104 protein-coding genes (2 of these 104 cut by a window edge) are annotated in these 113,988 nt (G+C 60.8%); 46 read left to right on the top strand and 58 right to left on the bottom strand.

The features are described from left to right. Both gtfA and ggpS read right to left on the bottom strand, forming a co-directional pair. A protein-coding gene (gtfA, locus tag K0B93_RS11820; RefSeq protein ID WP_219867401.1) for a sucrose phosphorylase crosses the window boundary here: on the bottom strand, nt 1-547 show its 5' end (the start). The gene continues 896 nt to the left of window position 1, outside the view; 547 of the gene's 1,443 nt are visible here — the first part of the coding sequence; its start codon is at nt 545-547; its stop codon lies off the left edge, out of view. Nucleotides 548-588: 41 nt separating this feature from the next. After that, the gene (ggpS, locus tag K0B93_RS11815) at nt 589-2,862 is read right to left on the bottom strand and encodes a glucosylglycerol-phosphate synthase (RefSeq protein ID WP_219867400.1); all 2,274 of its coding nucleotides are present in this window, start codon (nt 2,860-2,862) and stop codon (nt 589-591) included. A 411-nt stretch (nt 2,863-3,273) separates the two neighbouring features. Between ggpS and K0B93_RS11810 the strand changes: the two genes are divergently transcribed. Beyond that, nucleotides 3,274-3,558, top strand: a complete 285-nt coding sequence (locus K0B93_RS11810; RefSeq protein ID WP_219867399.1) for a hypothetical protein — start codon at nt 3,274-3,276, stop codon at nt 3,556-3,558. 44 nt (nt 3,559-3,602) lie between these two features. Here the strand turns inward: K0B93_RS11810 and K0B93_RS11805 are convergent, their stop codons facing one another. Beyond that, on the bottom strand, nt 3,603-3,824 hold the full coding sequence (locus K0B93_RS11805) for a tautomerase family protein (protein WP_219867398.1): 222 nt from the start codon (nt 3,822-3,824) through the stop codon (nt 3,603-3,605). A gap of 177 nt (nt 3,825-4,001) precedes the next feature. On the opposite strand from K0B93_RS11805, the gene K0B93_RS11800 reads away from it, so the two are divergent. The 3 genes from K0B93_RS11800 (at nt 4,002) to K0B93_RS11790 (ending at nt 6,659) form a co-directional block, all read left to right on the top strand. Continuing rightward, nucleotides 4,002-5,603, top strand: coding sequence for a winged helix-turn-helix domain-containing protein (locus K0B93_RS11800; protein ID WP_219867397.1), 1,602 nt, complete (start codon nt 4,002-4,004; stop codon nt 5,601-5,603). Nucleotides 5,604-5,715: 112 nt separating this feature from the next. Further along, nucleotides 5,716-5,946: a GDCCVxC domain-containing (seleno)protein gene (locus tag K0B93_RS11795; RefSeq protein WP_219867396.1), complete on the top strand. Its 231-nt coding sequence runs from the start codon at nt 5,716-5,718 to the stop codon at nt 5,944-5,946. Between the two features lie 137 nt (nt 5,947-6,083). After that, nucleotides 6,084-6,659: a DUF6647 family protein gene (locus K0B93_RS11790; protein WP_219867395.1), complete on the top strand. Its 576-nt coding sequence runs from the start codon at nt 6,084-6,086 to the stop codon at nt 6,657-6,659. A 39-nt stretch (nt 6,660-6,698) separates the two neighbouring features. Here K0B93_RS11790 and K0B93_RS11785 read toward each other — a convergent pair whose 3' ends face one another. Both K0B93_RS11785 and K0B93_RS11780 read right to left on the bottom strand, forming a co-directional pair. Next, entirely contained in the window at nt 6,699-8,693 is a 1,995-nt protein-coding gene (locus tag K0B93_RS11785) for a PA domain-containing protein (protein ID WP_219867394.1), read from the bottom strand. A 351-nt stretch (nt 8,694-9,044) separates the two neighbouring features. Continuing rightward, a complete protein-coding gene (locus K0B93_RS11780) occupies nt 9,045-9,650 on the bottom strand; it encodes a DVUA0089 family protein (protein WP_228743361.1) in 606 nt (201 codons plus the stop codon). A gap of 273 nt (nt 9,651-9,923) precedes the next feature. Here K0B93_RS11780 and K0B93_RS11775 point away from each other — a divergent pair, with 273 nt between their 5' ends. Further along, entirely contained in the window at nt 9,924-10,106 is a 183-nt protein-coding gene (locus tag K0B93_RS11775; RefSeq protein ID WP_219867393.1) for a hypothetical protein, read from the top strand. A 19-nt stretch (nt 10,107-10,125) separates the two neighbouring features. On the opposite strand, the gene K0B93_RS11770 is transcribed toward K0B93_RS11775, so the two are convergent. Both K0B93_RS11770 and K0B93_RS11765 read right to left on the bottom strand, forming a co-directional pair. Beyond that, nucleotides 10,126-11,961: a sensor domain-containing diguanylate cyclase gene (locus K0B93_RS11770; RefSeq protein ID WP_219867392.1), complete on the bottom strand. Its 1,836-nt coding sequence runs from the start codon at nt 11,959-11,961 to the stop codon at nt 10,126-10,128. 167 nt (nt 11,962-12,128) lie between these two features. Further along, complete coding sequence (locus tag K0B93_RS11765; RefSeq protein WP_219868106.1) at nt 12,129-14,702, bottom strand: EAL domain-containing protein; 2,574 nt, start codon at nt 14,700-14,702, stop codon at nt 12,129-12,131. Nucleotides 14,703-15,065: 363 nt separating this feature from the next. On the opposite strand from K0B93_RS11765, the gene K0B93_RS11760 reads away from it, so the two are divergent. After that, on the top strand, nt 15,066-18,617 hold the full coding sequence (locus K0B93_RS11760) for an EAL domain-containing protein (protein WP_219867391.1): 3,552 nt from the start codon (nt 15,066-15,068) through the stop codon (nt 18,615-18,617). A gap of 24 nt (nt 18,618-18,641) precedes the next feature. Here K0B93_RS11760 and K0B93_RS11755 read toward each other — a convergent pair whose 3' ends face one another. Then, the gene (locus K0B93_RS11755; protein WP_219867390.1) at nt 18,642-18,818 is read right to left on the bottom strand and encodes a DUF2897 family protein; all 177 of its coding nucleotides are present in this window, start codon (nt 18,816-18,818) and stop codon (nt 18,642-18,644) included. Between the two features lie 59 nt (nt 18,819-18,877). Here K0B93_RS11755 and K0B93_RS11750 point away from each other — a divergent pair, with 59 nt between their 5' ends. Beyond that, entirely contained in the window at nt 18,878-19,132 is a 255-nt protein-coding gene (locus K0B93_RS11750; RefSeq protein ID WP_219867389.1) for a hypothetical protein, read from the top strand. 71 nt (nt 19,133-19,203) lie between these two features. Further along, nucleotides 19,204-20,304 carry a mandelate racemase/muconate lactonizing enzyme family protein gene (locus K0B93_RS11745; protein WP_219867388.1) on the top strand — a complete coding sequence of 367 codons (1,101 nt, stop codon included), beginning with the start codon at nt 19,204-19,206 and terminating at the stop codon, nt 20,302-20,304. Nucleotides 20,305-20,401: 97 nt separating this feature from the next. On the opposite strand, the gene K0B93_RS11740 is transcribed toward K0B93_RS11745, so the two are convergent. Together K0B93_RS11740 and K0B93_RS11735 are read right to left on the bottom strand one after the other, a co-directional pair. Then, complete coding sequence (locus tag K0B93_RS11740; RefSeq protein WP_219867387.1) at nt 20,402-20,968, bottom strand: outer membrane beta-barrel protein; 567 nt, start codon at nt 20,966-20,968, stop codon at nt 20,402-20,404. A gap of 141 nt (nt 20,969-21,109) precedes the next feature. Beyond that, nucleotides 21,110-21,802, bottom strand: a complete 693-nt coding sequence (locus tag K0B93_RS11735; RefSeq protein ID WP_219867386.1) for a glutathione S-transferase family protein — start codon at nt 21,800-21,802, stop codon at nt 21,110-21,112. Between the two features lie 180 nt (nt 21,803-21,982). Here K0B93_RS11735 and K0B93_RS11730 point away from each other — a divergent pair, with 180 nt between their 5' ends. The 8 genes from K0B93_RS11730 to K0B93_RS11695 all read left to right on the top strand — a co-directional run bounded on the left by K0B93_RS11730 (nt 21,983) and on the right by K0B93_RS11695 (nt 31,466). Beyond that, the gene (locus tag K0B93_RS11730; RefSeq protein ID WP_219867385.1) at nt 21,983-23,869 is read left to right on the top strand and encodes a monovalent cation:proton antiporter-2 (CPA2) family protein; all 1,887 of its coding nucleotides are present in this window, start codon (nt 21,983-21,985) and stop codon (nt 23,867-23,869) included. Between the two features lie 148 nt (nt 23,870-24,017). Next, nucleotides 24,018-24,398 carry a hypothetical protein gene (locus tag K0B93_RS11725; RefSeq protein WP_219867384.1) on the top strand — a complete coding sequence of 127 codons (381 nt, stop codon included), beginning with the start codon at nt 24,018-24,020 and terminating at the stop codon, nt 24,396-24,398. Between the two features lie 322 nt (nt 24,399-24,720). Further along, nucleotides 24,721-25,830: a histone deacetylase gene (locus K0B93_RS11720; protein ID WP_219867383.1), complete on the top strand. Its 1,110-nt coding sequence runs from the start codon at nt 24,721-24,723 to the stop codon at nt 25,828-25,830. 35 nt (nt 25,831-25,865) lie between these two features. Next, entirely contained in the window at nt 25,866-26,078 is a 213-nt protein-coding gene (locus K0B93_RS11715; protein ID WP_219867382.1) for an acetyltransferase, read from the top strand. Nucleotides 26,079-26,205: 127 nt separating this feature from the next. Continuing rightward, nucleotides 26,206-26,814 carry a transcriptional regulator BetI gene (gene betI, locus K0B93_RS11710; protein ID WP_219867381.1) on the top strand — a complete coding sequence of 203 codons (609 nt, stop codon included), beginning with the start codon at nt 26,206-26,208 and terminating at the stop codon, nt 26,812-26,814. Between the two features lie 13 nt (nt 26,815-26,827). After that, nucleotides 26,828-28,297 carry a betaine-aldehyde dehydrogenase gene (betB, locus tag K0B93_RS11705; protein ID WP_219867380.1) on the top strand — a complete coding sequence of 490 codons (1,470 nt, stop codon included), beginning with the start codon at nt 26,828-26,830 and terminating at the stop codon, nt 28,295-28,297. A gap of 27 nt (nt 28,298-28,324) precedes the next feature. After that, nucleotides 28,325-30,010, top strand: a complete 1,686-nt coding sequence (gene betA, locus K0B93_RS11700; protein ID WP_219867379.1) for a choline dehydrogenase — start codon at nt 28,325-28,327, stop codon at nt 30,008-30,010. A gap of 238 nt (nt 30,011-30,248) precedes the next feature. Further along, nucleotides 30,249-31,466, top strand: coding sequence for a BCCT family transporter (locus tag K0B93_RS11695; RefSeq protein ID WP_219867378.1), 1,218 nt, complete (start codon nt 30,249-30,251; stop codon nt 31,464-31,466). A gap of 80 nt (nt 31,467-31,546) precedes the next feature. Here K0B93_RS11695 and K0B93_RS11690 read toward each other — a convergent pair whose 3' ends face one another. Next, entirely contained in the window at nt 31,547-33,658 is a 2,112-nt protein-coding gene (locus tag K0B93_RS11690; protein WP_219867377.1) for a PQQ-dependent sugar dehydrogenase, read from the bottom strand. Between the two features lie 241 nt (nt 33,659-33,899). Here K0B93_RS11690 and ahpC point away from each other — a divergent pair, with 241 nt between their 5' ends. Then, nucleotides 33,900-34,463: an alkyl hydroperoxide reductase subunit C gene (gene ahpC, locus K0B93_RS11685; RefSeq protein ID WP_219867376.1), complete on the top strand. Its 564-nt coding sequence runs from the start codon at nt 33,900-33,902 to the stop codon at nt 34,461-34,463. A gap of 102 nt (nt 34,464-34,565) precedes the next feature. On the opposite strand, the gene K0B93_RS11680 is transcribed toward ahpC, so the two are convergent. Both K0B93_RS11680 and K0B93_RS11675 read right to left on the bottom strand, forming a co-directional pair. Next, nucleotides 34,566-35,042 carry a peroxiredoxin gene (locus tag K0B93_RS11680; RefSeq protein WP_219867375.1) on the bottom strand — a complete coding sequence of 159 codons (477 nt, stop codon included), beginning with the start codon at nt 35,040-35,042 and terminating at the stop codon, nt 34,566-34,568. A 48-nt stretch (nt 35,043-35,090) separates the two neighbouring features. Beyond that, a complete protein-coding gene (locus K0B93_RS11675) occupies nt 35,091-35,813 on the bottom strand; it encodes a DUF3581 domain-containing protein (protein WP_219867374.1) in 723 nt (240 codons plus the stop codon). Between the two features lie 121 nt (nt 35,814-35,934). Between K0B93_RS11675 and K0B93_RS11670 the strand changes: the two genes are divergently transcribed. Next, nucleotides 35,935-38,652, top strand: coding sequence for an HAD-IC family P-type ATPase (locus K0B93_RS11670; protein WP_219867373.1), 2,718 nt, complete (start codon nt 35,935-35,937; stop codon nt 38,650-38,652). A 177-nt stretch (nt 38,653-38,829) separates the two neighbouring features. Continuing rightward, a complete protein-coding gene (gene ahpF, locus K0B93_RS11665) occupies nt 38,830-40,416 on the top strand; it encodes an alkyl hydroperoxide reductase subunit F (RefSeq protein ID WP_219867372.1) in 1,587 nt (528 codons plus the stop codon). A 113-nt stretch (nt 40,417-40,529) separates the two neighbouring features. Here ahpF and K0B93_RS11660 read toward each other — a convergent pair whose 3' ends face one another. Next, entirely contained in the window at nt 40,530-41,192 is a 663-nt protein-coding gene (locus tag K0B93_RS11660) for a transglutaminase-like domain-containing protein (protein WP_219867371.1), read from the bottom strand. Between the two features lie 113 nt (nt 41,193-41,305). Further along, nucleotides 41,306-42,040, bottom strand: a complete 735-nt coding sequence (locus tag K0B93_RS11655; protein ID WP_219867370.1) for a TrmH family RNA methyltransferase — start codon at nt 42,038-42,040, stop codon at nt 41,306-41,308. Nucleotides 42,041-42,196: 156 nt separating this feature from the next. Between K0B93_RS11655 and rlmE the strand changes: the two genes are divergently transcribed. Continuing rightward, nucleotides 42,197-42,817, top strand: a complete 621-nt coding sequence (rlmE, locus tag K0B93_RS11650) for a 23S rRNA (uridine(2552)-2'-O)-methyltransferase RlmE (RefSeq protein ID WP_219867369.1) — start codon at nt 42,197-42,199, stop codon at nt 42,815-42,817. A gap of 10 nt (nt 42,818-42,827) precedes the next feature. Here rlmE and K0B93_RS11645 read toward each other — a convergent pair whose 3' ends face one another. Then, nucleotides 42,828-43,856 carry a histone deacetylase family protein gene (locus K0B93_RS11645; protein ID WP_219867368.1) on the bottom strand — a complete coding sequence of 343 codons (1,029 nt, stop codon included), beginning with the start codon at nt 43,854-43,856 and terminating at the stop codon, nt 42,828-42,830. Between the two features lie 194 nt (nt 43,857-44,050). Between K0B93_RS11645 and K0B93_RS11640 the strand changes: the two genes are divergently transcribed. Beyond that, nucleotides 44,051-44,815, top strand: coding sequence for an SGNH/GDSL hydrolase family protein (locus tag K0B93_RS11640; protein WP_228743360.1), 765 nt, complete (start codon nt 44,051-44,053; stop codon nt 44,813-44,815). 94 nt (nt 44,816-44,909) lie between these two features. After that, nucleotides 44,910-46,436 (top strand): flavin-containing monooxygenase, encoded by a 1,527-nt coding sequence (locus tag K0B93_RS11635; RefSeq protein WP_219867367.1) that lies wholly within the window; start codon nt 44,910-44,912, stop codon nt 46,434-46,436. A 39-nt stretch (nt 46,437-46,475) separates the two neighbouring features. On the opposite strand, the gene K0B93_RS11630 is transcribed toward K0B93_RS11635, so the two are convergent. Next, on the bottom strand, nt 46,476-47,543 hold the full coding sequence (locus tag K0B93_RS11630; protein WP_219867366.1) for a transporter substrate-binding domain-containing protein: 1,068 nt from the start codon (nt 47,541-47,543) through the stop codon (nt 46,476-46,478). A gap of 61 nt (nt 47,544-47,604) precedes the next feature. Then, complete coding sequence (gene mltF / locus K0B93_RS11625) at nt 47,605-48,981, bottom strand: membrane-bound lytic murein transglycosylase MltF (protein WP_219867365.1); 1,377 nt, start codon at nt 48,979-48,981, stop codon at nt 47,605-47,607. Between the two features lie 84 nt (nt 48,982-49,065). Between mltF and K0B93_RS19360 the strand changes: the two genes are divergently transcribed. The 3 genes from K0B93_RS19360 (at nt 49,066) to K0B93_RS11610 (ending at nt 50,767) form a co-directional block, all read left to right on the top strand. Continuing rightward, nucleotides 49,066-49,197: a hypothetical protein gene (locus tag K0B93_RS19360; RefSeq protein WP_267460729.1), complete on the top strand. Its 132-nt coding sequence runs from the start codon at nt 49,066-49,068 to the stop codon at nt 49,195-49,197. A gap of 43 nt (nt 49,198-49,240) precedes the next feature. Continuing rightward, entirely contained in the window at nt 49,241-49,696 is a 456-nt protein-coding gene (locus K0B93_RS11615; RefSeq protein ID WP_219867364.1) for a DUF302 domain-containing protein, read from the top strand. A gap of 150 nt (nt 49,697-49,846) precedes the next feature. Next, nucleotides 49,847-50,767 (top strand): lysophospholipid acyltransferase family protein, encoded by a 921-nt coding sequence (locus K0B93_RS11610; protein ID WP_219867363.1) that lies wholly within the window; start codon nt 49,847-49,849, stop codon nt 50,765-50,767. On the opposite strand, the gene K0B93_RS11605 is transcribed toward K0B93_RS11610, so the two are convergent. After that, nucleotides 50,761-51,630, bottom strand: a complete 870-nt coding sequence (locus K0B93_RS11605) for a TlpA disulfide reductase family protein (protein ID WP_219867362.1) — start codon at nt 51,628-51,630, stop codon at nt 50,761-50,763. The two genes, K0B93_RS11610 and K0B93_RS11605, sit on opposite strands and share 7 nt — an antisense overlap. Nucleotides 51,631-51,942: 312 nt before the next feature. On the opposite strand from K0B93_RS11605, the gene K0B93_RS11600 reads away from it, so the two are divergent. Beyond that, nucleotides 51,943-53,247 (top strand): DEAD/DEAH box helicase, encoded by a 1,305-nt coding sequence (locus K0B93_RS11600; RefSeq protein WP_219867361.1) that lies wholly within the window; start codon nt 51,943-51,945, stop codon nt 53,245-53,247. 145 nt (nt 53,248-53,392) lie between these two features. Here the strand turns inward: K0B93_RS11600 and K0B93_RS11595 are convergent, their stop codons facing one another. Both K0B93_RS11595 and K0B93_RS11590 read right to left on the bottom strand, forming a co-directional pair. Next, the gene (locus tag K0B93_RS11595; RefSeq protein WP_219867360.1) at nt 53,393-54,139 is read right to left on the bottom strand and encodes an OmpW/AlkL family protein; all 747 of its coding nucleotides are present in this window, start codon (nt 54,137-54,139) and stop codon (nt 53,393-53,395) included. 157 nt (nt 54,140-54,296) lie between these two features. Further along, complete coding sequence (locus K0B93_RS11590) at nt 54,297-54,779, bottom strand: winged helix-turn-helix transcriptional regulator (protein ID WP_219867359.1); 483 nt, start codon at nt 54,777-54,779, stop codon at nt 54,297-54,299. Nucleotides 54,780-54,917: 138 nt separating this feature from the next. Here K0B93_RS11590 and K0B93_RS11585 point away from each other — a divergent pair, with 138 nt between their 5' ends. Both K0B93_RS11585 and bamE read left to right on the top strand, forming a co-directional pair. Continuing rightward, nucleotides 54,918-56,030 (top strand): NADH:flavin oxidoreductase, encoded by a 1,113-nt coding sequence (locus tag K0B93_RS11585; protein WP_219867358.1) that lies wholly within the window; start codon nt 54,918-54,920, stop codon nt 56,028-56,030. Nucleotides 56,031-56,167: 137 nt separating this feature from the next. After that, on the top strand, nt 56,168-56,476 hold the full coding sequence (gene bamE, locus K0B93_RS11580) for an outer membrane protein assembly factor BamE domain-containing protein (RefSeq protein WP_219867357.1): 309 nt from the start codon (nt 56,168-56,170) through the stop codon (nt 56,474-56,476). A gap of 54 nt (nt 56,477-56,530) precedes the next feature. Here bamE and pntB read toward each other — a convergent pair whose 3' ends face one another. The 3 genes from pntB to K0B93_RS11565 all read right to left on the bottom strand — a co-directional run bounded on the left by pntB (nt 56,531) and on the right by K0B93_RS11565 (nt 60,248). Continuing rightward, nucleotides 56,531-57,925 (bottom strand): Re/Si-specific NAD(P)(+) transhydrogenase subunit beta, encoded by a 1,395-nt coding sequence (gene pntB, locus K0B93_RS11575; RefSeq protein WP_219867356.1) that lies wholly within the window; start codon nt 57,923-57,925, stop codon nt 56,531-56,533. Between the two features lie 12 nt (nt 57,926-57,937). Further along, nucleotides 57,938-59,515, bottom strand: a complete 1,578-nt coding sequence (locus K0B93_RS11570; protein WP_219867355.1) for a Re/Si-specific NAD(P)(+) transhydrogenase subunit alpha — start codon at nt 59,513-59,515, stop codon at nt 57,938-57,940. A gap of 100 nt (nt 59,516-59,615) precedes the next feature. Next, nucleotides 59,616-60,248, bottom strand: coding sequence for a TetR family transcriptional regulator (locus K0B93_RS11565; RefSeq protein WP_219867354.1), 633 nt, complete (start codon nt 60,246-60,248; stop codon nt 59,616-59,618). Between the two features lie 311 nt (nt 60,249-60,559). Here K0B93_RS11565 and K0B93_RS11560 point away from each other — a divergent pair, with 311 nt between their 5' ends. Then, nucleotides 60,560-62,140 carry a flavin-containing monooxygenase gene (locus K0B93_RS11560; RefSeq protein WP_219867353.1) on the top strand — a complete coding sequence of 527 codons (1,581 nt, stop codon included), beginning with the start codon at nt 60,560-60,562 and terminating at the stop codon, nt 62,138-62,140. Between the two features lie 10 nt (nt 62,141-62,150). Here the strand turns inward: K0B93_RS11560 and K0B93_RS11555 are convergent, their stop codons facing one another. From K0B93_RS11555 to K0B93_RS11530, 6 genes are all read right to left on the bottom strand, one after another. After that, nucleotides 62,151-62,993 (bottom strand): DUF2279 domain-containing protein, encoded by an 843-nt coding sequence (locus tag K0B93_RS11555; RefSeq protein WP_219867352.1) that lies wholly within the window; start codon nt 62,991-62,993, stop codon nt 62,151-62,153. 71 nt (nt 62,994-63,064) lie between these two features. Continuing rightward, nucleotides 63,065-63,838: an SDR family oxidoreductase gene (locus tag K0B93_RS11550; RefSeq protein WP_219867351.1), complete on the bottom strand. Its 774-nt coding sequence runs from the start codon at nt 63,836-63,838 to the stop codon at nt 63,065-63,067. Between the two features lie 30 nt (nt 63,839-63,868). After that, complete coding sequence (locus K0B93_RS11545; protein WP_219867350.1) at nt 63,869-65,017, bottom strand: acyl-CoA dehydrogenase family protein; 1,149 nt, start codon at nt 65,015-65,017, stop codon at nt 63,869-63,871. A gap of 35 nt (nt 65,018-65,052) precedes the next feature. After that, complete coding sequence (locus K0B93_RS11540) at nt 65,053-66,240, bottom strand: acyl-CoA dehydrogenase family protein (protein ID WP_219867349.1); 1,188 nt, start codon at nt 66,238-66,240, stop codon at nt 65,053-65,055. 93 nt (nt 66,241-66,333) lie between these two features. Further along, entirely contained in the window at nt 66,334-67,515 is a 1,182-nt protein-coding gene (locus tag K0B93_RS11535; protein ID WP_219867348.1) for an acetyl-CoA C-acyltransferase, read from the bottom strand. 30 nt (nt 67,516-67,545) lie between these two features. Further along, a complete protein-coding gene (locus K0B93_RS11530; protein WP_219867347.1) occupies nt 67,546-69,642 on the bottom strand; it encodes a 3-hydroxyacyl-CoA dehydrogenase NAD-binding domain-containing protein in 2,097 nt (698 codons plus the stop codon). A gap of 205 nt (nt 69,643-69,847) precedes the next feature. Between K0B93_RS11530 and K0B93_RS11525 the strand changes: the two genes are divergently transcribed. The 5 genes from K0B93_RS11525 to K0B93_RS11505 all read left to right on the top strand — a co-directional run bounded on the left by K0B93_RS11525 (nt 69,848) and on the right by K0B93_RS11505 (nt 73,224). Then, nucleotides 69,848-70,468 carry a TetR/AcrR family transcriptional regulator gene (locus K0B93_RS11525; protein WP_219867346.1) on the top strand — a complete coding sequence of 207 codons (621 nt, stop codon included), beginning with the start codon at nt 69,848-69,850 and terminating at the stop codon, nt 70,466-70,468. Continuing rightward, nucleotides 70,458-71,276 carry a hypothetical protein gene (locus tag K0B93_RS11520; RefSeq protein WP_228743359.1) on the top strand — a complete coding sequence of 273 codons (819 nt, stop codon included), beginning with the start codon at nt 70,458-70,460 and terminating at the stop codon, nt 71,274-71,276. Before K0B93_RS11525 ends, K0B93_RS11520 begins: the two co-directional genes overlap by 11 nt. Before the next feature lie 90 nt (nt 71,277-71,366). Then, nucleotides 71,367-71,990, top strand: a complete 624-nt coding sequence (locus K0B93_RS11515; protein ID WP_219867345.1) for a MarC family protein — start codon at nt 71,367-71,369, stop codon at nt 71,988-71,990. 40 nt (nt 71,991-72,030) lie between these two features. Continuing rightward, nucleotides 72,031-72,606 (top strand): gamma-glutamylcyclotransferase, encoded by a 576-nt coding sequence (locus tag K0B93_RS11510; protein ID WP_219867344.1) that lies wholly within the window; start codon nt 72,031-72,033, stop codon nt 72,604-72,606. Between the two features lie 159 nt (nt 72,607-72,765). Continuing rightward, on the top strand, nt 72,766-73,224 hold the full coding sequence (locus tag K0B93_RS11505; protein WP_219867343.1) for a hypothetical protein: 459 nt from the start codon (nt 72,766-72,768) through the stop codon (nt 73,222-73,224). Here the strand turns inward: K0B93_RS11505 and K0B93_RS11500 are convergent. Beyond that, nucleotides 73,181-74,083, bottom strand: coding sequence for a DMT family transporter (locus tag K0B93_RS11500; RefSeq protein WP_219867342.1), 903 nt, complete (start codon nt 74,081-74,083; stop codon nt 73,181-73,183). The two genes, K0B93_RS11505 and K0B93_RS11500, sit on opposite strands and share 44 nt — an antisense overlap. Before the next feature lie 133 nt (nt 74,084-74,216). Between K0B93_RS11500 and K0B93_RS11495 the strand changes: the two genes are divergently transcribed. Further along, nucleotides 74,217-75,158, top strand: coding sequence for a LysR family transcriptional regulator (locus tag K0B93_RS11495; protein WP_219867341.1), 942 nt, complete (start codon nt 74,217-74,219; stop codon nt 75,156-75,158). A 100-nt stretch (nt 75,159-75,258) separates the two neighbouring features. Further along, entirely contained in the window at nt 75,259-75,552 is a 294-nt protein-coding gene (locus K0B93_RS11490; protein WP_228743358.1) for a hypothetical protein, read from the top strand. 19 nt (nt 75,553-75,571) lie between these two features. On the opposite strand, the gene K0B93_RS11485 is transcribed toward K0B93_RS11490, so the two are convergent. The 9 genes from K0B93_RS11485 to K0B93_RS11445 form a co-directional block, all read right to left on the bottom strand. Beyond that, the gene (locus K0B93_RS11485) at nt 75,572-76,510 is read right to left on the bottom strand and encodes an ornithine cyclodeaminase family protein (RefSeq protein ID WP_219867340.1); all 939 of its coding nucleotides are present in this window, start codon (nt 76,508-76,510) and stop codon (nt 75,572-75,574) included. 12 nt (nt 76,511-76,522) lie between these two features. Next, nucleotides 76,523-77,443: a branched-chain amino acid ABC transporter permease gene (locus tag K0B93_RS11480; protein WP_219867339.1), complete on the bottom strand. Its 921-nt coding sequence runs from the start codon at nt 77,441-77,443 to the stop codon at nt 76,523-76,525. A 7-nt stretch (nt 77,444-77,450) separates the two neighbouring features. After that, entirely contained in the window at nt 77,451-78,341 is an 891-nt protein-coding gene (locus K0B93_RS11475) for a branched-chain amino acid ABC transporter permease (RefSeq protein WP_219868102.1), read from the bottom strand. Between the two features lie 42 nt (nt 78,342-78,383). Further along, nucleotides 78,384-79,601 carry an ABC transporter substrate-binding protein gene (locus K0B93_RS11470; protein ID WP_219867338.1) on the bottom strand — a complete coding sequence of 406 codons (1,218 nt, stop codon included), beginning with the start codon at nt 79,599-79,601 and terminating at the stop codon, nt 78,384-78,386. A gap of 64 nt (nt 79,602-79,665) precedes the next feature. After that, nucleotides 79,666-80,385 carry an ABC transporter ATP-binding protein gene (locus K0B93_RS11465; protein WP_219867337.1) on the bottom strand — a complete coding sequence of 240 codons (720 nt, stop codon included), beginning with the start codon at nt 80,383-80,385 and terminating at the stop codon, nt 79,666-79,668. Then, nucleotides 80,375-81,148 carry an ABC transporter ATP-binding protein gene (locus tag K0B93_RS11460; RefSeq protein ID WP_219867336.1) on the bottom strand — a complete coding sequence of 258 codons (774 nt, stop codon included), beginning with the start codon at nt 81,146-81,148 and terminating at the stop codon, nt 80,375-80,377. Before K0B93_RS11460 ends, K0B93_RS11465 begins: the two co-directional genes overlap by 11 nt. Nucleotides 81,149-81,394: 246 nt before the next feature. Next, nucleotides 81,395-83,902 carry an acyl-CoA dehydrogenase gene (locus tag K0B93_RS11455; protein WP_219867335.1) on the bottom strand — a complete coding sequence of 836 codons (2,508 nt, stop codon included), beginning with the start codon at nt 83,900-83,902 and terminating at the stop codon, nt 81,395-81,397. A 179-nt stretch (nt 83,903-84,081) separates the two neighbouring features. After that, on the bottom strand, nt 84,082-84,972 hold the full coding sequence (locus tag K0B93_RS11450; RefSeq protein ID WP_219867334.1) for a prenyltransferase: 891 nt from the start codon (nt 84,970-84,972) through the stop codon (nt 84,082-84,084). Between the two features lie 12 nt (nt 84,973-84,984). Continuing rightward, nucleotides 84,985-85,872 carry an AEC family transporter gene (locus tag K0B93_RS11445; RefSeq protein WP_219867333.1) on the bottom strand — a complete coding sequence of 296 codons (888 nt, stop codon included), beginning with the start codon at nt 85,870-85,872 and terminating at the stop codon, nt 84,985-84,987. 204 nt (nt 85,873-86,076) lie between these two features. Between K0B93_RS11445 and K0B93_RS11440 the strand changes: the two genes are divergently transcribed. Beyond that, the gene (locus K0B93_RS11440; RefSeq protein WP_219867332.1) at nt 86,077-87,273 is read left to right on the top strand and encodes a MalY/PatB family protein; all 1,197 of its coding nucleotides are present in this window, start codon (nt 86,077-86,079) and stop codon (nt 87,271-87,273) included. 1 nt (nt 87,274) lies between these two features. Here the strand turns inward: K0B93_RS11440 and K0B93_RS11435 are convergent, their stop codons facing one another. From K0B93_RS11435 to K0B93_RS11420, 4 genes are all read right to left on the bottom strand, one after another. After that, nucleotides 87,275-87,811, bottom strand: coding sequence for a carbohydrate-binding protein (locus tag K0B93_RS11435; RefSeq protein ID WP_219867331.1), 537 nt, complete (start codon nt 87,809-87,811; stop codon nt 87,275-87,277). Between the two features lie 15 nt (nt 87,812-87,826). After that, nucleotides 87,827-88,771, bottom strand: a complete 945-nt coding sequence (locus K0B93_RS11430) for a DMT family transporter (RefSeq protein ID WP_324124832.1) — start codon at nt 88,769-88,771, stop codon at nt 87,827-87,829. A gap of 46 nt (nt 88,772-88,817) precedes the next feature. Beyond that, nucleotides 88,818-90,230, bottom strand: coding sequence for a M14 family metallopeptidase (locus K0B93_RS11425; protein ID WP_219867330.1), 1,413 nt, complete (start codon nt 90,228-90,230; stop codon nt 88,818-88,820). Between the two features lie 233 nt (nt 90,231-90,463). Further along, on the bottom strand, nt 90,464-92,101 hold the full coding sequence (locus K0B93_RS11420; RefSeq protein WP_219867329.1) for an MBL fold metallo-hydrolase: 1,638 nt from the start codon (nt 92,099-92,101) through the stop codon (nt 90,464-90,466). 169 nt (nt 92,102-92,270) lie between these two features. On the opposite strand from K0B93_RS11420, the gene K0B93_RS11415 reads away from it, so the two are divergent. Then, complete coding sequence (locus K0B93_RS11415) at nt 92,271-92,696, top strand: thioesterase family protein (RefSeq protein WP_219867328.1); 426 nt, start codon at nt 92,271-92,273, stop codon at nt 92,694-92,696. Here K0B93_RS11415 and K0B93_RS11410 read toward each other — a convergent pair. The 4 genes from K0B93_RS11410 to K0B93_RS11395 form a co-directional block, all read right to left on the bottom strand. Further along, entirely contained in the window at nt 92,682-93,971 is a 1,290-nt protein-coding gene (locus tag K0B93_RS11410; RefSeq protein WP_219868100.1) for an MATE family efflux transporter, read from the bottom strand. The genes K0B93_RS11415 and K0B93_RS11410 overlap by 15 nt on opposite strands. 179 nt (nt 93,972-94,150) lie before the next feature. Continuing rightward, nucleotides 94,151-94,648, bottom strand: coding sequence for a thiol peroxidase (gene tpx, locus K0B93_RS11405; protein WP_219867327.1), 498 nt, complete (start codon nt 94,646-94,648; stop codon nt 94,151-94,153). Between the two features lie 104 nt (nt 94,649-94,752). Next, entirely contained in the window at nt 94,753-95,973 is a 1,221-nt protein-coding gene (locus tag K0B93_RS11400; protein WP_219867326.1) for a multidrug effflux MFS transporter, read from the bottom strand. A gap of 219 nt (nt 95,974-96,192) precedes the next feature. Continuing rightward, on the bottom strand, nt 96,193-97,104 hold the full coding sequence (locus K0B93_RS11395; RefSeq protein WP_219867325.1) for a LysR family transcriptional regulator: 912 nt from the start codon (nt 97,102-97,104) through the stop codon (nt 96,193-96,195). A gap of 192 nt (nt 97,105-97,296) precedes the next feature. Here K0B93_RS11395 and K0B93_RS11390 point away from each other — a divergent pair, with 192 nt between their 5' ends. Further along, a complete protein-coding gene (locus K0B93_RS11390; protein ID WP_219867324.1) occupies nt 97,297-97,968 on the top strand; it encodes a haloacid dehalogenase type II in 672 nt (223 codons plus the stop codon). Here the strand turns inward: K0B93_RS11390 and K0B93_RS11385 are convergent. Continuing rightward, entirely contained in the window at nt 97,965-99,134 is a 1,170-nt protein-coding gene (locus K0B93_RS11385; RefSeq protein ID WP_219867323.1) for an alpha/beta fold hydrolase, read from the bottom strand. The genes K0B93_RS11390 and K0B93_RS11385 overlap by 4 nt on opposite strands. Nucleotides 99,135-99,333: 199 nt before the next feature. Here K0B93_RS11385 and K0B93_RS11380 point away from each other — a divergent pair, with 199 nt between their 5' ends. Continuing rightward, nucleotides 99,334-100,224, top strand: a complete 891-nt coding sequence (locus K0B93_RS11380; protein WP_219867322.1) for an acyltransferase — start codon at nt 99,334-99,336, stop codon at nt 100,222-100,224. Nucleotides 100,225-100,242: 18 nt separating this feature from the next. Here the strand turns inward: K0B93_RS11380 and K0B93_RS11375 are convergent, their stop codons facing one another. The 3 genes from K0B93_RS11375 to K0B93_RS11365 all read right to left on the bottom strand — a co-directional run bounded on the left by K0B93_RS11375 (nt 100,243) and on the right by K0B93_RS11365 (nt 103,258). After that, nucleotides 100,243-100,452: a hypothetical protein gene (locus K0B93_RS11375; RefSeq protein WP_219867321.1), complete on the bottom strand. Its 210-nt coding sequence runs from the start codon at nt 100,450-100,452 to the stop codon at nt 100,243-100,245. A 60-nt stretch (nt 100,453-100,512) separates the two neighbouring features. Continuing rightward, on the bottom strand, nt 100,513-102,501 hold the full coding sequence (locus tag K0B93_RS11370; protein ID WP_219867320.1) for a ribonuclease R family protein: 1,989 nt from the start codon (nt 102,499-102,501) through the stop codon (nt 100,513-100,515). 82 nt (nt 102,502-102,583) lie between these two features. Continuing rightward, nucleotides 102,584-103,258 carry a Fe2+-dependent dioxygenase gene (locus K0B93_RS11365; protein WP_219867319.1) on the bottom strand — a complete coding sequence of 225 codons (675 nt, stop codon included), beginning with the start codon at nt 103,256-103,258 and terminating at the stop codon, nt 102,584-102,586. A gap of 133 nt (nt 103,259-103,391) precedes the next feature. On the opposite strand from K0B93_RS11365, the gene K0B93_RS11360 reads away from it, so the two are divergent. Further along, complete coding sequence (locus K0B93_RS11360) at nt 103,392-104,483, top strand: hypothetical protein (RefSeq protein WP_219867318.1); 1,092 nt, start codon at nt 103,392-103,394, stop codon at nt 104,481-104,483. Between the two features lie 48 nt (nt 104,484-104,531). Here K0B93_RS11360 and K0B93_RS11355 read toward each other — a convergent pair whose 3' ends face one another. The 3 genes from K0B93_RS11355 to K0B93_RS11345 all read right to left on the bottom strand — a co-directional run bounded on the left by K0B93_RS11355 (nt 104,532) and on the right by K0B93_RS11345 (nt 108,176). Continuing rightward, nucleotides 104,532-104,981 (bottom strand): DUF411 domain-containing protein, encoded by a 450-nt coding sequence (locus tag K0B93_RS11355; protein ID WP_219867317.1) that lies wholly within the window; start codon nt 104,979-104,981, stop codon nt 104,532-104,534. Between the two features lie 141 nt (nt 104,982-105,122). Beyond that, a complete protein-coding gene (locus tag K0B93_RS11350; RefSeq protein ID WP_219867316.1) occupies nt 105,123-107,738 on the bottom strand; it encodes a heavy metal translocating P-type ATPase in 2,616 nt (871 codons plus the stop codon). Nucleotides 107,739-107,744: 6 nt separating this feature from the next. Then, nucleotides 107,745-108,176, bottom strand: coding sequence for a MerR family transcriptional regulator (locus tag K0B93_RS11345; protein WP_219867315.1), 432 nt, complete (start codon nt 108,174-108,176; stop codon nt 107,745-107,747). A gap of 324 nt (nt 108,177-108,500) precedes the next feature. On the opposite strand from K0B93_RS11345, the gene K0B93_RS11340 reads away from it, so the two are divergent. The 4 genes from K0B93_RS11340 to K0B93_RS11325 all read left to right on the top strand — a co-directional run bounded on the left by K0B93_RS11340 (nt 108,501) and on the right by K0B93_RS11325 (nt 110,527). Continuing rightward, complete coding sequence (locus K0B93_RS11340; protein WP_219867314.1) at nt 108,501-108,764, top strand: hypothetical protein; 264 nt, start codon at nt 108,501-108,503, stop codon at nt 108,762-108,764. A 92-nt stretch (nt 108,765-108,856) separates the two neighbouring features. Next, complete coding sequence (locus K0B93_RS11335) at nt 108,857-109,279, top strand: hypothetical protein (protein WP_219867313.1); 423 nt, start codon at nt 108,857-108,859, stop codon at nt 109,277-109,279. Between the two features lie 84 nt (nt 109,280-109,363). Next, nucleotides 109,364-109,756 carry a DUF6559 family protein gene (locus K0B93_RS11330; protein WP_219867312.1) on the top strand — a complete coding sequence of 131 codons (393 nt, stop codon included), beginning with the start codon at nt 109,364-109,366 and terminating at the stop codon, nt 109,754-109,756. Nucleotides 109,757-109,834: 78 nt separating this feature from the next. Next, nucleotides 109,835-110,527: a glutathione S-transferase family protein gene (locus tag K0B93_RS11325; RefSeq protein WP_219867311.1), complete on the top strand. Its 693-nt coding sequence runs from the start codon at nt 109,835-109,837 to the stop codon at nt 110,525-110,527. Between the two features lie 46 nt (nt 110,528-110,573). Here the strand turns inward: K0B93_RS11325 and K0B93_RS11320 are convergent, their stop codons facing one another. Both K0B93_RS11320 and K0B93_RS11315 read right to left on the bottom strand, forming a co-directional pair. After that, entirely contained in the window at nt 110,574-110,897 is a 324-nt protein-coding gene (locus K0B93_RS11320; protein ID WP_219867310.1) for a hypothetical protein, read from the bottom strand. A gap of 51 nt (nt 110,898-110,948) precedes the next feature. Further along, nucleotides 110,949-113,216 carry a putative bifunctional diguanylate cyclase/phosphodiesterase gene (locus tag K0B93_RS11315; RefSeq protein ID WP_219867309.1) on the bottom strand — a complete coding sequence of 756 codons (2,268 nt, stop codon included), beginning with the start codon at nt 113,214-113,216 and terminating at the stop codon, nt 110,949-110,951. A 70-nt stretch (nt 113,217-113,286) separates the two neighbouring features. Between K0B93_RS11315 and K0B93_RS11310 the strand changes: the two genes are divergently transcribed. After that, nucleotides 113,287-113,571 (top strand): hypothetical protein, encoded by a 285-nt coding sequence (locus K0B93_RS11310; RefSeq protein WP_219867308.1) that lies wholly within the window; start codon nt 113,287-113,289, stop codon nt 113,569-113,571. 66 nt (nt 113,572-113,637) lie between these two features. Here the strand turns inward: K0B93_RS11310 and K0B93_RS11305 are convergent, their stop codons facing one another. Beyond that, on the bottom strand, nt 113,638-113,988 hold the 3' portion of the coding sequence (locus K0B93_RS11305; RefSeq protein ID WP_219867307.1) for a CoA-binding protein. The gene runs 81 nt beyond the window's last position; only the last 351 of its 432 coding nucleotides appear in the window; the start codon falls outside the window, past its right edge — the gene reads right to left on this strand; it ends in the stop codon at nt 113,638-113,640.

The raw sequence follows: 113,988 nt of genomic DNA, 5'->3' as shown, positions 1-113,988 counted from the left end.
CTTTGGAGGTCAGAAAGCCGATGTAGCTTTCCATGAGGTTGTAGGCCAGGTCGGACTCGTAATTGAGATCAATCTGCTGTTCCGTGAAGGTGCACCACACCCGGGTCCTGGTGCCATCCGCGAGGGTAACTTCCCGGAACGGTTCCTTCTCTTTGCGGATGTGGATCTTGGCCATGTCGTCCGGGGAGATCTCGCCGAACTTGTCCACGTGCACGAACAGGTCCGCGTACTCGGAATCGAAACCCTTGGCAATGAAGTCCCGGAACTCCGGGGATTCGTCGGAAATATGGTTCACGGTCAGGTCCACGCACAGGTCGTATTTCTGCGTGAACGCCTCGATGTCGTCCCAGGTGCCGAAGGCCGGGTCCACCTCCTTGTGCGTCAGCGGCGAGAAACCGCCGTCCGCGTTGGACGGGAAAAACGGCAGAATGTGCAGCCCTCCGATTGCCTCCGGCAGGTATTTCTCCACCACGGTGTGGAGATCTTTCAGATCCTTGCCAATCCGGTTCGGGTAACAGATCAGCTGCACTGCATTTTTGAGCAGCATGGTTGGACTCCTGGGTCATCACTGCCGGGGATTAGTACCGATCAAGCCGCGCTCTGGCCCAGCGGTACGACTTTCTTTAGCTTGCTGATGCGCCGCTGTTCCACCGCGTCGATGAATTCCTGACCCCAGTATTCGATATCATAGCGGCAGACCGCTTCGAAGGCCTCGCTCAACCGGTTCCTGGCCTCGCCCGGACTCATGGCCAGGGCGTAGTAGCAGGTGTCCGCCAGGTCCTGGGGGTGGTGGGGGTTGGCCAGAATGGCGCCCCGGAGCTCGGCTGCGGCCCCGGCAAACTCGGAGAGCACCAGCACGCCGCAGCCCTTGGTGAGGCCCTGGGTGGCGATGTATTCCTTGGCGACCAGGTTCAGACCATCCCGCAGCGGCGTAATCCACATCACATCCGCCATGGTGTAATAGGCCACCAGTTCCTCGAAGGGCAGTGCCCGGAAGAAGAACTGCACCGGGGTCCAGCCCACCTGGGCAAACTGGCCATTGATGCGGCCCACGGTCTGTTCGATCTGCGAGAGCAGTTCCTCGTAGATGGTCATCCCCTTGGCCGCGGGTACGCACACCATCATCAGGGTGACTTTGGTTTCCAGTTCCGGATTCTCGGTGAGCATCCGCTCGTAGGCGTGCAGCTTTTCCAGAATGCCCTTGGTGAAATCGAGTCGTTCCACGGACAGGATCAGCCGGATATCGGTCAGTTCCTCACGGAGGCTTTCCATGCGGGCTTTGACGTCGTCATCGGCCAGAGCGTTGCGAACACGGCTCAGGTCGAGCCCGACCGGGTGGGCCCCGAGACCAATCTTGCGGTCGTTCACGGTAATCTCGACGCTCATCTCGTCCAGGCCCACGGCACAGCCGTAGGTCAGGAAGCGTGGCGCGCAGCCTGCCTTCGCCGTGACCTCCAGTGGCGTGACGCCCCGCGCCACATCGACGAAGTTCTCGGCCTGCCTCGGAATATGGAACCCGATGTGGTCGCACTGCAGCAGGCTGCCGATGATTTCCCGCCGCCAGGGCAGCACGTTGAACACATCGGCGGACGGGAAGTAGGTGTGGTGGAAAAAGGCGATGGTCACGTCCGGGCGCAGTTCCCGCAGGAAGGCGGGGACCATCCACAGGTTGTAATCGTGAATCCAGACCACGGCGTTTTCCGCGGCTTCCTCGGCGGTGCGTTCGGCAAAGAGCTTGTTGACCTTGAGGAAGACCTGCCAGTGGTCATCCCGGAAGGTGGCCCGCTCCCAGAAGGTGTGCAGGGTCGGCCAGAACGCCTCTTTTGAAAACCGTTTGTAGAAGATGTCGACATCTTCAGCGCTTAACGGCACCCGGGCGGCCACGAGCTTTTCGTAGCGCCCGGTGTCCACCTCGGTGTGGGTCTGGAACGGGCCAAGGTCGGGATCGTCAATGGACCAGGCGACCCAGGACCCTGCCTTGCCGCCGGCAAAGAAACTCAGCAGGGTGGGGATGATGCCGTTCGGCGAGCGCGGCCGGCGCCGGATCAGTTCGCCATTCTCCACCACCTCTTCATAGGGCAGGCGATGGTAAACGATCACCAGGTCCGACTTACCCGAGCGCATGGTGTCCGGGATCTCGGCGTCTATGCCGGCATGACCCAGAAAGCCGAAATGTTCGAAAGCCTCCAGAATCCCGCCACAGCCGTTCGCATCTGCGTGAAACACCCGCGCCTGGTGTTCGGTGGCCTCCAGCAGGCCGCCCTCGGAAGACCCGACACACACACCTTTGAAACTCTGCTGGTACATCGACAGATCGTTCAGGGTATCGCCGGCGACCAGAACCGATTCCGGATCGGCCCCCAGGTGCTCAACCAGCCGGCTCAGGGTGCTGCCCTTGTTGACGCCCCGGGGCAGAATGTCCAGGTACTTGCCCCCGGAGAACAGGACATCGCAGGACAGGGTTTCCACGTGGGCCCGAAGGCCGTCGCTTGCCGCGGCGCTGTCGCAGAAGTAGGACACACGCCTTTCCTGGGGGACCTCCTGGCGCTGCAGGCCCTCGAAGGACGTCAGGGCCGCCTCGACCAATTGTTCTCCGGGCCAGAGTTCGTCGATTTTCCCCTGCAACGGCTGTATTGCCTGTTGGGAGCCGCCGTGGACCACGGTGCAGCCCACGTCGCAGATGATGTAATCGGGTTCCGGAATGGTCGGGTCGGAGAGCAGGGGCAATACCGATTCCAGCCCCCGACCGGTCACGAAGACCAGCTGGATTTCCGGGTGGGCCGCGATCAACTGGTAAAGCCTGAGGCGATGGTCCGGATCACCGGCGAGAAAAGTTCCGTCCAGATCGGTGGCGAGCAGCATGGTGGTGCACTCCTGTCTGAGTATTTCCGTTGGTCCTGAATCTGAGGACTCTGACAGCAGTACTTGCAGGTTTTGTACCGGGCTTCGGCCTTCGGGTGCGGGTTTTGTTCATGAATTGTACAAATAGTGTCCTGAAAACAAGGACGTGTGGCCAGTCCGAAGATGCTGGTTATTTTCAACACAACCGGCCTGTGTGGTGCCATAACAGTGCGGCCATGCAGCCTGTGCGTTATTTCGGGGCTGTTGGGTTGCGCCGCTGGACACTTTATTTATCGTTTTGGGAGTATCCGCCGGTGCGGAAAGCCGCTAACTTTGACTTCAGCGCGCTCATGGAGCAGCAGATGTCGGGCAAGCTATCGCGGATGCCGAGCGCTCCTTCCTTACCATTTTGGCGACCATCAGGCCCCAGTTATGAATGTGGATAAAGCAAAAAAACGCATCGCAAAGCAGGTTAAGAAAGGCTTTCACGGGTATCCGCTGATCTCGCTGGAGTACTTCGGCAAAACGCCGGATACGGCAACGGAAGTCGTTATTTCATTCATTTCGGAAGAAAACGCCGAGCCCGAGAAGCAAACGTTTGCCAGTGACAGGGATGCCCGGGAGGATGAAATGATCCAGTCAACTCTGGTGAAAATTATCGAGCGCGCGGATGCGAAAACCGTGGCAGAGATTGAGGGTGTTTCCCGTCTCGGCTGACAGGGGCCGGTCGAGTGACCGGCCCCTCTCGTTCTTACTCGATCTTAACCCGCTGCCGCCTGGATTTGGTGGACATCGTCACTGCTGAGGGGTTTTCCTCCGATTCCCCATTCCCCCTCGCTGACTTCTTTGATGACTACCCAGGTCAGACCTCGCATGGCTTCGCCCTCAATACCCACCATGGCGTCGGTGACTTTCGCGATCATCTCCTGCTTCTGTGTCTTGTCGAATACGTTCTCGATCAGGTTGATGGTGACTAATGGCATGGTCGTTCTCCTTGCTCTGGTTGAAAGCCTCCCGTGATGGGCGGCGTGTGAAACAACTTGAGATCAGTCTACGGGGTTGCCCCGGACCATACTTGGGGTGAGTGTGGGGAATATGTGGAGAATCTCGGGGTGTTGTCTGCTAATTTTATAAACAGCTAGTCATAGCGGACTCGATCCATGATTTTCAGTTTTTCTGATTTTCAGTTGGACACCCATCAGCTCCAGCTGCGTCGTGCCGGCGTAGCCCAGCCCCTGGAGCCGCTTGTCTTCGATTTGCTGACCTATCTGGTGACTCACCGCGACCGTATCGTCAGCCGGACGGAGCTGCTGGACCAGCTTTGGACGGGCAAGGTTGTCAGCGAATCCGCTCTGAGCAGTGCCGTCAAAGCTGCCCGCCAGGCCCTGGGGGATAACGGGCAGACACAGGGCTTCATTGCCACCTTCAATCGTCGGGGCTATCGCTTTGTGGCCGACATTGATGCCCCCGATCCCCTTGCCCCGGACTCTGAGTCAGATGCCATGCAGCAGAGCGCTGCCGAGGCGCATCAGGAGCTGGCCGCCGCCTGCCTGTTTTCGTCCCGCAATGAACGGGAGAAAGAGCAGCCCGTGCTGGCGGTGCTTCCGTTCTCTCACGGCGTGGGCATTGACCAGACCGCCTGGATTGCGGAAGTGCTCAGTGAAGACATCAGTATTCACCTGGCCCGCATTCCCGGTTTTCTTGTGCTGTCTCGCAATACTGCGTCCCAGTACCACCCGCGGGAAGTGAGCATTCAGCACATCGCAAGAGAGCTGGGGGTGGACTACGTCATTGAAGGCTCGGTGTGGGCCATGGGGGACAATCTGCGGGTCGGGGTCCAGCTCCTGGACGCGGCGAGCGGCAGCATGCTCTGGTCGGACCGGAAACTGATTCCGGCCGAAAGCCTGAACGCGCTGGAAGAGGAGGTGGTGCGCGAGATCGTGAGCCGAATTGAGCCCGAACTCAATCGGGCTGAATTGAGCCAGCTCCGAAAGCGACGCACGGTGGATCTGGGTGCCTGGGCCCTGTATCGCCAGGGGCACGCCATTCTTGGCCAAAAAGGCTGGAGTGAGGAAAGTTTCACCGAAGCTGCCAACCTCCTGCGACAAGCGATCCAGCGGGATCCGGAACTCGCGTTTGCCCACGCCTATCTGGCTCTGATTATCGCCATTGGTCATCTGGTGGGGCTCATCCGTGGGCACGAATGGCTCATTGAGGCCGCCCAGGCAGCTGAAAAAGCCGTGGCTCTGGACGGCCAGGACACCGATGTCCTGGGCTATGCCGGCTGTGCGTTTGCCGATATGGGGGACCTGCAACGGGGCGTCGGCATGTTACGTCGCGCCGTGGAACTGGATCCGAGTAATGCCCAGGCGACGGCCGCACTGGGGGCTGCCATGATTCGCCAGGGCGATGTTCAGGGCATCGATTTTATGCTCCGGGGCATGAAGATCAGCCCGCGTGATAATCGGCGCTCGGCCTGGGGCGCGTTGCTTGCCAGGGGAATGCTCAATTTCGGCCAGATCGACAACGCGATTCGGACCGCCAGTGATGCCTGTCGTTGTGATGACCGGATTTTCCTGCCCAGAGTAGTGCTCGCCATTGCCCACATTCACGACGGCAACATCCCACGGGCAGTCGATGCCTTGAGCGATGCCCGTCGTATCCGGCCGACTCTGGGCCAGAGGGAGATCGCCTGCTTTGCCAGTCGGGCCGAAATGGCGTTATTGCAAAAAGGGGGCTTGCTGGCTGGGCTGCCCACCTAGAGGCACTCGAGGGGTGTCGGCCTTGGTACCTGCCGCCGTGGTATGGTGCAATAAATCTGATTGTTCTTCGGACACTCAAAGCGGTCGCACAGGCTGCCCCAAGGAGACAAACATGGCCGAGGTGATTCTGGAATCCACCCTTACCTGTCCCGAGTGTGGTCATCAGAAAATGGAAGTGATGCCGACAGACGCGTGCCAGTACTTCTACGAGTGCGAGGCCTGCAAGGCATTGCTGAAGCCGAAGGAAGGTGACTGCTGTGTTTTCTGCTCGTACGGCACGGTTGTCTGCCCGCCAATGCAGCAGGGGGTTGGCTGCTGTGACCCGGGCACCCATGCCTCCTGATTAGGGGGATTGGTCAGAGCGGCTTGCGGAGAAGAGGCGCCTCGCATTGTCGGGCTGTCACCCTGTACCGCCAGTCATGTGCTAGCCTTTCAGGACAGACCACCATCCACGACAACACCTTGTGGAAGGGATTCCTCATGTTACTGGGCAGGGCTAACGCACCGGTGCAGTCTGATGCGGCCAGCCAATCGGCGATCACCGTTTGGGTGTTTTTACTGTGGTTGGTGGTGATTCTGGTACCGGTAGCCGGTGCCAAGGCCGAGCCTCACAATGCTCGGGCGCCTGAGTTATCCGCTTTGGCCGACACGTTGAGCGACTGGATCATCGGGCAAACCCGGTTTTCGGAAACCGAGCTGCCGGACATCGAGTTCAAAACCCAGATTGAGCTGGCAGAGCTGAGCTTCCCGGGCTTCTCCCATGACCTTCTGCCCAGTATTCGAGGGGCCTATGATGCCCGATCGGTGGTGATTTACCTGAATACCAGCTTTGATTCCGACAGTCTCCTGGACAACAGTTACCTCCTGCACGAGCTTATGCACCATTTTCAGGTGCAAAACCTGCCTCCCAACCTCAGGGGTTCAAAGCCTGCCATGGAGGCCGAAGCACTCAGGGCGCAGCTGAAGTGGCTTGAGCAAAACGGGGTGCCCGACGGGATGAGGCAACTGGATGTCGATGAGAAAACTCTGCGGATGCTGGAGGCTTCGCCTCGATAATCCCGGGCGGCGTTGCACCGCCCGGGAGTGGTCTATGGATTAGGGCGTTGCCGGTCCGTTGCAGTAAAGCACGTCGGTGGCATCTTCACAGGTCCACTGGAAGATCCACAGCCCGGTGTTGCGGTCAGTGCCCAGGATGTACTGCTCACCGTCCACTTCCGTGACATGAACACCCCAGAAATTGGAGCCGGCGGCTTCGCCGTATTCCTCGCCCGCAATAAAGCGCCCGACTTCGTGCATGTTCCAGGACACGACGCCTTCGCCCTTGCTGTTGTCATGCAGGTGGCCAGGGCGCCACTCCACAGCTCGCATGCCCAGAGAATACCAGCTGATGAAGGTGCGGTCCGGATTTGCCGGATCGATCTCCAGGTTGTGCATGGTCAGGTCGCCGGCGCCTGAGGCCAGTGCCGGATCCGTGGCTTCGGCCGGAGCGTAGTAGCCCATCTCACCGAGGTAATCCACGGTGACGGTCTCGCCGTCCATACCGAGTGGGACCCTGACCTGGGTTGAAGTGTTGTTCAGGGTGTGGAAATAGCCCCAGCCATCAAAGACGGCGCCCAGCGTAGCCACCAATCCCAGTGACGCGGGAGCAGGCAGTGCCGGGTTGGAGCCCTCCCCATCGGGGCAGAGATTCGGGTCGTAGCCATCGATGCCGAGGATCGCAAAGCCCGAGGAACGCGGCACGAACAGCATCGGGATGTTCGCCTCCACCAGCATCGAAACCGACGCTTCGCAGTTGCCAGGTGCTGCCGAGTTGAAGACGATGCCCGCGCTGTAGCCGGCGGCCTCAATGGTCTGGGCTTTCAGGGTAAAGGCACAGGCCCCGCGTTCGATCAGGGCAATGCTTGCGCCCACTTCGGCGGCTGGTGTCAGGGTGTCACCGCAGGCCAGGCCGACAAACGCGGTTTGTTCCGTCAGCTCCGTAATATCCGCGCCCGGTCCGATCTGGGGCACATCGCTGCCCTGACTGGCCCGGTAGGACTCACCATCGGCGGTGATTGCAGTGAACAGGGAATCGAAGTCCTCGTCGCCCGCAAAGATCTTGTCAAAGTTGGGGCCAGCAAAGACAGCTGCGTGGGCGTTGCCTTCCGGCGGGGAGGTACCGTTTACAGGGTCCGGATCTGGATAGGTGGAATCACCCAGAAACACCGGGTTATAGGGATCATTGATGTCGAGCGTGACAAATCCGGCGTCCCAGTAGGAGAGCACCGCCTGCCAATTTTCACCTGGCCCCGGGTCCATGTCGTTGACCCAGATGTCGTGAAGCAACGGGGCGCCGAAGCTACCCATAAACAGCTGGCCGTCGTTGGTGATCTCCGGGTTGGTGGCAAGCCAGGTCTCAATCCCCGTGGTGGTGATCAGCTCGGGCGATTGAGGCTTGGTGATATCGGCGATTTTGAGGTCGTCGAGGGCGACGTCATCGACGATCAGCAGGTAGGTGTTGCCGCTTGCTGTGGTCCACGGAAAAACGTTGTGAACCGGAAAATCGAGAAAGTTCTGTTTCAGTGGGTGGGGTTGCGCCGGATTGGTGACATCCCAGAGGGCGATCCCGGACTGGCCTCGTTGTCTCGTGCCGTTGCCATTGATGAGGCCGCAAGGTTCCAGGGAGTGGATCAGCACATCCCGGTCACCAACCTGGGTCACCTTGACGTCATTGATCCGGGTATCCGGCGGGGATTTGATCATGCCGACCGTGACTGGATTGGCCGGGTCACGGATGTCTGAAATGAAGACACCGGCACGGGTGCAGTCGGGCTCCTGGAAGGTGCCGATATAGGCGTAGCCGTCATGTGCCCAGACGTCTGTATAAAGACCGTTGGAAATGCCAGCGAGCGTATCGCGGCCGATGACTTCGAAACCGTAGTTTACATTGGCCGGAATGTGGCCATCCGGCAGTGGCGAATCGTGTAGTAGGTTCTTGTTGTCGGCTTTACTGCCGTCCGAAACGTGTTGTTCGTCTGCCAATGCGTGAGTCGCAAGTGATGCAGACAGGGCGACCACCGCCAGTGGGCGCCAAGCGCGAGTTATAGCCATGTTGCAATCCCTGTTGGTTAGAGACGTCATCCCTGATCTAACGCGGCTTTCTGGTGGAATCAGTGCAATGACAGTCCCATGGTTTTAATTGTTTTTACTGTGCACCAGGTATTACTCCCAAAATCAATACCCGAAGGAAACATAGCAGGGATTGCTGTGGTGCCTTAGTTGATTTGGTAGCTTCTGGCTTATCGTCAGATTTTTTTGTTCTAAATCGGCGGTTTTAAGATTGTCCAGTATGATTCACCGGAAGTGTTAACCTGCTGATACATAGGCAATTGATCACTTCACCGCGAGGCAGGTTTTCCAGGTGGGGCGTGTAAGCCCCCGGGGATTGCCGGGGGGACTGGTTCACACTTTGCGTGTTTTTCTCACGCTCAGGCCGAGCAGGCCCAGGCTTATCAGTGCCAGCGTGCCCGGTTCGGGCACCGGATTGGACGGATCGCTCGGGTCATTGGGGTTGCTGGCGCTCGAGACGCCATCCAGCCAGACGCTCCAGAAAGGCCCCATGTCGATGTCGTTGGCCGGCTGATCCCAGGATTCCAGGGCAATCGGGGTTTCGCCATCGTAGCTGAAACCATTGCTCAGCATGCCGCCGTTGGCAAAGTTGGCGTAGGTGGCAACGGTAAAGATGTAGTCTCCCGCGCTCAGGCTGGCCAAAGAGAAACCGGAATCAAATCTGGTTTGGGTCGCTGGATTAATGCTGTCGTTGTCGTCATTCTCGTCGATCAGCGTGCCGTCCGCCTGCCATAGTGCGGTGATGGGGTCGAAGTTGGTGCCGGACTGAAAGGAATCGGTCCACACACGCACATCGTTGGCGTCGGTATTGAGGGTGAAGTAGGTGTAGATCACATCATTGTGGTAATCGATTTCGCCGGTGAAATTGATCGGCGCGGCGGTTACCACGTTGGACGCAGCCAGAACGGTCCCGGCTATCAGTGCAGTCATCCTGTGCATAAAAGCTCCCTAGAAAATCTTTCCTTTTTAGATAGTTACGGTGGCTGTCCGGCCACCGCACCGCTGTATAAGCAAATGCTCAGCCGGGGATGGTATAAGCTATCAATATCATGGGGTTAAGGGGTTTTTGGGTGGGGCGGGTACCGGCACAAACTCCGAACCTGTAAAACAGGCTGACGCCTCGAGTAAGGGGTTGGGTGGAATAATCAGTGGTTTCGCGAAGGGGAACGCGAAGAACTATGCTGGACGGTAAACGGCATGGATTCTCTGTTCATGAAAGATAAAACGGTCGTGTTGGCTTACATGGTTGCAGTGTGGGCCAGTGTTTTGGTCGCGTTTTTGCTCTGGCTGTCCCTGGAGGACAAGTTCACTTTTATCAGCCTGATCTTCGTGCTCATCTTCTGGTTTTTCATTAAAACCATTTTTATTTATCTGGCGGCTCTGTTTTTTCACTGAGTTCATTGATTTATCGACGTTAACGCAAACAATCATCAATTCTTATGTAACCTTGAGTGCCAACCACCCGGTTCCGGCCGTCCATCTTGGCCTGGTACATCGCCCCATCCGCCAGCATGAGAAGGTCCTCGATGGTGGCCTCGCCCTCGGTGAAGGCCAGACCGATGCTGGCGGTGAGCATCAGGGGCTTGTCACCCGTGAGGATCTCGATACCGGCAATGTCGTTGCGCAGGCGCTCTGCGAGGGCATGGGCAGAGTCCCTCGGTTCTTCCACGAGGAGCGCGAACTCTTCGCCACCCAGTCGCCCAAACACGTCGGTTGCCCGGATGCTCTGGCGGATGGTGTCGGTGAACTGGCACAAGACCGCGTCGCCAGTGCTGTGGCCGCATGTGTCGTTGATGCGCTTGAAATGGTCGAGATCAATCATGAACAGGCAGGAGGCCTTTTGTTTCCGCTGCGCCAGCTTGAGCCGGAGCGATGCATCGTGCAGGAAGCTCCGGCGGTTGAGGATGCCGGTCAGGGGATCGGTACGGGCTTCCAGCTCGGCTGCCCGTTTGGCCTGTTCCAGTTCCCGGGTACGAACCCGCACCTCCGCTTCCAGCCTGGATTTTGAAAGCTCCAGGTGCTCCCGGTACTGGCGCTCGGTGCTTTTCTTGTCCTGGTATACCCGGCGCATCTGAAACCCCATGGCAAACATGATGGTGAGCATTTCCGAGAAGGAGGCTACGGGCGGCCAGTAATAATTGAACAGGGTGTGCTCCACCAGCCCGAGGTCCCGGAACGCCTGCATAAACAGCCCCATGACCAGGAAACTCCAGGCCAGGGAAAAGAAGGCGGCTTCGGTCTGGCCCTGGCGCCAACGGACCAGGCCGGCCACGATAACCACCGGATACAGCAGCAGCGCCAGGGTAATGGTGACCAGGGCAAGGATTTTGATCTGGAACACCGCGGCAACCAGAAGCAGGCCGGCGTTGGCGGTCATGAACAGAATGACGTAGTCGAGGCGGCGGGTGTACTGGCGGGTTTGCAGGAACATCCGGGCAAACGTCAGCCCCAGCAGGATGGTCAGTGCGCCGCTGCTCGACATCAGGCTCCAGTGGAACTGATCGCGCAGGAAAAACTGGTGGGTGTAGCCAAGAATCGTAGCCCAGCAGCTGATTTTCGAAAGGGCGTAGAGCGAGTAAACAAAGAACAGCACCTTTCCGCTGACCACCCCGGCGATCAGGGCAAATATGGCCATCAGGAAGAAACCGCCGAACAGGAAACCGACCAGGGTGGTCTCCCGCAACTGCTGGGCCTCAAGCTGTTCCGGTGACCAGATGCGCATGCTGGGAAAGGCGTACCCGCTTTCTCTGGAGCCGAAGCGAATCAGTACTTCCCGGGTTTCATTGCCCGCCAGGGTGACGGGGACGACAAACCGGTTGTGTTCAACCAAACGGTGGGAGAACGGCCGTTCCATGGAGAGGCTGGCCACCCCTGTGAAGTCGCCGTCCCCGAGGGGCCGACTGAACGCGTCCAGCTGGATGAGCTGGTGGTCCACGTATTCCAGATGCAGTGTCAGGGCCCGGGGCAAGGGGTTCCGGAGCTGGAAGTGGCTCCAGTAGGCCCCGGTTTTCAGGCCGGTGGAGCCCGCACTCGCCAGTGGGCCGAATTCACCCGCTTCCAGGGCCAACAGCACCTGCTCAAGGTCTAGATCGCCCCGGCTGTCGTGCAACACCCGGGCGTGGCCGGTTTTCTGGTCTCCCCGCTCGTTCTCTCCCACTGTGATCGGCGTATTGGCAAACACGGTCGCGGACAGCCAGAAAAGCAGGAGTAGGAGAATGGCCCGGAGGGTGAAGGAGGGTTGACTGGTCATGGTGGTCACTACTGGAAGCCCGGTAAAAGAATAAACGGGGGGGTGGGCTGTGTCTACGGCAGTCTGGTTGGGCGGAATCGGCGTCGCGTCCGGTACTCAGGTACTCAGGCACTGCAGCGAATTGGCCTGGCCAGCGTTGGCGGCTCAAGAGTGAAAAATGGGCAGCCTCAATTGGTCAGTATTCTGGAATAAGCCCTGGTTCTGACCGGGGCTTCGTTGTGCTCCGCCAGCCAGTTCTTGAGCTCCTTTACCGGCAGGGGATGGCAGAGCCAGAAGCCCTGCAGTTTGTCGCAGCCCATCTCCCGCAGCAGGTGCGCGGTTTCCTCGTTTTCGACGCCTTCCGCAATCACCCTGTAACCCAGACCGTGCACCATATTGATCGCCGTTTCGACAATCACCCGGGAGCTTTCGCTGGCACAGATGTCGGTGATCAGTGAGCGGTCCAGTTTGATTTCCGACGCGGGCAGCCGTTTCAGGTACGACAGCGACGAATAGCCGCTGCCGAAGTCATCGATGGAGACCCGGAGCCCGGTATCGGCCAGGGCCTTGAGTGCCCGCAAGCCTTTTTCCGGGTCTTCCATGGCCGCGGTTTCGGTGAGTTCCAGGGTGAGGCGTTCGGCATCAACAGTGTGTTGGGCCAGCACGGAAGAGAGCCGCTCGCCCAGCTCCCGCGATGCCAGGTCCCGGGTCGAGATGTTGATCGACAGTGTCAGGGAGGGGTGCTCCCTGAGCAGGCCGGCCAGGTCCCGGATGCCTTCGCCGATTGCCCAGTGGGTCAGTTGCCTGATAACCCCGGTTTCTTCGGCAAGCGGCACAAAATCCGACGGGCAGACCCACCCCCGCTCGGGATGATGCCAGCGAATCAGGGCTTCCAGACCGACGATCTCACCACTGTTCAGGCACACCTTGGGTTGGTAGTAGAGCTCGGTCTGATTGTTCTGGAGTGCCTCCCGGAGGTCCGACATCAGGGTCAGCCGGCTTTCGCTGTAGATGTCAAAAGCCGGGGAATACAGGCCGGTGGCGAACGGACCCCGGGGTGCGATCTCCATGCCAACGTGGGCATTCCGGATAAGCTGGGCCGCGTTTTCGCCCTGGGCCGGGAAACTGGCGGCCCCGAATTTCGGGTGCAGCTCAATGGCCAGATTGTCCTGCAGGATAGGCTCGGACAGCAGCCCGAGCGCCTCGTTCAGCCCCGCAAAGTTGTCCGTCGCCTTGTCGGCGTTGACCAGGATCCCGAAGCAGTCGCCGGACAACTGGTAGACGCATTCCTCCCGGCCCTGATCATCCTGGGTGCCGAGCACAACCGGCAGCTGACCCGCCAGCATGGTCATTTGCCCGGCCAGACGCCGGAGTAAGCGTTCGCTGCGACTCAGGCCCAGGGTTCGGTTGATTTCATCCAGCCGGGTAATCCGCGCCACGCCGACCATGTACTGGCCGCTCGGGTCCCGCTCCAGTTGCTGGTTGACCATCCATTCGAACCGGTTCCGGTTCGGCAGGCCCGTAACCGGGTCATGGGTCATGGCCTCGTTCAGTTTGTTCCGGGCCTCGTTGCGGGCAATTTCTTTTCGCAGGCTGTCCGCCTGGGCTTTGATCTTCTCTTCCCGTTCACGGTACAGGCGATCCGCCAGTGCCAGGGTCAGAATGAAGGCCTCGAGGCCGGACCCGATCTGCATGGCGTACTCGGTCATGAAGTTGACCGGGAAAAACCCCAGCGCCCGGCCAGCGGTGGCCAGCACGCCCACGGTCAGCGGGGTCCAGGCGAGGGTAAAGAAGGCGCCGGCCCGAACGCCCGCGGCCCAGGTAATGGGACCGGCCACGAACAGCAGCGAGAAGAAGACCAGTGCCGAGATGGCAGAGAGCTTCATGGCGCTGTTGTAGTCCAGCACCATGGCACAGGCGAAGTTGACGATTTCAAAGCAGATCATCGCCCGCATGGCCAGATCAAGGCGGGGGCTGTGGGACCGGATCTTCAGGAAGGTGCGGCAGAACAGCACCGAGAACAGGGCCAGGATCGGCATCGAGGCCAGCAAGGCCCGGGCATGCAGCCACGGGACGTCGGGATACAGCAGCTGGAAGCTGTAGCCCTTGCTGGACGCAAAAAACAGCAGGTAGCCGGAAATGGCCAGCGCGTAATACAGATACAGGCGCTCCCGCAGGGTCAGGAACACCGCCAGGTTGATCAGGATGATGACGGTGAGGCAGCCGTAATAGAAGAAATGCAGCTTCTGCTCGTTGGAGGCGGCGCCAAAGAACTGGTTTTCTCGCCAGATCCGCAGCGGCAGAATCATCGGGCCTGCGGTTTCGGCCCGGACATACAGGGTCTTTGTCTGCTCCGGGGCCAGCGCGAACCGCAGCAACATGTTGGGGTGTTCAACTTCCCTCGGATAAAATGGGCGGGTATCGCCGGTTCTGAATTCGTGGACCTTTTCGGTACCCGAGAATACGTGAAAGATCACGTCGTCCAGTTGCGAGTACGCGAGCTCGGCAATCAGGTTCAGCGTGTCTGGGGTCTGGTTAGTGACGGCAAACCGAAGCCAGTAGGTGGAGGGCGTCATGCCAAAGGTGGCGCTGCCGGAGGGCTTGGCCTGCCATTGGGTGTCGGGCAAACCGACGACCTGCTCGAGATCGGCTTGGCCCTCGGGGTCCTCCCAGTAATCGAAGTGGCTCTGGATGGGTGCGGCCCCGGCCACGACAATGGGTCGTGTTTCCGCCTGAACGGCGTTCCAGGCCAATAAACACATCACCGCTAAACTGAAGCGCAACGTTCTCGATAGGATCACGATCAACCAACCATCTTTTCGGTCGTGGAGTCTAATTGTTGTTGTAAGCATTGATCAATATTTAATCCTATCGTCCAGGGTCGTCCAGACTGAACAGATTTCATGTAGAAAAATGTGTACAGATTTCTAACAGGCTGATTCTGAGTGCAATCTTCCGGCAAACGCGCCCCGGCGACCCCTGGAGTGGGTGGCGAGGTGCTGACGATTGGCGAGGGGGGTGGTCGTTTCCTGTGCTATACCTTTAAGAGGTCCTGTCCAGCGCGCGCAATGCGGCTGTCAGGTAAGGTGTTATGCTCAGGGAATAGGCTGCGCCTGTGGGTTTTTATGGAAAACGACTCTGCTGACCGCTCGCAACCGCCCGGCGGTGAATGGCTACTGGGCGGCGGTGAGATGGGTGAGCTGGTGCGGTCCATGGATTGGTCCAGGACCCCGCTCGGCCCCAGAGAAAACTGGCCGCACATTATGCGGTCGGTGGTGAATCTTTGCCTCAATACCAGCTTTCCGATCAACGTGGTCTGGGGGCCTCACCGCGTTCAGATTTATAACGACAGTTACCGGGCCTTCTGCGGCGACAAGCATCCAGAGTCCATGGGGCAGGACTTCCGCGAGATGTGGGACTCAATCTGGCACCTTGTGGATGACGCGTTTGAAATGGCCACCAGTGGCGAGCCTTCGCGCCTCGTCAACCGGCGCGTGTTTCTGGACCGGGCCGGCTATCTGGAAGAGGCTTTCTTCACCTCGAATTTCAGCCCGATTTTCGACGACGACGGCACCGTGGCCGGTGTTTTTCATCCGGTGACGGAGCTTACCCAGCAGGTCCTGGGTGAGCGGCGTTTGCGGGTGGTGCAATCGGTTACGGATCTGTTTTTCGACGCTACCACCCTGGAAAGCGCGATCAACAAGGCCATCAATGCGCTGAAAGGTCACAAGCTTGAAGTGCCGTTTGCCCTGTTTTACCTCATCGACCCCTCCGGTCGTGAGGCCTACCTGCGGGCTGAAACCGGGTTGGAAGCCGCCAGCAGTGACGTGCGGGTTCCGGCCATCGATCTTCGCAACAACCTTTCAATCTGGCCCGTCGATGAGGTTCTGGTTTCAGGCGACAGCATGGAATTAACCGACCTGCACAAGCGGGCGCTGATTGCTGGCTCACCCTATGATGAGCCGGTGCAGGAGGCCATTCTGATGCCGATAACGGTGGCCGAGGGCGATGTCCCGAACGCGGTACTGATTGCTGGCGTCAGCGCCCGCCGACGATTGGACACGGCGTACCGGAATTTCTTCGACATGCTGCGCTACACCGTTGAGAAAGAATTGTCCCACGCGCTTTCCTATGAGCGTGTGCGTCTTCAGACTGAGGCGCTGGAGGAGCTGGATCGCGTAAAAACCACCTTCTTCACGCACATCAGCCACGAATTGCGCACGCCCCTGACGTTACTGCTCGGGCCCGTGTCGGAAACGCTCAAAGCCCGGGGGCGCAGTCTGAACAAGGGGGATCGTCGTCGCCTTGAAATTGTGCATCGAAATGCCCTTCGGTTGATGAAGCTGGTGAATTCGTTACTGGACTTTGCCCAGATCGAAGCTGGCCGCGCCCAGCCCAGCTACGCCCCCGTCGACCTTCCCAGAGTTACCCGCGAGATCGCAAGCATGTTCGAATCTGCGTTCGAGATGGCCGGTGTCGAGTTTGACATTGACTGCCCTGACGCGCCGGAACCGGCGTACGTGGATATCGGCATGTGGGAGAAGATTGTTCTCAATCTGCTGTCCAATGCCTTCAAGTTCACACTTCGTGGCCGTGTGACGCTTCGATTGGTTTGGCAGGCGGACCATATTGAGTTGACGGTGGAGGATACCGGTATCGGCATTGCCGAGAATGAGCTGCCCAAAATTTTCGAGCGGTTCCACCGGGCACCAAACGTTGCCAGCAGAACCTACGGGGGCAGCGGAATTGGCCTTGCGCTGGTCAGGGAGTTGGTGAACCTGCATACCGGTACCATTACCGCGGACAGCACGCCGGATCGGGGGTCCCGATTTACCGTCAGCGTTCCGCGGGGAAAAGCCCATCTGCCCGAAGATCAGGTGACCGGCGCACTGCCCTATGACGCAAGCCTGGCCGGCCAGGCCTACATCGCTGAAGCTATGCAGTGGTTAGGAATTGACGTAACGCCGGCTTCAAAATCGCGGGAATACGATGGCGAGGCGACGAGCGCCCGTGTGCTTGTCGTCGACGATACCGCCGATATGCGTCGGTACCTTTACGATATCCTCTCCCCCTACTGTCAGGTAGAAACCCTGGCGAACGGTGAGCAGGCGTTGGAGGCGATCCGAACAGACCCGCCTGACCTTCTCATCAGTGATCTCATGCTTCCTAAAATGAACGGATTTGAGCTCCTTGAGGCGATTCGGGCATCCGAGACCACGACTCGATTGCCGGTCATCCTGCTGTCTGCCCAAGCTGATGAGAACGCTCGGGTGAGAGGCCTGAGCTCCGGTGCTGACGATTATCTGGTCAAACCTTTCTCCGTCGCGGAGCTGATCGCCCGGGTCCAGCTGCGATTGAGCTCCGGGCGTTCACGCAGGCTGGCCGTTGAGAAGGCGCAGCATGACGATCTGACGGATCTCCCCAACCGCACGCTGATCTACGAGTTTGAGGAGCGACTGATTGCTGGCGCAGAGCGGGCGCACTCGCACATGGCGGTGCTGTTCATCGACATGGATCGCTTCAAACCGATCAACGATGAACACGGGCATGCGATAGGTGACGCCGTGCTTGCCGAAGTCGCCCGCAGGCTCAGGGAGGGGGTACGCGAAGAGGATTCCGTAGGCCGTATCGGCGGCGATGAATTCCTGGCTGCGCTGTCCCATCTCCAGTCTCCTTCCGATGCGGCGAAGGTTGCCCGGCACCTGGTTAAAGTCCTGTCCCGGCCTTACCGGGTGGACGGCCTGGTACTGCACACCACACCGAGCATTGGCATTGCGCTTTACCCCGAGGATGGCAAAACCCCCGATCAATTGACCCGTGCAGCTGACCAGGCCATGTATCTGGCCAAGCTTGCGGGTCCCGGGCAGATTCAGTTTTGTGAGAAGCAGGCCAATCAACACGAGCAGCAGGTCCGGCGAATCGAGCATCGCTTCAAGGGCGCGTTTTCGAGAGGCGAGTTCGAGCTCCATTACCAGCCTGTGGTCGATCTTCAGAACGGGCAACTGACCGGTGTCGAGGCGCTTATCCGCTGGCCGGGCAGCAGCTTCGGGCCGAAAGATTTTCTCCCGGTTGCCGAGCAATGCGGCCTGATGGAAAAGCTCGGAGACTGGATAATCAACGAGGCCTGCCACCAGTTGAGGGTGTGGGGGGATGAGGGCATGCCGCCGATTACGCTGTCCATTAATGTCTCTCCCATGCAATGCCGGCAGGCTCAGTTGGTGCGCCGATTGATGCGGTCGGCTGCCGAAAACGGGCTGCCCCCAAGCTCACTGCAGATTGAGATCTCGGCGTGCGATCTGTTCAAGGGCGACGACACGGACATTTTGCAGCTATTCAAAAAGCTCCGGTCGGTGGGTTTCAAACTGGCGCTTGATCACTTTGGCAGGGAAGAGTCCAACCTCAACCACCTGGTGGAACTGGCGCCGGATACCCTCAAGATGGACCAGAAATTCAGTAAATCGAACGCCAGTGATGCGGTTCAGCTGGCCGTGGTAAACGGCATCGTGTCGATGGGGTTAACGCTGGGCTTTCAGGTGGTTGCCGAGGGGATTGAGAACGCCGGAATACTGACCACGCTGCAATCAGCTGGCTGCCGGGACTTCCAGGGGTTTCATATCTGCCCGCCCCTGGCTGCAAATGAATTCACGCACTGGTATCACGACTGGAAGGCCAGCTAGGTTGGTGCAGGCGAAAACTGCCTGCTATTTCCAGTCGTCCTCCGCTTTTTCCCTGGCTTCCAGCTCTGCCTTCCGTTTGCGTATTTTGTCCATCTTCTCGTCGGAGATGTGCATGCTGTTGGCGGAATTGCGCAGGATCATCAGGCCACCGACAATCAGGGCCAGGGCGAGGATGACGAATACCCATCCGATGGTTGGCATAAACGAGACTCTCTGTGCGGGTGTTTATCTATAATGCCCCCCCGGGTAGGGTATCGTCTATGACACCTGAACAATGGCAGACCGTTCTCGATACCATCCCCGACGTTCGTGACGGACTGACCCGCACCGAACGCCTGATTCTCTACGTGATCCACGAAACCCAGCGCGAGCTGCAGGGGCGCAATGTGCCAACGGCCATGCTCTACGGCCGGGTGCTGGAATACGTCGATATGAGCGAGGCCGAGCTGCACGCTTACCTCGACCGCCTGGGCGTGAAAGGCGATGGCTACTCCAATCCCGTCAATCACCGGTAAATAGCGGCGCCGCGGGCACGGGCGGACTATGCTCAGAGGATGCAGGAACAGCCAGGGAAGGGAGGCGTGTCATGCGAATCGAGAGCATTGCGGTCTACACCGCCGACTTGCCTTACACGGGCAAGGCGTATGCTTTTGCGGGCGGGCGGTCGCACCAGATATTCACCAGCACGGTCGTGGTGCTGACCACCAACTCGGGGCTGGCGGGCTATGGTGAGGTCTGCCCCTGTGGGCCGAACTACATGGCTGCCTTCGCAGAGGGCCTGCCCTCCTGTCTGTCGGTGCTGGCACCCAGTGTGATCGGTGGCGACCCCCGCCACATCAACTGTATCCATGAAAGCATGGACCAGGCGCTGACGGGCCATGCGGTGGCCAAGGCGGCCATAGATATTGCCTGCTGGGACCTGTTGGGCAAGTCGGCGCGACTGCCCGTCTACACCCTTTTGGGCGGCCTGATTACCCCGTCGATGCCTCTGCACCGGATCGTGCCCCTGGCGGAACCGGCGGAAATGGAAGCGTCCCTGGGGCGATACCGTTCGGAGGGCTTCCGGCACATCCAGATCAAGCTTGGCCACCGTGTTGACGAGGACATTGAGCTGATGCAGACCCTGGCCAGAAAGAAGCAGCCGGATGAAATCTGGGTCGGTGACATGAACGGCGCCTGGCGACGAGACCAGGCCCTGCGTTTCTCACGGGCGGTGGAGGATCTGGACCTCTATCTGGAACAGCCCTGCCGCGGTTACGAGGAATGCCTGTCGGTGCGACGCCGGTGCCGGCACCCGGTGAAGCTGGATGAAAGCCTGAACTGCCTGGCCGATGTCCAGCGCGCCATCCGGGATGACGCGATGGATGCCATGGCACTGAAAGTGAGCAAGTTTGGCGGACTGACACCGGCGCGGGTGATTCGCGACGTCTGCGTGGATGCCGGCATTGCCATGACCATTGAGGACGCCTGGGGCAGCGGCATTGCCACCGCGGCGTATGCCCATCTGGCGGCCAGCACACCGTCCAGAGTCCTGCTGAACACCACCGATCTGCACAACTACAACACGGTGCAGCTGGCGGACGGCGCGCCCGAGGTGTCCGCCGGGCGGATGACCCTGAGCGACCGGCCAGGTTTGGGGGTTACGCCGGATTTCAAAACCCTGACTCTGCACGACGTCTATGAGTGACTGGCGGATCAGTTGTTGCTGTCTTTGAGGGGGTATTCGGGGAGTCTGGGAGAAACCGGGACCGCCAGTACCTGGAGTACTGCCCGGAGGGTAAGGGTCAGAAGGTGAAAGCTGCGCCGACGGAGTAGTAGTCGATGTCGAAGTTATCGAGATCGTAGCGCTCGTACTCGGCTCGTACCTGGAGCGAGAACAGGGTAAACCGTGCCCCGATTCCGTAGAGCGGATCGGTACCGTCGTCGTCACCGAAATTGTCGAGATCGCCGTCCCAACTGATAAACCCGGCCTTGCCGAAAATGCCTACCGGCCCAAGCTTGATGCCGGCCAGTCCCGCACCGGTCCAGCCGTCAACTTCAAAGTTGGAATCGCTGATGGCACCGACGTTGCCCTTGAATTTACCAAAATCAACGTATGCACCCTCTACCGCGAGATCCACCAGAGGTATAAGGCCGAAGTTGTAGCCACCAAAAATCTTGTAAGCGGTATCTTCGTCATCGAAGTCGATGCTTACATTAACGTCGCCTGGATCCGGGAGCTCCTCGTCGAAATCCAACTGAGCCTGACCGACGGAAGCGCCGAGGTACAGGCCGCTGTCGCTGCCTGCGAGGGTAGTGCCCGATACTGCAAAGAGGGAGACTGCAAGAGTAAGAGGAATGACAGGTTTCATGGTCTTAGCCTCCTTTGCTAAGAGAGCATCGGTTAAAAATTAGGCGATTGTCTGACATTTGTCGAATAAATAGTCCGGAATCGCCTGCTATTCCTCTCGAAAGTCGACCTGGTGTTTCTTTATGGAAGTTTCGGCTACATATCAAGGTGTCTTCAGGGTCCGCCTGTCCTCCACCACCGTGCCAAGCATCTCACAGTCGCCTTCGTGCTCCTGATCAATCCAGGGTTCCAGCAGGGCCTGGTCGGCCCAGGTCTGCATGCCGGGTAACGCCAGCATGTGCCGGATGTACTCGGTCATGGCCGGCGTCCGTTCCAGGCCATAGGTTTCGAAGCGGAACACCACGGGAGCGAAGAATGCGTCCACCGCCGAGAACCGGTCGCCGGCCAGGAAGGGCCCGCCGAACCGGGTCAGGCCGTCGTGCCAGATGGTGGCGATGCGCTCGACATCCCGCGCCAGTTCCGGCGGCACCTCGGTCACGCGCACGCTCACGCCGATGTTCATGGAACAGAGGTCCCGTAAGGCCTGAAACCCGGAGTGCATTTCGGCACAGGTGCTCCGGGCCCAGGCCCGGGCAATCGGATCGGAGGGCCAGACTTCCGGGTAGTCATCGGCCAGATGCTCGGCGATGGCAAGCGAGTCCCAGACTCTGACATCGCCGTCCTGCAAGGTGGGCACCTTACCGCTGCCGCCCTCGGCCCGGAAGGCAGCCCAGGCCTGCTGGTCGCCAAACGGCAGCATGTGTTCCTCGAACGGGATGCCGAGCTCCCGCATCAACAGCCAGGCACGAAGTGACCAGGAAGAGTAGTTTTTGTTGGCGATGTACAGGGTGGTCATGGTCTGGGGTCCTTTCCGGAGAGCGTTGGGGTATGCTCGGTAATTTGAGGGTGACTACACTTTATAAGTCCGGGATATCAGTGGTCTATCAGTTTTCGTAAACCTCGGCGTTTGTCCCTTGCGCGCAAGTAAATTCAATTCAGATCGGTTCCGGCCGGTGTCACACGGGGAAACCATGGAATGACAGGGTATTTCATTCAGGCGTTTATCTACCTGGCGGCGGCGGTGATTGCGGTTCCTTTGGCCAAGCGGCTGGGGCTGGGGTCGGTTCTGGGATATCTGGTTGCGGGCGTTGTGATAGGCCCTATCACCGGGCTGGTAGGTCAGGAAGCCACAACCATCCAGCATTTCGCGGAATTTGGCGTGGTGATGATGCTGTTCCTGGTGGGCATGGAGCTGGATCCCAAGGCGCTCTGGGCCATGCGGGTCCGGCTGGTGGGCCTGGGCGGGCTGCAGGTGGTGCTGACCGCAGCCGCCGGCACGGCAGTCGCCTGGTGGCTGGGGTTGCAGTGGCAGACGGCACTGACCGTAGGCCTGATCTTTGCGCTGTCGTCCACGGCGATTGTGTTGCAGACACTGAACGAGAAGGGGCTGGGCAAGACCGAAGGCGGACGCAGCGCGTTTTCCGTGCTGCTGTTCCAGGACATCGCGGTGATCCCGATGCTGGCCCTGATCCCGTTGCTGGCGCTCCCGGAGCTGATGGCCGGATCCGGCACGGACGCCGGCCATGACACGGGACTGAGCCTGGTGGCCCACCTGCCGGCCTGGGCCCATGCCCTGGTGGTGATCGGAGCGGTCGCGGTGGTGATTGTCGGCGGCTTCTACCTGAGCCGGCCGATGTTCCGTTATGTGGTGCAGTCGGGGTTGCGGGAGGTATTCACCGCCACGGCCCTGATGCTGGTGATCGGCATTGCCGCGCTGATGAGCCTGGTGAGCCTGTCCCCGGCCCTGGGCGCGTTCCTGGCCGGCGTGGTACTGGCGAACAGCGAATTTCGCCATGAGCTGGAAGCCAACATCGAACCCTTCAAGGGCCTGCTGCTGGGGCTGTTCTTCATCACGGTGGGCGCGGGCATCAATTTCGAGGTGCTGGCGGCGGAGTGGGGCACCATTGTGTCCCTGGGTGTTGCCGTGATCGTCGTAAAGGCGCTGATCCTGCTTGTCCTGGCGCTGCTGTTCGGGATCCATGGCAGCAATGGCTGGCTGTTTACGCTGGGTCTGGCACAAGCGGGCGAGTTCGGCTTTGTGCTGCTCAACTACAGCGTCCAGAACTCCGTAATTCCGGTGGAAACCTCACAGATCCTGTCACTGGTGGTGGCGCTGTCGATGTTTCTTACCCCGGTGTTGTTCATCGTCTATGACCGGGTGGTTCTGCCCCGGTATCGGCGCTCAAAAAACGACGAGCGGGAGGCGGACTCGATCGACGACCGGGCACCGGTCATCGTCGCCGGCATAGGCCGGTTTGGACAGATTGTCTGCCGGCTGCTCCGGGCCAATAACATTCCCATCGTGGTGTTGGACCATGAGATCGAGCAGATCGAGAACGTTCGCCGGATCAACATCAAGAGCTTCTTCGGCGATGCCAGTCGGCCGGAGTTGCTGGAAACCGCGGGGATTGAAGAGGCGCGGTTACTGGTGGTGGCCATTGACGACCGGGACCGGACGGTTCGAATCGTTGAGCACGTGAAGAAATTCTATCCCGGCGTCTGGGTGCTGGCACGGGCATTCGACCGTGGCCACAGTTACCGACTGCGGAGGGCCGGTGCCGACGACGTGGTGAGTGAAACCTATCATTCCGCGCTGGAGATGGGCGGCCATGCCCTGACGGCGATGGGCGTTCATCCGCTCCGTGCCAAGCAGATGACCTGGGCATTCGTCGAGAACGAGAACGCCCACGAAGATGAGCTGTTCGAGGCCTGGCAGGAGATTGAGGAGGGCATCAGCTTCAGTCCGCGCTACGGGGAACTGTTCATGAAACTGGAGGAGGCGCTGAGCAGTGCCATGCAGAAGGACTGGGACGAGCCCAAGAAGGAGGATGTGCCGATCTGGACGCCGCCGGAGGCGCACTGATCGGTCATCTTCCGGTCATCGCTGAAAAATACCACCGCACTGTAAAAGCTTTCTCGTGGAACCCCAGAAAAAAAATTCCGTGGTAGGGGAATAATTCCCGGGCTCATTCGTTAACGGGGTTAATTCAACGGAAATTCTGGAGTAGACAATGATGAAGCGCACATTGACTCTCGCAATTTGCTCAGTCATGGCGGTCTCTGCATTCGCCGCGGAAACCGGTGGTTCGGCCAGCGCCAGTGTTCAGGCCGATGCCCAGATGAATGCCCAGGCCGGTGGCGCCAACGCCAGCGGAGGCGCAAGTGCAGGCGCCAATGCACAGGTGGATTCGGAGACTGCCAGGTCCGCTGGCGAAAACGCGGGTGAAATGCGCGATCGCACCGAAGGCCGCCTGAACGCCAGTCAAAAAGCAGAGGTGAACGCCCGGACCCGTCAGGAAGTGGACAGTTCGGTTTCCCAGAGCGTGAGATCGGAAGTCCAGAACAGCGTTCAGGGGTCCGTCCAGAATGCCACCGAGGGTGGCCTGCTGTAATTCTCCGACCCAAAGCATCCGATCGGGCCGCCCAGCGGCCCGTTCTTATTATTGAAGGAGGAGCACCATGCAACGAGTCAGGCAATCGCTGCCGCTCGTCCTGGCGGCTCGGTGCTGGATCCGATTCTGGACCGGATGATCTCGGGCGCGGTGGTTGCCCGGGAACAGGAGACGCGCCTGTTGTCGGAAGGTTGGCCAGGAAACTGACGGCGGACTGCCCAAAACAGGCACGAGCGCTGTCGCCTCCTTCGTTTTGGGGCTATGCTTTCCAGTAGATCCGCTCTTGAGCAAGAGCCCATGAACCGGAATTTCGGAGTCTGCTGTGGCAGAGCCAAAAGGGGTTACCGTATTCTACGATGAGAGAGTGCTCAATCACTCACCGGATGTGAATGCGGCGTTTCTTCCCGGACGCCTGGATAAACGCGTGCGAAACATTCTGTCGGGGCTGAATGTTCAATGGAAATACCCCGAGCACCCTGGTCGCATCCGCGCGATCATTGACCTGCTTGAGCGCGAGCCGGTGGACGGGGTCCGGTTTGGCCAGGGCAAGGCGGCCAGCCGCGAGCAGCTCGCCCGGGTCCACACCACGTCCTATCTGGACTATGTTTTTTCCCTGCGCAATAAAAACGCCTGGCTGGATGTGGATACCACCGCGGTGTCACCCGGCAGCATTGAGGCCGCTGAAGTGGCCGCGGGTACCGCCGTTGCCGCCGTTGAGGCGGTGGTTTCCGGTACCACCCGTAGTGCGTTCGCGCTGGTGCGCCCCCCCGGCCATCACGCCGAACCTGTGCGGGCCCGGGGTTTTTGCCTGTTCAATAATGTCGCGGTGGCTGCCGCCCATGCCCAGGCCGAGCTGGGTTGCCAGCGGGTGCTGATTGTCGACTGGGATGCCCATCACGGCAATGGCACCCAGGACATCTTCTGGGCCGACCCGGACGTGCTGTTCTTCGACATTCACCGGTCCGCCCCGTTCTACCCGGGTAGTGGCGGTCTTCATGAAGTGGGTGCCGGACTGGGCGAGGGGACGACTGTAAACGTCCCGATTCCCGGCGGTTCCGGTGACCTGGCCTATCTCAAGGCCCTGAACGAGATCCTGGTGCCGGCGGCCGAGTACTTCAAGCCGGACATCATCCTGGTGTCGGCAGGTTTCGATGCCCATTGGTTTGACCTGGCCCTGAACGTCTCCTACGACGGCTTCGCCGCCATGACGGAAGTTGTCCAGGCCCTGGCGGATCGGGTCTGCGACGGCCGCCTCGCGTTTGTGCTGGAAGGTGGTTACAACACCGAGTCCCTGGCGCACGGGGTACGATCGGTACTCAGCGTGCTCGCCGGCGGCAGCGCGGCACAGCCGAGGATCTGCGGCATGGAAGAAGTGGACGAGGCCATTGCCTTCCACCTGAGTGCTTTTACGGACGACCCACCCGGTAGCTGACAGCAACCCCGAAACGACAGACGCAGGAGGTCGATATGTTTGTGGCAGAGAAATCCACCGGACACCTGATTGAGGTGCTGGATACCCGGGGGTTATTCGATCCCCATGAACACCGCATCAAAGGCAGCTTGCATTACGGTGAGGAAGCCCAGGATCCTGAATTCTATGATAAATCCGAGTTGAGCTTCCCGTCCGGCGAATCCCTGCCCCAGTGCTGGACCGATCCCCACTACCGGCGGAAGAGTTGACGTTCTATCCGGCGAGTCCCTGACTGTTTCTTGAGCAACGTTGCAAGCGTGTCATCTTTTCGGTAGCCTTTATTTTAATTGAACGTTCAATTAATAAAAAAGATGCGGAAACGGTAGCGAACCTGTCATGCCAAAAGTTGGAGTCAAAGACACACGCAAGCAGCAGCTGATCGAGGCCACCATGCATTCCATCGCCGAGCTGGGGATGCAGAACACGACCATTGTCAGCATCAGCAAACGGGCGGGGATGTCCTCCGGCATCATCAGCCACTATTTCGGTGGCAAGCAGGGTCTGATTGAAGCGGCGTTGCGGTACCTGCTGGACCAGCTCGGCAAGGAACTCCGGGAACGCATGGCAAAAACCGACGGTTCGCCGGAGCAGCGCCTGAACTGCATCATCGAGTCGAATTTTTCCGAGTTCCAGCGTTCGGCACTGGCCGCGAAAACCTGGCTCAGCTTCTGGGCCCGATCCATGCACGAACCGGGTCTGAAGCGGCTGCAGCAGATCAACAACGCACGGTTGTACAGCAATCTGCGTTACTCCTTTGCCCAGGTGCTCGGGCCCAGGGCCGCGACTGCCGCCGCTCGGCAGACCGCGGCCATGATCGACGGCTTCTGGCTGCGCAGTGCCCTGAGCCTGGACCCGCAGGAGAGCTTTGAGGCCGGCGAAACGCTGTGCAAGCGCTTCGTGTATGAGGCCCTGTCGCAGGCCGAGACAACGAATTCATCTTTTTGAGGTTTCACAGATTATGTCCAATTCGGTACCCCGCTTTCAGAACTTTGTCCACGGTCGCTTCCTGGCCAACAGCACCGGTGAGGTCTTCCCGGTCGTGAACCCGGCCACCGGTGAGGTGATTTACGAGGTTGAAGTGGCCGATAAGGCAGTGCAGCAGGCAGCCATTGAAAGTGCCCGGGCCGGTTTTGCCGAGTGGTCGGCGATGCCCGCCATCGAGCGCAGTCGCATTCTGCTGAAGGCCGTGGCGCTGCTGCGTGAGCGCAACGACGAACTGGCCGCCTGTGAGGTGCGGGACACGGGCAAGCCCTGGCAGGAGGCGGAAGCGGTGGATGTGGCCACGGGTGCTGACGCCGTGGAATTCTTCGCCGGGCTGGCCCCGTCCATCGAAGGCAATCAGCAGGACCTGGGCGGGGACTTTTACTACACCCGTCGCGAACCGCTGGGGATCTGTGCCGGCATCGGCGCCTGGAACTACCCGATCCAGATCGCCTGCTGGAAATCGGCGCCGGCGCTGGCCTGCGGTAACGCGATGATCTTCAAGCCCTCCGAAGAGACGCCCATGGGCGCGATCAAGCTGGCGGAAATTTTTGTCGAGGCCGGCGTGCCGGCGGGCGTGTTCAACGTTGTCCAGGGCGCGGCGGACGTGGGTGCCTGGCTGACCCACGAGCCCGCCATCGCCAAGGTGTCGTTCACGGGTGAGGTCGGTACCGGCAAGAAGGTCATGGCTGCCGCCTCCTCCACGCTGAAAGACGTCACCATGGAGCTGGGTGGCAAATCCCCTCTGATCATCTTTGACGATGCCGACCTGGAAAACGCTATCTCAGCGGCCATGGTGGGCAACTTTTACACCCAGGGCGAGATCTGCACCAACGGCACCCGGGTGTTTGTCCACGAAGCAATCTACGAGCGCTTTATGGACCGCCTGCTGGAACGCACCCGCAAGAACATCAAGCCGGGCGATCCGATGGATCCGGACACCAACTTCGGTGCCCTGATCTCGGAGAAACACCGGGACCTGGTGCTCGACTACATCGCCAAAGGCCTGTCGGAAGGGGCGACACTGACTCACGGCGGTCGCGCCTTCGAGCCGGAAGACTCGAAGGGTGGCTATTTCGTCGAGCCCACCATCTTCACCGACTGCACCGATGACATGACCATCGTGCGGGAGGAGATCTTCGGGCCGGTGATGTCGGTGCTTACCTTCTCCGACGAGGACGAGGTGATTGCCCGGGCCAACAGCACCGACACCGGCCTGGCCGCCGGCCTGTTCACCCGCGATATCCGCCGCGCGCACCGGGTGATTCACCAGATCCAGGCCGGGATCTGCTGGATCAACAGCTACGGCGCCTCGCCCGCGGAAATGCCGGTGGGCGGCTACAAACTCTCCGGCATTGGTCGCGAAAACGGCAAGGTCACCCTCGACTACTACACCCAGCTCAAGTCGGTGTACATCGGAATGGAAGACCTGGATGCGCCGTTTTAAGCCAGTGACCCAACCCGGAGCGACTCTATGAAAGAAAACCGATACGACTACATCATTGTCGGGGCGGGTTCCGCCGGTTGCGTGCTGGCGAACCGTCTCACCGAGGACGCCCGACACCGCGTGCTGCTGCTGGAAACCGGCGGCAGCGACAAGAGCATCTTCATCCAGATGCCGACCGCGCTGTCGATTCCGATGAACACCAAGAAGTACGCCTGGCAGTTCGAAACAGAGCCGGAGCCCTATCTGGACAACCGCCGCATGCACTGCCCCCGGGGCAAGGTGCTGGGCGGCTCCTCCTCCATCAACGGCATGGTCTACGTTCGGGGTCACGCCCGGGATTTCGACGAGTGGGAAGCCGAAGGGGCCGAGGGCTGGAACTACCGCCGGGTGCTGCCCTACTTCAAGAAGGCCGAAACCTGGGCCTTTGGTGCTGACGACTACCGTGGCGACCAGGGTCCGCTCGGGGTGAACAACGGCAACAACATGCAGAACCCGCTGTACAAGGCCTTTGTGGACGCGGGTGTGGATGCCGGCTATTTCCCCACCGAGGACTACAACGGCGCCCAGCAGGAAGGTTTCGGCGCCATGCACATGACGGTGAAAAACGGCCGCCGCTGGTCCACCGCCAATGCCTACCTGCGCCCGGCCATGGAGCGCCCGAACCTGACCGTGGTGACTCATGCCCTGGTGCACAAAGTGCTGCTGGACGGCAAAGCCGCCACCGGCGTGCGTTACGAGCAGGGTGGCAAGGTGCACGAGGCCAAAGCCGTCGAGGAGGTCATCCTGTCTGCGGGATCCATCGGCTCGCCACACCTGCTGCAGCTTTCCGGTATCGGCCGGCGCGAGGTGCTCGAGCAGGCCGGCATTGAGGTAAAGCACGAGTTGCCGGGCGTGGGCGAGAACCTGCAGGACCACCTGGAATTCTACTTCCAGTTCCGCTGCAACAAGCCGGTGTCCCTGAACGGCAAGCTGGACTGGTGGAACAAGCTGAAGATCGGCCTGCGCTGGATTTTGAAGAAAGACGGTCTGGGCGCGACCAACCACTTTGAGTCCTGTGGCTTTATCCGATCCAAGGCCGGGGTCGAGTGGCCCGACCTGCAATACCACTTCCTGCCGGCGGCCATGCGCTATGACGGCAAGGAAGCCTTTGCCGGCGACGGTTTCCAGCTGCACATCGGGCATAACAAGCCGAAAAGCCGGGGCACGGTGCATGTCCAATCCGCCGATCCCACCCAGGCGCCGCAGATCCGCTTCAATTACCTGCAGCACGAAGCGGACCGGGAAGGCTTCCGGGACTGTGTCCGGCTGACGCGGGAGATTATCAACCAGCCCGCCATGGACGAGTATCGGGGGCCGGAAATCCAGCCCGGCGCCGAGGTCCAGACCGACGAACAGATCGATGCCTTCGTCCGGCAGGCGGTGGAAAGCGCCTATCACCCGTCCTGCACTTGCAAGATGGGGACGGACGAGCTGGCGGTGGTTGACCCCCAGACCCGGGTTCGGGGCATCCGGCATCTCCGGGTGGTGGATTCGTCCATCTTCCCGACCATACCCAACGGCAACCTGAACGCGCCCACCATCATGGTGGCCGAACGGGCAGCCGATCTGATTCGGGGCAGGGAGCCCCTGAAACCTTCTGACGCTCCTGTGCTCATGGACGGGCAATGGCAGGAGCGACAGCGACCGGGAACGGCCAAGCGGGTGCTGGGCTAGCGCTGCCACACCGTTTCCACCCGGAGGTGCAATGCCTCCGGGGTTTTGCAAACCATCAGGATTTCCCTATCAGCGCGACGGCTGTGCCAGCCGTTTCCTGGGCGCCAGATAGGCAAGTCCTGGCCCGTCAAAAAGCAACGCGGGGGTTTGTGTCCGATTCGAACGAGCAACAGCTTCAAAGTAGAGGAGGAACACCCATGCTGTTCACTATAATGAATGAAAACCGCCGGAGGACCTCATGACACTCTGGTTATCCACAGGCCTGATCTTCACCTTCGCGGCCATTGCGCTGATCCTGTACAAATGGTGGGACGTGCAGTGCATCGGCGTGACGCCGGTACGCACCCTGACCTTCATCGCCATCCTGTTCACCTCGGGACTGGACGTGGGGCTGATCATGTTCCCGCTGACCGAGTTCGGCGGCTACGGGGACCTGTCCGCCAGCCCGGAGTACGGCTTCGCCAATCCGCTGGCCATCGAGTTTGGCTTCTGGGCCTTCCTGATCTGGGGCTTCTATTTCCTGACCTGCTTCTACTTCGCGATCATTGAACCGCGCGTGCAGTTTTTCGAGATTCCCCTGGTCAAAGTGGTCAACAACGTGGTGATCATCGGCACCTGTGCCTTTACCGCGTACCTGTTGCTGGTGAACCTGCCCTGGTACCTGCCGCAGGTGGGGGACGGCGAATCGGTGGTGCCGACGTTCTACGCCATCGTGTTTGCGGCCATCGGGCTGGCGGTCTATTCCAGCTCCAAGATCAAGTACGTGCGGATCCTGAGCATCGGCTCCAGTGTCCTGTTTATTGCCCTGATTGCCGGAATGTGGGCGCGCGCGTTCCTGATGGGGGATGGCTCGCCGGGCGAGTTCCTCGGCGTCGTTGGCCTCCTGGGGGAGTATTTCACCAACCTTCACCAGTTCGTGCTCCCGATCAATGATTACCACGAGTTCTACCTGCTGTGGTGGTTCTCCTGGAGCATCATGATTGGTCAGTTCACCGCCCGTTTCGTCAGTGGTATCAAGACCTGGCAGTTGCTGATCGCCATGCTGGCGGTTCCGTCCATCGCCATCGGGGTGTGGTTCTCGGTGCTGTTCCATTACCACGATCAGGGCCTGCAGGTGGCAGCCTTCACCAACCTCGCGATGATCACCGTTGGCGTGTTGATGGTGGTGAACTCCCTGGATTCCCTGATCCGGCTGTACACCGACAACCTGAACCTGACCGCCCAGCGGCTGGGCCGGGCCAACTACGTGGTGTTCAATTTCCTGGCGATGATCGGCCTGACCATGCTGTTCCAGCTCGATTTCCTGCGCATCCAGTGGGTCGGTGCCCTGGTGATTGCCCTGTACTTTGGCTGTTTCGCCTATATTCTGGCGAAGAAGCGGTCGGAGGTGGCGGCCATCCGGACGTCGCCGGAAGAGAATATTCTCGACTTCCACAAGGTTGAGCTCGCCGGCTAAGCCCGACGGAATGTGGCACACAAAGCAGGTTGGTCCGCCGGATCAACCTGCTTTTTTTATGCCCAATCCCGGCAACACGGTCAGTTGCAGCCGGGCAACTGGTTGATCCAGTCCGCCACCAGTTGTGCGCCCCGGGTATCCACCTGCAGGGTGCTGATCGGCGGCATGCGGTTGGCGTCGTCCGCCACCATTCTCAGGTGCAGGAGTGAGTTGGCGGCATCGCCGGGGGCCACCAGCCGCGCGCCGTCCCGGCCCAGGTTGCCGTTGCTGGGGGGCTCGCCGCAGACCCCGGTGGCATTGAGCGGCGTGGTAATGCGCAGATCCATGGAGCTCTGGGTGGTGCCGCCGGGGCGATGGCAGTGGCTGCAATTGCTGTGCAGGTAGCTGCGCGCCCGGGCGTCGATGGCGGCGGTGTCGTCGGTGCTTCGGCTCAGGCGCCGGCTGCGTTGGGCGGGCGTCGGCGGCGCAGACAAGACGCCAATGCCGGCCAGGGTATCCAGTTGGTTGGCGGTACGGCCGGTCTGCGGATAGGTGAAACTGCTGTTGAGCTGGGCCGTTTCCAGCCCGAGCGTGAACCCGGCGGCTGCGGTATGGCACTGGGTGCATTCGCCCGCAGACGGGTAGTGCCAGATCTGGCCACCCACGTCCACATCCCGGCCGCCGTTGACCAGCTCGGCGTCGGTACCGGCCTCGTTCCACTGGTAGCTGTAACCCGACCAGCTGCCGTCGGCGTTGTGCAGGTACAGCCGGGTTTCAATCAGACGCTGGGCCAGGGTGAAGTTCTTCACCAGTACCGAGCCCCGGGGAAACTGAAAATCCCCGCTCTCGTCGAGCGTGATCCGGGTGCCATCCGGCAGGGCCATGTAGCGGATCTTGTCGGCGCCATCGGACCAGAAGGGTTCGATCGGCCGGTAGGGGATCAGCCCGTCCGCGGGTTGCCAGGGGGCGTCGGCCTGCACGCAGCCGGTTTCGGAAAGTGTCTGCGGCAACTCGACGTCGACGTTCACCGGGTCAATCCGGAACAGGCCGGAGAAAGTCACAAGGTACAGTTCGCCGTCCCTGTCCTGTGCGAAGGAGGCCACGTTGCGGCCGGTTTCCAGCAGGGTGCGGCGCTGGTAGCTGTCGTCTGGCTGTCGCTCGAGTGCCCACAGGGTACCCGAACCGAAATCGGAGAACAGGTAGGCGCCGCGGAGGGCGGGCATGTTGTTACCGCGGTAGACGTAACCGCCGGTGACGGAAATCCCGTCCGACCGGCCATAGGCATGCACAGGTTCGATAAACGGTCCGGAGGGAGACGCCCCGCAGCTGTTGCTGGTGCGTTCGTAACCTTCGTAGCAGCGCCAGCCATAGTTGCCGCCGAGACTGATCCGGTTGATTTCCTCAAACTGGCGCTGGCCCACATCCCCGGCCCACAGCTCGCCGGTGTCCCGATCAAAACTCCAGCGCCAGGGGTTGCGCAGGCCGTAGGCGTAGATTTCCGGTACCGACCCGGACACCTCGTTGCTGGCGGGGGTGCCGTCGGGGTTGAACCGGAGCATCTTGCCCAGCCGGGTGGACAGGCTCTGAGCCCGGTTGCCCGGATCGTTGGCGTCGCCGCCATCACCAAGCCCGACGTAAAGCAGGTTATCGGGGCCGAAGGCGATGTGGCCGCCGTTGTGGTTGCTGAAGGGTTGCCGCTGCTGCACCAGATTGCTGCGAACCAGGTTGCCGCTGCCATCGCGGCGCAGGCTCTGGCCCTCATCGGTCGATTCGAAGCGGGCGACGAACGAGGTCATGCCGTTGGTGTTTTCGGTGAACGACAGGTACACGAAGCCGTTGGAGCCAAACTCCGGATCGAACGCCATGCCGAGCAGCCCGCATTCGTTGCATTCGCTCAGCGAGTAGTCCGTGGCCAGGTTGACCAGTTGGCTCCGGGTCTCCGTGTTCAGGTCCAGGCGATAGATAAGGCCGCCCTGCTCAACCACGTAGAAAATTCCGGGCTGGCTGGGGTGGGGCAACATCAGCAGCGGCGAGTTGAACGAGAGGGAGGCCGCAATGGGGGTGAGCTGAACCTCGGCGGTGGCATCAAAGGCGAGGCATTCTGAGTTGGCAGGGCGCTCGGAGAGACCGACTGGGCCGCCGGAGCCGCTTCCAGAGCCACCGCCGCAGGCGGTGACCGTCAGGCAGATGAGTAGCAGAAGACACCGTTGCATGAGCCCCGTCCTCCTCGCAGAGCCATAATAATAGTCCATTCCTCACATTGTGAAAGATTGAAGTTGGCAATTCCGTCACCATAAAGGGCCGTGTATGGGGGCTTGGCCGGGCCTCCGGCCAAAATAGGCAATGCCTATCTTTGGTTTGGGAATTATCAATTTTATCCGGGCACCCAAAATCATTAACTTGGGCGCCGTTAATTCATTTATCCGTGAATCCATCAACAAGGAGTTAGCTTTAATGGGCATCATTAACAGCGAGATCAAACCGTTCAACGCAACCGCATTCAAACAGGGCGAGTTCGTTGAAATCAGCGAAGCCGACGTTAAGGGCAAGTGGGCCGTCTTTTTCTTCTACCCGGCCGACTTCACGTTCGTTTGCCCGACCGAGCTGGGCGACGTAGCTGACAAGTACGAAGAACTGCAGAAGCTGGGCGTTGAAGTGTTCTCCGTGTCTACCGACACGCACTTCACCCACAAGGCGTGGCACGACGCGTCCGAGACCATCGGTAAGATCAACTACTACATGGTTGGCGACCAGACTGGCACCCTCACCAACAACTTCGGTGTGATGCGTGAAGGTCAGGGCCTGGCGGATCGTGCCACTTTCCTGATCGATCCGGATGGCGTTATCCAGGCGATGGAAATCACTGCCGAAGGCATTGGCCGTGATGCTGACGACCTGATGCGCAAGGTAAAAGCGGCCCAGTACGTTCGTAACCACCCCGGCGAAGTATGCCCGGCCAAGTGGAAAGAAGGCGAAGAGACTCTTGCACCGTCCCTGGACCTGGTTGGCAAGATCTAAGTTTCCCTTCTCAGGCGAAACGAAAGGGCACGGGCCTGCGTTGCGGGCCCGATACTGCAAACGAACCCCGGTCCGGCCGGGGTTCGTTGCGTTTGGAGGGGCTTAAAGGGCGGCGAGGATGGCTTCGGCGCTGGTTTTCTCCAGGCCTTTTTCATCCACCTCAAGCCAAGTGACGACGCCGTCGTCCACAATCATCGCGTAGCGCTGGCTACGAATGCCCATCTTGGTGGCGGTCCGGTCCTGGGTCAGACCCACGGCGGTGGCGAACTCGGCCAGGCCATCGGCGAGCATCACGATTTCCTCGGCGTTGCTGGCCTTGCCCCAGGCATCCATCACGAAGGCATCGTTCACCGAGGTGCAGACTATGCTGTCCACACCCTTGGCCTTGATCTGGTCGGCGTTGACGACAAACCCCGGCAGATGGGCGGCTGAGCAGGTGGGTGTGAAGGCGCCGGGGACGGCGAATACGACCACCTTCTTCCCGGCAAAGAGTTCGCCGGTGCTGATCTTTTCCGGGCCGTTGCTGCCCATTACCTGCAGTTCGATGTTCGGTACCCGTTCACCTACCTGAATCGCCATTGTGCGCGCCTCCGCTGTTGTCCTGGATTATTGATTCGCTGGTTTCAGTCACACGTTGCTGCCGTAGTCGGCGCCCCGGGCCTTGAGCCGGTAGAATTCCTCGAGGACCCCGGCCATGGCGTCCGGCGAATAGGGCCGCAGGCCGCCCACGACCAGGCGTTTGGCGACATCACCGACCGGCTTGCCATCAGACAGCAGCCGGTATTCCAGGGTGACGTTCCCGCGCTTGCCGTTGGCTTCCAGCTCCGCGTTGTGCAGTTCCAGTTCCGGCTCGGCGGCATCCGGTGTATCGAGGGCGAGGCTCATGCTCTCGTACATGACCATCGGGCGATCCGGGTTGAACATCACGCCCGTCGATTCCATCAGCGGCTGCAGCGTGTGGGGGAAGTTTTTTCCGGAGGCCGCCACGTAGCAGCGGGTGAAATCCTCGATGACGCTGTCGTCCCGGGTATTGGCGCCGCTTCGGGTGACCTCAAGGTAGACTTTGCCGTTCTCGTCGCAGACCTCGATGGTGCCCTCGGCGGGCTCCCGGAATTCCAGCGGGACGTTATCGCCCAGCAGGCTGCGGAACTGGAACGTCATGTTGGTGGAAAGCCCGAACCGGGACAGTACGACCGCGAACAGGAGATCACCGGGCACGCAGAAACGTCGGGCATCGGGATCGTGTATCGGATTGAAGTCCCCGGCTATTTCCTTGGCAAACCGGCTGGCTTGCAGCGCAGTGATGTGGATGCGGCCATTCTGAATGGTATGAAAACGGTCTAGAAACATGTGCTGCCTTGTCTGGTCGCAGGGTAAAAAGGCCAATGGAGCCTAGCGTCTCGCCCTATGATAGTTGAGTCGCATCAATACCAACATGCTCTATTCGTCCTAAAGTGAATGTTGGCGGTACATGGCAATCAAGGAGGTTGATGTGCCCCCGTCCGAATCCTGGCATGCGCTGCCCCGGCAAGAGGTTCTGACCGCGTTCGGAGCGACCCGGTCCGGCCTGTCGGCAGAGGAGGTCGTCCGGCGTCTGCAGCGCCATGGCGCCAACCGACTGCCGGAGCCGCCGAGGCCCGGCCGGATTTCCCGATTCCTCAGGCAGTTTCACAACGTCCTGATCTATGTATTGCTCGGCGCCGCGCTGACTACCTTGGCACTGGGTCACCTGCTGGATACCGGCGTTATTCTGGCCGTGGTGCTGGCCAATGCAGTGATTGGCGATCTTCAGGAGGGTCGGGCGGAAAAAGCGATGCAGGGGATACAGGGCATGCTGGCCATGCGGGCGGCGGTGATCCGGGCGGGTCATCGCCAGACCGTCAATGGAGACCAGCTGGTGCCCGGCGATATCGTGTTGCTGGAGGCCGGTGACAAGGTGCCGGCGGATCTCCGACTGCTCAAAACCCACGACCTGTTTATCCAGGAGGCCATGCTCACCGGCGAGTCGGTGCCGGTGGAGAAGCAGACGGAGCCGGTCGCCAGTGGCGCCGCCCTTGGGGATCGCAGTTCCATGGCGTTCAGCGGAACGACCGTGACCGCCGGCCAGGCCATGGGCGTGGTGATAGGGACCGCGGACCGGACGGAAATCGGACGCATCGGAGAGTTGCTGGCGGGTGTCGAACAACTGACGACACCGCTGGTGGCGCAGATGCAGGAGTTCGCCCGGTGGCTGACCCTGTTCATCCTGGCCGTGGCGGCCGGGCTCCTGATCTACGGGCACTGGTGGCAGGATTATGACTTTGCCGATCTGCTGATGGCGGTTGTGGGCCTGTCCGTCGCTGCTATTCCCGAGGGCCTGCCGGCGGTTCTGACCATCACCCTCGCCGTGGGTGTCCAGGCGATGGCGGCCCGCAACGCCATTGTCCGGCGTTTGCCGGCGATCGAGACCCTGGGTGCCGTGTCGGTAATCTGTTCCGACAAGACCGGCACGCTGACCCGCAATGAAATGAGCGTGATCACGGTGATCACGGCCGGACGTCGTTTTGCTGTTGAGGGTGACGGCTATGGCCCCGACGGTGCCGTCCTGGAGCAGGGGCGGGTCATCGATGCCGGCCGTTGTGGCCTTCTGGCGGAATTGGCGCGGGTTGCCGGGTTGTGTAACGACGCGGAACTGAAAAACCAGGACGGGCGGTGGCTGGTGGAAGGCGATCCGATGGAAGGCGCGCTGCTGTCGTTTTCGGCCCGGGCCGGTCTGGAACCCGCGGAGCTGCGTCGGCATTGGTCCCGGACGGATCTGATTCCCTTCGACACCCGGCACCGTTTCATGGCCACGCTCCACCACAATCACGAGAACCACGCCTTCATTCTGGTCAAGGGGGCCCCCGAGACCGTAATGGCCCTGTGTCGGTTTCAGCGCTCCGGAGGGAACACGAATGAGCCGCTGGACCTGCCCTGGTGGCAGGCCCAGGTCGCCTCAGTGGCCGAGCAGGGCCAGAGGGTTCTGGCGCTTGCGGCCTGTGCGGTTGAAGCAAGTCACGTGGTGCTGGAACGGCAAGACCTCGACGATGGTCTCGTGTTCCTGGGTCTGGTGGGTCTGATCGACCCGCCTCGTGCCGAGGCGATCGCGGCGGTCGCCGAATGCCACACTGCCGGCATACGGGTAAAGATGATCACCGGTGACCATGCCGCGACCGCAATGGCAGTTGCCCGCCAGGTCGGGCTGAAAAAACCCGACCGCCTTCTGACCGGTGGTGATCTGGATCGGCTGAGCGACGCGCAACTGGCGTTGGAGGTTGCCGAAACCGATGTCTTTGCCCGCACCAGCCCGCAACACAAGCTGCGGCTGGTGAACGCGCTGCAGGCCCTTGGGCAGACCGTGGCCATGACCGGCGACGGCGTGAATGACGCGCCGGCCCTGAAACGGGCGGACATTGGCATCGCTATGGGAGGCAAAGGGAGTGAGGCCGCCAAGGAGGCCTCGGAAGTGGTGCTGGCGGATGATAACTTTGCCTCAATTGCGGCTGCGGTTCGGGAAGGGCGAACAATCCACGACAACATCCGCAAGGTCATCAGCTGGACCCTGCCGACCAGTGCCGGAGAGGCCTCGGTCATCATTCTGGCCTTGCTGGCCGGTCTGGCCCTGCCCATCACGCCGATACAGATTCTCTGGGTGAATACCGTCACCACGGTGACCCTGGGCATAGTCCTGGCCTTCGAGCGCAGCGCGGGAGATACCATGCAACGACCGCCGCGGGACCGGTCACAGCCACTGCTGTCCCGGACTCTGGTCTGGCATATTGTTGTGGTGACCGTTCTGATCCTCCTGGGGGTGTTCGGCGTTCACCGATACGCCATCGGGCAGGGACATTCGGTGGCACTGGCGCAGACCATGGCGATGAATTCCCTGGTGGTTATGGAGGCCTTTCATCTGCTGTTCATCCGCAACATGGAGACGGTGGCGCTGACCTGGCAGAAACTCAGCGCCACCTGGACCGTCTGGCTGGCCATTGTCCTGGTTGCGCTCGGGCAACTGGGCATTACCTATGTGCCGGTGATGCAGGCTGTGTTCGTGACGGAACCGGTGCCGATGTCAGGGTGGCTGCTGATTCTTCTGGCTGGGGCATTGCTGTTTGTATTGGTGGAGCTGGAGAAGCAGCTCCGCCTGCGGATCTGGCAGCACGCCGGGTGAGCGATATCAGGGTATATTTAATGGTAAGCTCCGGCGATATAGCAAACACCTATCACTTAGTTTGGGCCAATCAATTTGAGGCTTGACCCTCCAGCCCTTATCGTTCCCTACATCAAATTTACAGTCCGTTTGAAATTCAGTGACTTGGTTTCACCTTAACCGAAGAGGAAAGCGTACATGTTGGATGCCGGTATCAAGGAGCAATTGAAAGCCTACATGGAGAAACTGCAGCAGCCGATTGAGCTGGTGGCAGCCTACGATGACGGCGCAAAGTCCCAGGAGCTGAAGCAGTTGCTCGAGGAAATCGAGCCCATGTCCGACAAGATCAGCCTCCGGACCGAAGACGCTGACGACGTCCGTCGTCCGTCGTTCGCCATCAACCGTGCCGGCTCGGACATTGGCGTCCGGTTTGCGGGCATTCCCATGGGGCACGAGTTCACCTCCCTGGTATTGGCACTGCTGCAGGTCGGTGGTCATCCGTCCAAGGCCTCCCAGGAAGTGATCGAGCAGGTCCGGGAACTGGACGGTTCGTTCGAATTCGAGACCTATTTTTCCCTGTCCTGCCAGAACTGCCCGGATGTGGTCCAGGCCCTTAACCTGATGAGTGTGCTGAACCCGAACATCAAGCACACGGCCATCGATGGTGCCCTGTTCCAGGACGAAGTCGAACAGCGCGAGGTCATGGCGGTTCCCAGCGTTTACCTGAACGGTGAGGCGTGGGGGCAGGGCCGGATGACCCTGGAAGAGATCGTTGCCCGGCTGGACACCAGGTCCGACGAGAAAGAAGCCGAGAAGATCAACCAGAAGGACACCTTCGAGGTGCTGGTGATCGGCGGTGGCCCGGCCGGTTCGTCTGCGGCCATCTACGCTTCGCGCAAGGGCATCTCCACCGGTATCGCCGCCGAGCGCTTTGGCGGTCAGGTTGCGGATACCATGGGTATCGAGAACCTGATTTCCGTGCCCTACACCGAGGGCCCTAAACTGGTTGCCGCCATGGAGCAGCACGTCAAGGAATACGACGTCGACATCATGAACATGCAGCAGGCCGAGAAACTGATTCCGGCGGCCAGGCGGGGCCTGCCCCATGAGATCCGTCTGGCCAACGGGGCATCCCTGAAAGCCCGCACACTGGTGCTGTCCACCGGTGCCCGCTGGCGCCAGCTGGGCGTTCCGGGCGAGGAAGAATACCGGAACAAGGGCGTGGCCTACTGCCCGCACTGCGACGGCCCGCTGTTCAAGGGCAAGCGCGTTGCGGTCATTGGCGGCGGTAACTCCGGTGTGGAAGCGGCCATCGACCTCGCCGGTATCGTCGGTCACGTTACGCTGATCGAGTTTGGAGCCGAGATGCGCGCCGACGACGTCCTGCAGAAGAAACTTCGCAGCATGAAGAACGTGGAAATCATCACCTCCGGCCAGACCACCGAAATCACCGGTGAGAATGGCAGGGTGAGCGGCCTGAACTACAAGGATCGCACCACCGGTGAAGAGCACCACGTGGCCCTGGAAGGGGTGTTCGTCCAGATCGGGCTGGTGCCGAACACCGAGTGGCTGAAAGGCGATATCGAGCTGAGCCAGCATGGAGAGATCATCGTGAACGACCGCAACGAGACCTCCATTCCGGGTGTGTTCGCGGCTGGCGATGCCACCACCGTGCCCTACAAGCAGATCGTGATCTCCATGGGAGAGGGTTCAAAAGCGGCGCTGAGCGCGTTCGACTTCCTGATCCGTAACTCCGTGGAAGACGATGAGGACGAGGCCGCGTAAGGCTGCCTGTAAAGCGTCCTGATGATGAGAGTGAAAGGCACCGGAGCGATCCGGTGCCTTTTTTGTTGGCGCCTTGGCACTTGCTTGTTCGGAATCCCGGTTCCGGACCATGGTTACCGGCCGAGATCCGCTTCCAGGCTGGTACGCGCCGCCGAGAGGCTGTCCTGACCGAACAGGTGTGGGTATGCATCCTGGATGCCGGATACGATAAAGTTGTGGGGAACGTCGTCGAAAACGCCGTGATCGTTCACGTACTCCATGTGAGCCTCGCCTGAGTCGGTAAATTCCTGGAAGACGGAGTCGTGCAGGCCGTCGAATTCCAGCGGTTCCACGTTCATCAGTTCGCACAGCTGCCGGTTGAACGCCGGAGTGGCTTTCACCCAGCGCCCGTTCAGGTGCAGTTCAATAAAACCGTGCATCCGGAAGATGTCAGACTGCAGCCACTCGATCAGCTTTGGGCTGGACAGGTGGTTGCGGACATCCGCCAGGCCAAGCCGGCTGGGAATGCCGATGGCGCGGGCGGCCGCGCCCAACAGGACTGCTTTCGGAATGCAGTAGCTTTCGCCGCTGGTCAGCGCGTGGCTGGCACTGAAGGTTTCCGGGTCGGTACGGAACACGTAGGGGTTGTAGCTGACGCCGTCCCGCACCGCGAGGTACAGCGCCTTGATCTGTTCCACCGGATGCTCGGGTACGCCTTCCAACTGGGCGGCTATCCAGGCTTTGAGCTCGGGCTGGTCATAGTCAAAGAAGGCGCTGGGCTGGAGATAGGCATCCATAAGTGTCATCCGGATTGGGGCATCAGGGCCCAATCCTCGCCAATTAGCAAGCTACAGGCAATGACGATATCCACCACAATCAATGCCGAAAACGTTCAGGGCCGGCCGCGCGTTTATCCCCGGACCAGCTCGTAGGCACAGATGTTGACCGAGGTGGCGAGATTCAGGGACTCAATGTCTCCGCGTCCCTGGATAGTGTAGGGCGCGGCCTTCAGTTGATCGAGAGCTTCCCGGGGCACTCCCCGGGCCTCGTTACCGAACAGGTAGCAGTCGTGCTGGCGGAACGCCGTTGACGTCAGCGCTGAGCCATTCAGGTCCAGGCAGGCAATGCGGGCATAATGATTGCCCAGTTCGGCCAGGGCAACGTCGGTGGCGATGGGAACATGGAACAGGGCACCCATGCTCGCGCGCACCACTTTCGGGTTGTAGGGGTCGACGCTGCCGGGGCTGAGCAGGCAGCGAAAGCCACCAAACCAGGCCAGGGTCCGCAAAATGGTGCCGAGGTTGCCCGGATCCTGGACTTCGTACAGGTAGATTGCTTTTTCCCCCGGCGCCGGTGAGACCCGGCCGGGGTCCGGCGTGGGCATGGGGACCACCGCCAGAATTCCTTGCGGGGTCCGGGTGTCGGCCAGTTGTGCCATTTGACGTTCGCTGACCAGATGCGTCCTGAACGGGCTCTGCCAGTGTGCGTAGGCGTCGGTAACGTAGAGCTCGGCTGCCTCAAGCGCGGGTTGGCTGCTGGCGGCCTTTTGCAGCTCCAGCACCAGATGCTCACCCTCGACCAGGTAATGCCCGAAGGCCTGGCGGTATTTTTTCTGGTGCAGTTTCCTGATGTCGTTCAAGTTCACGATGGTCGCCCGCTAGTGCCCGTGAGATCGTCCCGAGCCGGCCCGGCTCAAGGTGCACCGATTGTACGTGCGCCGGACGCCGTTGTCAGGATTTTGCCGGGCGTTGGCGCGCCACGTACAATAGGTCACTGGTTTCTTCCCTACTGATGAGTTCCTATGGCCCGATCCAAAAGCAGCAACCGCTGGCTCGAAGAGCACGTGAACGACCCCTTCGTGAAACAGGCGCAGGTGGACGGCTATCGCTCCCGGGCCAGCTACAAACTTCTGGAGATCAACAAGAAGGACCGCCTGATTCATCCCAACATGGTGGTGATGGATCTGGGCTCGGCCCCGGGCGGCTGGTCCCAGGTTGCGGCCAAACTGGTGGGCCACAAGGGCCGGGTCATCGCCTCCGACATCCTGCCCATGGATCCGGTCGCCGGGGTGGAATTCATTCAGGGTGACTTTACCGAGAACGAGGTATTCGATCAGATCATGGCGACCCTGGGCGATACCCCGGTGGATGTAGTGATTTCCGACATGGCCCCGAACATCAGTGGCGTGACGGTGGCGGACCAGGCCTCGTCCATGTACCTGGTGGAACTGGCGCTGGATATGGCGTGCCAGGTGCTCAAGCCCAAGGGCAGCTTCCTGGCCAAGGTGTTTCAGGGCGAAGGTTACGACGAGTACCTGAAATCAGTCCGGGCGGTCTTCGACAAGGTCGTAGTGCGCAAGCCGGATTCGTCCCGTGCCCGTTCCCGGGAAGTCTACCTGCTCGGCAAGGGATTCAAAGGCTGAGATCCGGCCTTCAGGCTGCGTCGAATCCCTGCATGACATTAACGGCATTGACGCCAATGGCTTCCACGTCATAACCGCCCTCCATGGTGAACACTGTCGGCAGGCCCAGGGCTCCGAGTCGCCGGCCCAGACTCAGGTAGTCCTCCGATCTCAGCTTGAAGAAAGAGATCGGGTCGTCCTCGAAGGTGTCGACGCCGAGAGCGACGACCAGCGCATCCGGCCGGAACCCGGCGATCCGCTCGCAGGCCGTTTCCAGGCCCTGGCTCCAGATGGCATAGGGGGTGCCGGGCGGGTACACCAGGTTGAGATTGAAGCCCTCGCCCTCGCCTTCGCCGGTTTCATCCTCGAAGCCCAGAAAGTGCGGAAACACCAGGTCCGGGTCACCGTGCAGACTGATGGTAAGCACATCGCTGCGATCGTAGAAAATGGCCTGGGTGCCGTTGCCATGATGAAAGTCGACGTCAAGGATGGCCACCTGCTCGGCGCCCTGATCCCGGAACGCCTGGGCGACGATGGCGGCGTTGTTGAAGAAACAGTACCCACCGAAAAGATCGGCGTGGGCATGATGCCCCGGAGGCCGGCACAGGGCGAACGCGGCCCGCTCCCCTCCGGCCACCAGTTTCTGTGCCGTGAGTGCGACGTTTGCCGAGGCCCGGGCTGCCTCCCAGGTACCGTCGGAAATGGAGGTTTCGGCCGCAAAGCTGTAGTAGCCGAGGCGGCCATCAATGTCCTTTGGAACCCTGGCCCGCATGCCACGCCCGCACCAGACCGCCGGGATGGCTTCCCCGGGTTTGTCCGCGGCGATCCAGTCCGCCCAGCAACTCTCCAGGAAGGCAACATAGTCCTCGCTGTGCACCCGCTTGACCGGATCCAGCCCGAATTCCTCCGGTTCCAGAACCTCTCCGAGGGCCTGCGCTTTGACCCGGGCCAAGATGGTTTCTGCCCGGGACGGCTTTTCGTGGGGCGCAATCAGAATCCCGCCATCCAGTTCGGTTTTGACGGCGCGACGGCTGTGCAGGGGAGAGAAGACGGTTTTCATAGGCTGGGTGTTCCCGGGTGAATGGCCCCTGACTGTGGCACAGGGCGGAATATGGCTCAAATCCGACATTCGGATCCCGACCGCTCAGCCCGGCGCTTTTTAATCCCGGGCATGTCGGCTAAAGTCAGGAAATCCCGTTGTTCACGGACTATCATCCAGTCCCCCCCCGGAAGAAGAGGATCGCATCATGGGAAATGACCGTCGTTTCGGCCCGATTGGCCATCACGGCTGAGTTGGCTGCCATGCTCTATCCGCTGTCGACGCTGGCCCTCGGCCCGATCCTGATCGGGCAGGGCCATTATGTTCGCCGGGTGACGCCGCGTCTGCCAGAGCCGGAAGGAGAGCGGGACGGCGTGATCGGCGCCGGCCCCGAACTCCGGCTGCTGATTGTCGGTGATTCCGCGGCGGCGGGAGTCGGGGTGCCCAGCCAGAGTGAGGCACTGGCGGGTCGGCTGGCGGCGCAGCTCGGGCGGCGATTCCGGCTGCAGTGGCGATTGCTGGCGGAGACCGGTCGGACATCCGGGGATGTGGTCCGGGCGCTGGCCCAGGAGCCGGAAGCCCGTTTTGATGTGGCGCTGGTGTCCATCGGCGTGAACGACGTCACCGGCCGGACACGTGATCGGCAATGGCTGAAACACCTGGACGAGTTGTCCGGTCAGCTGGCCGAACGTTTTTTCGTGAGCCATACCCTGTTCACGGCCATTCCGCCCATGCACCTGTTTCCGGCGCTGCCCCAGCCCCTGCGCTGGTACCTGGGTCTGCGCGCCCGGCAACTCAACGGGTTGCTGGAAGATTTCTGCCGCCACCGGGCCGGCACCCGGTTCCTGTCGGTGGGCTTTCCCCCCGAACCCGGCTACATGGCAGCCGATGGTTTTCACCCCGGCGCGGATGCCTACCGGGTCTGGGCCGAGCATTCGGCCACGGTTATATGTGAACTGACTCAAACAACGGCCCCGTAAGACTGGTCCGGCCAGTTCCCACCTTCGCCCGCCTGGGCTATCTTGATTCCAGATGCGTGATCGGAACAACAACGAGGGAGTCGATAGGCCGCTTATGAATGAGCAACATTTTGATGTCCTGATTATTGGCGCCGGTGTATCCGGAATCGGAATGGCCTGCCACCTCAGTCGGGAGTGCCCGGGCAAGTCCTTTGCCATTCTCGAGCGCCGCCAGTCCCTGGGAGGAACCTGGGACCTGTTCCGTTACCCCGGTATCCGGTCCGATTCCGACATGTTCACCTTCGGCTACAACTTCCGGCCCTGGGTGGGTGGCAAGGTGCTGGCGGATGGCGCGTCGATCAAGCAATACGTGCAGGAAACCGCACAGGAACACGATGTCGAACGCCACATCCGGTACGGCCTGGCGGTGAAAGCCGCGGACTGGTCCAGTGTCGACAAATGCTGGCGGGTCACCGCCGAAACCGAAGCCACCGGCGAGACCGGGACCTACACCGCGAATTTCCTGATCGGCTGTACCGGCTATTACAACTATGACCACGGCTACAAGCCCGATTTCCCGGGTGAAGACGAGTTCAAGGGCCAGATGGTGCATCCCCAGTACTGGCCCGAAGACCTGGACTACGCTGGCAAGAAGATCGTGGTCATTGGCAGTGGTGCCACAGCCATTACGCTGGTGCCGACGCTGGCGGAGCAGGCCGGCCACGTGACCATGCTCCAGCGGTCCCCGACCTATCTCATGCCCCTGCCGTCCACCGATAAGCTGGCCCTGGGCCTGCAGAAAATTCTGCCGGATTCGTTGGCCTACAAGCTGACCCGGGCCCGCAATGTGGCGATCTCCCGCTTCCTGTACCTGCGATCCCGCAAGAGTCCCAGGCTCATGCGCCGGATGTTCCTGGGGATCATCAAGCGTCAGCTGAATGGTGAAGCCGACATGCGGCATTTCACCCCCGATTACGATCCCTGGGACCAGCGCCTGTGTGTCGTGAAAGACGGCGATCTGTTCACCGCCCTGAAGACCGGCAAAGCCAGCATCGCCACGGATCACATCGACCGCTTCACCGAAACCGGAATTCGCCTGAAATCCGGCGAGGAACTGGAGGCGGATATCATCGTTCCGGCCACCGGCCTGGAGATCCAGATGCTGGGCGGCATCAAGCCGACGGTGGATGGCCAGGCGGTGGTGATGAAGGACAAGGTCATCTACAAGAATGTGATGGTCGAGGGCATGCCCAACGCCGGCCTGATCTTTGGCTACACCAACATCTCCTGGACCCTGAAAGTGGACATTGCCGCCGAGTACCTGTGTCGGCTGATGAACCTGATGGACAAGCGGGGCTACCGGGTGGTGATGGCCCGCGATACCGAGAACAGCCGGGGTGAGGACACCATCCTCGGTTCGCTCAACGCCGGTTACGTGAAGCGAGCCGCAGACAAACTGCCCCGCCAGGGCACCCACGGCCCGTGGAAGGCCTCCCAAAACTATCTGGAGGACGTGAAGATCCTCCGATTCGAGCCCATCGAGGACGGTGTCCTGGAGTTCGACGGCAAGCGGACCCATGCCAGCGTCGGGGAATCGGGCGGGTTCCTGAAACCGTTGCGGTCTGCATTGTTCGGATCCTGACCGGTCCGGACGCCGAGCCGACGACGCCCGCCCCGGGTTTTACTCAGAGCCGAGGTAGCTGGACTGGACGCTACGCCAGTCCTCGGACTCGGTCATGCGCAGAATCTGCTGGGAGACCTTTGCCCTGAGGGGGCGACCTTCGGGCAGTGCCAGCGCATAGAGCTGCTCGGCGAAAATCCCGGGCAGAATCGTCAGTCGCTGCGGCCCGAGTTGCTGGTTCCGGTACTGCAGCAGTGCGCGATCGTAGACGATGGCATCGGTGTCGCCCTCGGCCACTGACACCATGGCGGAGGTCAGGTCCGGATACGTCTGGTAACGGATCCGCTGCCCCTCCAGATAGCGCTGACTGGCCGTGTTGTTAATGGTGGCAACGACCTTGCCGGGCAGGTCATCGGCACCCTGGATGCCGGTGCGCAGGTTACTGACGGTCAGCGACGAGGTGATGGCTGCGGTGAAACTGGCCACCATGATCAAACCGGCAAACATCCAGACCAGGGCGATCAGCCGGCCGGCAAAGGACACCGGCGCCTTGTCACCATAGCCCACCGTGGTCATGGTTACCGCGGCCCACCAGAAACTCGAGCCAATGCCCTGGGCGGCGGTACCGCCGAACTGCTCCGGGTTACGCCGCCGTTCCACCAGCCAGAGCACAAAGCCCACGGCCAGCAGCAGGGCGCCGAGGGCCAGGATCACACTGACGAACTGCCAGCTGATCAGCGCCTTCAGGCTGGCAAACAGGCTTTGCTCCGGTTGCGGCGGGACTGCGATCGACAGCCCGGTCTGGTAGAACGGGTGACTGAAGTCGAAGCGCGCCTCGCGGTCGGCGGTCATGGTCAGGGCGCCAACGGCGACGTCGATCTCGCCATTTTCGGTGGCGCTCAGTAAGTCACTGAAGGCCATGGGCACCCACTCGAATTCCCGCTCCATTCCCGCCGCCACGGTTCGCCAGAGGTCAATGCTGATGCCTTCCCACCGACCGTCCTCGGTTTGCATGACGAACGGTGGCACCTCGGTGATGCCCACTTTCAGGGATGGATCGGCGGCATGAACCTGGCCGGCGGTTGCGAGGGCGAGCAGAAAAACACAGGACAGAATCCGTTTGAGCATAGTAGCTGGCGACCGTTGCCGATCGCGCTCCCTTGTGAAAACTGGGTGGACGTTTGTGCCGTTAATTGAACGCTGCCTGAATAACGTCCCGGTAATTGCGAATGCGCTGCACGTAGTGCACTGGCTCGTAGCCGCGGGCATAGCCATAGCGTGTGCTGGGGTAGTAGCGCTTGTCCGCTTTCAGCGGCAAAACCTCCGACATATCCTGCCAGGAGTCGGGATTCTTGTTCAGTGACCGGGCCAACTGCCGGGCATCGAGCAGGTGCCCGCGACCGATATTGTAGCTGGCCAGGGCTAGGAAGGTGCGGTCCGGTTCGGGGATCGTCTCGGGCAGACGGCGATGCCGGTCCGCCAGGTAGCGCGCGCCGCCGTCGATGGCCGCGTAAGGGTCAAGGCGATTGTTCACGCCAAGGGATTCCGCGGTGCGCTGGGTCAACATCATGATGCCACGGACACCGGTAGGGGATTTGGCGTCCGGATCCCAATGGGACTCCTGGTACGACAGTGCTGCCAGCAGATCCGCGGGCATGCCGGTCTTGGCTTCAGCCTCCCGGAATTCGTCGATGAATTCGGGAAGGCGGTCCTCAATGCGCCGGTTCAGGGCGCGGAGATCCACGAAATCGAAATCGCCGATGTAGGCGTAGTAGAGGTCTTCCATGCGGCCAATGGCCTCGTCGCCCTCGACGCTGTTCATCCATTCCCTGGCATCCGACGCCAGATCATCCGATCCCGTTGGCAGGTACCAGCCGAGATTCTGGCCGGTGGTCAGGTTCATGGCCACTTCCAGGTGGGGGAAGTGACGGCGCATAACCTGAACGATGTTGGAATCGGCCACGGTACAGCCGATGTCCCGATCGGCGACAGCCGACAGAATGACCTCGGTGGTTCGGTTGGCGTCTTCGGTGAACTCCAGGCCTGCGTACTGGCTTTTCAGCCTGGTCAGGGTTTCAACATAACTGGAATCCGCGGTGACTACGATCTCCGTACCGGGGAGATTCTCGGGCTGCCGGGGCAGAGGGCGGGCATCACGGTGGCACACCAGCTGTTCGGTAATTTCGGTATGGGCCGGGCCGCGGCTGAAGCGTTCGTCCCGGGATGGCAGGTGTGTCAGGCCGGCAGCGGCAAGATGGGTCGTTCCGGCGTTGAGTGAATCCAGGACTTCGCTGGTCGAATCCAGCATGGTCCATTCCACTTCCCAGCCGCGGGCCTTGGCGTAATCGCTGATCAGCGCGTATTCCGGTCCCACCGGATTCTCATGCCGGTCCAGGTAATAGGTGGTCGAACCGTTTCGGGTGGCGACCTTCAGAACGCCGGATTCGGTGGGTGGCTTGAGCTCCGCTGCCGCGGTCGGGCTGGTCGCGTTACTGCTGCTATCGCTGCAGCCGGCCAACAGCAGCGGGAGAATGAGGGTGCTGAACGAGAACTTCCATCGAACCATGACGACGACTCTCTTTCTTTGTGACTTCTACGTAAAAATACGTACTTATCTCCAGTGATACTACTTAATCAACGAGTTGGATGCATGAACCTTGATTTTTTCGTCAGATCCGACAGGGTGTCCACCGGGCTCAGGGAGCTGAAGGCCGTCAGTCAGATGCTTCGACAGGAACAGGAGAGGCTGGAGCAGAGCGCCAGGGCCCATGGCCTGTTGTAGTGGTCTAGTATTGGTTGTGCCCTCCATTGAAAGGACGCTCGATATGAAGACGCTCAGGTTGTTTGCCATTGCCCTGTTCACCCTTGCCACCTCGGGCCTGGTTCATGCCGCCGATGGTCTGATAGCGGTCAAGAGCAGCTACAGTGTGCCGGCCACGGCAGACAAGCTGGTGGCAGCGCTGGAGGAAAAGGGCATGACGGTGATGAACCGGGTCGACCATGCGGCCGGCGCGGAAGCCGCCGGCTCCTACCTGAGGCCGACCCAGCTGGTCATCTTTGGCAACCCGAAAGTGGGTACGCCGCTGATGCGGTGCGCACAAAGTGTGGCCGCGGACCTGCCACAGAAGGCGGTGATCTGGGAGGATGAAGACGGGCAGGTCTGGCTCGGCTACAACGATCCCGCCTATCTCAAGGCCCGGCATGGCATTGAAGGCTGTGACGAGGTGCTGGCAAATATCTCCAGGGCACTGGCCAGCTTCGCCGAGGCGGCAACGCGCTGACTCGGAACCGCTTCAATCGCTGTGAAAAGTACGGTTACGGAAAACCCGTACCAAACGATGTATGGGTGTGTCAGGCTGCACACCTGTCATCCGGTTTGGTCTTTCGGTAGTTCTCGGCCGGTCATTCTCTCTGTTGTAGGTGACTGTAGTATGGCCTCTCGCAGCAAGGCGGCCAGGCGCCCCCTCTGGCATCCGGCGTTCTGGGGATCCTGGTTTCTGGTATTCGTTCTCTGGTTGTTTTCGTTTCTTCCCATGTCTGCCAAGCAGCGCTTCGGCAAGTCGTTGGGTCGATTCCTGGCTCATAAACTCAAATCCCGGGCCAGGGTAGCCGACGCAAACCTCTCTGCCTGCATGCCGGAACTGGACGATGTCGAGCGTGGCCAGCTGGTCGAGGACACGTTTGTCGCGTCGGCCCGGGGATTTCTGGAAAGCACCCATGCCTGGTGGCGGGATATGGCACCGTACTGTGAGAGTGCCTCGGTTCTCGGTATCGAGCATCTTGAGGAGGCCAAGCAACGGGGCAACGGGGTGCTGCTCATTGGCGGCCACTACAGCATTTTTGACTTCGCGTTGCCGCTGATTGCCTGCCAGCTCGACAAGCCGGGCTACATGTACCGCCCCAACAACAACCCGGTCATCGACCGGATGATCGAACGTGGCCGCCGGCGGCATTTCAACATTCAACCCTTTACCAAGCGCGAGCTGCGGCCAATGTTGTCGTTCCTGAAAGAGGGCGGCCAGGTCTGGTTCGCCTGTGACCAGGACTTCGGCAAGAAATCGGAAGTGTTCGTACCCTTTTTCGGCGTCAACGCCGGCTGCATCACCTCGCCCAGCTATATCGCACGGCAGTCCGGAGCGTCGATCATCTGCGTCAGTCACCTGCGCATGCCCGATGGCAGTTACCGGGTGGAGTTTTCGCCAATTCAGGAAGAATTTGGTGATGATACCCAGAAGGATGCGGAGATCTGGAATGGCTTCATCGAGGACACCATTCGGGAACAGCCGGACCAGTACCTGTGGCTGCACAAGCGTTTCAAGAGCCGTCCGGAAGGTGTCGCGAGCGTTTATTGAACCTCTTCCGATGTGGTATTGCCGTCCTGCTGATCGCCATCGGATTGATTTGACCGTTGCCCGAATTTGTCCAGGCTCCGAGCGAGGGTGGCGTGAGAAAGTTGCCCCATGTGCGAATCCACCAGTTGGCCGTCGGCGTTGTAGAACAGGGTAGTGGGCAATCCGTGGCTACCTGAGGCGCGGGCCAGCTGGCCAGCTTTGTCCAGATAGACGTTGTTTACCTCCAGCTGCTGATCGGCCAGGAACTCCCGGATGGTGCCGGGATGCTCGCGCTGGTTGGCAAATACGTAAACCACATCGGAATCGCGCTCCTGTGCCTGCTGAAGAACCGGCATTTCCCGGATGCAGGGCGGGCACCAGGTCGCCCACAGGTTGACCACCATGGGTTTGCCCTTCGCCAGATCCGGGAGTGGGCTGGGCTCCCCATCCAGAGCGGTAAGCGCCACCTCCGGTATCCCCCGGGCCTGTTGCTCGATCAGGGCAATGGTGGCAGTGGTGCCGGCCCAGAACAGGGCGCCCGTCGCTACGGCAACTGTCAGGGCTCGGCGAAGCGCCTGTCGGCGCCAGAGCAGGTAGAGCGTCATCGCCAGGGCCCCGATCACGCCCCAGACCGCATCAAATCCGCCATCCCGGATATCGATGATCCCGAGCAGGTCATTCCGGTAGTGTTCGAAGTACTCACCCACAAAGCCGAGTCGGGCAGCGATCATGGCGCCGAGGAAGATATCGGCAACCGGACCTGCCACCGGCACGCCGTACCGCCGTCCCATAAGGCCGCCCACCAGCAGGGCCAGGAGCAGGGCGACAAGCACCGAAAGATGGCCGATGGACAGGCTCATGGGGCCCACGCTTATACTGGTCATGAAAACTCCGGTCGGGAATGAGAGGTGTCTGTGACGGTCCGCCGGCCCCTGAGTTCCCGGCCGACCGTTAACAAATACCTATGGCGAACTCGCCGGGCCTCTGTTACTGTGCCCGCATCCTGCCTCTAGGGATTCCGCTTTTTCCGGCCGTACGCCGACTTGCGAACCATCCATACGACCTGTCAGAGGACGTCACCCCGTAAACGGCGCGTGACCGTAGTCGTCTTTTATTCCATGAATTGTCATGGCATCTGCCCGCATTCGCCCAGAACCGGTGTTCGTGGAGGCAGAACAATCAAGAGTTGATCCTATATGAGTTTTTCTTCACTCGGTTTGTCCGAGCAGCTGGTCCGTGCCACGTCCGATCAGGGTTACGATACCCCTTCGCCCATCCAGGCCCAGGCCATTCCCGCGGTCCTGTCCGGCAAGGACGTGATGGCGGCGGCCCAGACCGGCACCGGCAAAACCGCCGGCTTCACCCTGCCGCTATTGCAGCGTCTGGGTGAAAAGCCGCGCACCGGCAAGGGCCCTCGTGCCCTGATCCTGGCGCCGACCCGGGAGCTGGCGGCGCAGGTGCACGACAGTGTGAACCTGTACAGCAAGTACATTCCAACCAAGGCGGCTGTGGTCTTCGGCGGGGTGAAAATCAATCCGCAGATGATGAAGCTGCGCAAGGGCCTGGACGTGCTGGTGGCGACACCGGGACGACTGATGGACCTGTACCAGCAGAATGCGGTGCGCTTTGACGAGGTCGAGATCCTGGTGCTGGACGAAGCCGACCGGATGCTGGACATGGGCTTCATTCGCGATATCCGCAAGATTCTTGCGCTGTTGCCGGCCAAGCGCCAGAACCTGCTGTTCTCCGCGACTTTCTCCAACGAGATTCGTACCCTGGCCCAGGGGCTGCTGGACAACCCGGTTCAAGTCGAAGTGGCGGCCCGAAACACCACCGCCGAGAAGGTGAAACAGTCGGTTTATCCGGTGGACCAGAGCCAGAAAACGGCGCTGCTGAGCAAACTGGTTCGTGACAACGACTGGGAGCAGGTGCTGGTCTTTACCCGCACCAAGCACGGTGCCAATCGCCTGACCCAGAAACTGGAGCGGGACGGAATCACCGCCGCCGCGATTCACGGCAATAAATCCCAGGGCGCCCGTACCCGCGCGCTCAGTGAGTTCAAGCAGGGTGACATCCGGGTGCTGGTGGCGACCGACATCGCCGCCCGCGGACTGGACATCAAGCAGCTGCCGCAGGTGGTGAACTTCGAACTGCCGAATGTACCGGAAGACTACGTGCACCGCATCGGCCGTACCGGCCGCGCCGGAGAGAGCGGCCATGCCCTGTCACTGGTCAGTGCCGATGAGGGCAAGTTGCTCGCGGGCATTGAAAAACTGATCAAGAAGCAGTTGCCGCGCAAGTCGGTGGAAGGGTTCGAGCCGAACAACAATCTGCCCCTGAAGCCGAAAGCCAAGGCTGACCCGAGCAAGGCTCGCGGCCGTAATGGCCGGCCTGGGGGTAAGCCCCGCAGTGCCGGTGCCAAGCCGGACGGACGCAGTGGCAGCCGTAGCCAGAATGGCGGTGGCCAGCGAGGGCGGTCGGGTCAGCGTCAGAGTGCCTGAAGCCGGTTTATACCCCTGAAAAGGCGGAGCAGTTGCTCCGCCTTTTTGCGTTTGCGAGATAAAAAAGCAGGGCCCGAAGGCCCCGCACAGGAAGCGCACCTTCCGCCAGCCCACAGACCATGGAGGCAAACGGAAGACACGGGGATCAGAATTTGTAGGAAACACCGACCATGTAGACCCAGGGGTCGATTTCCACATCGAGTTTCCCTGTGGTGATTTTGCTGCCGTCGGCGGCGTACACCCCGATGTCAGCGTCGGTATCGATGTCGACCCACCACACGGCTGCGTTCAGGCCGATATTATCCGTCAGCATGTAGTCCAGACCCACCTCGGCCGCCAGCCCAAAACTGTCGTCCAGCGTGAGGTCGGTGCGGTCCACGGTTCCCGCAGGCGTTCCCAGGGTAGCCTGGGCGACGGCATCCACGGTATCTGTCAGCGTTTGCGTTGTCTTCTCTTCAAAGAAATTCGTGTAGTTCACCCCGGCGCCAACGTACGGCTGGAACTTGCTGCTGCTCGGCATCGGGAAGAACTGGAACGTCAGTGTCGGTGGCAGGTGCTTGGTTTCTCCGAGTTTGCCGGTACCGCCCAGGATGCCATCACCCTTGATGTCGTGGTTGAACGGGGTCGAGGCGAGAAGACCCAAACCGAAGTGGTCGCCGAGCATGTACGTGAAAGTGAGCCCCAGCTGGGTATCGGATTCGACCTTGACCTTGGCGCCCGGAATAACCTCGAGACCCGGCAGGTCGGTTCTCAGGCTGTTGCTGGACGAATCCGGATCCACCGTTGCGACCCCGGCACGGCCGATAAAATCGCCGGCCTCGTAGGCATTGGCAAGGGGGGCCGCGGCCAGAATCGCGCTGGCCAGAACACTGAGCTTGAACGTACGGGACATTTCGATCTCCTTAACCTGAAAGTGTGATGGGTTCAGGTTAATGACCGAGGAGATTGGAAAGTTGATTTGGCGCAAGATTCGCCGGCGAACCGGCCCGCTTCATTCAGTGCTTTGATGTAACTCAAAAAGAGCGCAGGTGTGGGGCTTGTGCCAATGGTCAGGCGGAGTTTTTTCTGCTTCCGCTTCGGCTGACAGGCAGGGACTCCTCGGGCACGAATACGTCCCGGACCGTTAGTGGCTGGCCGTCAGCGTCCTGGACTTCCACCGGGTGGATGGGGCGGCCCTTGGCCCGGTCCCGGAGATCCAGCGGCGGCTCATCGGGCGCAGGGTTCCATTTGTCGCCCCACTGACGCAGGGCAATCACCACGGGGAACAGGTCCCGGCCCTTTTCGGTAAGTCGGTATTCAAAGCGTGAGCCGTGCTCGCCAACATCGACCTTGCTCAGGACACGATTGTCCACCAGCCGGGCGAGACGGTCACACAGGATGTTCTTGGCAATGCCCAGTTCCTGCTGGAAGTCGACAAAGCGCCGGGTGCCGTACATGGCGTGCAGCACAATCAGCAGTGACCACCAGTCACCCACTTCATTGAGGGCGCGGGCGACGGAGCAGTTGGAATCATCAAAACGTTTTCTGGCCATGTCAGGGAGTGTACCGAATAGGGTTGCATTTTAAAACCAGATTGAATAGGGTTGCTTTACGAAACCAAATTGATGAGGTCGCTACGCTTTTCCTTACCTCATCGCCAGTCAGCTTCTTTAAGCGAGGAGTGTTCTTCCATGACCATGAATCTTGGCCCCCTTTTCGAACCGTTTGAGCTTCACAACCTGAAGCTGCGCAACCGCGTGGCCATGGCGCCCATGACCCGTAACTTCTCGCCGGGCAATGTCCCCAACGAGGACGTGGTCAGTTATTACCGTCGCCGCGCGGAAAATGGCGTTGGCCTGCTGATTACCGAAGGCACCACCGTGAACCACGCTGGCGCCAATGGCTACCCGAATGTCCCGGCGTTTCATGGCGACGATGCCCTGGGCGGCTGGAAGCAGGTTGTGGATGCCGTGCATGAAGCGGGCGGTGCCATTTTCCCGCAGCTCTGGCACGTGGGCGCCGTGCGCAAGGAAGGAACCGAACCGGATCCCTCGGTCCCGGGTTACAGCCCATCTGGGCTGTTTGCCCCTGGCAAGCCCAACGGCAAGGCCATGACCAAGGATGACATCGACGATGTGATCAAGGCGTTTGCGGATGCCGCCCAGGATGCCAAGGGGCTTGGTTTTGACGGCGTGGAGATTCACGGTGCCCACGGTTACCTGCTGGACCAGTTCCTCTGGGAAGGCACCAACCAGCGGGACGACGAATACGGCGGCAGCATGGAAAATCGTCTGCGGTTCGTGGTCGAGATCGTTGAAGCGGTGCGTCATCGCGTCGGCCCGGATTTCCCGATCATGCTGCGTTTCTCCCAGTGGAAGCAGCAGGATTACGAGGCGAAGCTGGTCCACAGCCCGGAAGAACTCGAGGCCTTTCTGGCACCGCTGGTCGAGGCCGGAGTCGACATCTTCCATGCCTCCACCCGCCGTTTCTGGGAGCCGGAGTTCGAGGGTTCCAACCTGAACCTGGCCGGCTGGACCCAGAAACTGTCCGGCAAGCCGACTATGTCCGTCGGCAGTGTCGGACTGACTGAGGACTTCATCAGCGGCACCTTTGCCAGCAAGAAGGAGGCGGTGGAACAGGCCGGCATCGACGAACTGGTTGAGCGCATGAACAACCGAGAGTTTGAACTGATTGCCGTGGGCCGTGCCCTGCTGCAGGACCCGGAGTGGCTGGTGAAAGTCAAGGAAGGACGGATTGGCGAGGTAGAGCCGTTCGCCAGGAAATCACTGGCCAAGCTGTACTGAGATTGTGTACCCCTTCAGCCCCGGTTGATCCGGGGCTTTTTTATGCCTGCCGGTTGTGCACCTGTCTGATCCGTAATCGCGTTCACCGGCAGATCCACTATCATGGGACCTATCGTTCATTGGAAGGGAGTTAAAGGATGTTCAACTCAGCCGTTCTTAAGATGACCGCCCTGGTGGCCATACTGACCCTGGCCGGGTGTGCCACGGTCGGCCAGGATTTCGCGACCCACAACGTCGACGAAATCACCATCGGAGAGACTACCCGCTCCGACATCGAGGCGTTGTTCGGAGAGCCCTGGCGCACCGGCGTCGAGGACGGCAAGCGGACCTGGACTTACGGCAAGTATCGCTGGTCGGCGTTCGGTGATGCCGAAACCACCGATCTGGTGGTGCGATTCAATGCCGACGGCACTGTCTCATCGTACGTCTACAACACCACCGAGTAAGCATCTGTCGGGCCTGGTCTCCGGCATTTTCGGACACCAGGCCGCACCTTCCGCCTAGCCTCGCAGGCCACTCACCAGTTTGTCGATGCTGTCCTTGGCGTCGCCAAACAGCATCCGCGCGTTGTCCTTGAAGAACAGCGGGTTTTCCACCCCGGAGTAACCGGTGGCCATGCCCCGTTTCAGGATCACCACCTGATGGGATTTCCAGACCTCCAGCACCGGCATGCCGGCAATCGGGCTACCCGGGTCCTCCGCCGCGGCCGGGTTTACCGTGTCGTTGGCACCGATAACCAGCACCACGTCGGTGTCCGGGAAATCGTCGTTGATTTCGTCCATCTCCAGAACGATGTCATAAGGCACATGGGCCTCGGCCAGCAGGACGTTCATGTGGCCGGGCAGGCGACCCGCCACCGGGTGAATGCCAAAGCGGACGTTGACGCCCCGTTCCCGGAGCAGTTTGGTCATGTCGCTGACGCCGCTCTGGGCCTGGGCCACCGCCATGCCGTAGCCTGGAACGATGATCACGGACTCGGCATTGCGCAGCTCCTCGCACACCTCGTCAACGGTGGTTTCGTGCACCGACTGGTCGGAGTCGGCTGCGGCCGAGCTGCTGCTGGTCTGGCCAAAGCCGCCGAGGATGACGCTGATGAACGACCGGTTCATGGCCTTGCACATGATGTAACTCAGGATGGCACCGCTGCTGCCGACCAGGGCACCGGTCACGATCAGCAGGTCGTTGCCCAGCATGAAGCCGATGGACGCCGCTGCCCAGCCGGAGTAGCTGTTGAGCATGGACACCACCACCGGCATGTCGGCCCCGCCGATGGCCATGATCAGGTGAATGCCCAGGACACAGGCGATCAGGGTCATCAGTACCAGGGCGATCAGCCCCAGGGCCAGACTCTCGGTGCCCAGGAACCAAGCCCCCAGCAGCACCGAGACAACCACCGCTGCCAGGTTCATCAGGTGCCGGCCGGGCAGGGTCAGGGCCTTGCTGTCGATGCGACCGTCAAGCTTGCCGCAGGCCACCAGTGACCCGGTGAAGGTGATGGCACCGATGAATATGCCGACAAAGATCTCCACCAGCTTGATGGTGTGTTCGGTGCCCACGGTGACCTTAAGCGGTTCAATGTAGCCGGCAAAGCCGACGAAGACCGCCGCCAGGCCCACGAAACTGTGCAGCAGGGCCACCAGCTGTGGCATCTGGGTCATTTCCACCTTGTTGGCAATGGCGATGCCCACGCTGGCGCCAACCAGGACCGCAATCACAATGGCGATCAGACCGCCGCCGCTGACATTGGCCACCGTGGCAATCAGGGCAATAAGGATCCCGGCGACGCCATAGAGATTTCCGCGCCGGGCCGATTCCTGATGGCTCAGGCCACCGAGGCTGAGGATGAACAACACGCTGGCCACCACATAGGCCACACTGACGAGTCCTGTACTCATGGTGGTCGACTCCTACTTGCGGAACATTTTGAGCATACGGTGGGTGACCCGGAAGCCGCCCCCCACGTTGATGCTGGCGATCAGCACCGCGACAAACGCCATGATCCCGACCGCGACACTCTCGGCCTGGGCCAGATGCAGCATGGCCCCGATCACGATGATGCCGCTGATGGCGTTAGTGACGCTCATCAGCGGGGTGTGCAGCGACGGGGTGACGTTCCAGATGACCTGCCAGCCGATGAAGCAGGCCAGTACGAACACCGTGAAATGACGGAGGAAGCTTTCCGGGGCGTGGGCGCCGACCCCGTAGAGGGCCGCTACCGTCACCAGAAGCAAGACGCCCTTGCCGATCAGGCTGCGTCGGGCCGATTCCTTGCGCGCCGCTTCCTTCTGTTCCGCCGAGGGTTCCTCGGTTCCGGGTGCGGGTTTCGGACTGACCGGAGCCTCGGGTTGGGGGGGGGGCCAGGTCACATCCCCGCCATGCACCACGGTCAGGCCGCGGATGACGTCGTCTTCCATGTTGACCTGGGGTTCGCCGTTTTTCTCGGGGGTCAGCTCGGTCAGCAGGTGAAACAGGTTGGTGGCATACAGGTCACTGGCTACTTTGGCCATCCGGCTTGGCAGGTCGGTGTAGCCGATCACGGTCACGCCGTGCTGTTCCACGACCTGCCCCGGCTCGGTCAGCTCGCAGTTGCCACCGCGTTCGGAAGCGAGGTCGACAATGACACTGCCGGGCTTCATGGATTTGACCATGTCTGCCGTGATCAGCCTGGGTGCCGGCTTGCCCGGGATCAGGGCGGTGGTGATGATGATGTCCACCTCTTTGGCCTGTTCCGCGAACAGTGCCATCTCCGCCTTGATGAACTCGTCGCTCATCTGCTTGGCGTAGCCGCCAGCACCGCTGCCCTCTTCTTCGCCGAAGTCCAGCTCCAGGAATTCGGCGCCCATGCTCTCGATCTGTTCCTTCACTTCCAGCCGGGTGTCAAAGGCACGGACCACCGCGCCCAGGCTGTTGGCGGCACCCACGGCCGCCAGCCCGGCAACACCGGCGCCGATCACCATAACCTTGGCCGGCGGCACCTTGCCCGCGGCGGTGACCTGCCCGGTGAAGAACCGCCCGAAATGATTGGCCGCCTCGATCACCGCCCGATAGCCGGCGATGTTGGCCATAGCGCTCAGGGCATCCATCTTCTGCGCCCGGCTGATTCGCGGCAGGCTGTCGATGGCAAACGCGGTAATGTTTCGTGCCGCCAACTTCTCCAGCAGCTTGGGGTTCTGGGCCGGCCAGATGTAGCTGGCGAGAAAAGCGCCTTCTTTCATCAGGTCGACTTCGTGGGCTCCCAGGGAGGGGTTTTCAATCGGAGCCCGAACCTTCAGGATGAAATCAGCCTCCTGCCACAGCGAGCGGGTATCCACCGCAATGCTGGCCCCCACAGCCTCGTAGGCTGCGTCCCGGTAGTGAGCGGCCTCGCCGGCACCGGCCTCGACAATGACCTCGTAACCCAGATCGATCAGCTTGTGAGCCGACGGCGGGGTCACCGCCACCCGCCGCTCGTCGGTGAAAATCTCTTTCGGGATGCCCAGTTTCATAATGCGTGTGCCCTCCGGCTGAACCAAGTATCTGATATACAGACTAGTTCAACCTGAGAAACCTGCCCGTTTACAACGAAATGGGGTGATTACAGAAACGTCAGTTGTTGCTCGCAACCAGTTGCGCCAGCCGCTCGGGCGACAGGGAGTCCACCATCGCACCGCGAAACTGCCGGTTGATGAAGCGCTCGGTCTCGATTTGAATGCGCTCCCGCTGGGCCGGCTGATCAATGTAATCCATAGCCCGGAACAGGATGTAGCGGATGGTCATGTGGGAGATTTCATGAATGGTGTCCGGGGCAACCGCCTTGACCAGGTCCCGGTCAATGATGTCCTCGGCCATCTCACGCGCGCTGGCGTCCAACTGGGCTTCCAGGGCCCGCCGCAGGACAGGGGAAGGACCATGCAACTCCCGCACCGCCACGGTGGTCGCGGCCGGGTTGGCCAGGAAATAGTGGTACACGAAACTGACGGTGTCGTGGGCGGCCTGCTCGGACGTATCCGCCGTGCGCCGCAATTCACGCACCCCGGCCTTCATATCCTCGGCGATGTAGCCGAGCACGTTCAGCCCGAACTCGTCCAGGTTCCGGAAATGCCGGTAAAAGGTGTTCGGGTTCAACCCCGCTTCCCGCGCCAGCTCCCGCAGGCCCAGCGATGTCAGGCTCCGGCTCTGGGTGATCAGCCTAAGCGCGGCCTGCACGAGCTTCAGTTTGCCGCCTGTTAAAACACTCATGGTGTCCTGCCTTCGTTTGAGGGTAATTGGAGAAGGCATTCTGAAACTGTGCGGAGCCAAGGATGGCGGAGCTCAAGCGCCACATGGACGTGCTTGAGCGGGTTTCGGAATGTCTTCTCCAATTGCCCCTCCCCAAAAGGTATGACGAACAGGACAGTGGTTTGTCAGTCCGGGCCAACTCGCGGGTTTTGATCGAATCGGAGTATACGACTGTCTACCTTTCTGTGTATACGTGTGTCTACCGATCGTCACCATGACGCGATCGACAACAACAGACAAGGCCGCACAGGCCACAGGAACACGAGGTTGCCATGAGCCAGACAACGAAGATCGCCATCATTGGAACCGGGTTCTCCGGGTTGGGAGTGGGCATCAAACTCAAGGAAGCCGGCTACGACGATTTTGTCATTCTCGAACAGAGCGACGACGTCGGCGGTACCTGGCACGAAAACCATTACCCCGGTTGTGCCTGTGACGTGCAGTCGGCCCTGTACTCCTTTTCCTTCGAGCAGAACCCGAACTGGAGCCGGATGTTCGCCCGCCAGCAGGAAATCAAGGAGTACCTGCGCGGGTGTGCCGAAAAGTACGGCCTGATGGACCACATTCGCCTGAACACCCACGTTGCCGGTGCCCGCTACGATGAAAAACATGCCCAATGGACCGTGGAAACCTGCGACAGTCCCCGACTCTGGGCCTACATGCAGGACAAGGGACTGAAGCCGGGAGACTCGCTGGACCGAAGCGACAAGACCCTGCCGACTTTTGAGCGCTTCAAGGCTGATATCGTGGTTTCCGGGATGGGCGGACTGAGCACGCCGGCCTATCCGGGCATCAAGGGCATTGAAACCTTCACCGGCAAGAGCTTTCACTCCCAGGACTGGGATCACGGTTACGACCTCCGGGGCAAGCGCGTGGCGGTGATCGGTACCGGTGCCTCCGCCATCCAGTTCGTGCCGGAAGTGGCGAAGGAAGCGGCCCGGCTGGATCTGTACCAGCGCACGCCGCCGTGGATCATGCCCAAGCCGGACCGGGAGATCCGCCCTCTGGAGAAAACGATGTTCCGCCGGTTCCCGCAAACCCTCAACGCCTTACGAAAGAGCATCTACTGGATGCTGGAAGCCCGGGTGCTGGGCTTTGTGGGCAACCCGCGCATCCTCAAACTGGGGGAACTGCAGGCCCGCCGGCACATCCGTAACCAGATCAAGGACAGGGAGCTGCGCCGGAAGGTCACGCCGGACTTTCACTTTGGCTGCAAGCGGGTGCTCATCTCCAACAACTATTACCCGGCGCTGGTCCAGGACCACGTAAATGTGCTGACCGATGGCATTCGGGAAGTGCGCGGCAATGTAATTGTGGACGGCGAGGGCAGCGAGCGGGAAGTCGACTGCATCATCTACGGTACCGGGTTCAAGGCCCAGGATCCGATTCCCGCCGGCATGGTCCATGGCCGCAACGGCCAGGATCTGCTGGAGGCCTGGAAGGAGGGCGCTGAGGCCTACAAGGGCAGTGCGATCACCGGTTTTCCGAACTTTTTTATGCTGATGGGGCCCAATACCGGGCTGGGCCACAGCTCGATGGTGTACATGATCGAATCCCAGATCCAGTACATCCTGGACGCCGTGAAACAGATGGACCGGCATGGCTGGCGCAGCGTTGAGGTCAAAGAGGAGGCGTTCAGCCAGTACAACGCCTCGGTGCACGCCAAACTGGGTGATTCCGTCTGGCAGACTGGCTGCAAGAGCTGGTATGTCAACGAGAACGGCAAGAACACCACGCTCTGGCCGGGCTTCACCTGGCAGTTCCGGAATCAGACCCGCCGGTTCGATGCTGCGCAGTATCGCTGTGAGCAAACGCAGTCGGAGCTGGACAGGCAGGGCGTGGCGCTTGCCTGATCCCGCTCGTTCAGTCGCCCAGTGTTTCTTCAGCGGAAAGGTAGGTGCCGGGCGGCTGGTAGTAGTTGAGAAAAGTGGCGCTTTTGTTGTACCCGCGGCGCCGGAACAGGTCCGTCAGGTTCAGGCCGATGCCTACGTAGAGCGTGCGCTCATCGGGCTCATCCGGGGCTGAATAGCCCCGGGTGTAGTAGCCGGTGTGCAACTCAATGTGGCGAAGAAAACCCTGCTTGAAGGTATCGAAGCCATTCAGTTTGAGGGCCACCAGATATTTTGAGTTATCGTAATCGGTGGTGACGTCGATCTGGTTGGGCTGGAAGCCAAACTCCCAGCGCAGATCGACCTTTCGTGCCAGGCTCGGATAACGATAGCGATAGTAACCTGCCAGGGCGCCGAAGGCGTTGGCGACGAGGTCCTCGTATGAGAAGCCGAAGTCGCTGAAGGCGTCGCCCAATTCCATGTACCCGAAGATGGCAAAGGAGGACAGGGCGCCGTAACGGGCGGCGTTCTCCGGAGTGAAACACCAGTGCTCGTACAGGCTGGCGACGCCCTGAGCCGTGGCGTAGGTAGTGAACAGATGACCAAGTTTGTCGGCTCCGCCTTCGGGGCTGTCCTGGCCGAACCAGCCCTCTGTGGAGGCACTGGGACGGGTACTGAAATAATCCCAGTGGGCAACGCCCCAGGCGGTGATCACGCCCGCGCCAGTCAGGGTGACACTGGCTGCCCGCCGCAACCGGTCCTCCGGCGCAATCGGGGCGGGGCATTGGGCCATCACCGCGGGCGCAATAGCGAGCACCGCCAGTAGCATAGCCGTCCGGCTGGAGCAAAACAGTGCATCAACGGCCCCTGATTTCATGTGCAATCCTGACGGCCAGGTCCAGGTAAGTACCTCACCCCATCAGCATAGACACTGCTCCGATTCGGAACCTAACTGACCAGCGTACCCCCGTCCACCGCCAGGCACTGCCCGGTGATGTGGCGTCCGGCTTCGGAGGCCATCAGGACCGCCGCGCCCTTGAGGTCTTCCTCGCCGCCAAAACGGTTCAGGGGAATCCGCTCCAGCATGGTGTCCCCCTGGGCATCCAGCAGCCCCTGGGACATCTTCGAGGGGAAGAAACCGGGGCACAGGGCGTTCACGTTGATGTTGTACCGGCCCCATTCTGCCGCCAGGGCGCGGGTGAAGTTCACCATGGCACCCTTGCTGGTGTTGTAGGCGATGGTCTGCATGCCCTCCGGGTTGCCGGAAAGCCCGGCGATGGAGGCAATGTTGATGACCTTGCCGGTCTTGCGCGGGATCATGCAGCGCTTGCCGACCGTCTGGGTCAGGAAGAAGCTGGCGTTGACGTTCAGGTTCATCACTTTCATCCAGCCCTCGGCCGGGTAGTCCTCGGCCGGCGCGCCCCAGGTGGCACCGGCGTTATTCACCAGAATGTCGATGTCACCCAGCTGGTCGATGACCTGATCGACCACGCCGGGGATACCCTCAAGATTGCCAAGGTCGGCGGGAACGGTGACCACCTTTATGCCCATTCCTTCCAGGTGCTCCCTGGCGGCGTCCAGCTCATGCTGCTTGCGGGCGCTGATGGCGATGCTGGCGCCCAGTTCACCCAGGGCTTCGGCCATCTGCAGGCCTAGGCCGCGGGAGCCACCGGTGATGAAGGCGACCTTGCCGGTCAGATCCAGTAACTGTTTTACGCTCATTATTGCTTCCTTTGTACGGTGTTTCCGGGATCAGGCGCTGGCGGCGAGCAGGCCGTCGCTGACCTGGGCCAGATGGTGCTCGGCATCGCCGAACAGCAGGTTGATCAGGGTCAGGCGCTTGAACAGGTGCGCGGCGAACATCTCGTCGGTCACGCCCATGCCACCATGCAGCTGCACACCTTGCTGGCCGACATACCGGGCCGCCTGGCCCACCAGGGTCTTGGCCATGGACAGGGCTTCGCGACGACGTTCGCGATCGTCGGAGTCGGCCTCGCTGGCAGCCAGAATGGCCATGGACCTGGCCTGTTCGGCCTGGATGAACATATCTGCCATGCGGTGCTGCAACACCTGGAACTTGCCGATCGCCACGCCGAACTGCTTGCGGGTCTTGATGTAATCCAGGGTGGCGGTGTTCATGGCTTCCATGGCGCCCACCGCCTCCCCACACAGCGCGGCGATGCCAAGGTCCACGGCCTTTTCGATGGCCGGGAAGGCCTCATCAAGGGTGCCAATCAGGCTGTGGGCGCTGACCGCCACATTGTTGAATCGGATGTCGGCGGTACGGTGGCCGTCGTGGGTGGCAAAATCGTGGATCTCGATACCCTCGGCGGCGGCATCCACCAGGAACAGGGACAGCCCCTGCTTGTCGCCCACCGCGCCGCTGGTGCGGGCCGAGACGATCAGTTGCCGGGCCTGGGCGCCGTGGAGCACGGCCGTTTTATGGCCGCTGATCAGGTAGCTTTCGCCGTCTTTCCGCGCAGTCGTCTGCACGCGGCTCAGGTTGTACCGGGCACCGGGTTCGCTGTGGGCAAAGGCCATCAGCCGCTCGCCACTGCCGATCGCGGGCAGGATGTCGGCCTTCTGGGCCTCGCTGCCGTGATCGCGGATCAGGCCGCCGGCCAGCACAACTGTGGCCAGGTAAGGCTCAACCACCAGGCTGCGGCCAAAGTTTTCCATCACCACCAAGGTGTCGACGGCGTTGCCCCCGAGCCCGTCATAGTCTTCCGGGAAGGTGAACGCCAGTAGTCCCATCTCGGCCAGGGCGGCCCAGGTGGCCGGGTCGGTGCCCTTGCCGGAATTGATCACGTGCCCGCGCTTCTCGAACCCGTATTCGTTGGTCACGAAGCGGCGCAGCGAGTCGTTCAGCATCTGCTGTTCTTCGGTGAGTTCAAAATTCATAAACGTCTCTCCAAATCTTAAGAGCTGCAGGCGCTTTAAAGACCAAGCACGAGTTGGGCGATGATGTTGCGCTGGATCTCGTTCGATCCGCCAAAAATCGATAGTTTGCGCATGTTGAAGTAATCGCCGGCCGCCGGCGTGGCATCGATGGAGCCGACGCGCGGGCCAGTGTAGTCGAGCTCCAGCGCGTCCGGAACGTGGGCGATGGCGTCGTGGCCGGTGGCTTCCATCAGCATCTCGAACAGTTGCTGGCCGATTTCGGTACCGCGGATTTTCAGGATCGAGGCCTGGGGTCCCGGGCCGCGCTTGTCGGTCAGTACCCGCAACACGGTCAGTTCCAGGGCGCGCAGCTCGGCGTCCAGTTGCGCCAGTCGATCCCGGAAACGGGTGTTTTCAATCAGTGGCCGCTGGCCGTCCCGCTCTTCCCGGGCGACTTCTTTCAGCCGCTTCATGGTGGCTTTCCACTGGCCGACGTTGGCCAGGCCGGTGCGCTCATGGCCCAGCAGGAACTTGGCGTAGGTCCAGCCCTGGTTCTCTTCGCCGACCAGGTTTTCGACCGGAACTTTCACGTTATCGAAATAGACTTCGTTAATCTCGTGCTCGCCATCCAGCATGATGATGGGGCGCACCTCAATGCCGGGGCTGTTCATGTCGATCAGCAGGAAGGAGATGCCCTGCTGGGGCTTGCCCTCGGTGGCGGTGCGCACCAGGCAGAAGATCCAGTCGGCGTGCTGGCCCAGGGTGGTCCAGGTTTTCTGGCCGTTGACGACGTAGTGGTCGCCCTCGCGCTTGGCGGAGGTGCGCAGGGACGCCAGGTCGGAACCGGAGCCCGGCTCGGAGTAGCCCTGACACCACCAGTCCTCGCCGCTGAGAATGCCCGGCAGGAAGCGTTGTTTCTGCTCGTCGTTGCCGAAGCTCATGATCACCGGGGCGACCATGCGCAGGCCGAAGTCGAGCTGGCGTGGTGCCCCGGCCATGGCGCACTCTTCCTCGAAGATCAGCTGTTCGATCGGGCTCCAGCCCGGGCCGCCGAATTCTTCTGGCCAGGTGGAGGCGCCCCAGCCCTTGTCGAACAGGATTTTCTGCCAGCGCTGGGTCATGGCCTTGTCCGGGCGCAGGCGTTTCTGGACGCGTTCGCGGATGTCGTCCGGCAGGTTGTCTTGCAGGAACTGGCGCACTTCGCTTCGGAAGGCATCCTGCTCCGGGGTGTAATTGAGATCCATAGACCACCTCTGCTGTATTCGTGAGGTAAAAAGGCCCCGGCGACAAGGCACTTGAGCGCCGGGGCTAGAAGGAGAACGCCGGGGGCGAGGGGGTCAGGCCACCTCAAACAGGCCGGCCGCACCCATGCCAGTACCGACACACATGGTGACCACCACGTATTTCACACCACGGCGCTTGCCTTCGATCAGGGCGTGGCCGACCAGACGTGAGCCGGTGGTGCCGTAGGGGTGGCCGACGGCAATGGCGCCGCCGTTGACGTTCAGGCGGTCCATCGGGATGCCGAGCTTGCGCTGGCAGTAGAGCACCTGCACGGCGAAGGCTTCGTTCAGTTCCCACAGGCCGATGTCGTCAACGCTCAGGCCGGCGCGTTTGAGCAGCTTGGGCACGGCGAACACCGGGCCGATGCCCATTTCGTCCGGCTCACAGCCAGCGACCGCGAAACCGCGGAAGATGCCCAGCGGGGTAGCGCCGCGTTGTTCGGCGACTTTGCCGTCCATCAGCACGCAGGCGGAAGCGCCGTCGGAGAACTGGCTGGCGTTGCCGGCGGTGACCACGCCGCCTTCCATCGCGGAGCGAATCTTGCTCACGCCTTCAAGGTTGGTACCCGGGCGGATGCCCTCATCCTGGCTGACGGTGACTTCCTGGCTGCTGAGCTGGCCGGTGGCCTTGTCCGCCACGCCCATGGTGGTGGTGATGGGCACGATTTCGTCATCGAACTTGCCGTCTTCGCGGGCCTGGGTGGCCAGCTGCTGGCTGCGAACGCCGTACTCGTCCATGTCCTCTTTCTTGATGCCGTAGCGCTTGGCGACGGTTTCGGCGGTATCGAGCATGGACCAGTAAAGCTCCGGCTTGTTCTGCGCCAGCCAGGGTTCCATGAAGTAGTTCTGGTTTACGTTGGCCTGCACGGTGGAGATGGATTCCACGCCACCGGCCACCATCACCGGCACCTTGTCGACCGCGATGTGCTGGGCAGCCATGGCGATGGCCTGCAGGCCGGATGAGCAGAAACGGTTGATGGTGGCGCCTGCGACGGATACTGGCAGGCCGGCGCGGATCGCGCCCATGCGGGCGACGTCGTTGCCGGTGGAGCCTTCGGGCAGGGCGCAGCCCATCAGCACGTCTTCGATTTCGTTCGGGTCGACCTTGGAGCGCTCGACCGCGTGCTGGATCGCGTGGCCGGCCAGGGTGGCGCCGTGGGTCATGTTCAGACCGCCGCGCCAGGATTTGGCCAGAGGCGTACGGGCGGTGGATACGATGACAACATCATTGGACATAATAATTCTCCGAATAAATTCGTGGACCGGTTATTTGCTATCGAAACCCTTGCCTTCCTCGGCGCGCTTGGCCAGCAAAGCCGCAGGCTCCCAGAAACCAGGCTGGGTATGGCGGTCTTCGGTGAAGGCCTGCATCGCGCGAACCACGTTGGGCAGCCCGACTTCCTCGGCGTAATGCATGGGGCCGCCGCGGAACACCGGGAAGCCGTAACCGGTCAGGTAGACCATGTCGATGTCGGAGGCGCGCTGGGCGATGCCTTCATCCAGAATCTGGGCGCCTTCGTTCACCAGCGCGTACACGCAGCGTTCGACGATTTCCTGGTTGCTGATCTTGCGTGGGGTGATGCCCAGCTCGGCTCGGACCTCATCCACCACCTTGTCCACTTCCGGATCGTGCAGGGCGTTGCGGTTGCCCGGTTCGTAACGATAGAAACCGGCACCGGTCTTCTGGCCATAGCGCCCCATCTCACACAGACGGTCGGCGACGACCATCTTCACCATGTCCGGGTTTTCCTGGTACTGGCGCTTGCGAATGGCCCAGCCGATGTCGCCGCCGGCCAGGTCGGCCATGCGCAGGGGACCCATGGCAAAGCCGAACTTCTCGATGGCCTTGTCGATCTGCTGCACGCTGGCACCTTCTTCGAGCATCAGCAGGGCTTCGCGCTGGTACTGGTTGATCATGCGGTTGCCGATAAAACCGTCACAGACACCGGAGACCACGGCGGTCTTGCGGATGGCTTTCGCCAGTTTCATGGCGGTGGCCAGCACGTCCTTGGCGGTTTTCTCGCCACGCACCACTTCCAGCAGCTTCATGATGTTGGCGGGGCTAAAGAAGTGCAGGCCGATGACGTCTTCCGGGCGCTTGGTGAAGCTCGCGATCTTGTCCAGATCCAGGGTGGAGGTGTTGGACGCGAGAATGGCGCCGGGCTTGCAGACTTCGTCCAGCTTCTCGAACACCGACTGCTTCACACCCATTTCCTCGAACACCGCTTCGATCACCAGATCGACGTTGCTCAGATCGTCATAGCTGAGCGACGGCGTGAGCAGTTCCATTTTCGCCTTGGCGTCATCTTCGCTCATGCGGCCTTTTTTCACCCGGCCTTCATAGACCTTCTGAATGGCGGCCACACCTCGGTCCAGGCCTTCCTGCTTCATTTCCACCAGGGTGACCGGGATACCGGCGTTCAGGAAGTTAATGCTGATGCCGGTGCCCATGGTGCCACCACCGATCACGCCCACGGACTGGATGTCGCGCACCGGGGTGTCGGAGGGCACGTCGGCAATCTTGCTGGTCAGGCGCTCGGAGAAGAACGCGTGGCGCAGGGCGCGGGATTCGGGGGTCTGCATCAGGTTCACGAACGCCTCGCGCTCGACTTCCATGCCCTTGTCGAAGGGCTTGGTCACGGCCGCGTGTACGGCATCGACACACTTCAGCGGCGCCGGGTAATTCCTGGCCATGGCACCCACGGTGTTGCGGGTGAACATGAAGAAGCCTTCGGGGTTGGCGTGCCTGGCTCTCAGGTCGCGTACCTTCTTCAGCGGCAGATTTTCGCTGACCACCTTGCTGGCATAGGCAATGGCCGCGTCCAGCAGTTCACCCTCGACGATTTCATCAAACAGGGCGCTGCCCTTGAACTGGCTGGCCGGGACCGTGCTGCCGGAGACGATCATATTGAGAGCGTGCTCTGCGCCGATCACCCGGGGCAGGCGCTGGGTGCCACCGGCGCCGGGCAGCAGGCCAAGTTTGACTTCCGGCAGGGCGATCTGGGCGTCCGGCTTGGCGATGCGGTAGTGACAACCCAGCGCCAGTTCCAGACCACCGCCCATGCAGGCCCCGCTGATGGCCGCGGTGACCGGCTTGCGGCTACTTTCTACATAGTTGATCACGGTGTTCAGGTTGGGTTCGGCCGTTGCTTTGGAGGAGCCGAACTCGCTGATGTCGGCGCCGCCAGAGAAAGCCCGGTCGGAGCCGATCAGGACCACCGCCTTCACGGCGTCGTCCGCTTCGGCTTTCAGGATGCCGTCAACAATGCCTTTGCGCAGGTCCAGGCCGAGGCCGTTAACGGGTGGGTTGTCTAGGCGGATAACGGCGGTGTGGCCGTGTAGATCGTAATGGGCAGTACTCATATGGCAGCTCCCTGATACTGGCATCAACTGGTTGGAAAACGGTGTACGGAACGGATGCTTGAAAAGTCCATACAGTGGTGTATTGTTGTCCGTACACTAATGTATGTTTTGCGTCCGGTCAACGGTTTCAGTGTTGCCGTTCCCGTTGATGTAGAATGCAGATTTAACGCCGACCAGACTGATCAGAGCAGGATCCGATTCCGGAATGAACGAAGCCGAGACTCCAAAACGCCGTGGCCGAAGCGCGTCGGAAAAAAGTCAGCTCACCCGCGACAACTGGCTCGATGCCGCGGCTGGCGAAATAGCCGCCGGAGGCTTCAGTCAGTTACGGGTGCTGACTCTGGCCAAGAAGCTCGGCGTGACGCGGGGCAGTTTTTACTGGCACTTCCGCGACCATGAGGATCTGGTGTTGAGTTTTCTCGACCGCTGGCGGGACCGGCGACTGCACGAATTGCAGTACTGGAAGCCGAAAGGGGGCGATGTCGAAACCGAATTGCGGCAGATTCTCGAGCTGCTGCTGACCGATGCCTCGCGCAACATCCGTCGACTTCAGGTGGAACTGGCGGTGCGCGATTTTGCCCGGCGCAACGAGTACGCGGCGGAGTTGGTCACCCAGGTGGATGCGGCCCGCATCAATCAGAACTGCACCCTGTTCGGCCGCATGAGCAGTGATCCCCAGCACGTGCGGGATCTCTCCCTGCTGCTGTATGTCGCCACCATCGGATCCCAGGTGGTGCTGACCGGCAAGAAAGGTGATGAAGCGACCATCCGGCGAATTGAGGATCTCATGGCCCGGGTCGTTCTGGGGCAGCGCGATGAGCCGTAGTCGCGCACTGTGGCTTGCCTTGGTACTTGGCCTGGCCAGCCAGTCCCTGGTTGCGGACGAGAACTGCCAGCAGAGCGCCAGGACGGACCTGGAGCGACTCTATTGCCAGGTGATTGCTGAAGGGGCGGGGCAAAATTTGCCCTCTCAGGCCGATTTCAGGCGCAACGACCCGGAGGTTCAGGCGTTGCTGCTTCGGGGCCCGGCCCGACGGCTCGGCATTCAGATGCCCGATGCAGAGGGGGCGTCAGACCGATTGGAATCCCCGGTCGCGGCCCGGCCTGCTGAACCGGTACCTGAGTCCCGGGACCCAAGACCGGCACGCAGGGGGCGCCTGTCGGACTGTCGCCTGGAGGGAGAGCGGATCACGTGTCCGGACCGGAATTTCGATCTGGCCCTGAACCGGCCGAACAGCGAGTTGGCGCCGGGGGTTCTGGCACGTGACAACCGTCTGGGTCTGAATGCCTATGAGGGTGATCTTGCCAACGAGACGGCGGTCCGGCGTTACCTTTCGGATGCCTACGACCGGTACATCCCCAAGATGGTGGAGATCGGATTGGGGGCCAATACCATGAGTTTTACCGCCTTCTACAACGCCTTCCAGACTCTGGAAGGCGGCGGCGTTAATTTCGCCGGGCGCATGGAACAGACCTTCCAGCTGCTGAAACAGGACAAGCAGAGCCTGGCGGTAAAGGCCCGCTACCACGAGGAGCTGCCGGACAACCTCTTCCTTTGTGATGCGGTCAACCGCGACATCATCGTGTGCGATAACGTGGGCACCAACTGGGTCTTCGTCCGTTCGGACCGCTAACAAGGACCGGGATACGTTCACTTCCTTACGGCAAAAAATGCCTGAGGCGACTAGACTTGCCGGCTTTCACCAACCGTCGGAATGCTAGGAATGCTTGAAACTTTTTTCTCCACCTTTATCAGCAGCACGATCCGTTTTCTGTTCCTGCTGGCGCCGTTCTTTGTGGTCACCATGTTTCTTGCGCTCACCCGGGGCCTGCCGGCAGCCGAAAAGGCATCCATTATCCGTCGGGCCTGCATTTCCGCGTTTGTGCTGGGCCTGGTGCTGTTCTTTGCCGGTCCCCTGTTGTTCAGCGCCGTGGGCATCACGCTCAACTCCTTCCGGATCGGCGCCGGCACCCTGCTGTTCCTGACCGCCATCAGCCTGGTCACCAGCGGTACCCGCAACCATGCCACCGGGCTGCCCGAAGAGGACCGTGATGACATTGCGGTGGTTCCCCTGGCCATTCCGGTGATGATCGGCCCGGCGACCATCGGTGCCATACTGGTTTACGGCGCGGAACTAAAGACCGTGCCGGAGGTAACCGGCGGCCTGCTGGGGCTGGTGTCGGGACTGCTGATTCTGGCGGTGCTGCTGCGGTTGTCCGGCTATCTGGAGCGGGCTCTGGGTAAGACCGGCCTGAACATTCTGTCCAAGATCAGCGGCCTGATCCTGTCGGCGATGGCGGCGGAGATTGTCTTGACGGGTATTGCGGGTTTCATCGCCACCACCTAGAGTAATCGGGCGATTCTGCTTTCCTGCCCCAGTGAGTTGTATGTCGGCCAACACCATTGAACACAACCGAATCCGCCAGAACTTTGAGGGCGTGTCGTCCATTTGGCTGTTCGGTTACGGCTCGCTCATCTACAAGGTGGACTTTCCGTTCCTTGAACGACGTCCGGCGACCATTCATGGCTGGGAACGCCGGTTCTGGCAGGGGTCCCATGATCATCGGGGCACCCCGGAAGCGCCAGGCCGGGTTGTTACGCTGATTAAGAGCCCAAACGCCGCCTGCAAGGGCATGGCGTACCGGGTTTCCCCCTCGGTGTTCGAACACCTGGACGTGCGGGAGAAGAACGGGTACCTGCGCTTCGCCACCACCCTGACCTTTGAAAATGGCAGCCACGCCGAAGGCCTGGTGTACATCGCCACGGAAGACAACGAGGCCTTTCTGGGCCATGCCCCGGATGCCGAGATTGCCCGACAGATTGCAGGCGCGACCGGCCCGAGCGGACCGAATTCCGAATACCTGCTGCGTCTCGCGGAGTCCCTGCGCAGCCTCGGGGACTCCTGCCCCCACACCTTTGCAATCGAGTCCCACGTGCGTTCTGCCGCAGGATGCGACACCTGACCGCCCGGGAACGTAAAGTCCAGCGCAGCTTCCGTAAAGTTCTTGCAAAGCCGGCCGTCAGCGGCTGACTTTTGCGCCCGGTTCGATAGTCTGGATTCAGGAGGCGCAGGGGGAGGTTCTCCCTGCCCAACCCGTTTCCTGAAGGACAGGAGAATCGTGATGAAAAGATTACTGATTGGAAGCTGTGTTGCCGCCCTGCTAGTGACTGCCGCACCGGCCATGGCGGAAGGGTACCGGGACGGGGGGCATCCGTCGGGGATCCAGAAACAGCTGGATCGGGGTAAGGCAATGCCTCCCGGGCATCAGAAGAAGGAATTTCTCAAGGCGCACTATCGCCGCGACCACCACGACCGGGATCGCCGGTACAAAGATAAACACAAGCGCAAGTACCACAAGCGGGACCGCGATCATTACAGTCGCTATGATCGCGGCCATCATCACCGGGACAGGCACCGCCACTCCTATCGGGATCACCACAGGGACCGCCGGCACGACCGGCGCCACTATCACCGGGAATACCGGGTTCATATCGGCTTCGATGATCATGTTCCCCCGGAATACCGGATGGCCCGAATCATTCACAATACTCGTGAGCTAATTGAACCTTCCCACCGTTGAAGCCCCTGGCCGGCTCCCTGCGACGGTGCCGCAGTCCGATCAGGACCAGCGGCACCACGATCATCAGGCTGCCGGCCAGGAACCAGACATCCGGCACTTCGCCAAAACCGACCCAGCCAATGCCGACAGCCCAGATCAGGCCGGTGTATTCGGCGCTGGTGACCTGGTTGGCATCCACCTGCTGGTAGGCCAGCAATACGGTGATGTTGTAGGCCAGTATGAACAGGGACGATCCGAGGGCGCTGATCAGTATCCCGGAATCCCAGGCTGCACCTTCCCACCAGGCCAGAGCGCCGGCCGCGGGCAGGATCAGCAGGTAGTTCAGAAACAGCTTGTGCACGGTGGACTGCTTCTTGGGCAGTTGGCGGACCATCACCGCGTTGATGGCCAGCGCAAAGGCTGAGCCCAGGGCAGCCACCGCCGCCCAGTTGAATTCCACCGGCCGAAGGATAACCACAATGCCGGCAAAGCCACTGAACACGGCAGTCACGCTCAGCGGGGTCAACCGCTCCCGGAACAGGAAGACGGACAGCACCATCACAAGAATCGGGGCGGCGTAGAAGACCGCATTGGCGGTTGCCAGCGGCAGATTTCCCAGTGCAATGACCATGCACAGAATGCCGGCCAGGTGGATGTGCGCCCGGAAGGCGTGAACCCGGAAGCCGGCGAACAGGCGCTTGCGGTCCAGTTGACCGGCCAGCGGCAGCAGGAACAGCAGCGTGATCACACAGCGCAGAAAGGCAAACTGGAACACCGGTGCCCCCGGCTCCAGCAGCTTGATGAAGACATCGGAGATCAACGCCATGGCGTTGCCGATCACCAGCAGAAGAATGGCACTGTTGACGGTTTTGCCTGACATAATTTGACCTCCTTATTTCCTGTGTTTGGCGTTCGTGCCCCGAGCGCCACCCTCAGCATGTAGGAGGCATTCTAATGACGTGTTAATATCCGATAAAATGATGTTTATTCCTTAGCTATTAGAAAAATAGATAATGAAACTGCCACCCCTGAAATCCCTGCCGGTCTTCGAGACCGTCGCCCGACTCAATAGCTTTTCGCTTGCTGCGGACGAGTTGGCGGTGAGCCAGAGTGCGGTCAGTCACCAGATCAAACAGCTGGAAACCTATCTGGGAGAAAAGCTGTTCTGGCGCAGTGGCCGAACCCTCACGCTGACGGACGAGGGCCGTCAGTACCTGGACGGCATCAGTTCGGCGCTGCTGCAGATCGAGCGGGCCAGTGAGCAGCTGCTGGGCCACGAGGAATCGCGGCTGCGGTTGTCGGTGTTCAGTTCCTTTGCTGTTCGCTGGCTGGTGCCCCGACTGCCGGACCTGCAGCGGCTGCATCCCCAGGTGGAACTGGCCCTGGAGATGAGCATCGAGAGCCCGGTGCTGTCGGACCGGGTGGCGGACTGCTTTATCACCATCCACAAGGGCTCGCCGGCCTACAGTTACGAACTGCTGTATGTGGAGCGTCTGTTCCCGGTGTGCAGTCAGGATTACTGGCAGAAAATCCGTCGGGAGCTGGGTCGGGAAGGGCCGGATGCCGATGATCTGCCGATGTCGGTAGAGGAGGTATCGCAGTTTCCACTGTTGTCGACCCACAGCATTTTCGAGAAGGCGGCGGGAGACTGGGACGCCTGGTATCGGGCCGTCGATCAGCGGATTCCGGCAGCCGCGAGCATCCAGCATTTCAGCCACATGCTGCTGGCGCTGGAGGCGGCACGGTTCCATCAGGGCATCGTGCTGACCAATGACTACATGCTCAGTACCCGAAAAGATTCGGAGGATTTCGTGCGCCTGCCCTGTCATCCGGTGATGACCGGGGACCGCTTCTACTTTGCTTGGAAAACCAGTCGGCGCGGTGAACGGGGGCTTCAACTGCTCAGGCGGTGGCTGGTGGACGAAGCGATTCGTGGTGGGCTACGGGGCGAGTAAAACGAGTGATCCGGAACCTTTGGCCATGAACCAGCGTTAACGTCATAGAGTTCCATGCCGTGTTAACTTATCGGAAACGCCAGATGTAAGGAGTTGGTAGATGATGAAGTCCATTTTGATGTGTGCCCTGTTGGGGCTGACGATCGGTGCATTGCCGGCAATGGGTGACCAGCTGCCCCCAGGTCTGCAGAAAAAGGTGGAGCGGGGGCAGCCCCTGCCGCCGGGTTGGCAGAAGAAGCTCAACTACCACGAAGGGGATCGCTTTGATCGGGATTTGCTTAGCTACGGCAACATCTACGACATCGATGGACATCGCCAGCGCGTGGAAATCGAGGATCGGGTCTACACAATCATCAAGGACACCCGGGAAATTATCGATATTCTCGACCAGTAACGTCCAGGATGGGACGCTGTCAGGTAGTTTCGAGGGCTTCCCATACCTCAATAGCGGCGGCAAGGTCTTCCAGCGAGGCGCCCACGGATTTGAACAGGGTAATGGCCTGGTCATCCGTACGTCCCGGCTTGTCGCCGCGTAGCAATTCCGCCAGGTCGGCGCTCACATCGGTCTCACGGAATGCGCCTTCATCAATGGCCTGAAGCAGGTCTCCCGCCTCGCCCATGGCACCGGCGTAAGTATCCACGAACACCTTGCTGCGTGTCAGGCACGCACTATCGGTTTCCCGCATGGTCGGCCGGAACGCACCGACCAGATCCAGATGACTCCCGGGTTGCAGCCACTCCCCTCTGACCAAAGGTTCGCTCGACAGGGTCGCGCAGCTGATGATGTCTGCTGCCGGAACGGAGGTTTCCAGGTCCTTCACCGCTTCACAGTCAAAACGGTCGCTGAAACGTTCAGCCAGCGCGGCAGCCTTGTCCGGATTACGGCCCCAGATCCGTACCTTGCGGATGGGGCGCACGGTGGCATGGGCTTCAATCAGCATGGGTGCCAGTTTCCCTGTTCCTACCACCAACAAGGATGATGCGTCTTTCCGAGCCAGCTCCCGGGCAGCCAGGGCCGAGGCGGCTGCGGTACGTCGGCTGGTCAGCGCGCTGCCATCAAGGCAGGCCAGGGGGGTGCCGTGCAGGCCTTCGCACAAAACATAGAGACCCGAGATGGCCGGCAGGCCTGCGTTCGCATTCTGCGGGAATACGTTGACCATTTTCATGCCGATATACCCCGCCGGTTCCCAGGCTGGCATCAGCAGCATGGTAGCCTCGCCGTCCGGCCGGTGCATGGCGTGATGGTGTCGTGGTGGCGCTTCCACGCCCTGGCGGAAAGTACGGGCGAGGCGTTCGATCAGTGCCGGCCACGCCAGAGCGCCGGCCACCTCCTGGGCAGAAATGACTCGCATAGTACGTAACCTTTAACTCTGTTTACGGCTGGCCAGTCGCTGGATCTCACCGATGATGCCACGTCGGAATGTCATGACACAGACCACGAATATAGTGCCCAGGATCACCTGGACCCAGGAGCCGAAGGCTGACAGCTCGTGGCTGAGGGCGCCCACGGTGATGGCACCAAGTACCGGGCCAAAAACCGTTCCCAGGCCGCCGACCAGGGTCATGAGTATCACCTCGCCGGAGGTTTGCCAGTGGGCGCTGGTGAGCGCGGCAAACTGGAAAATGATCGCCTTGGTGGCGCCGGCCAGCCCCGCCAGGGTGGCGGAGATGACGAAGGCCAGCAGCTTGAAGTGGTCGACGTCATACCCCAGCGAGAGGGCGCGGGATTCGTTCTCCCGGATGGCCTGCAGCACTTCACCAAAAGGCGAATGGATGGTGCGGTGGATGATGCCGAATCCGATCAGGAAAATGGCGAACACGAAATAGTACATGGCGAGCGAGTTGTTGAGGTCGATAAACCCGAAGAGCTCGCCCCGAGGAATGCCTTGCAGTCCATTCTCGCCACCGGTAAAGGGCAACTGCAACGCCATGAAATAGATGATCTGTGCCAGTGCCAGGGTGACCATGGCGAAATAGATGCCTTGCCGGCGAATCGCCAGAAAGCCGAAGATGCCGCCGAGCACCAGGGTAAACCCGGTCCCCGCCAGGATACCCAGCAATGGCGAAAACCCCCACTCCTTGGTGACATACCCGGTGATGTAGGCCGCACCGCCGAAGAAGGCGGCATGACCAAAGGACAGGAGTCCGGCATAACCCAGCAACAGATTGAAAGCGCAGGCGAACAGCGCGAAGCAAAGCAGGTCCATCACAAACACCGGATAGGCGTAGAGCGGTGCAGTCAGGCCGGCAACGAGCATCAGTATGAACAGGATACGGTTGGTCATGAGCGGCTCACTTTTCCTTACCGAACAGTCCCGCGGGGCGGAACAGCAACACCAGGACCATCAGGAAAAAAATCACGGTGCTGGCGGCGGGTGGATAGATAACCTTGGTCAGCCCCTCAATCAGGCCGAGTGCAAGGCCGGAGAGAATGGCACCCATGATGGAACCCATGCCACCGATCACCACGACGGCGAACACCACGATGATCAGGTCGGCCCCCATCAGCGGGCTGACCGAGTAAATCGGTGCTGCCAGCACGCCGGCCAGGCCGGCGAGGCCGGCGCCGAAGGCAAAGGTCAGGGTGATCATCAGCGGCACATTGAGGCCAAACGCCTGGGTCAGGTCCGGGTTCTCGACACCGGCCCGCAGCCGCGAGCCGAGTTTCGTGTGTTCAATGAAGAACCAGGTGGCAAAACACACAACCAGAGAAAAAATGATGGCGAACAAGCGGTAGGTGGGGAAGTACATGAAACCGAGATTGACCACGCCGCTCAAGCTCTCCGGCTGGCCCGGGTAGGGCGTGCCGGAGACGTTGAAATAGTTGGAAAACAGGCCCTGCAGAATCAGCGTGATGCCGAAGGTCAGCAGCAACCCGTAGATATGATCGAGATCGTACAGGCGTCGGAGCAGGAGGCGCTCAATGAGAACCCCCAGCAGTCCGACCAGCAGGGGCACCAGAATCAGTGACGCCCAGAAACCGATCTGGACGCTGATCCCGAGCCACTGCTCCAGAAACGAGTAGCCAATCAATGCGATGAAGGCACCGAGCATGTACATGGCGCCGTGGGCAAAGTTGATGATGTTCAGCAGTCCGAATATCACCGCAAGCCCGAGGCTCAACATGGCGTAGAACACACCGACATTAAGCCCAAGCAGCGCCTGGGCCAGAATGACCTGCATCGACACGTTGGCTATCTCCCCTTAAGTGATGGTCAAACCGTGTTAGTTAACCAGCGAACACTTGGTGTCAGCCATTGAGATGAAGGCCTGGTCTGCAGGAATCTTGGAGACCACATCGAGCAGATCCCACTCGCTGTTCGATTCCGACGGCTTTTTCACTTCCACCAGGTACATGTCGTGCAGCATGGAACCGTTCGGGGCGATTTTTCCGCCCTTCACGAACATGTCGTTAAGGGTCATCTCGCCGAGCTTGGCGCGGACCGTGTCGGAATCGTCGGTTCCGGTGTCCTTGACGGCCTGCAGGTAATGGCTCACCGCCGAATACACGCCGGCATGCACCATCGTTGGCATCGCACCGTGGCGCTCGTGGAAGCGCTCTGACCACGCTTTGGTTTCTTCATTCTGGTTCCAGACAAAGGCGGTGGTGAATTGCAGACCCTGGGCAATATCCAGCCCCATGCTGTGCACATCGGTGATGAACACCAGCATGCCAGCCAGCTTCTGGCCACTCTGGACAATCCGGAACTGGTTGGCCTGTTTGATGGCGTTCACGGTGTCCTGACCCGCGTTGGCCAGGCCAATAACATCGGCGCCGGACGATTGTGCCTGCAGCAGGTAGGAGGAGAAGTCGTTGGTGGAAAGCGGTGCGTTGACGTTGCCGACCACTTCGCCGCCCAGGCTCTCCACCACGGCACCGGTGTTATCCCGGAGTGAGTGGCCGAAGGCATAGTCCGCGGTGATAAAGAACCATTTCTCGCCGCCGTTCTTGACCATGGCGGTGGCTGTACCCACCGGCAGGGCATGGGTGTCGTAGACGTAGTGAATGCCATAGGGCGAGCACTGCTCTTCGGTCAGTGCGGTGGTGCCAGCCCCGGTGTTCATGGTGATGATTTTCTTGTCCTTGGCGAGGCCCTGCACCGAGAGCGCCACCGAAGAGTTGTCCAGGGCCGTGATCATGTCCACCTCTTCGGCGTCGATCCATTCCCGGGCCGTACTGGCGCCAATATCCGGTTTGTTCTGGTGATCAGCAGAGATGACTTCGATGGGTTTGCCCATTACCGAGCCACCAAAGTCTTCGATGGCCATTTTGGCAGCGATTACGGCACCCGGACCTTCCAGGGACTTGTAGACCCCGGACATGTCACTGAGTACCCCGATTTTGATCTTGCCGTCCGACAATTCCGCGGCTGCGGATAAAGGCATTGCGAGGGTCGCTGCAGCCACAGCGGCGACCAGTCCTTGTTTCCAGTGCTTGAACATAGTGGGTTTCCTTTTGTTATTAGATTCCGGGTCGGACCCATAAAGGCGGTCCAGGCCCACAGGCTCAGACACTCAGGTGTCTGTTCAACTGCTCCTTTTTGGCCTCGAGATCGGCCGCATCAATCTGTTCAACGACCTGACCGTGTTCGATCACGTAGTGCCGATCCGCCAGAGGCGCGGCAAAGCGAAAATTCTGTTCCACCAGAATGATCGTGAAGCCCTTTTCCCTCAGTTTCCGGATGACATCGTCCAGGGCTTTCAGGATCACCGGGGCAAGTCCTTCGGTTATCTCGTCCAGGAGTAAAAGGTTGGCTCCGGTGCGCAGGATCCGGGCAATCGCCAGCATCTGCTGTTCACCGCCGGAGAGCTTGGACCCCTGGCTTTTGCGACGCTCTTTCAGGTTCGGAAACATGGAGTAGATTTCATCCACCGACAGTCCGCCTTTGGCGATGACCGGTGGCAGCTCCAGATTTTCATCGACGTTGAGAGACGCAAAAATTCCCCGTTCTTCCGGGCAGTACCCCAGTTTGCCCACATGGGCAATCCGGTGTGTGGGCATATGGATGATTTCGGTACCGTGGACCTTTATGGAACCGGTACGTTTGCTGACCAGCCCGAGTATGGCTTTCAGGGTTGTTGTCCGGCCGGAGCCATTCCGGCCCAGCAGCGTAATGACTTCACCCTCGTGCAGGGTCAGGTTCAGGCCATGGAGTATGTGCGACTCGCCATACCAGGCGTGCAGGTTCTCAATCCGCAGTAGTTCCGGCTTCTGCTCAGGCTGCATCGGTGGTTCCCATGTAGGCTTCCATCACTTCAGGGTTGTTGGAGACCTCGTCATAGTTGCCCTCCGCGAGGATTTCGCCCCGGTTCAGCACAGTGATCCGGTCGGCGAGCGTTGCAACCACATTCAGGTTGTGCTCCACCATCACAATTGTTCTGCCCTCGACCACACGCTTGATCAGGTCAGTCACCGTGCCCACATCTTCCGAACTCATGCCCTGGGTGGGCTCATCCAGAAGCATTAACCTTGGTTCCAGGGCAATAGTGGTGGCTATTTCCAGTGCCCGCTTTTGCCCGTAGGGCAGTTCCACCGCTTTGACGTCGGCAAACTTGCCAAGGCCAACCTGCTCCAGCGTCGCCTGCGCCTTCTCGTTCAACTGGTCAAGAATTCGCAGCGGGCGCCAGAAGTGATAGGACACGTTCAGTTTCCGTTGCAGGGCAATGCGGACGTTCTCCCGGGCCGACAGATGGGGAAACACGGCAGAGATCTGAAATGACCGGATTAATCCGCGCTGGGCAATGCCCGCTGGCCGGGCATGGGTGATGTCCCTGCCGTCATAAATGATCTGGCCGGATGTCGGCTTCAGAAATTTGGTCAGGAGGTTGAAGAAGGTGGTTTTGCCTGCCCCATTCGGGCCTATCAGGGCATGGATCGACCCTGTCTGGACGCTGAGATTGATGTCCTTGACGGCTGTGAAGCCCTTGAAGTCTTTGGTGAGGCCATGGGTTTCCAGAATAGTGGCCGGTTTCCGGGCGTAATCGGTCACTGAAAGCACCCCCGTCAGGCCAGTGGACTGTGATTCAGGCACTGGCGGTTGTTGTTTTTATTACCTTTCATTGTCATAAATCGGCATTTCGATATGCCGTATACGCATTTCAGTAAAGATGCCGGACGACGATCTTGTCAAGTTGGGTCAGATAGACGAAAGCATTAGGCGGGGAATAAAGGAGGGGGATAAATCAATAATCTGGAATGAATCACGGACCGCTTTCCGGTCCGTGATTCCTCGCTGTTACTCTTCGTCTTTCGGCGCGCGTTCCACCACCTTGCGCTTACCCTTGGCGCACCGGGACAGGGCCTTCAGCCCCTCGCCGTCGAAGGCATCCACGCGGATAACGTCGTACAGCGCGGTCAGGGCTTCCAGCAGCTGATCGCACTCCTCTTCCTTCACCACGCCCTGGGCACAGGCCCAGTCCACCAACTCCTTGCGCTGATGGCCCATCAGCAGGGCAATGCCGTCCAGTTCGTCCTCGTCCCGGTTACGGATGGCCTGATGCAGCCTGCTGCGCATGTCGACGGTTTCGTGGGCGAGCTTGTAAGCATTCAGTACGCGTCCGAGAGGGTCGTCCGGATCCATGGTCACGAACGTGCCCCGGCTGATCCGCTGCCGAACCGGGGTGTCCTTGACGATGGATTCGGCAACCTGGGCTCCCAGCTTGTCATCCGGGCCGTTCAGGCCGGTCGCGCCCAGCGGGAACACCAGGAGGCGCAGGGGCCAGCGCAGGGCGGTCACCGGGAAGTTGATGATGGCTTCGCGCATGGACGCCTGCAGGTCCCGCAGGCAGGTTTGCAGGCACCATTCCACCAGCGGTCGCTGGTCGTCGGGGTAGCCCTCTTCATGCCATTGCTTGATGACGGCCGTGGCGTAGTACAGATGGGTCAGGCAGTCGGCCATGCGGCCAGACAGCCTCTGTCGGGCCTTGAGACCTCCGCCGACCGTCAGCAGGGTGACGTCCGTCATCAACGCAAACGCGGCCGAGAACCGGGCCAGTTGTCGGTAACTGGACTTGATGTCGCCCTGCCGGGGCACCGATTCCAGCCATCCCCGTGACAGCCCAAGCATCAGCGCACGCAGGGCATTGCGGGTGGTGTGGGCGAGGTGCCGATAGAAGATACCGTCGAATTTCCTGACGGCCTGCTCCTGGTCCTCCATCCCGGCGGCTTCGATTTCCTCAACGATGAACGGATGGCAGCGGATCGAACCCTGACCAAAGATCATCAGGCTGCGGGTCAGGATGTTGGCGCCTTCCACGGTGATGCCGATGGGCACGGCCTGGTAGGCCCGGGCCAGGAAGTTGCGCGGCCCGGTAATCACCCCGCGGCCGGCAACCACATCCATGGCGTGGTTGATGACTTCCCGCATCAGGTCGGTGTTGCGGTACTTCAGCACGGCCGACGGCACCGATGGCCGCACGCCCCGGTCCAGCATGCCAGAGGTCAGCAGGCGCGCGGCATCCATCATGTAGGTGTAGCCGGCAATGGGCTCCAGTGCTTCCTGCACGCCTTCGAACTGGCTGATGGAGCGGCCGAACTGCTCCCGGGTGTAGGCGTAGGAGCCGGTCGCCAGGCTGGCAACTTTGCCAGCACCGGTGCCCAGGGCCGGCAGGGAGATGGAACGGCCGATGGACAGGCATTCCAGCAGCATGGTCCAGCCCTTGCCCAGCATGTCCTGGCCGCCGATCACCTGGTCCATGGGAATGAACACGTCGGTGCCCCAGGTCGGGCCGTTCATGAACACCGTGTTCATCGGCAGGTGCCGGGCACCGGCATTTACACCCTCGGTCTCCCGGGGCACCAGCACGCAGGTCACGCCCACCTCTTCGTCGCCGCCCAGCAGTTTGTCCGGGTCATAGACCTTGATGGCCAGGCCGATCAGCGTCGCCACCGGCGCCAGGGTGATGTAGCGCTTGTTCCAGGTAACCTTCAGACCCAGCACTTCCTTGCCGTTCCATTCGCCCTTGCAGACGATGCCCTTGTCCGGGATGGCGCCCGCGTCCGAACCGGCCACCGGCGAGGTCAGGGCAAAGCAGGGAATGTCCTCGCCGTCGGCGAGGCGGGGCAGGTAGTGGTGTTTCTGCTCGTCGGTGCCGTAGTGCATCAGCAACTCGCCCGGACCGAGGGAGTTGGGCACCATCACCGTGACCGCCGCCGAGACGCTGCGGGTGGAGATCTTCATCACGATCTCGGAGTGTGCGGTGTTGGAAAACCCGAGGCCGCCATCTTCCTTGGGAATCACCAGTCCGAAAAAGCCCTTTTCCCGGATGAACTTCCAGACCTTGTCCGGCAGGTCATACTGTTCATGGGTGATTTTCCAGTCGTCCAGCATTGCGCAGAGTTTTTCCACAGGCCCGTCCAGGAACGCCTGCTCCTCGCTGCTGAGGTGGGCCGGTTGGGCATCGAGTAGTTTGTTCCACTGGGGTTTGCCGGAAAACAGCTCGCCATCCCAGTCGACGGAGCCGGATTTCAGGGCTTCCGCTTCGGTGTCCGAAAGCGATGGCAAACGGTTGCGCACCCAGCCCAGGAGCGGGCGACTGAGTTTGTTGAGGCGCAGGTCGCCGGGCAGCACCAGAATCAAGGCAAGAGCCAGCAGCGCGCCACCGCAGAGTATGCTGATAATGTGCCAATGGTCCTGAAACAGTCCAACCACCGTCGCGATGGTCATGATGGCGGCGGCGGTGGTACCGCCAATGCCTAGGTAGATCAGGACCAGGGCGCTGATCAGCAGTAACAGAACACTCATGGGAAGACCTCCATTTCACGAATAAAATCAACCAGATTTGTTCTTAACCTTCGGTCAAAGTTCGACCAGTTGCAAGCTGGCAGCGACACGCACTGTGAACATTTACGACCGAAATGGCGGGAAGTGGCAAAACCGGAACCGACGTCGGGTGGTTACTGGCTGGAGGCTGTATGGCCGGGTCAGGGCCAGAGTCCGATTACCAGAAGCGCCAGGGTCGCCAGCAGCGTGGCGACGTTGGCGCCGAGAACGGCGTTGAGACGGTCCGGCTGGTCCAGGGCATGGGCCAGGTGTCGGCTGACCCAGAAAGCCAACGGGGCGGTTAGCAGGGCAAAGCCGGTGATCGGTGGCAGCCAGCCGGTGAGCAAACCGAGCACGATGGCGAGGTAATTCGCGACCAGCAGGACGGGCACAAGCCGGGCGGCCGCAGCGCGGCCCCGGGTAACAACCAGGTGTCGGCGGCCAACGGTACGGTCGGCCTCGGCGTCGGGAATCTGGTTGATCAGCAGCAGTTCGCTCGCCAGGAACAGGCTGATCAGTGAAACCAGAATGCCCGTGGCGTCGATCCGGGCGCCGAGGGCGATGAGGGCCCCCAACACCATGACCGGCCCGAAACCCAGTCCTGGTGCCAGCAGGCACAGCAACGGCGAGCGCGTGAGCCAACGGGTGTAGGTGAGGATCAGCAGGACTCCGACCACTCCCACCAGCAACATGGACATCCCGCGCAGCCACAGGAAATACAGCCCAATTGTGATGACCAGACCCAGGGTTGCCAGGGCAGCGGCCAAGACCTTATTCGCCGCCGAGGGGTGCCGGGGCAGGGCGCCACTGCCTCCGGAAAAGGGCGTTCGCCGGGTGATCCGATCCAGGCCGGACAGAAAGTCCTCGTACTCGTTAAACAGATTGACCGCCGCATGGGCAAGTACAGCGCCCAGCAACACCAGCAGGGTGTCGACCAGGCTTTCCGGTTCACCCTGACGCCAGGCAACGGCGATCCCCAGGCCCGCGCACAGCGGGGCAAGAATCAGAAAATTCGGGCGTGACGCCCGGATAACCGCAGCGCTCTCGGCCATGGCTTTCTTTCCCTAGATATAACCTTCGGCGAACACCAGTCCCAGGACGATCGGCATGACCACAAGGCTGCCGAGGTTGCCGAGCAGCACCAGCGACGCCACCTTGTGCGGTTCCTGCCGGTATTGCTCCGCGACCATATAGTTCAGCACCGCCGGTGGCAAGGCGGCGAAAACCCAGAGCGATGCCACCTGCAGTCCGGGCAGATCGAGGATCTGAATCATCGGCCAGGCCAGGATCAGGCCGCTGGCGGGGCAGGCGATGGCACCGAGCATGCCCAGTTTCCAGTCGCTGAAATCGACATCCAGCATCCGCACGCCAAGGGCAAACAGCATCAGCGGAATGCACACCCCGCCCAGCATGTTCAGGGTTTCCAGCAACCATGCCGGCAGGGGCACGCCGCCGAGATTGACCGCCAGGCCGGCGATGCTGGCAAACACAATGGGGAGCTTCAGTCGCTGAACAATGGAGGTGTGAGGGTCGAGCATGTACAAGCCGACCGAGAAATGCAGCAGCATTTCGACAATGAACAGGACCACCGCCGCGGGCAGAGCGGCATCGCCGAAGGCCAGAACCAGCAATGGAATACCCATGTTGCCGGAGTTGTTGAACATCATTGGCGGCAGGAAGGTCTTCAGGTTCAGCTTCAGCACTTTCGCCACCGGGTAGAGGACGATGCCGGAGCCCAGCACCACTACGGTTGCCGCGAGGGCGAGGCGGGCGTATTCCTGCAGCGGAGCCTGTTGGTCGGCCAGCACCGCGAACACCAGCATGGGCACAAACAGTTCCATGTTGAGAATGTTCAGGCCCTGAATATCGGGGGTGCGATAACGGCCATAGAGAGCCCCACAGCCGGCGATAACAAAGACCGGCAACATCGTGGAAAGAATCTGGGCAATCATTGAAGGCTCCGACAGGAGTGACAGTGGTCCAAGACAGAAACGGTTAGGTTCGCAAGTATCACACTGACTGGGCAAGCACTATTCGCCGGTGTTCGACCAAAGCAGGAGGCCCCTGCCGTCCGGGCCCCGGTTGCGGTGGCCGGACCCTGGCCCCACAATACGGGCCATTACAGTAAGCGATGACCGCCTGTCAGGGAGTATGTTGTGACCAGTCCGTTTGATCAGCCCGTTGCCCGTGACCACACCTGCTCGGTGAAGTTCGATGCCCGGAAGGCCGTGTTTGGCCGTGAGGATGTGATTCCGGTCTGGGTGGCGGACATGGACTTTGCCGCCCCCGAGGCTGTTACCAGGGCCCTGGTCGAGCGGGCCCGGCACCCGGTTTACGGCTACACCCTGTTCCCGGACAGCCTCTACGAAGCCATGATCCACTGGTTTCGCGCCCGTCACGGCTGGGACATCCAGCGCGACTGGATTCTGATGGCGCCCGGCGTGGTGCCCTCGCTCCACGCCGCCTGCATGGCCTACGCCGAACCGGGTCAGGGCGTGATTATCCAGCCTCCGGTGTATCCGCCATTCTTCAGTTCGGTTCGCCAGAGCGGCCGAACCGTGATCGAGAATCCGCTGGTGCTTGAGGAGGGACCGGGTGCCGGCCCGGGTCGCTACCGGATGGATCTGGATCATCTGGAGCAGTGCGCGGCCCGGCCGGATGCCCAGGTGTTGATGCTGTGTTCGCCCCACAATCCGGTTGGCCGGGTCTGGAGCGAGGAAGAGTTGCGGGCGGTACTGGCCATCGCCAGAAAGCACGATCTGGTGGTGCTGTCCGATGAAATCCACTGTGACCTGACCTTTGACGACGGGCCCCGACATTCAGTGCTGGCGACGTTGGCGGAGCAGGACGACGCGCTGGTCACGGCCGTGGCGCCAAGCAAGAGTTTCAACATGCCGGGACTGGGCCTGTCAGCGCTGGTTATCCCCGATGCGGAACGTCGCGCCGCCCTTAAAGGCGTGTTCCAGACCCTGCACATGACCCAGTGCAACCCGTTCAGCGTGGCCGGCTTTGAGGCGGGCTACCGTGACGGTGGCGCCTGGCTGGACGACCTTCGGGAATATTTGCAGGCTAACCGGGATTACGTTGAGGAGGCGGTCAACGGCCGTCTGTCCGGCATTCGGGTCTCGGCCCCGGAAGCCACCTACCTGATGTGGCTGGATTGCCGCGAGCTGGGCATGACCGATGCCGAGCTCAAGCGTTTCTTTGTCCAGGAGGCCGGAGTGGGCATGAACCCGGGGCTGACTTTCGGCGACCCGGGCTCCGGATTCATGCGGCTGAACATTGGATGCCCGAGGTCGGTACTGACCGAAGTGCTGGACCGGATTGAAAACGCCTTGGGCACGCGCCCCTGAGTTACTGGGTTTCCAGGTCCAGTTTCCGTTTCAGCGAGCAGTGATCCTCGACCTTGCGCCAGCGCGGAGGTTCGTTCATGCCGGGCATGTCGCCGCTGGTCTTCCGGGACGCCTCCCACACCATGCCGCCGTGAGTAACCAGGTTGCCCTCGGTGTAGTCCCAGGCAAACCGCCACTGCTCGGGTGTCTGGCATATTGACGGGTTGCTGCCGTCGCCGGGCGCCGGGTTACCGGCCGGAGGGTTGGAGCTCTCCTCAACCGGCTCCTGCTTCGCCATCTGTTCGGCGTCACAGTCCGGGACCTCATCCAGTTCCTTCCAGTCGAAGCTGATACCGGGCTCCTTGCCCTCGCTGATCTGCCGGGCCTGAAACCACTGGCCGTCGTGAAAGACCACGGCCTCCGCACGATACAAGCTGGCGGATTCCCAGCCCGATTTCTCGGGGTCACAGGGTTCGGCGTGTGCCGTGGTGGTCAGCCCCAGGCCAACGAGCAGCAGCAGAACAGAAACGAACAGTTGTGGGTTCGGTTTACCAAACATGATGGTCTCCTTGTCTCAGCCCGACTCGCGATAGGCCGCTGCCTGTCGACCGGCCCGGGTTGCCAGAACCAGACCTGCCAGAATAAGCAGTCCGCCGACAACATGGAATAGTCCGAGCGATTCCTTCAGGAAAATGCCAGCCAGGACAGACGCGAAGACGGGAGTCAGGTACATGAAAATTGCGGCTTTCGAGGGACCTATGGCGTGTACGCCGTGGTTCCAGAAGCCATAAGCGAGGATGCCGGGGAAGATGGCAAAGTAAAGTAACGGAAGCAGGGTATCTCCGGAGAGTTTGAAGCCGCCGGAAAAGTACACCAGATCGGTCAGATAGAAGGGCAGGATCACCAGTGTGCCCAGCAGGATCTGCGTGGTCAGGAAGGTGAGCGCCGGAAGGGGCACCGCCTGGCGGCGCAGAAGCACTGAAAATAACCCCCAACTGAACACCGCGGCCACCATGATCAGATCGCCCGGCTGGGCCCGGAGCCCGGTCAGTACCGCGATGTCGCCCTGGGCCACAACCGTCAGAATACCGAGGACCGCGAGTGCAATGCCCAGGGCCTGCAGCGGCCGGGTCCGGTCCCCGAGCAGGATCCAGGACATCAGCGCGACAAAGATCGGAATGGTGGCGTTGATCAGGGCAATGTTGGTGGCGGTGGTGCTCGTGGCGGCAAAGTAAAGCAGGGAATTGAAGGCACCGACGCTGAAGGTGGCGAGCGCCAGCATCGAGCCCAGACGTTGCCGGATGATCTGCCGGTGGCGCCAGACGCCAGGCAGGCCAAAGGGCAGCAGAATGACCAGCGCAATGACCCAGCGCCAGAACGACATGGACAGCGGCGGAATGTCGTCAACGGTGCCGCGGGCGACCACGGCATTGCCGGCCCAGAACAGGGGGGTAAGGACCAGCCCGACGTAAGCCAGGCCAGGCATTCGGGATAGCAGTCCGGCGTTTTCTGAAGACACTCTTACTCCCGTTGCTCGGGTTTGGTCAGGAAAAACGCACAGGATACTACTCTCCCGGAACTTCTGCCTCCGTACCAATGTGGTAGGCGGCAAAGCCCGCCATCACAACCTGATCCACCGCCATACCGATGATCCGACCATTACTGCTGGAGCGGATCGGGTACTGGGCGTTGGTGATCGGATCGGCCACGTACCCGAGAATTTCGCCTTCGGATACGCGGGCGCCCAGATCCACTTCACTGAACAGGATTCCGCCATGCTGGGCACGGATCCAGTCGGAATCGTAGTAGACCGGCTCCGGGTCGCCCCAGACGAACATGCGGGAAATCATGCCCTGACGTTCCATCAGACTGGTGAGGCTGTTCACCCCGGCTTCAATCTGGTGTTCCTGGATGCGATGTGACTCGCCCGCCTCCAGCGTGACCGTGGTAATACCGGCTTCCACCGCCGCGCTGCGCAGCATGCCCGGTGACCCGGAGCTGTGGACCACCGCCATGCGGTCAAAGCCCTGGGTAAAGGTGGCGACGTCCGGATTGTTCATGTCGGCCCGCAGTTGCGGCAGGTTGGTGCGCTTGAGTGACCCGGTATGGATATCCACCAGCATGTTGCAGCGGCGAATGATGTTCTCGAAGAGCGAGTGGGCAATGCGATCGGCAAGGCTTCCGTCGGGGCTGCCCGGAAAATGCCGGTTGAGGTCACGACGGTCGGGCAAGTAGCGGCTGCCCTGCTGGAAGCCAGGCAGGTTGACGATCGGAATGCCCACCACGCGGCCGGACAGCTTTTCCGGATCCAGGTCGTACATGGTGCGCCGGATGATCTCGATACCGTTCAGCTCGTCACCATGGATGGCACCGGTCAGGCACAGGGTGGGACCGGCATTGGCGCCATTCACCACCAGCACCGGCGTGGGCTGGGACAGACCGGCAATCTGGATGCCGGGCGACCAGGCCAGACGGGTGGAGGTGCCGGGCAGGATCTCGGTGTCCAGCAGGGTAAAGCTCTTGGCTGGCTGAATGGCAGGTTCCATCGGCACCATGCCTGAGGTTTCCTCGCCGGGTCGGATCTCACTGTCCTCGGCCGGCGTGGTTGCGACTTCCGACTCAGCCGGAGCCGCTGAATCGGCCTTCAATTCCGGTTCGTGGGGCGACGCGACCTCTTTCAGGTCAATGTTTGGCGCAACCTTCTTGGCCCCGGTTTTTGCGTCGGAAGACTCGGTGTCCGTTGCCGGCTGTGTGCTGTTGGTGGCAGATGCGGTCGGGTCGGTGTCCTTGCGACGCGGCTGTGAGCGCTCAACGTCCTCGACATTCTCGTCCTCGGCCAGCACCGCGACCCGGGTTTCCTCGTTCTTTTCGGCGTTGGTACTGGAGGTTTCGGCCACAGCGAGGCATGGCAGGCCCAGCGCCACCGTGCAGGCGAACAGTCGGAGTGGTGTCAGTGTGTAATGCCAGTGCAACAGCATAGTTCCTCACGGGTCGTCAGAATGCGCTCAAGGATAGAGGCCCCCTGGCGGTCATGAATACAGCTGTGACAAAGGTTTAATGCCACCTTCATGAAATGCCGGTCTTTTTCGGGTTCCTGTGCAAACGTTGCCCAGGTGCTAGCTTATACAGCTAGCCCCGTTATACCCGTTAAAGCTGGTTAACAATATGGAGATTTTGCGAGTTCTGGTTGTGATTTTGTTACCGCCACCGTTCAGGTTTTGCCGGTGGCGTGCCAGAGTTCTTCTTTTTGTCGGGCTCGACCGTCAATTTCCAGTTTCAGCAAGTGGGCAAGGGCCGAGCGCGCAGCCAGACCATGGATGGCCGCCGGGACGTCGTCATAGGCCTGGGTTGTCAGATCCTTCAGCGTGACGGGGCCGTGCTGTTTCAGCGCCGTGGCGACCTTGTGCTCCCGGGCCAGCCGATGGGTGATCAGGAAATCAATCACGGCCTCGGGGTAGCCCATCAGAAAGCCGTGCGCCGGGGCAATCACCCCGATCGATTCCCCGAGCAGGTCGTAGAGGGCGTCCAGGTATGCTTTCATGTCGCCGTCCGGTGGATTGATCACCACCGTTGAGCCCTGCATGATGTGGTCGCCGGAGAACAGCAGGTCGGGGCCTTCGAGCAGGTAACATATGTGGTTGGAGGCGTGGCCCGGCGTGTGCAGGGTCTTCAGAAGCCCGGCCTCGGTCACGATCAGGTCGCCGTGTTCGGGCTCGTCATCCGGCGCGAACGTGCGGTCCTGGGAGGGGCCTTCGGGTGCCGGCAGACCGAACACGCGACATCCGGTTTTTGCCTTGAGAGGCGCCGTTGCCGGTGAATGATCCGGGTGGGTATGGGTCACCACCACCTGGTCAATCACGCCACCGGTCAGTTCCAGAATCCGTTCGATGTGCACGGCATCATCCGGACCGGGGTCCAGCACGGTAAAGCGTTCGTGGCCCAGCAGGTAGGTGTTGGTACCCGGCCCAGTCATCATGCCTGGGTTGGGCGCGGTCAGCCGAACCACGCCGGCGGCGATCTCGACCGGCTCGCCCGGAACGATTTCGGCGCGGGTACTGCCTTCGCCCTCGGGGTCGAGCCGGGTGGCCTCGTCGTAGGCGGGTGCCCCCGGCTCCAGCATAACCGGCTTGCCTTTCTTCGTTGCCGGCCATGGTTTGCTGGGGTAGGTCTCGGGCGGATTGGCATGGGCGTAGCGCATCAGCGCCCCGGTGGTCTGGAAATCGCTCAACACGCGCATGGTCCGCAGCGTTGGCAGCCCCAGCAGGCGACGCCCACTGCGATGATCTTCCAGCGCCTGTTCGGGGCTGATCCACAGGTGCTCGATGGTTTCCGTGCCGTCGTGGCTGGCCACCTGGCCTTCAGGTGCCGCGGCCACGAAGAACCGGGTATCGAAGCGCCGGGGTGGCCCCGGCGGCGTGGTCCAGTGGCTCAGGTACGCCAGCCGGTCCAGAGGAATCGTCAGCCCGTGACGCTGGCACAGGTCCGCCAGGCCCAGTTCGCCCCGGAACACCGCATCGCGGTCCCCGTGTGCGGGGTGATCCGCGCCTATGGTCTGGCCGTTCTCATCGACGGCCACCAGAATGCCGGCTTCCTCGAAACATTCCCGCACGGCGGCGAGCATGTAGTCCGCGCCCCCTTCATCCAGACTCATGATCTGACTGATTTCGGTATCCTCAGGACCGACCGCGTGCGCCCGGGCCCGGTATTCCCCCTGATCCACCGCTCCGCCCGGAAATACGAAATAGCCGGGAAGAAACACCGCATCCCAGGTGCGCTGAAGCAGCAGCACTTCAACACCGTCTTCCGTATCTCGAGTCAGAACCAGAGTGGCCGCAGGGCGAATATCCATAGTTTTCCTGTTATTAGCTGTATGGGTGCGCCCAGTCACCACTTCCCGGGGGCTGGGCGAAAAGGCATAAATAAGCAAGATAACTGAATTCACCACAAGATGAACAGTGCAGGCCAAACGCGTATTATGCGCCCTGTCATACGAATCCCCAGCCAGACAGGTACCCAACGTGGCCCGCATCAAACTTGCTTTCCCGGATGACGTCTTCTACTTCGAAACCAACATGCCGGTGCGCATCACCGACATCAATGGCGCCAACCATCTGGGCAACGACGCGCTGATATCCATGCTGTCGGAGGCGCGGGCCCAGTTCCTGGTGAACTACGGTATCCAGGAAGCTGGCCACGACGGGATCGGCATCATCGTGACCGATCTGGCCACGATGTATCAGTCGGAATCCTTCTTCCCGGAAATGCTCCGTTTTGAAGTCGGACTGATGGATTTCAACAAGTACGGTGGCGATTTCGTGTTCCGGGTTACCAAGGCCGAAAGCGGCCAGCCCGTTGCGTTGGCCAAGTACGGTTTTGTGTTCTTCAACTACCAGCGCAAGGAAGTGTCGCCAATGCCTGAAAGCTTCCGGTCACGTTTTGGCTGACACCGGGGCCGTGCGCAGCTTGGTCATGCCCGCGCGGTAAAAACTGTAGGCCATGACGCCGGCAAACAGATTGCCTACCAGGGCGCCACTCATCAGCCCGAAGATGCCGTTGAGCTGGCTGCCGAGCCAGAGCAGCGGCAGAAAGCAGAGGAACAGCCGCAGGGTCGACACCAACAGCGCGCGCATGGCCAGGCCCAGCGCGTTGCATACCGAAACCATCAGCATGCACACACCCAGGCCGCTGTAACTGAGCGGCACTCGAAGCAGGTAACCGGCCAGGGTGTCCTGAACCTGGGCATCGCGGGTGAACAGCTCCGACACCAGCCCTGAGGCGGCCAGCCAGGTCACGCCGATGGCCAGCTGCCAGGCGACCACGAACCTTACCGCGATGCGCACCAGCTTCCGGATCTGCTCAATATCCCCAGCGCCCAGCAACCGGCCGATCATCGGTGGCATCGACATGGTCAGCGCCAGCACCACCACGATCGAGAAAAACTCCAGCCGCGTTCCCAGCCCCCAGGCCGCTACCGCAGCCGACCCAAAACCCGCCACCATCGCGGTAGCCAGCATGGCCGAGGCCGGCGGCATCAACTGGCTGACCATGGCCGGCGCCATAATGCCGTTGAGCTGTTTCAGCGCCTGGCCCAGGGCAAGCTGGCCGAGATCGAATCGGGCCCAGTGTCGTTTAAGAAGTTTGGGGTAGATCACCAGGCAGCCCATGGTAAAGGAGGTGACCGTTGCCCAGGCCGCACCGGGCAGGCCCCAGTCGAAGACAAAGATGTACAGCGGATCCAGCGCGATGTTGAGCAGGCTGGTGGCGACCATCATGTAGCCCGGCAGTTTGGTGTCGCCGTGGGAGCGACAGACGCTGTAGCCGAAGTACAGGGTGGCGCCGGCCCAGGCGGCAATCAGCCAGGGCACCCAGTAGCTGCGGATCATGGGCAGCAGTGACTCCTCGGCACCGAGCGCGGTCATGATCCACTCCTGCAGGAACCACAGGCCCAGGCACAGCACGAACACCAGGCTGCCGCCGACCGTGATTACCAGCCCTCCAAGGCGAAAGGCACGGAGTTCGTCGCCCTGGCCCAGGGTTCTGGAAATGATCGCCGTGGTGGCGATGCCGAGCCCCACCTGCAGCCCGATGATGAGCTGCTGCATGGGCAGGGTGAAGCCCAGGGCTGCAAGGGGATCCCGGCCCAGTTGGCCGATAAAGGCGCTGTCGGCCAGTTGAAAGGTCATCAGGGAGAGCACGCCAAACAGCATCGGCCAGGTCATGGTGTAGAGCTGACGGGGCAGGCTGGCGGTCTCGGGTGGTTTGCTCACGGGATGAGGGTGCGGCCTTGGTTCGAAATGGGGAACGGATCTTAACAGGTTTGGGGCCAGGTTTCGGTGGCGACGTGCTGGTCGGGGCTGACGCCGCAGGATACGCCGTCAGCCCGACCCGTTCGGGCGTGTCAGAGTGCCTTTAACGCGGACTCGTAATCCGGCTCATCCTTGATCTCATCGACCAGTTGGCTGTACATGACCTTGTTGTCCTCATCCAGCACGACCACCGCACGGGCACACAGCCCTGCCAACGGACCGTCCTGGATGGCGACGCCGTAGTCCTGCTGGAAGCTGTAATTGCGGAAAGTCGACAGCGTGATCACGTTCTTCAGGCCTTCGGCGCCGCAGAAACGGGCGGCGGCGAATGGCAGGTCCGCTGAGACGACCAGGACGACCGTGTTTTCGAGGCTTCCGGCCTTTTCGTTGAACTTGCGGGTGGAAGCGGCGCACACGCCGGTGTCTACGCTGGGGACGATGTTGAGAATCTTGCGCTTGCCGGCCCACTGGTCCAGTTTGACCTCTTCCAGGCCGCTGTTGGTGAGGGTGAAGGGCGGCGCGTTGTCCCCCGGTTTCGGGAAGCTGCCGCTCAGTTCAATGGGGTTGCCGTCGAGATTTACCTTGCTCATGACCTTTCCTTAGCTATCGGGTGCGTGGGAATCAGAGTTATTCAATTTACTCTTTGTAGTCCAGTTTGGACTATCTTGCACCCGATCGGTTCTCTGGCCGGCGATTATGGCGCGGAGGCACCCTGGGGTTCGAAATCCGCTGCCGGATGGCGCTGGACCAGCAGCAGGTAGCTGGCCAGGGCAGCACAGGCGCAGACCGCAATGACCACGGCCATCACGAGTGACGTGCCGTCGTGGAGGTGGCCCACCAGTATGCCGGCTCCGGCCGCAACGGCCATCTGGGCAAAGCCGAACAGGGCGGATGCCGAGCCAGCCATGCGCGGGAAGTTGGCCATCGCGCCGGCCATGGTCTGGGGCAGCACCATGCCGGTGCCGAGCATGAACAGGGTCTGGGGCAGAATGACCGCCCAAACATTGTAAACCCCGGCCAGGGCAAGCCCTGCCATCAAACCGCCACCGGCAACCGCGATGACCAGTCCTCGTACCAGAATCTGGTCTGGCAGCAGTTTGCTGCCCAGGCGAACGGCGGACAGGTTGCCGGTGATGAAGCCGGCCACCATGCACGCGAAGAACAGCCCGAAGTGTTCGGGTGCCACACCCAGGAAGTCGATCAGCACGAACGACGAACCCGACAGAAACGCGAACAGGCCCGAGAAAATCAGGGCGTTGGTCAGGGTGTAGCCAAGAAAGCTGATGTCGGTGCCAATGCTTCGATAGTTGCGCAGCAGGCTGCAGAGTTTGAGCGGCTGGCGATATTCCGGGCGCATGGGTTCGGGTATGCCAAATGCCACTACGACAGCCATCACCAGGGCATAGCCTCCGAGGACCAGGAAAATGGACGACCAGCCGAGGCCGGCGACGAGGAAGCCGCCGATGGTGGGAGCAATGGCCGGTGCCAGCGCCATGATACTGGCAAGAATGGCGAGGATCCTGGCGGCTTCACGGGGTGTATAAATGTCCCGGATCGCGGCGCGGCCCAGAACTGGGCCTGCCGAACCGCCCAGGGCTTGCAGGAACCGGCACAGCATCAGGGTTTCGATGTTCGTGGCAAGAGCACAGCCAATGCTGGCGATAGCGAATAGCACGAAGCCCCCGATCATGATCGGCTTGCGGCCGAAGCGGTCGGCCAGGGGGCCGCAGATAAGCTGGGCCAGGGCAAAGCCAACCATGTAGAGGCTCAGTGTCAGCTGGACCTGATCGGTTCCGGTACCAAAGTCGCTCCCGATCTGCGGCAGCGCCGGCAGGTACATGTCGGTGGCGAGCGGCCCGAGCGCCACGGCGGCGGCGAGCAGAATGGTTGTCCAGACACTGGTTAAAGTAAGCATGGGAATCCTGAAGTTAGAGCAGGCGAGGTGAGGCAGGGCTTTCCGAAACCGTGCGGAGCCATGGATGGCGGAGCTCAAGCGTCGCAGGGATGTGCTTGAGCGGGTTTCGGAAAGCCCTGTCTTACCTTGCCGACGGACTGTAAGCTAGGAGTCTAGAGGTGTGGGCTTGGAAAGATAACGGCCGCAGGCTTCATACGATATATGAACAATATCGATTGATTATGGGTTAAGACCGTTCAGGGTCGCCGCCACGCCGTTTACGTGATTTCTCAACCAGCGGTGGGCGGGGTCGTTCTGGTTCCGGCGGTGCCACAGCATCAGCAGTGTGAAGGGCTTGAAGTCAAAGGGCAGGGGCGTCCAGGCAAATTCCCGGAGTAAGTGTTTGCTCATCAGCTCGGGTGCCGTGGCCAGCATATCGGTGCCGCGCAGGAACTCCGGCAGTCCGGAGAAATTGGAGACGGTCACCACGGTGCGCCGGGTCAGCCCCCGGGCGGTGAGTGAGGTTTCCAGGCCGGGTTTCTCGCCAGTGGCGAACAGCAGGGCGATGTGGTCGGCTTTCAGGTAGTCGGGCAGGTCCCGCGGCGCGTCCCGCTGGTTCGGGTCGTAGAACACCACCATGCGGTCCGCCATCAGGCCGCGCTGCATGATATCGGTCGCTTCCGGCGCGTGCGGGGAGATGATCAGGTCGCAGACATCCTTACGCAGCATGCCGGCACTGGGAATGCCGGACGGAATGACTTGCAGCCGGATCCCTGGCGCTTCCCGGCGCAGAATCGTGGCCAATGGGGGCAGCAGGAGGTCTCGCTGGTAATCGTTGGCGGCGATGGTGAAGGTGAACTCCGCCGTTTCCGGGGTAAACGGTGGGCCGGATGCCAGCGAATGCAGGTCGTCCAGGATCTGACGGATGTGTGGTCCGGCCTGCAGGGCGTAGCGGGTCGGGGTAATGCCGCGCCCGGATTTGACGAACAGCGGATCGCCCAGAGCCTGTCGCAAACGGTCGAGGGTATGGCTGACGGCGGACTGACTGACCCCGAGCTTGACCGCAGCGCGGGACACGCTGCCCTCGTCGAGCACGGCGACGAAGGTGCCGAGGGCGCGGATGTCGAGGTTGAATGTATCAATGGGGTTCATGAATGGCAGTCTACCCCAGACTTCTCTGTGCGGGAACGGCAGCCCACCAATTACGCCGTGCACGCGAAACCCGGTCCCTATGCCCATGCCTTCGGCAGACCGCCTTGTGGTCTGCTAGAGTTGAGTGATTGTTCAAATTTGGGTTGGCCCGCTCCCAACCCATCGGGCACAACTGGAAAGGGGGATTTTCAGATGACGATGCGACTGGCCTTCGATGTGTACGGCACCCTGGTCGATCCCATGGGAATGTCGGATTTGCTGAAACAGGATGCCGGCGAGGAAGCCGAGGCGGTGGCTGCGCTGTGGCGGGAGAAACAGCTGGAGTTTTCCTTCCGCAAAGGGTTGATGAAGGTCTACGAGGATTTCGGTGTGTGCACCCGGCAGGCGTTGAGGTTTGCCATGGCCACGCACAAGCTGGCGTTGTCGGAGCAGCGTGAGAACGAATTGCTCACGGCCTATTTATCACTGCCCGCGTTCGACGACTCCTTGCCGGCCCTGCAAGCCCTGAAGGGACAGTATCCGCTGTTCGCGTTTTCCAACGGCAGTTACCCGGCGCTGGAGAAAGTGCTGGGTCACAATGGCCTGCTGGAGCAGTTCGAGGGGCTGGTGTCGGTGGATGACCTGAAGACGTTCAAGCCGGATCCGGCCGTCTATACCTACGCGCGTCGGGCGACCGGGGCCTGGGACGAGCCTCTTTGCCTGGTGTCCAGCAATGCATGGGACGTGATCGGGGCCCGGGCTGCAGGGTTGCTGGCCGTTTGGGTTAAACGGGATGCAGCGAAGGTGTTTGAGGATTGGGGAATTGAGCCCTCGGCTGTCATAAGTTCGCTGTCTGAATTGCCCGAGACTCTGAAAACCCTCTAGCTGTGATGCAGGCGCCCGCCGGACCGCTCGGCCAGCCACTCGGCCAGTTCCAGCCAGCTTTCCTTGGGCGCCTTGCTGCCCGCCAGAATCCCCATATGACCGCCGGGAACCACCCGAAAGGTTTTGTCTTTGGAGCTGACGTGGTCCATCACCCGTTCGGCGGCACCGGGAGTTACCATGGTGTCCTCACTGCCGGCGATGGCGAGTAAGTTGGCGTTCACATTCTCCAGCCGGGCGATGTCGTCGCCGATCTGGATGTCACCTTTTGACAGCTGGTTGTCGATCCAGACGCGCACCACGGTGTCCTGGATGATGCCACCGGGGTAGGCGACCATCCGGTCCAGGAATGCCGAAGTGGTGGCATGGTTGGTGACAAATTCCCGGTCGCCCAGGCGTACCACCAGTTCCCAATAGCTCATCACACTGGCGATGGGGTTGGTCAGTTTGAAGCCAATGGTGTTGGCCCAGCCGGGGGTGTGGAACCAGTGGGGTTTGACGTTGTGGATCCGGAAGCCGGTCCGGTTGCGGACGAACTCGGCGACGTCGGCCATGCGCTGGTTGAGCAGCCCGAGGATGCCGGAGGCGTGGCTGTCGATGGGAGACCCGAGCACGATGGCGTTACGCACGTGCTGGTCGTTGCTCAGGGCGGAGTAGAACAGGGTGAACATGCCGCCGAGGCTCCAGCCGTGCAGGGACAGCTCCTGCTCGCCACTGTGTTCACGAACCCGGTTCAGATAGGCCGGCAGCAGTTCAGCCACGTAGGTGTGCAGGTTGTAATGGCTGTGGGCCCGGGTCGGTACGCCCCAGTCGATGAGATAGACCTCGAAGCCTTTGGCGCGCAGGAAGCGGACCAGGCTGCGCTGTGGGAACAGGTCGTAGATGAGCATGTTCACCGCCAGCGGCGGGATGATGACGATCGGCGTGCGGTAGGTCTGGCGTTCGACCGGAATCACGGTGTCGTCCAGTTCGATGAAATCTTCGGCCAGCGGCGGGTAATAGCGCAGGCTGACCAGACCGTCGCTGTACAGGGTCTCGAACGGGGTCTGTCCGGCCTGAACGAGACTGGCCGCGCGAAAGACCCGGTCGAAGGCATTGCCAGCGTAAAGCGCGGTCTTTCGGCTCAGTCCCGATGCCCGGTCGGCGACGGATTTGAGAAGGTTAGGCATTGGCGTGTCCATAGATTTCAGGCCCGGTATTTATGACGAACGGGAAGTTGGGGCAACAATAAGCCATGGGGCGGAATCCGGCTATGGCAGAACCGTCCAACCGGGTTGGCAAAGAGGTCACTTTCGGCCACTGCCCAAGTGGTTCGGCGGTTGCTATCATTGCCTCCCATTTCGGTAAAACAATCACAACAGGAATCGCATGCTCAGCTTCCTCCCCGCTCCCGTAATCGGCGTACTCAATTCCATCCTGCTCGGCATCAACACCCTGTTCTGGTGCATTCTGCTGTACATTCCGGCGCTCCTTAAGCTGGCTGTTCCGAACAAGGGCTTTCGGGTGTTCTGCACCCGGGTGATCATTGCCATTGCCGAGGCCTGGGTGGCCTGCAATGTCGGCTGGATGAAACTGACTCACGGCACCAAGTGGGACGTGAAAGGGGCCGAGCACCTGAAACGGGAAAGCTGGTATCTGGTGCTCAGTAACCATCAGAGCTGGGTGGATATCCTGGCGATGCAGCGGGTGTTCAATCGCCGGGCGCCGTTCCTGAAGTTTTTCCTGAAGCAACAGCTGATCTGGGTGCCGGTGATCGGTCTGGCCTGGTGGGGGCTGGATTTCCCGTTCATGAAACGCTACACCCGGGAGTATCTGATTAAGCATCCGGAAAAGCGTGGCGAGGACCTCAAGGCCACTCGGATTGCCTGCGAGAAATTCCGCTACACGCCGGTGAGCGTCATGAACTTTGTCGAAGGCACCCGTTTCACCCAGGCCAAGCACGACAAGCAGAAATCTCCCTACACCCATTTGCTCACACCGAAGGCCGGTGGCGTGGCGTTTGTGCTGGATGCCATGGGTGATTCCATCCAGACCCTGGTCGATGTCACCATCGCCTACCCCGGTGGCGCACCGACGTTCTGGGACTTCATCTGCGGGCGGGTGAAGGAAATCAAGGTGGAGATTCACACCGTCGAGATCCCGGAGCACCTCAAGGGGCGGGACTATTCAACGGACGCGGAACATCGCAAGAACGTAAAGGACTGGCTGGCCGATCAGTGGCGGGCCAAGGACGAGCGCCTGGAGCGGATGCTGGGCTAACGCCAGCGGAAGGGCGGCTCATTCCCTGGTGTCGTCGTCCTCCTCCACTTCGTCCGGGTGCTCGCGCTTGTAGCGTTCCCATTCCTCCCAGTCGTGGGGCGTGCCGGCGTGGGGTCGGCGCAGGTGCCTGGCGTGCTCCATGGCGTTGTGCCGCAGGCTGTGGTCCCGTTCTTCTTCGTCCGTGTCGAAACCGTACTTCTTCAGAAATTCGTCAGGCGTGATGGGCATGGCGCACCTCCATCAAGGAATGTTCTCCTGTGATTACGATGCGCCTGCCCTGACGGTTTTTCAACCGGTGCTGGCGGGTTTGCCGGTGGCCTGGATTTCCTCGGCCTCCACCAGCTCGAAGTTGATCTGGCGGCGCTCTTCGTCCACCCCCGCAAAACGGACTTTTACCGACTGCTCGATCTGGAAGATGCGACCGTTCTTGTTGTGAATGAGGCGCAGGGTCACCGGGTCGAAGCCGTATTTGCCATCCAGGTCCTTGCAGCTGACAAAGCCCTCCAGGCCGTTGGCGTCCAGGCGAACGAAGAAACCGGCCGGAACCGTGCGGCTGATGATGCCGTTCAGGGTCTCGTCGCCGAGGGTCCTGGCGAAGTCGCTTTTCAGCCAGGCTTCCAGGCTGTTGGCCGCCTGGCGGGCACGGATCTGGGCCTGCTGCAGGCTCTCCAGCTGGTCCTCGGTAAGCGCTGTCATCGGGGTATCCCAGAGCGCAGACTTGATCAGACGATGCACGTAGAAATCCGAAAACTTCCGGAGTGGCGAGGTGAAGGTAGTGTAGGCGTCCAGGCCCATACCCTGGTGAGGGCCGGCCTTGAAGCCAAGCTCGGCGCGGGCGAGCTGGCGGGAGATGATCGCCTTGACCGGCACCTCGGCTTCGAGCTGCTCGGTGTGTTTCATCAACTGGCGGAACCCGTCCGCGCTGTTGGCGTCCACGTCGGACAGGTGCGGGGCATGGCTTTCCAGCAGGGCGCGGATATTGTCGATCCGGTCGTCCCGCAGCCCCGGATGCTGGATGAACAGGCCAGAGGCCTGACGGGTCAGGAAATCCGCCGCGCAGCGGTTGGCGGCCACCATGCATTCCTCGACCAGGCGATGGGCCTCGTTCTGGACCGACGGTTCGATCTGGCGGATGCGCTTGTTTTCATCCAGACGCAGACGGAACTCGGGCCGGTCGCCGCTGAGCAGGGCATGCTCGCTGCGCCATTTACGCAGGGCAGTCGCTACCTGATGCAGCTGATCCAGGCTGTTGGCCACGGCGTCGGGCAGCGCCTTGATGTCCTCGTCTTCGCGGCCTTCGATCAGATTGGACACCAGATCGTAGCTCAGTTTGCGCTGGGACCGGATAACCGCCTGATGGAAACTGTAGTCACCCAGGCTGCCGTCGTTGTTGACCTGAAGATCACAAACCAGTGCCAGGCGCTTAACCTCGGGCATCAGCGAGCACAGACGGGTGCTGAGGCTGTCCGGGAGCATGGGCAGCGGCTCACCCGGAAAATAGATGGCGGTGGCGCGTTTGAAGGCTTCCTGCTCCGCCGGGCTGCCGGGTTCGATGAGTGAGGTCGGGTCCGCAATGGCGATGGACAGGGTCCAGCCGGTGGCATTGGGTTCGGCCAGCAAGGCATCGTCCATGTCCTGGGTGCCCGGGCTGTCGATGGTGACATAGGGTTGCGTGGTGCGATCCTGGCGGTCAGCTTCCCGCGCCTCAATGGCCTCTTCATTCAGGCTGTCAGCCTGGGCCTGAACCTTTTCCGGCCAGGCGTCCGTCAGATCGAAGGTTGCCAGGGTCAGAGAACGTTCGATGCCCGGTTCGCCGGCCTTCCCGATCACCCTCAGTATCCGCGCCTGGCCCTTGCCGTCCTTGATCGGATGCTTGTGGATCTTGCAGTAGATGTAATCGTCCGGCTCGGCGTTCATACGCTCTTTCGGCGGAATGAAAATCCAGCGGTTGATCCCCGGTGTTTCCGGCACCACGAAATGGCCCTTGCCCTTCACCAGGTATCGGCCGACAAAGGTAGTCAGCCGGGATTCCAGCAGTTCCTCCACCACACCCTGGGTCTTGCCTTTTTCGACTTCCTGTTCGGTCACGTTCACCCGGTCGCCGGGCAGGACTTTCTGCATCTCTTCGGGGGGCAGGAATACATCCCGTCCTTCGTCCAGGGCGACAAACCCGAATCGACCGTTGGTGGCTTTGACGGTGCCCGGATAGACCACCTTATTTTCTTCGATGTCGGATTTCAGCTGGCGCAACTGGCTGAGAGCGTCGGCATTGAGCATGAATGAACCTGGCTGGTAAAAATGAATGTTGGGCGGAGTATAACGGTTATGGGCTCATGCGTCAGATAGCGGACTTCCCAAACTAGACCTCAGCCCAGAACCGCTGGAGATTGGCCAGCGACTTGGTGAGCAGGTCGAATTCGGCGGTTTTGCCCTCGCGGTCGAAAAGCTGGCGTCGGGCGGTGTCCAGATCGAACAGGACTTCCCGCTGGGCCGGATCACGAATGGTGCTCTGGATCCAGCCGATAGCAACACGGCGCTGGCCCCGGGTGACCGGATCGACGCGGTGCAGGGTGGAGGAAGGGTAGATCACCACGGAGCCTGCGGGCAGCTTGTAGGACTGTTCGCCGGCGGTGGTGTCGGTGACCAGTTCGCCGCCGTCGTAGCTGTCGGGGTCATCCAGAAACAGGGTGAAGGAGATGTCGGTGCGCAGCCGGCCGGGGCCCCGACCCATCACCGGATCATCGACATGATTGCCATAGGTCATGCCGTCCCGATAGCGACTGAACAGGATGGGCGTCATTTTTGCCGGGCGTACCGCCATCTGGAACACTGGATGCCCCGTCAGGGCCATCTCCACCTCGGTCCGTAGGGCCTGGGCAGCCTCGTCCGCCACTTGCATCTGTTCGTTGTTCTTGACCAGGCGGGCGTGCCAGCCGGCCGTCTTCCGACCGTCTTCGAAACTGCCGCTGTCCAGAGCAGAGCGCACGCGCTCCAGTTGTTCGGGGGCCAGTATCTCTCCGATACACAGAATCATGGTGTCTCCAATTGGTAATACGAATAATTTGCAATCAGCGCTCTAATTGAATCATCATGCACCACCATGAATCAGCCATCAATCTTCCCGCTCTCGGTGTGTCCCGGGCGGCGGCCTTGTTAAGGAGATCCTAATGAAAAACCAAAACCTCAAACTCTGGACCGGGATCGGCATGGCAACCTTGCTGGCCAGTTCCGGCGCCGTGGCCGATGAGCAGCAAAGAGACCATCACGACGAGATGATGACATCCGGCTCGCACGGCGGCGAGGGTGGTGAACATCACGGCGGCGAAAGCGGTGAGCATCATGGCGGTGAGCGCGGCGAACATCATGGTGGTGAAGGCGGCGAGAGCCACGGTGGAGAAGGTGGTGAGAACCACGGTGGAGAACGCGGAGAACACCACGGTGGTGAAGGTGGCGAGGGCCACGGTGGTGAAGGTGGCGAGGGCCACGGTGGAGAAGGTGGCGAAAGCCATGGCGGCGAAGCCGGTGCCGCATTCAGTTACTTTGCTGCCGGTGGTGAAGGCGGCGAAGGCGGAGAAGGTGGCGAAGGTGGTGAAAGTGGCAGTGCCGTGTCCGCCGTTGACTCCGACGGCGCCTACGTTGCCATGCTCCAGATGATGCAGGGCCACATGCTGGCCGCGCGCGAGCTGATTAAATCTGGTGAAGCGGCCGAGGGCCGTCCGCACCTGACCCACCCCTGGGTTGAGGTCTACCCGATGGTTGAGGAAGGTCTTGAGCATCGTGGTCAGAACGAACTGGGCGAACGCCTGCAAAAACTGGCCGAAAAAGCAGGAAGCGTTGAGAACTGGGGCGATATCAACAAGGAGTTCCAGGCTGCCTGGGTTGCCACCGAGCAGGCCGTGAATGCCGCAGATGGCAGCAAAGGCCTCGACGCGGCCAGCGTCTCCAAGGTGGTCCTGTCACTGACCAAGCAGGCGGCGCTGGAGTATGAAGAAGCGCTGGATGGCGACCGCTTTGTGGCGGTACACGAGTACCAGGATGGCCGGGGCTTTGTGTTGGCTGCCCGGGACTACCTGAACAGCCACCAGAAGGTACTCAAGAAGCAGAACAAGGAAGCCTGGCGTGACGCCGGCAAGGCACTGGATGAACTGCAGACCGCCTGGCCGACCGCCGTTCCACCGGAAAAACCGGTCGTTCCGGCTTCCAACCTTTACGCCGCCCAGGCCCGGTTGGAACTGGCGCTGGCGCCTTACCTCTACTGATAGAGTCGAATCACCGGGGCCATACCACTGGCCCCGGTTTTCCTTCCCTTAGTTGTATTCCGAGAAGACCCGGGTCTGGCCCTTGTCGTTGAACATGAGGACCTGGTAGTGGTCCTTGCGGTCCCCCATTTCCATGCCCGGAGAACCCATCGGCATGCCCGGTACGCTCAGGCCCTTGGCCTGCGGTGCCTCGGCAATCAGGCGATGGATGTCGTCAGCCGGCACGTGCCCCTCGATGACGTAGTCACCCACGAAGGCGGTGTGGCAGCTGGCGAGAGCGGGCGTTAGTCCAGCGTCGATTTTGACCGGGTTCAGGTTCTGGGTCTCCGTGACCTCTACCTCGAAGCCGTTGGCTTCCAGATGATTGACCCAATCCTTGCAGCAGCCACAGGTGGGCGACTTGTAGACGTGAATGTTCTGTGCCGCACCGGCGGCCAGCAGCGGGGTGCTGAAACCCAGTGCCGCCGTCAGGGCAAATCCAAGAGCCTGTTTTTTCATCAACTCATCCTCGCTCAATTTATGTCTAGTGATGGCTGTGGTCGTGTTCGGACGCGTCGCCGGTTGTGGGGGACAGCCAGAACCACCAAACGATGGCGGCCATAAGTACTAAACCTCCAGCGTTGACCAATAGAGTAGTCATCAGTTCCGCACCTCTCGTTGATCATGATCAGTAATCGGCGATTCCCGCCGGACATCCGGGCCGGCTTTGAAGAAACGCAGACGGTTGGCGTTGGAGACCACGGTAACCGAGGACAGCGACATGGCCGCGCCCGCCAGGATCGGGCTCATCAGGATGCCCCAGGCCGGGTAAAGCAGGCCGGCGGCGATCGGAATGCCGAGACTGTTGTAGATGAAGGCACCGAACAGGTTTTGGTGAATGTTCTTTACGGTCGCCCGGGAGATCTGGATGGCATCCGGCACACCGTGCAGGGAGCCCCGCATCAGGGTAATGGCCGCACTTTCGATGGCAACATCGGTGCCGGTGCCGATGGCAAAGCCGACGTCGGCGGCCGCCAGGGCCGGGGCATCGTTGATGCCGTCACCGACCATGGCCACGGTGTAACCCTTGCCGCGCATGGCGCTGACCACCTCAGCCTTGTCTTCCGGCAGTACCTCTGCGCGGTAGTCGTCTATGCCAGCCCTGGCGGCAATTGCCTTGGCAGTGGCATCAATGTCGCCGGTGACCATCATGACCCGGATGCCGGCATCGTGCAGGCGCGCTATCGCGGCCTCGGAGTCGGGCTTGATGGCATCGGCCACGCCAATAACGCCCAGCACCGAGTCACCCACGGAGACGAACAGCGGGGTGCCGGCCTGATCGGTGATGTCACGGGCAATCTCGTCCAGCCCCGATACATTCAGGCCTTCGCTTTCCAGCCAGCGGCGGTTGCCCAGGCGAACCGCCTGGCCGTTGTAATCACCCCGGACGCCCTTGCCGTTGAGGGCTTCGAAGTTGTTTACCGCCTCAACCGTAATATTGTCGTCCTTGGCACGGGATACCACTGCTTCGGCCAGTGGGTGCTCGGAGTGCTGCTCAAGCCCGGCTGCAATTGCCAACAGGCGCTGTTCATCGCCATCGGTGGCATACACCCGGGTGACGGCCGGATGGCCCTCGGTGATGGTGCCGGTCTTATCCAGGATGACCAGGTCCAGTTTTCCGGCGGTCTGCAACGCATCACCCTGGCGAATCAGCGCACCGTATTCCGCGGCCTTGCCAACGCCGACCATGACTGACATCGGTGTGGCCAGGCCCAGGGCACAGGGACAGGCAATGATCAGCACCGTGGTGGCGGCGACTATCATGTGAACCACGGCGGGTTCGGGACCCACGTTGTACCAGACCAAAGCGGCGACCACGGCAATCAGCATCACCGTGGGCACGAATACCGAGGAAATCTTGTCCGCGAGCCGGCCTATGGCGGGCTTTGAGCCCTGGGCTTTCTTGACCAGCTGGATGATCTGCGCCAGCGCGGTTTCGCTGCCCACCCGGGTTGCCTCGTAGATGATGGACCCACGGGTATTCAGGGTGCCGGCAGAGACTTCGTCGCCCTCGCCCTTGCTCACCGGCATGGGTTCGCCCGTCAGCATGCTTTCATCAATGCGGGTGGAACCCTCGATAATTTCGCCATCCACCGGAAGTTTCTCGCCCGGGCGCACCCGGATACGATCGCCTTTCCGGACGTCTTCCACCGGAATGTCCCGTTCCTCGCCATCGCGAATCACCCTTGCGGTCTTGGCGCGCAGGTCCAGCAGCCGCCGCACCGCCTCCGAGGTCTTGCCCTTGGCTCGCAGCTCCAGGGCCTGACCCAGATTGATCAGGCCGATGATCATGGCGGACGCCTCAAAGTAGACGTGCCGCGCCATTTCCGGCAGGGCACCCGGTACGCTGGCAACGACAATGGAATACAGCCACGCCGTACCGGTACCCAGCGCAATCAGGGTATCCATGTTGGCGTTATGGTGCCGGAAGGCCTTCCAGGCGCCGGTGTAGAAATGACCGCCCGTGGCCGCGATCACCACCAGGGTGAGGGCACCCAGTGCCAGCCAGATACCCTGGTTGGCTTCGGTGACCATCATGGAGCCGAATCCCATCCCCCAGACCATCAGGCCCACGCCCAGCGACAGGCTCACCGCCATCTTGATCAACAGGCTGCGGTAGGTCTTCCTGTCTTGCTCCTGCTTGCGTGCATCCGCCTCGTCTTCGTTCTCGATCACGCTGGCACCGTAACCGGCGCTCTCCACCGCCCGGACCAGCGCCTGGGGATCGGCCTGACCGGTGGCGGTTGCCGTGTTGTCGGCGAGGTTCATGTGGGCATGGGTGATGCCCGGCACCGATTTCAGTGCTTTTTCGATGGTGTTCACACAGGAGGCGCAGGTGGCGCCGGAAACCGACAGGGCAATCTCACCGGCCTCATCGGTTGCCGCACCTGTGTCGGCGCGGGAGTCATCCACCTGGTTTGCGGCTTCATCCGTGGCCTGAGGTTCCGGCGCAGGTTCCCGTTGTCCGCTGCAGCAGCTGGACTCGGTCTCCCCGGAAATCGGCTCGGCCGGGTACCCCGCCTCGGTCACCCGACGGGCCGCGTCGTCAAGATCGATGTCGTCAGGGAGCGCGACGGTCTGTTGGTCCAGGTTCACCTCGACCAGGTCCGGATCGCCTGTCAGTGGTTCCAGGGCGGCTCGAATCTTCTTGGCACAGCCCTGGCACGACGCTCCGGAAATGGACAAGGCGGTTTGCAGTGCCGTTGTCTCAGTCATCTGTCTTTACTCCTCATGTCCGTTAACTGTGGACGCATCGTCCCAATGTTCAATCAGGCGGCAGATGGTGTGGCCGTCCGGTGTGCCATCCGGCATATCCCGCCAGGCCGTGAGCGCGCCTTTCATGCGCTCGCGCAGCTGCTGGAGTTCGGTGATCTCACGCTCAACCTCGGCCAGCCGTTGCTCAAAGACCTCGCGCACCATCGGGCAGGGCGAATGATGATCGTCGGCCTGATCGAGAATGGCCCGGATCTCCGGCAACGAAAAACCCAGCTGCCGGGCCTTGCGGGCAAAGCGCAGCCGGCGCAGATCGTCGGTATCGAACTGCTGGTAATTGTTCTCCGGATTGCGGCTGGGGTTCAGCAGCCCTTCCCGGGTATAGAAACGGACGGTGTCCGGATTGACCGCCGCCGCTTCCGCTAACTGTTTGACTTTCATAGCTCAGACCCCTGGTTCAAGGTTGAACGAGTGTTTGGATACGCCAAACTCGGACTGCTTCCGATGTATAACAGAGCATAGCCTAAAACCTGTGAGTAACTCACAGGTCAAAGGTTTTTTTCGGGGAAAGGCGGGCGAGAGGCAAGGATGCGCGAGCAAATCGTGGATATCAGATGATTACATGGCAGAGGGAGGTGCGCTCAGCTAAGCTCTTGTTTTATAGATTGGTTGGTGGCGAATGGTGAGAGCGATTGTCCGTAATAACGAAGCGGTCAATTTTTTGCCAGAAAGTGGAGTGCCGCCTAATACCTGCGAGGAGTCAACATGGACGAGACGGATGAAGAATGGATCGCAGATTATCTCCGTTTAGAGTACGGAGAAGATATAGGTGACCCTGATTCAGTTAAAGCTGAAGATATAAAGCATATAGGCCATTTCATCATCAACGGCGTGCCAACTGATTACTTTACGTACCCACAATCAGGGGAGCCGTATATGTGGGCAACTATTGAAACAATTGATGGCAAAGACTGTGCCGGCATGACTGGCACACCACCTCCGGAGGGCTCTAGTGGACCAATCTCCTAACAAGTGCAGGTACGGCGACGCCCACTGCATTGCGCCTTCGGATCCATTCCTTGGGCGCGCATGCTGCAAGCGTTAGGCAAGTGAGGGATCTCATGGGAAGAATAAACGGCAGTCGCGTGCTGCTTGGGGGGCTCGTCGCGGGTCTCGTCATTGTTGTCGGGGAATACATCCTGAATGGCATTATCTTGTTCAGCGAATTCGCCTCCCAGCGAGAAAAGTTTGGTCTCGGCGATCCTTCAGCTGGTGAGTTAGCGGTTGGGGCCATGATCACCGTTCTTTACGGCGTTATTCTCATCTGGATCTACGCCGCCATCCGACCGCGTTTCGGGCCGGGCCCTCGAACGGCTCTAATCGCGGCCGCGACTTTCTGGGCCATCGCGTACGTGCTCTTTCTGGCGTCCCTCTGGGCGAATAGCCTTGTGTCCATGAAGTTCGCCGTTATCTCAATCCTTTGGGGAATATTGGAAGCACCAATCGCAGCCTTAATTGGTGCACGTATTTATCGTGAAGAATGATCTTGAAGTGCTATGCAGAGTACTGCCTAACAAAGCGTTCTATTCAGACGTTTGACCCGCCGCTGAACGCAAGGGTTAAATTCTATGATTGAGCTCATACGTAAATTTCAACTGAAAAGAGCGTTGCGGGGTTACGTCCAGATATTGGGGCCAGAACTCAGGAAGCGGTATGGTGGGTCAGATCAATACACCGTTCTCCAGATAAAGAAGACAGTCGCGCATCTGAAACTCGATATTCAGTACCTTCCCTATGCCGTGGCCATGTATCGGCATGAGCAGTCGAAAAACACGGTTGATATGTTGCGTCTTGATCAGGCTTTTTTGAATCGCTTGCGGGCGGAAGTGGCAGATGCTCTTCTGGACGGCAACCCAAATTACTCGGCGAGAGATGTGCTTGCTTTGAGTAAAAAGGTGAAGTGGAAAGGTGGCCCTTCACCACATTGGTGGTCAAACAATCTGGGTAAAACCAGCCTTTGAGAAGTTAACAGCGCGATCAACGGGACGCCAACGGCGCAGTGCTCCGCTGTCGCCTATTGCCCTTAGTGGGAGCGACGGATGCAGATCACACTCTATGATTGGGGCCCCTCACCCTTCTGTCTAAAGGTCCGGGCAATTCTGGATTACAAGGGCATCCGATATAAACGGATCAATGTTCTTGGGAAAGGGACATTGGAGGTTTATCGGCGCGGCGGCATTGGCAAGGTTCCGGCGATCGATATTGACGGTTGTTTCCTGGCAGATTCCACCAACATTGCTCATGAACTTGATCGCCTTTTTCCGGAGCGACGCATTATCCCGCCTGATTCGGCCGAGGCTGCACTTTGCCACGTCCTTGACGATTGGGCGGATGAAGCCCTCTACTTCATCGGCCTCTATTACCAGTGGATGGATCCGGAAGGGGCACCGATGCTCTCGAAAGCTTTCCGCGGACCCGTTGGAAAGCTTGTGCTTCCGCTCTATAAACGTCGTCTCCATGCGCAGATAAAAGGACAGGGAACCGGAAGAAAACCACCCGCCATGATAAAGGAAGATTTGCTGCGGGAGTTGGATACCGTCGAGGGGTTGCTGAACGGAAAAGCGTTCCTTCTGGGGGCAACGCCCGCACTCTGTGATTTTTCGTTGATGGCGCAACTGGTGTACATGTCCCGTCCACCGGGATCTGCCAGAGAAGTCACCACGAGGGCAGCAATCACCGAGTATTTGGGCCGAATGCGGTCACTACGGGAGCATGGCAGGAACGGCAGCTAACCAGTCGTTGCGGTTGTCGTTTGCCCCGCCGCGCCCCGGCCTTCTCTTAACTTCGCACTGACTCTTTCGCACGCAGAAAAGTACCGCAAGTCTTGCACTGGTCCGGCGCCATCAGCTTGGCCTGCCAGCCAATCTTGTGGCCACAGGCGGGGCAGGCCAGTTTGAGCTGGAGCACAATGATGGGCGTGACAATCAAGGCGATAAGCAAACCCAGAGGGCCCCAGCTGTCGCCACTGGACAGGCCGAGTTGGCTGCTGAAGACCAGCACGACGGTCAGCGCCAAAAACGCCACGATAAAATAGTTACGATTCCAGCGCTCCCACCGCCGGATCACGCCGTCCTGTTCAGGAGTGAGGTATTTCGAAGTCATAGCAACTCGCCCATGGAATGTAATGAGTATGGTGGGGATGGCGGACCGCTTTTACAATTCGGAATCCACGGTGGTTCGGGTCAGCAGGAGGCCTTGGGCCATGGCCCGTTCGAGCTCGGCGGCGGGAATCGGCCGGCTGATCAGGTAGCCCTGGGCGAGATTACAGCGATGGTTCTTCAGGAAGGCCAGCTGTTCCTCCGTTTCCACGCCCTCGGCAACCACCTGGATGCCCAGGTTGTGGGCAAGATTGATGACGGCCCGGGTGATGACGGCATCGTCGTGGCGTTCGGTGACCTCGGTGATGAAGGAGCGGTCGATCTTGAGCAGGTCCACCGGGAAATCCCTCAGATACCCCAGCGACGAATAGCCCACGCCGAAATCGTCGATGGCCAGGTGCACACCCAACTGGTGCAGCCGAGACAGCTGGGTCAGGTTGCGTTCGATGTTCTGGATAAAGATCTCTTCGGTCAGTTCTACCTCGAGGCGATCGGCGGGCACATTCTCGGCCTTCAGGGCTTCCCGAATATGGTCCACGAGTTGCTCGTCGTCCAGCTCCCGGCCGGACAGATTCACGGCGATCCGGAGGTGTTCACAGGCCGTGCCTTGCCAGTTGGCCAGCTGCTGGCAGGCCGCCATGACGACCCAGCGGCCAATATCAGTGATGCGGCCGCTTTCCTCGGCAAGGGGAATGAAATCCACCGGCGGCAGCAATCCCCGACGGGGGTGTTGCCAGCGGATCAGCGCCTCGACGCTCTTGATTTCGACATTATCCAGATCCAGTTGGGGCTGGTAGTGGAGGACAAATTCGTTGTGGGCCAGGGCCTGGCTCAGATCCTTGTCCAGTTCCAGGCGCATCACTTCCCGGTCCTGCATGCCTTCGGTGTAGAACTGATAGGTATTCCGGCCCTGCTCCTTCGCCCGGTACAGGGCCACATCCGCATTGCGCAACAGGGTGTCTGCGTCCAGGCCACTCTGTGGGTACACGGCAACACCCATGGTGGCCGTTACCCCGTGCGCCTCTCCCTGCACCTCGAAGGGCTCATCGAAACACTGTTTGACCTGACCCAGCAGGTGGATGATGTCGTCGATGTCCTCCACCTGCTGCTGGCACAGCATGAACTCGTCCCCACCGGAATAGGCCACCAGAATGCGCTCGTTGCTCAGGCGATTCAGTCGCTCCGACACCTTGATCAGCAGTTCGTCACCAAACTGGTGCCCCAGCGAGTCGTTCAGCATCTGGAAGCGGTCGAGATCCAGCATCACCAGGGCGACCTGACGCATCTGGCGGTCGGCGATGTTCAGGGTGTGGGCCAGGTCTTCCATGAAGAAACGCCGGTTGGCCAGGCCGGTCAGCGTATCGGTGGACTCAAGCCGGGCCAGATCCTGCTGAATGGTTTTTCTCTGGTCGATTTCCCGGTCCAGCTCACGGCGGGTTTTCAGCAGTGCCTGGTTGCGCTTGAGGATGAGCTGCGCCAGCAGGGTGGTCAGACTGGTCAGCAGACCCATCAGAATCAGTGACGCCAGGGTGACTTCGGGCCAGGTGCTGCGTTGGCTCTGGACCCACTCACTGGTCGGGTGCAGGATGAAGGACCAGTCCAGTGTTGGCAGCTGGACCGGCTCGGAGTGAGAGAACCCCGTGCTGGCGGTGCCGGAATCATTGAGCTGGTAGCTCATCTCGCCTTTGCTCAGGATGTCGATGCTGAAGGATTCCTTGACCCGCACGGTGAGCAACTGCCGTGCGAGGGTTTCCATACGGAACACGCCGGCGATAAAGCCATTGTTTTCATCCCCGGTGCCCACCGGCGCATAGATCACCAGGCCCTTGCCACCCTGGCGCAGATCAATGACGCCCGAGATGTCGAACTCGCCGGAATCCCGGGCGGTCTCGAGGGCTTGGAGGCGTTCTTCCGAGAAAGCGACGTTGAAGCCGATGACGTCCTCGTTACCGGTAAACGGTTCCAGCCAGCGGATGATGAAATCGCGGTCGATCCATTCGATGGCCTGATAGACACCGAAATCCTCGAGGTAATGGCGTGCGTCTTTGCGCCAGCTCGCTTCGGTGGTGTCGGGCGACACCTCCAGACGCTGGGCCATGCGTTGAATGGCTTCGGCGTGAATGATGAATTCGCGTTCCAGGTTGTTGGCCATGGCCCGGGCTTCATTGGCGAGGTTCGCCTCGATCTGCCGGGTGCCCTGCTGGACCAGGCCGAAATAGAGTGCTGCTGCCAGCCCCAGAAAAACCAGGAAAATGACCACCGGAAATGCGGGACTGAGCAGGCCTCGCACGACAATGTTGGTGGCTGGTACCGGTTTTTCCACTGTTTACTCCGTGAGTGTCCTGTTCCCCGTCCGAGTATCGACTGGGAGCTCGTGATTATGAATCATTTTTTTGAGAGCCGGCCATCATCTGGTGTATCCGGCTTCCAAGCGAGATGCCAAAGGCCCCGTCGGGCAGGGGGTTCGCGATTCCCGGCATTACGGCACCGTCTTCAAGTGTTCCGGCAAGGTCCACAATACGGGGAGTCACTGGATTTTTCGAGGCATCAAGCAGGATTTCGACCCGGGGTTTGAGCTTTCGGCCGGGGTGAGTGGCCACAACCAGGGCGACCGGCAGTCTGACTCTCTGTATTGCGGAAGTCCCGGGCGTTTCGGGCGTTCGATCCGGATCGGGTAGAGATGGGGCGTCCGGGTCACTGTCGATACGCCCGAATGTGAGCGGGGTCACATTTTTCGTTGTGGTTCAGGCGTGTACCGGGGGAATGCCCAGGCGTGGGATTTCCTGCTTGGGGCACCGGTCCATCACAGTGGTCAGGCGCGCGGCTTCTGCCCGGGCGACGCCGGCTTCATTAATGACGCCGATCTGCAGCCAGATAACGGGAATCCGGAGTTCGATGGCCGCATCAATCACCGCGTCTGTGCGTTCAGGGGCCAGGAACAACTCCACCATGTCCACGGGTTCCGGCAGCGACGCCAGGTCCGGGTAGACGGTCTCTCCAAGCAGTTGCTTGCCGGCCAGCCGGGGGTTGACCGGAATTACCCGGTAGCCCTGTTGCTGCAGGAACTCCATGACCTCGTGGGAGGGGCGGTTGGT

Origin of the sequence: Marinobacter sp. F4218 (assembly GCF_019443085.1) — a bacterium.
Taxonomy (GTDB): Bacteria; Pseudomonadota; Gammaproteobacteria; order Pseudomonadales; family Oleiphilaceae; genus Marinobacter; species Marinobacter albus.
The sequence above is the reverse complement of the archived record's forward strand: the minus strand, read 5'-3'. Positions and strand labels throughout refer to the sequence as shown.

Coding starts and splice junctions, on each gene's coding strand:
- K0B93_RS11795 (WP_219867396.1), top strand. CDS start 5,716: ATGGCCGAGGTGATTCTGGAATCCACCCTTACCTGTCCCGAGTGTGGT.
- K0B93_RS11800 (WP_219867397.1), top strand. CDS start 4,002: ATGATTTTCAGTTTTTCTGATTTTCAGTTGGACACCCATCAGCTCCAG.
- K0B93_RS11610 (WP_219867363.1), top strand. CDS start 49,847: ATGGCCTCTCGCAGCAAGGCGGCCAGGCGCCCCCTCTGGCATCCGGCG.
- K0B93_RS11540 (WP_219867349.1), bottom strand. CDS start 66,240: ATGGATCTCAATTACACCCCGGAGCAGGATGCCTTCCGAAGCGAAGTG.
- K0B93_RS11465 (WP_219867337.1), bottom strand. CDS start 80,385: ATGCAGCCTGAGCAGAAGCCGGAACTACTGCGGATTGAGAACCTGCAC.
- K0B93_RS11555 (WP_219867352.1), bottom strand. CDS start 62,993: ATGAAATCAGGGGCCGTTGATGCACTGTTTTGCTCCAGCCGGACGGCT.
- K0B93_RS11360 (WP_219867318.1), top strand. CDS start 103,392: ATGAAAAACCAAAACCTCAAACTCTGGACCGGGATCGGCATGGCAACC.
- K0B93_RS11775 (WP_219867393.1), top strand. CDS start 9,924: ATGAAAGATAAAACGGTCGTGTTGGCTTACATGGTTGCAGTGTGGGCC.
- K0B93_RS11570 (WP_219867355.1), bottom strand. CDS start 59,515: ATGAAACTGGGCATCCCGAAAGAGATTTTCACCGACGAGCGGCGGGTG.
- K0B93_RS11690 (WP_219867377.1), bottom strand. CDS start 33,658: ATGCAACGGTGTCTTCTGCTACTCATCTGCCTGACGGTCACCGCCTGC.
- K0B93_RS11520 (WP_228743359.1), top strand. CDS start 70,458: ATGAGCCGTAGTCGCGCACTGTGGCTTGCCTTGGTACTTGGCCTGGCC.
- K0B93_RS11390 (WP_219867324.1), top strand. CDS start 97,297: ATGACGATGCGACTGGCCTTCGATGTGTACGGCACCCTGGTCGATCCC.
- K0B93_RS11735 (WP_219867386.1), bottom strand. CDS start 21,802: ATGACCACCCTGTACATCGCCAACAAAAACTACTCTTCCTGGTCACTT.
- K0B93_RS11515 (WP_219867345.1), top strand. CDS start 71,367: ATGCTTGAAACTTTTTTCTCCACCTTTATCAGCAGCACGATCCGTTTT.
- K0B93_RS11400 (WP_219867326.1), bottom strand. CDS start 95,973: ATGCTTACTTTAACCAGTGTCTGGACAACCATTCTGCTCGCCGCCGCC.
- K0B93_RS11675 (WP_219867374.1), bottom strand. CDS start 35,813: ATGTTTCTAGACCGTTTTCATACCATTCAGAATGGCCGCATCCACATC.
- K0B93_RS11505 (WP_219867343.1), top strand. CDS start 72,766: ATGAAAAGATTACTGATTGGAAGCTGTGTTGCCGCCCTGCTAGTGACT.
- K0B93_RS11325 (WP_219867311.1), top strand. CDS start 109,835: ATGCAGATCACACTCTATGATTGGGGCCCCTCACCCTTCTGTCTAAAG.
- mltF (WP_219867365.1), bottom strand. CDS start 48,981: ATGGTTCGATGGAAGTTCTCGTTCAGCACCCTCATTCTCCCGCTGCTG.
- betB (WP_219867380.1), top strand. CDS start 26,828: ATGTCCAATTCGGTACCCCGCTTTCAGAACTTTGTCCACGGTCGCTTC.
- K0B93_RS11425 (WP_219867330.1), bottom strand. CDS start 90,230: ATGCTGTTGCACTGGCATTACACACTGACACCACTCCGACTGTTCGCC.
- ggpS (WP_219867400.1), bottom strand. CDS start 2,862: ATGCTGCTCGCCACCGATCTGGACGGAACTTTTCTCGCCGGTGATCCG.
- K0B93_RS11450 (WP_219867334.1), bottom strand. CDS start 84,972: ATGGCCGAGAGCGCTGCGGTTATCCGGGCGTCACGCCCGAATTTTCTG.
- K0B93_RS11635 (WP_219867367.1), top strand. CDS start 44,910: ATGAATGAGCAACATTTTGATGTCCTGATTATTGGCGCCGGTGTATCC.
- K0B93_RS11350 (WP_219867316.1), bottom strand. CDS start 107,738: ATGACTGAGACAACGGCACTGCAAACCGCCTTGTCCATTTCCGGAGCG.
- K0B93_RS11495 (WP_219867341.1), top strand. CDS start 74,217: ATGAAACTGCCACCCCTGAAATCCCTGCCGGTCTTCGAGACCGTCGCC.
- K0B93_RS11600 (WP_219867361.1), top strand. CDS start 51,943: ATGAGTTTTTCTTCACTCGGTTTGTCCGAGCAGCTGGTCCGTGCCACG.
- K0B93_RS11530 (WP_219867347.1), bottom strand. CDS start 69,642: ATGAGTACTGCCCATTACGATCTACACGGCCACACCGCCGTTATCCGC.
- pntB (WP_219867356.1), bottom strand. CDS start 57,925: ATGAGTACAGGACTCGTCAGTGTGGCCTATGTGGTGGCCAGCGTGTTG.
- K0B93_RS11715 (WP_219867382.1), top strand. CDS start 25,866: ATGTTTGTGGCAGAGAAATCCACCGGACACCTGATTGAGGTGCTGGAT.
- K0B93_RS11470 (WP_219867338.1), bottom strand. CDS start 79,601: ATGTTCAAGCACTGGAAACAAGGACTGGTCGCCGCTGTGGCTGCAGCG.
- K0B93_RS11585 (WP_219867358.1), top strand. CDS start 54,918: ATGACCATGAATCTTGGCCCCCTTTTCGAACCGTTTGAGCTTCACAAC.
- K0B93_RS11590 (WP_219867359.1), bottom strand. CDS start 54,779: ATGGCCAGAAAACGTTTTGATGATTCCAACTGCTCCGTCGCCCGCGCC.
- K0B93_RS11660 (WP_219867371.1), bottom strand. CDS start 41,192: ATGGATGCCTATCTCCAGCCCAGCGCCTTCTTTGACTATGACCAGCCC.
- K0B93_RS11500 (WP_219867342.1), bottom strand. CDS start 74,083: ATGTCAGGCAAAACCGTCAACAGTGCCATTCTTCTGCTGGTGATCGGC.
- K0B93_RS11785 (WP_219867394.1), bottom strand. CDS start 8,693: ATGGCTATAACTCGCGCTTGGCGCCCACTGGCGGTGGTCGCCCTGTCT.
- K0B93_RS11480 (WP_219867339.1), bottom strand. CDS start 77,443: ATGACCAACCGTATCCTGTTCATACTGATGCTCGTTGCCGGCCTGACT.
- K0B93_RS19360 (WP_267460729.1), top strand. CDS start 49,066: ATGAACCTTGATTTTTTCGTCAGATCCGACAGGGTGTCCACCGGGCTC.
- K0B93_RS11335 (WP_219867313.1), top strand. CDS start 108,857: ATGGGAAGAATAAACGGCAGTCGCGTGCTGCTTGGGGGGCTCGTCGCG.
- K0B93_RS11490 (WP_228743358.1), top strand. CDS start 75,259: ATGATGAAGTCCATTTTGATGTGTGCCCTGTTGGGGCTGACGATCGGT.
- ahpF (WP_219867372.1), top strand. CDS start 38,830: ATGTTGGATGCCGGTATCAAGGAGCAATTGAAAGCCTACATGGAGAAA.
- K0B93_RS11595 (WP_219867360.1), bottom strand. CDS start 54,139: ATGTCCCGTACGTTCAAGCTCAGTGTTCTGGCCAGCGCGATTCTGGCC.
- K0B93_RS11380 (WP_219867322.1), top strand. CDS start 99,334: ATGCTCAGCTTCCTCCCCGCTCCCGTAATCGGCGTACTCAATTCCATC.
- K0B93_RS11385 (WP_219867323.1), bottom strand. CDS start 99,134: ATGCCTAACCTTCTCAAATCCGTCGCCGACCGGGCATCGGGACTGAGC.
- K0B93_RS11560 (WP_219867353.1), top strand. CDS start 60,560: ATGAGCCAGACAACGAAGATCGCCATCATTGGAACCGGGTTCTCCGGG.
- K0B93_RS11640 (WP_228743360.1), top strand. CDS start 44,051: ATGACCGTCGTTTCGGCCCGATTGGCCATCACGGCTGAGTTGGCTGCC.
- K0B93_RS11535 (WP_219867348.1), bottom strand. CDS start 67,515: ATGTCCAATGATGTTGTCATCGTATCCACCGCCCGTACGCCTCTGGCC.
- K0B93_RS11330 (WP_219867312.1), top strand. CDS start 109,364: ATGATTGAGCTCATACGTAAATTTCAACTGAAAAGAGCGTTGCGGGGT.
- K0B93_RS11740 (WP_219867387.1), bottom strand. CDS start 20,968: ATGAAACCTGTCATTCCTCTTACTCTTGCAGTCTCCCTCTTTGCAGTA.
- K0B93_RS11670 (WP_219867373.1), top strand. CDS start 35,935: ATGGCAATCAAGGAGGTTGATGTGCCCCCGTCCGAATCCTGGCATGCG.
- K0B93_RS11755 (WP_219867390.1), bottom strand. CDS start 18,818: ATGCCAACCATCGGATGGGTATTCGTCATCCTCGCCCTGGCCCTGATT.
- K0B93_RS11545 (WP_219867350.1), bottom strand. CDS start 65,017: ATGAATTTTGAACTCACCGAAGAACAGCAGATGCTGAACGACTCGCTG.
- K0B93_RS11725 (WP_219867384.1), top strand. CDS start 24,018: ATGATGAAGCGCACATTGACTCTCGCAATTTGCTCAGTCATGGCGGTC.
- K0B93_RS11525 (WP_219867346.1), top strand. CDS start 69,848: ATGAACGAAGCCGAGACTCCAAAACGCCGTGGCCGAAGCGCGTCGGAA.
- K0B93_RS11730 (WP_219867385.1), top strand. CDS start 21,983: ATGACAGGGTATTTCATTCAGGCGTTTATCTACCTGGCGGCGGCGGTG.
- K0B93_RS11445 (WP_219867333.1), bottom strand. CDS start 85,872: ATGATTGCCCAGATTCTTTCCACGATGTTGCCGGTCTTTGTTATCGCC.
- K0B93_RS11550 (WP_219867351.1), bottom strand. CDS start 63,838: ATGAGCGTAAAACAGTTACTGGATCTGACCGGCAAGGTCGCCTTCATC.
- K0B93_RS11485 (WP_219867340.1), bottom strand. CDS start 76,510: ATGCGAGTCATTTCTGCCCAGGAGGTGGCCGGCGCTCTGGCGTGGCCG.
- K0B93_RS11790 (WP_219867395.1), top strand. CDS start 6,084: ATGTTACTGGGCAGGGCTAACGCACCGGTGCAGTCTGATGCGGCCAGC.
- K0B93_RS11695 (WP_219867378.1), top strand. CDS start 30,249: ATGACACTCTGGTTATCCACAGGCCTGATCTTCACCTTCGCGGCCATT.
- K0B93_RS11355 (WP_219867317.1), bottom strand. CDS start 104,981: ATGAAAAAACAGGCTCTTGGATTTGCCCTGACGGCGGCACTGGGTTTC.
- betA (WP_219867379.1), top strand. CDS start 28,325: ATGAAAGAAAACCGATACGACTACATCATTGTCGGGGCGGGTTCCGCC.
- K0B93_RS11760 (WP_219867391.1), top strand. CDS start 15,066: ATGGAAAACGACTCTGCTGACCGCTCGCAACCGCCCGGCGGTGAATGG.
- tpx (WP_219867327.1), bottom strand. CDS start 94,648: ATGAGCAAGGTAAATCTCGACGGCAACCCCATTGAACTGAGCGGCAGC.
- K0B93_RS11645 (WP_219867368.1), bottom strand. CDS start 43,856: ATGAAAACCGTCTTCTCTCCCCTGCACAGCCGTCGCGCCGTCAAAACC.
- K0B93_RS11395 (WP_219867325.1), bottom strand. CDS start 97,104: ATGAACCCCATTGATACATTCAACCTCGACATCCGCGCCCTCGGCACC.
- K0B93_RS11320 (WP_219867310.1), bottom strand. CDS start 110,897: ATGACTTCGAAATACCTCACTCCTGAACAGGACGGCGTGATCCGGCGG.
- K0B93_RS11805 (WP_219867398.1), bottom strand. CDS start 3,824: ATGCCATTAGTCACCATCAACCTGATCGAGAACGTATTCGACAAGACA.
- K0B93_RS11475 (WP_219868102.1), bottom strand. CDS start 78,341: ATGCAGGTCATTCTGGCCCAGGCGCTGCTTGGGCTTAATGTCGGTGTG.
- K0B93_RS11630 (WP_219867366.1), bottom strand. CDS start 47,543: ATGCTCAAACGGATTCTGTCCTGTGTTTTTCTGCTCGCCCTCGCAACC.
- K0B93_RS11565 (WP_219867354.1), bottom strand. CDS start 60,248: ATGAGTGTTTTAACAGGCGGCAAACTGAAGCTCGTGCAGGCCGCGCTT.
- K0B93_RS11770 (WP_219867392.1), bottom strand. CDS start 11,961: ATGACCAGTCAACCCTCCTTCACCCTCCGGGCCATTCTCCTACTCCTG.
- betI (WP_219867381.1), top strand. CDS start 26,206: ATGCCAAAAGTTGGAGTCAAAGACACACGCAAGCAGCAGCTGATCGAG.
- K0B93_RS11765 (WP_219868106.1), bottom strand. CDS start 14,702: ATGTGTTTATTGGCCTGGAACGCCGTTCAGGCGGAAACACGACCCATT.
- K0B93_RS11365 (WP_219867319.1), bottom strand. CDS start 103,258: ATGATTCTGTGTATCGGAGAGATACTGGCCCCCGAACAACTGGAGCGC.
- bamE (WP_219867357.1), top strand. CDS start 56,168: ATGTTCAACTCAGCCGTTCTTAAGATGACCGCCCTGGTGGCCATACTG.
- K0B93_RS11745 (WP_219867388.1), top strand. CDS start 19,204: ATGCGAATCGAGAGCATTGCGGTCTACACCGCCGACTTGCCTTACACG.
- rlmE (WP_219867369.1), top strand. CDS start 42,197: ATGGCCCGATCCAAAAGCAGCAACCGCTGGCTCGAAGAGCACGTGAAC.
- K0B93_RS11680 (WP_219867375.1), bottom strand. CDS start 35,042: ATGGCGATTCAGGTAGGTGAACGGGTACCGAACATCGAACTGCAGGTA.
- K0B93_RS11810 (WP_219867399.1), top strand. CDS start 3,274: ATGAATGTGGATAAAGCAAAAAAACGCATCGCAAAGCAGGTTAAGAAA.
- K0B93_RS11340 (WP_219867314.1), top strand. CDS start 108,501: ATGGACGAGACGGATGAAGAATGGATCGCAGATTATCTCCGTTTAGAG.
- K0B93_RS11410 (WP_219868100.1), bottom strand. CDS start 93,971: ATGACCTGGCCGATGCTGTTTGGCGTGCTCTCCCTGATGACCTTTCAA.
- K0B93_RS11455 (WP_219867335.1), bottom strand. CDS start 83,902: ATGAGTGTTCTGTTACTGCTGATCAGCGCCCTGGTCCTGATCTACCTA.
- K0B93_RS11780 (WP_228743361.1), bottom strand. CDS start 9,650: ATGCACAGGATGACTGCACTGATAGCCGGGACCGTTCTGGCTGCGTCC.
- K0B93_RS11615 (WP_219867364.1), top strand. CDS start 49,241: ATGAAGACGCTCAGGTTGTTTGCCATTGCCCTGTTCACCCTTGCCACC.
- K0B93_RS11605 (WP_219867362.1), bottom strand. CDS start 51,630: ATGACCAGTATAAGCGTGGGCCCCATGAGCCTGTCCATCGGCCATCTT.
- K0B93_RS11510 (WP_219867344.1), top strand. CDS start 72,031: ATGTCGGCCAACACCATTGAACACAACCGAATCCGCCAGAACTTTGAG.
- K0B93_RS11750 (WP_219867389.1), top strand. CDS start 18,878: ATGACACCTGAACAATGGCAGACCGTTCTCGATACCATCCCCGACGTT.
- K0B93_RS11435 (WP_219867331.1), bottom strand. CDS start 87,811: ATGTTTGGTAAACCGAACCCACAACTGTTCGTTTCTGTTCTGCTGCTG.
- K0B93_RS11375 (WP_219867321.1), bottom strand. CDS start 100,452: ATGCCCATCACGCCTGACGAATTTCTGAAGAAGTACGGTTTCGACACG.
- K0B93_RS11370 (WP_219867320.1), bottom strand. CDS start 102,501: ATGCTCAATGCCGACGCTCTCAGCCAGTTGCGCCAGCTGAAATCCGAC.
- K0B93_RS11420 (WP_219867329.1), bottom strand. CDS start 92,101: ATGGATATTCGCCCTGCGGCCACTCTGGTTCTGACTCGAGATACGGAA.
- K0B93_RS11345 (WP_219867315.1), bottom strand. CDS start 108,176: ATGAAAGTCAAACAGTTAGCGGAAGCGGCGGCGGTCAATCCGGACACC.
- ahpC (WP_219867376.1), top strand. CDS start 33,900: ATGGGCATCATTAACAGCGAGATCAAACCGTTCAACGCAACCGCATTC.